The sequence below is a fragment of the Kitasatospora sp. cg17-2 genome, assembly GCF_054031055.1.
In genome coordinates, this window is record NZ_CM132923.1 from 1,834,547 (window position 1) to 1,949,889 (window position 115,343).

Annotated in this window: 81 protein-coding genes, 1 pseudogene and 1 riboswitch (2 of these 83 running past the window's edge); of the genes and pseudogenes, 30 read left to right on the plus strand and 52 right to left on the minus strand. The window is 73.9% G+C overall.

Annotated features, from left to right (window positions below; genetic code table 11):
• From ACW14Y_RS07280 to ACW14Y_RS07300, 5 genes are all read right to left on the minus strand, one after another.
• Positions 1–1,391: the start of a protein kinase domain-containing protein gene (locus ACW14Y_RS07280; RefSeq protein WP_456986262.1), read on the minus strand. It extends 1,768 nt beyond the left edge of the window; only the first 1,391 of its 3,159 coding nucleotides appear in the window; it begins with the start codon at positions 1,389–1,391; the stop codon falls past the left edge of the window.
• A gap of 230 nt (positions 1,392–1,621) precedes the next feature.
• Positions 1,622–2,281 carry an FHA domain-containing protein gene (locus ACW14Y_RS07285; protein WP_456986263.1) on the minus strand — a complete coding sequence of 220 codons (660 nt, stop codon included), beginning with the start codon at positions 2,279–2,281 and terminating at the stop codon, positions 1,622–1,624.
• A complete protein-coding gene (locus tag ACW14Y_RS07290) occupies positions 2,269–2,997 on the minus strand; it encodes a 4Fe-4S cluster-binding domain-containing protein (protein ID WP_456986264.1) in 729 nt (242 codons plus the stop codon). The genes ACW14Y_RS07285 and ACW14Y_RS07290 overlap by 13 nt, the downstream gene beginning before the upstream one ends.
• The gene (locus tag ACW14Y_RS07295; protein WP_456986265.1) at positions 2,985–5,105 is read right to left on the minus strand and encodes an AAA family ATPase; all 2,121 of its coding nucleotides are present in this window, start codon (positions 5,103–5,105) and stop codon (positions 2,985–2,987) included. The genes ACW14Y_RS07290 and ACW14Y_RS07295 overlap by 13 nt, the downstream gene beginning before the upstream one ends.
• Positions 5,095–6,522 (minus strand): hypothetical protein, encoded by a 1,428-nt coding sequence (locus ACW14Y_RS07300; protein ID WP_456986266.1) that lies wholly within the window; start codon positions 6,520–6,522, stop codon positions 5,095–5,097. Before ACW14Y_RS07300 ends, ACW14Y_RS07295 begins: the two co-directional genes overlap by 11 nt.
• A 294-nt stretch (positions 6,523–6,816) precedes the next feature.
• Between ACW14Y_RS07300 and ACW14Y_RS07305 the strand changes: the two genes are divergently transcribed.
• Both ACW14Y_RS07305 and ACW14Y_RS07310 read left to right on the plus strand, forming a co-directional pair.
• Positions 6,817–7,524, plus strand: coding sequence for a hypothetical protein (locus ACW14Y_RS07305; RefSeq protein ID WP_456986267.1), 708 nt, complete (start codon positions 6,817–6,819; stop codon positions 7,522–7,524).
• 4 nt (positions 7,525–7,528) lie between these two features.
• The gene (locus ACW14Y_RS07310) at positions 7,529–8,203 is read left to right on the plus strand and encodes an RES family NAD+ phosphorylase (RefSeq protein ID WP_456986268.1); all 675 of its coding nucleotides are present in this window, start codon (positions 7,529–7,531) and stop codon (positions 8,201–8,203) included.
• 359 nt (positions 8,204–8,562) lie between these two features.
• Here ACW14Y_RS07310 and ACW14Y_RS07315 read toward each other — a convergent pair whose 3' ends face one another.
• The 5 genes from ACW14Y_RS07315 to ACW14Y_RS07335 all read right to left on the minus strand — a co-directional run bounded on the left by ACW14Y_RS07315 (position 8,563) and on the right by ACW14Y_RS07335 (position 11,609).
• Positions 8,563–8,754, minus strand: coding sequence for a hypothetical protein (locus ACW14Y_RS07315; protein WP_456986269.1), 192 nt, complete (start codon positions 8,752–8,754; stop codon positions 8,563–8,565).
• Positions 8,755–8,892: 138 nt separating this feature from the next.
• Positions 8,893–9,042, minus strand: a complete 150-nt coding sequence (locus ACW14Y_RS07320; RefSeq protein ID WP_456986270.1) for a hypothetical protein — start codon at positions 9,040–9,042, stop codon at positions 8,893–8,895.
• A gap of 166 nt (positions 9,043–9,208) precedes the next feature.
• A complete protein-coding gene (locus tag ACW14Y_RS07325) occupies positions 9,209–10,423 on the minus strand; it encodes an outer membrane protein assembly factor BamB family protein (RefSeq protein WP_380392748.1) in 1,215 nt (404 codons plus the stop codon).
• Between the two features lie 99 nt (positions 10,424–10,522).
• Positions 10,523–11,323 carry a siderophore-interacting protein gene (locus ACW14Y_RS07330; protein ID WP_456986271.1) on the minus strand — a complete coding sequence of 267 codons (801 nt, stop codon included), beginning with the start codon at positions 11,321–11,323 and terminating at the stop codon, positions 10,523–10,525.
• An 85-nt stretch (positions 11,324–11,408) separates the two neighbouring features.
• Positions 11,409–11,609, minus strand: coding sequence for a hypothetical protein (locus tag ACW14Y_RS07335; RefSeq protein ID WP_456986272.1), 201 nt, complete (start codon positions 11,607–11,609; stop codon positions 11,409–11,411).
• 113 nt (positions 11,610–11,722) lie between these two features.
• Here ACW14Y_RS07335 and ACW14Y_RS07340 point away from each other — a divergent pair, with 113 nt between their 5' ends.
• Positions 11,723–12,454, plus strand: coding sequence for a TioE family transcriptional regulator (locus ACW14Y_RS07340; protein WP_380311318.1), 732 nt, complete (start codon positions 11,723–11,725; stop codon positions 12,452–12,454).
• Between the two features lie 70 nt (positions 12,455–12,524).
• On the opposite strand, the gene ACW14Y_RS07345 is transcribed toward ACW14Y_RS07340, so the two are convergent.
• The gene (locus ACW14Y_RS07345) at positions 12,525–14,669 is read right to left on the minus strand and encodes a tetratricopeptide repeat protein (protein WP_456986273.1); all 2,145 of its coding nucleotides are present in this window, start codon (positions 14,667–14,669) and stop codon (positions 12,525–12,527) included.
• A gap of 257 nt (positions 14,670–14,926) precedes the next feature.
• On the opposite strand from ACW14Y_RS07345, the gene ACW14Y_RS07350 reads away from it, so the two are divergent.
• Entirely contained in the window at positions 14,927–15,154 is a 228-nt protein-coding gene (locus ACW14Y_RS07350; RefSeq protein WP_456986274.1) for a hypothetical protein, read from the plus strand.
• Positions 15,155–15,161: 7 nt separating this feature from the next.
• Here ACW14Y_RS07350 and ACW14Y_RS07355 read toward each other — a convergent pair whose 3' ends face one another.
• The gene (locus tag ACW14Y_RS07355) at positions 15,162–15,704 is read right to left on the minus strand and encodes an MOSC domain-containing protein (protein WP_456986275.1); all 543 of its coding nucleotides are present in this window, start codon (positions 15,702–15,704) and stop codon (positions 15,162–15,164) included.
• Positions 15,705–15,784: 80 nt separating this feature from the next.
• Here ACW14Y_RS07355 and ACW14Y_RS07360 point away from each other — a divergent pair, with 80 nt between their 5' ends.
• Positions 15,785–16,402: a hypothetical protein gene (locus ACW14Y_RS07360; RefSeq protein WP_456986276.1), complete on the plus strand. Its 618-nt coding sequence runs from the start codon at positions 15,785–15,787 to the stop codon at positions 16,400–16,402.
• 13 nt (positions 16,403–16,415) lie between these two features.
• Here the strand turns inward: ACW14Y_RS07360 and ACW14Y_RS07365 are convergent, their stop codons facing one another.
• Positions 16,416–17,267: a MerR family transcriptional regulator gene (locus ACW14Y_RS07365; protein WP_456986277.1), complete on the minus strand. Its 852-nt coding sequence runs from the start codon at positions 17,265–17,267 to the stop codon at positions 16,416–16,418.
• A gap of 65 nt (positions 17,268–17,332) precedes the next feature.
• Positions 17,333–17,866 carry a MarR family winged helix-turn-helix transcriptional regulator gene (locus tag ACW14Y_RS07370; RefSeq protein WP_043468088.1) on the minus strand — a complete coding sequence of 178 codons (534 nt, stop codon included), beginning with the start codon at positions 17,864–17,866 and terminating at the stop codon, positions 17,333–17,335.
• A gap of 135 nt (positions 17,867–18,001) precedes the next feature.
• On the opposite strand from ACW14Y_RS07370, the gene ACW14Y_RS07375 reads away from it, so the two are divergent.
• Positions 18,002–18,880, plus strand: coding sequence for an NAD-dependent epimerase/dehydratase family protein (locus ACW14Y_RS07375; protein ID WP_456986278.1), 879 nt, complete (start codon positions 18,002–18,004; stop codon positions 18,878–18,880).
• Between the two features lie 119 nt (positions 18,881–18,999).
• On the opposite strand, the gene ACW14Y_RS07380 is transcribed toward ACW14Y_RS07375, so the two are convergent.
• The 6 genes from ACW14Y_RS07380 to ACW14Y_RS07405 form a co-directional block, all read right to left on the minus strand.
• On the minus strand, positions 19,000–19,539 hold the full coding sequence (locus tag ACW14Y_RS07380; protein ID WP_456986279.1) for a GNAT family N-acetyltransferase: 540 nt from the start codon (positions 19,537–19,539) through the stop codon (positions 19,000–19,002).
• Positions 19,540–19,642: 103 nt separating this feature from the next.
• Positions 19,643–20,215 carry a hypothetical protein gene (locus ACW14Y_RS07385; RefSeq protein ID WP_456986280.1) on the minus strand — a complete coding sequence of 191 codons (573 nt, stop codon included), beginning with the start codon at positions 20,213–20,215 and terminating at the stop codon, positions 19,643–19,645.
• Complete coding sequence (locus ACW14Y_RS07390) at positions 20,212–21,651, minus strand: hypothetical protein (RefSeq protein WP_456986281.1); 1,440 nt, start codon at positions 21,649–21,651, stop codon at positions 20,212–20,214. Before ACW14Y_RS07390 ends, ACW14Y_RS07385 begins: the two co-directional genes overlap by 4 nt.
• The gene (locus ACW14Y_RS07395) at positions 21,648–22,457 is read right to left on the minus strand and encodes an ATP-binding cassette domain-containing protein (protein ID WP_380311187.1); all 810 of its coding nucleotides are present in this window, start codon (positions 22,455–22,457) and stop codon (positions 21,648–21,650) included. The genes ACW14Y_RS07390 and ACW14Y_RS07395 overlap by 4 nt, the downstream gene beginning before the upstream one ends.
• Before the next feature lie 34 nt (positions 22,458–22,491).
• A complete protein-coding gene (locus tag ACW14Y_RS07400) occupies positions 22,492–23,331 on the minus strand; it encodes a zf-HC2 domain-containing protein (RefSeq protein ID WP_380311185.1) in 840 nt (279 codons plus the stop codon).
• Positions 23,328–23,831, minus strand: coding sequence for an RNA polymerase sigma factor (locus ACW14Y_RS07405; RefSeq protein WP_456988097.1), 504 nt, complete (start codon positions 23,829–23,831; stop codon positions 23,328–23,330). The genes ACW14Y_RS07400 and ACW14Y_RS07405 overlap by 4 nt, the downstream gene beginning before the upstream one ends.
• Positions 23,832–24,050: 219 nt before the next feature.
• Here ACW14Y_RS07405 and ACW14Y_RS07410 point away from each other — a divergent pair, with 219 nt between their 5' ends.
• The 5 genes from ACW14Y_RS07410 (at position 24,051) to ACW14Y_RS07430 (ending at position 29,477) form a co-directional block, all read left to right on the plus strand.
• A complete protein-coding gene (locus ACW14Y_RS07410) occupies positions 24,051–24,662 on the plus strand; it encodes a TetR/AcrR family transcriptional regulator (RefSeq protein ID WP_456986282.1) in 612 nt (203 codons plus the stop codon).
• Positions 24,659–25,009, plus strand: coding sequence for a nuclear transport factor 2 family protein (locus ACW14Y_RS07415; RefSeq protein WP_456986283.1), 351 nt, complete (start codon positions 24,659–24,661; stop codon positions 25,007–25,009). Before ACW14Y_RS07410 ends, ACW14Y_RS07415 begins: the two co-directional genes overlap by 4 nt.
• Before the next feature lie 938 nt (positions 25,010–25,947).
• Positions 25,948–27,366 carry a hypothetical protein gene (locus ACW14Y_RS07420; protein ID WP_456986284.1) on the plus strand — a complete coding sequence of 473 codons (1,419 nt, stop codon included), beginning with the start codon at positions 25,948–25,950 and terminating at the stop codon, positions 27,364–27,366.
• Positions 27,367–27,526: 160 nt separating this feature from the next.
• Positions 27,527–28,948: a hypothetical protein gene (locus ACW14Y_RS07425; RefSeq protein WP_456986285.1), complete on the plus strand. Its 1,422-nt coding sequence runs from the start codon at positions 27,527–27,529 to the stop codon at positions 28,946–28,948.
• Positions 28,949–28,991: 43 nt separating this feature from the next.
• A complete protein-coding gene (locus ACW14Y_RS07430) occupies positions 28,992–29,477 on the plus strand; it encodes a hypothetical protein (RefSeq protein WP_456986286.1) in 486 nt (161 codons plus the stop codon).
• 479 nt (positions 29,478–29,956) lie between these two features.
• On the opposite strand, the gene ACW14Y_RS07435 is transcribed toward ACW14Y_RS07430, so the two are convergent.
• The 3 genes from ACW14Y_RS07435 to ACW14Y_RS07445 form a co-directional block, all read right to left on the minus strand.
• Positions 29,957–31,432: a hypothetical protein gene (locus ACW14Y_RS07435; RefSeq protein WP_456986287.1), complete on the minus strand. Its 1,476-nt coding sequence runs from the start codon at positions 31,430–31,432 to the stop codon at positions 29,957–29,959.
• 380 nt (positions 31,433–31,812) lie between these two features.
• Positions 31,813–32,289, minus strand: a complete 477-nt coding sequence (locus ACW14Y_RS07440) for a DUF11 domain-containing protein (protein WP_030395562.1) — start codon at positions 32,287–32,289, stop codon at positions 31,813–31,815.
• Positions 32,290–32,748: 459 nt separating this feature from the next.
• A complete protein-coding gene (locus ACW14Y_RS07445; protein ID WP_456986288.1) occupies positions 32,749–33,498 on the minus strand; it encodes a class I SAM-dependent methyltransferase in 750 nt (249 codons plus the stop codon).
• Between the two features lie 331 nt (positions 33,499–33,829).
• Between ACW14Y_RS07445 and ACW14Y_RS07450 the strand changes: the two genes are divergently transcribed.
• The 5 genes and pseudogenes from ACW14Y_RS07450 to ACW14Y_RS07470 all read left to right on the plus strand — a co-directional run bounded on the left by ACW14Y_RS07450 (position 33,830) and on the right by ACW14Y_RS07470 (position 40,239).
• A complete protein-coding gene (locus ACW14Y_RS07450) occupies positions 33,830–38,029 on the plus strand; it encodes a tetratricopeptide repeat protein (protein WP_456986289.1) in 4,200 nt (1,399 codons plus the stop codon).
• Positions 38,026–38,400, plus strand: coding sequence for a hypothetical protein (locus ACW14Y_RS07455; RefSeq protein ID WP_456986290.1), 375 nt, complete (start codon positions 38,026–38,028; stop codon positions 38,398–38,400). Before ACW14Y_RS07450 ends, ACW14Y_RS07455 begins: the two co-directional genes overlap by 4 nt.
• 91 nt (positions 38,401–38,491) lie before the next feature.
• Entirely contained in the window at positions 38,492–39,247 is a 756-nt protein-coding gene (locus ACW14Y_RS07460; RefSeq protein WP_456986291.1) for a transposase, read from the plus strand.
• A pseudogene (locus tag ACW14Y_RS07465) lies at positions 39,190–39,339 on the plus strand (IS5 family transposase); the annotation flags it as partial. The gene ACW14Y_RS07460 and the pseudogene ACW14Y_RS07465, both read left to right, overlap by 58 nt.
• Before the next feature lie 540 nt (positions 39,340–39,879).
• Positions 39,880–40,239, plus strand: coding sequence for a VOC family protein (locus ACW14Y_RS07470; RefSeq protein WP_456988099.1), 360 nt, complete (start codon positions 39,880–39,882; stop codon positions 40,237–40,239).
• 153 nt (positions 40,240–40,392) lie between these two features.
• Here ACW14Y_RS07470 and ACW14Y_RS07475 read toward each other — a convergent pair whose 3' ends face one another.
• Positions 40,393–40,605, minus strand: a complete 213-nt coding sequence (locus ACW14Y_RS07475) for a transposase family protein (RefSeq protein WP_456986292.1) — start codon at positions 40,603–40,605, stop codon at positions 40,393–40,395.
• 133 nt (positions 40,606–40,738) lie between these two features.
• A complete protein-coding gene (locus ACW14Y_RS07480) occupies positions 40,739–41,458 on the minus strand; it encodes a DinB family protein (RefSeq protein WP_380308840.1) in 720 nt (239 codons plus the stop codon).
• Here ACW14Y_RS07480 and ACW14Y_RS07485 point away from each other — a divergent pair.
• The gene (locus ACW14Y_RS07485; RefSeq protein ID WP_456986293.1) at positions 41,457–41,756 is read left to right on the plus strand and encodes a hypothetical protein; all 300 of its coding nucleotides are present in this window, start codon (positions 41,457–41,459) and stop codon (positions 41,754–41,756) included. The two genes, ACW14Y_RS07480 and ACW14Y_RS07485, sit on opposite strands and share 2 nt — an antisense overlap.
• 582 nt (positions 41,757–42,338) lie before the next feature.
• Here the strand turns inward: ACW14Y_RS07485 and ACW14Y_RS07490 are convergent.
• The gene (locus ACW14Y_RS07490) at positions 42,339–42,944 is read right to left on the minus strand and encodes a hypothetical protein (protein WP_456986294.1); all 606 of its coding nucleotides are present in this window, start codon (positions 42,942–42,944) and stop codon (positions 42,339–42,341) included.
• Between the two features lie 190 nt (positions 42,945–43,134).
• Between ACW14Y_RS07490 and ACW14Y_RS07495 the strand changes: the two genes are divergently transcribed.
• Positions 43,135–43,353 (plus strand): hypothetical protein, encoded by a 219-nt coding sequence (locus tag ACW14Y_RS07495; RefSeq protein WP_456986295.1) that lies wholly within the window; start codon positions 43,135–43,137, stop codon positions 43,351–43,353.
• Positions 43,354–44,074: 721 nt separating this feature from the next.
• On the opposite strand, the gene ACW14Y_RS07500 is transcribed toward ACW14Y_RS07495, so the two are convergent.
• From ACW14Y_RS07500 to ACW14Y_RS07510, 3 genes are read right to left on the minus strand one after another with little or no spacing between them, the layout of a single operon-like run.
• Positions 44,075–44,563: an NUDIX domain-containing protein gene (locus tag ACW14Y_RS07500; RefSeq protein ID WP_456986296.1), complete on the minus strand. Its 489-nt coding sequence runs from the start codon at positions 44,561–44,563 to the stop codon at positions 44,075–44,077.
• Positions 44,564–44,581: 18 nt separating this feature from the next.
• The gene (locus ACW14Y_RS07505) at positions 44,582–44,785 is read right to left on the minus strand and encodes a hypothetical protein (RefSeq protein ID WP_380437396.1); all 204 of its coding nucleotides are present in this window, start codon (positions 44,783–44,785) and stop codon (positions 44,582–44,584) included.
• On the minus strand, positions 44,782–45,036 hold the full coding sequence (locus ACW14Y_RS07510) for a hypothetical protein (RefSeq protein WP_380441687.1): 255 nt from the start codon (positions 45,034–45,036) through the stop codon (positions 44,782–44,784). Before ACW14Y_RS07510 ends, ACW14Y_RS07505 begins: the two co-directional genes overlap by 4 nt.
• Before the next feature lie 127 nt (positions 45,037–45,163).
• Between ACW14Y_RS07510 and ACW14Y_RS07515 the strand changes: the two genes are divergently transcribed.
• From ACW14Y_RS07515 to ACW14Y_RS07525, 3 genes are all read left to right on the plus strand, one after another.
• On the plus strand, positions 45,164–45,994 hold the full coding sequence (locus ACW14Y_RS07515) for a helix-turn-helix domain-containing protein (protein WP_380390841.1): 831 nt from the start codon (positions 45,164–45,166) through the stop codon (positions 45,992–45,994).
• The gene (locus ACW14Y_RS07520; RefSeq protein WP_380441685.1) at positions 45,991–46,206 is read left to right on the plus strand and encodes a DUF397 domain-containing protein; all 216 of its coding nucleotides are present in this window, start codon (positions 45,991–45,993) and stop codon (positions 46,204–46,206) included. Before ACW14Y_RS07515 ends, ACW14Y_RS07520 begins: the two co-directional genes overlap by 4 nt.
• Before the next feature lie 342 nt (positions 46,207–46,548).
• Positions 46,549–46,944, plus strand: coding sequence for a hypothetical protein (locus ACW14Y_RS07525; RefSeq protein WP_380441683.1), 396 nt, complete (start codon positions 46,549–46,551; stop codon positions 46,942–46,944).
• 103 nt (positions 46,945–47,047) lie between these two features.
• Here ACW14Y_RS07525 and ACW14Y_RS07530 read toward each other — a convergent pair whose 3' ends face one another.
• Complete coding sequence (locus ACW14Y_RS07530) at positions 47,048–47,662, minus strand: hypothetical protein (RefSeq protein ID WP_456986297.1); 615 nt, start codon at positions 47,660–47,662, stop codon at positions 47,048–47,050.
• Positions 47,663–48,309: 647 nt separating this feature from the next.
• Here ACW14Y_RS07530 and ACW14Y_RS07535 point away from each other — a divergent pair.
• Positions 48,310–48,726: a GNAT family N-acetyltransferase gene (locus tag ACW14Y_RS07535; RefSeq protein ID WP_456986298.1), complete on the plus strand. Its 417-nt coding sequence runs from the start codon at positions 48,310–48,312 to the stop codon at positions 48,724–48,726.
• A 120-nt stretch (positions 48,727–48,846) separates the two neighbouring features.
• Positions 48,847–49,146, plus strand: a complete 300-nt coding sequence (locus ACW14Y_RS07540) for a hypothetical protein (RefSeq protein ID WP_456986299.1) — start codon at positions 48,847–48,849, stop codon at positions 49,144–49,146.
• 21 nt (positions 49,147–49,167) lie between these two features.
• Here ACW14Y_RS07540 and ACW14Y_RS07545 read toward each other — a convergent pair whose 3' ends face one another.
• From ACW14Y_RS07545 to ACW14Y_RS07575, 7 genes are all read right to left on the minus strand, one after another.
• A complete protein-coding gene (locus ACW14Y_RS07545) occupies positions 49,168–50,064 on the minus strand; it encodes a metallophosphoesterase family protein (protein ID WP_456986300.1) in 897 nt (298 codons plus the stop codon).
• A complete protein-coding gene (locus tag ACW14Y_RS07550) occupies positions 50,061–51,869 on the minus strand; it encodes a dipeptide ABC transporter ATP-binding protein (protein ID WP_456986301.1) in 1,809 nt (602 codons plus the stop codon). Before ACW14Y_RS07550 ends, ACW14Y_RS07545 begins: the two co-directional genes overlap by 4 nt.
• Positions 51,866–52,783 carry an ABC transporter permease gene (locus ACW14Y_RS07555; protein WP_456986302.1) on the minus strand — a complete coding sequence of 306 codons (918 nt, stop codon included), beginning with the start codon at positions 52,781–52,783 and terminating at the stop codon, positions 51,866–51,868. Before ACW14Y_RS07555 ends, ACW14Y_RS07550 begins: the two co-directional genes overlap by 4 nt.
• A 6-nt stretch (positions 52,784–52,789) precedes the next feature.
• On the minus strand, positions 52,790–53,785 hold the full coding sequence (locus tag ACW14Y_RS07560; protein ID WP_456986303.1) for an ABC transporter permease: 996 nt from the start codon (positions 53,783–53,785) through the stop codon (positions 52,790–52,792).
• Entirely contained in the window at positions 53,782–55,461 is a 1,680-nt protein-coding gene (locus ACW14Y_RS07565; protein ID WP_380303227.1) for an ABC transporter substrate-binding protein, read from the minus strand. The genes ACW14Y_RS07560 and ACW14Y_RS07565 overlap by 4 nt, the downstream gene beginning before the upstream one ends.
• Positions 55,462–55,663: 202 nt before the next feature.
• Positions 55,664–56,119, minus strand: coding sequence for a VOC family protein (locus ACW14Y_RS07570; protein ID WP_456986304.1), 456 nt, complete (start codon positions 56,117–56,119; stop codon positions 55,664–55,666).
• Positions 56,120–56,253: 134 nt separating this feature from the next.
• Positions 56,254–57,138: a LysR family transcriptional regulator gene (locus tag ACW14Y_RS07575; RefSeq protein ID WP_456986305.1), complete on the minus strand. Its 885-nt coding sequence runs from the start codon at positions 57,136–57,138 to the stop codon at positions 56,254–56,256.
• 80 nt (positions 57,139–57,218) lie between these two features.
• On the opposite strand from ACW14Y_RS07575, the gene ACW14Y_RS07580 reads away from it, so the two are divergent.
• Entirely contained in the window at positions 57,219–57,530 is a 312-nt protein-coding gene (locus ACW14Y_RS07580) for a hypothetical protein (protein ID WP_375924981.1), read from the plus strand.
• A 170-nt stretch (positions 57,531–57,700) separates the two neighbouring features.
• The gene (locus ACW14Y_RS07585) at positions 57,701–58,129 is read left to right on the plus strand and encodes a TipAS antibiotic-recognition domain-containing protein (protein ID WP_456986306.1); all 429 of its coding nucleotides are present in this window, start codon (positions 57,701–57,703) and stop codon (positions 58,127–58,129) included.
• Between the two features lie 58 nt (positions 58,130–58,187).
• Here the strand turns inward: ACW14Y_RS07585 and ACW14Y_RS07590 are convergent, their stop codons facing one another.
• From ACW14Y_RS07590 to ACW14Y_RS07630, 9 genes are all read right to left on the minus strand, one after another.
• Positions 58,188–58,598: a nuclear transport factor 2 family protein gene (locus ACW14Y_RS07590; protein ID WP_456986307.1), complete on the minus strand. Its 411-nt coding sequence runs from the start codon at positions 58,596–58,598 to the stop codon at positions 58,188–58,190.
• A 121-nt stretch (positions 58,599–58,719) separates the two neighbouring features.
• Positions 58,720–59,139: an ester cyclase gene (locus ACW14Y_RS07595; RefSeq protein WP_030398551.1), complete on the minus strand. Its 420-nt coding sequence runs from the start codon at positions 59,137–59,139 to the stop codon at positions 58,720–58,722.
• A gap of 73 nt (positions 59,140–59,212) precedes the next feature.
• Positions 59,213–59,983 (minus strand): SDR family NAD(P)-dependent oxidoreductase, encoded by a 771-nt coding sequence (locus tag ACW14Y_RS07600; protein WP_456986308.1) that lies wholly within the window; start codon positions 59,981–59,983, stop codon positions 59,213–59,215.
• A gap of 83 nt (positions 59,984–60,066) precedes the next feature.
• Complete coding sequence (locus tag ACW14Y_RS07605; protein ID WP_456986309.1) at positions 60,067–66,093, minus strand: SDR family NAD(P)-dependent oxidoreductase; 6,027 nt, start codon at positions 66,091–66,093, stop codon at positions 60,067–60,069.
• Positions 66,094–66,234: 141 nt separating this feature from the next.
• Complete coding sequence (locus ACW14Y_RS07610; protein ID WP_456986310.1) at positions 66,235–79,389, minus strand: type I polyketide synthase; 13,155 nt, start codon at positions 79,387–79,389, stop codon at positions 66,235–66,237.
• A 16-nt stretch (positions 79,390–79,405) separates the two neighbouring features.
• Complete coding sequence (locus tag ACW14Y_RS07615; RefSeq protein WP_456986311.1) at positions 79,406–89,008, minus strand: type I polyketide synthase; 9,603 nt, start codon at positions 89,006–89,008, stop codon at positions 79,406–79,408.
• Positions 89,009–90,489: 1,481 nt separating this feature from the next.
• Positions 90,490–93,504, minus strand: a complete 3,015-nt coding sequence (locus tag ACW14Y_RS07620; RefSeq protein ID WP_456986312.1) for an AAA family ATPase — start codon at positions 93,502–93,504, stop codon at positions 90,490–90,492.
• A gap of 126 nt (positions 93,505–93,630) precedes the next feature.
• The gene (locus tag ACW14Y_RS07625) at positions 93,631–93,789 is read right to left on the minus strand and encodes a hypothetical protein (protein ID WP_380306121.1); all 159 of its coding nucleotides are present in this window, start codon (positions 93,787–93,789) and stop codon (positions 93,631–93,633) included.
• A gap of 35 nt (positions 93,790–93,824) precedes the next feature.
• A riboswitch (SAM riboswitch) is annotated at positions 93,825–93,948 on the minus strand.
• Positions 93,949–94,085: 137 nt separating this feature from the next.
• Positions 94,086–95,501 carry a helix-turn-helix domain-containing protein gene (locus tag ACW14Y_RS07630; RefSeq protein WP_380394415.1) on the minus strand — a complete coding sequence of 472 codons (1,416 nt, stop codon included), beginning with the start codon at positions 95,499–95,501 and terminating at the stop codon, positions 94,086–94,088.
• A gap of 463 nt (positions 95,502–95,964) precedes the next feature.
• Between ACW14Y_RS07630 and ACW14Y_RS07635 the strand changes: the two genes are divergently transcribed.
• Positions 95,965–99,159, plus strand: coding sequence for a M28 family peptidase (locus ACW14Y_RS07635; RefSeq protein ID WP_456986313.1), 3,195 nt, complete (start codon positions 95,965–95,967; stop codon positions 99,157–99,159).
• An 88-nt stretch (positions 99,160–99,247) separates the two neighbouring features.
• Here ACW14Y_RS07635 and ACW14Y_RS07640 read toward each other — a convergent pair whose 3' ends face one another.
• Together ACW14Y_RS07640 and ACW14Y_RS07645 are read right to left on the minus strand one after the other, a co-directional pair.
• Positions 99,248–99,727: a hypothetical protein gene (locus tag ACW14Y_RS07640; RefSeq protein WP_456986314.1), complete on the minus strand. Its 480-nt coding sequence runs from the start codon at positions 99,725–99,727 to the stop codon at positions 99,248–99,250.
• Positions 99,728–99,838: 111 nt separating this feature from the next.
• On the minus strand, positions 99,839–106,234 hold the full coding sequence (locus ACW14Y_RS07645) for a DNRLRE domain-containing protein (protein WP_456986315.1): 6,396 nt from the start codon (positions 106,232–106,234) through the stop codon (positions 99,839–99,841).
• A gap of 301 nt (positions 106,235–106,535) precedes the next feature.
• Between ACW14Y_RS07645 and ACW14Y_RS07650 the strand changes: the two genes are divergently transcribed.
• A complete protein-coding gene (locus ACW14Y_RS07650) occupies positions 106,536–107,852 on the plus strand; it encodes a cytochrome P450 (protein WP_456986316.1) in 1,317 nt (438 codons plus the stop codon).
• Between the two features lie 43 nt (positions 107,853–107,895).
• On the opposite strand, the gene ACW14Y_RS07655 is transcribed toward ACW14Y_RS07650, so the two are convergent.
• Positions 107,896–108,705: a hypothetical protein gene (locus ACW14Y_RS07655; RefSeq protein ID WP_456986317.1), complete on the minus strand. Its 810-nt coding sequence runs from the start codon at positions 108,703–108,705 to the stop codon at positions 107,896–107,898.
• A 214-nt stretch (positions 108,706–108,919) separates the two neighbouring features.
• On the opposite strand from ACW14Y_RS07655, the gene ACW14Y_RS07660 reads away from it, so the two are divergent.
• Positions 108,920–109,549, plus strand: a complete 630-nt coding sequence (locus ACW14Y_RS07660; RefSeq protein ID WP_456986318.1) for a LysE family transporter — start codon at positions 108,920–108,922, stop codon at positions 109,547–109,549.
• A gap of 319 nt (positions 109,550–109,868) precedes the next feature.
• Here ACW14Y_RS07660 and ACW14Y_RS07665 read toward each other — a convergent pair whose 3' ends face one another.
• The gene (locus ACW14Y_RS07665) at positions 109,869–110,765 is read right to left on the minus strand and encodes a helix-turn-helix transcriptional regulator (protein WP_456986319.1); all 897 of its coding nucleotides are present in this window, start codon (positions 110,763–110,765) and stop codon (positions 109,869–109,871) included.
• Positions 110,766–110,814: 49 nt separating this feature from the next.
• Here ACW14Y_RS07665 and ACW14Y_RS07670 point away from each other — a divergent pair, with 49 nt between their 5' ends.
• Complete coding sequence (locus ACW14Y_RS07670; RefSeq protein ID WP_456986320.1) at positions 110,815–111,546, plus strand: SDR family NAD(P)-dependent oxidoreductase; 732 nt, start codon at positions 110,815–110,817, stop codon at positions 111,544–111,546.
• Between the two features lie 35 nt (positions 111,547–111,581).
• Positions 111,582–112,202, plus strand: coding sequence for a DJ-1/PfpI family protein (locus tag ACW14Y_RS07675; protein ID WP_456986321.1), 621 nt, complete (start codon positions 111,582–111,584; stop codon positions 112,200–112,202).
• A 61-nt stretch (positions 112,203–112,263) separates the two neighbouring features.
• Here ACW14Y_RS07675 and ACW14Y_RS07680 read toward each other — a convergent pair whose 3' ends face one another.
• Both ACW14Y_RS07680 and ACW14Y_RS07685 read right to left on the minus strand, forming a co-directional pair.
• Positions 112,264–114,477 carry a discoidin domain-containing protein gene (locus ACW14Y_RS07680; RefSeq protein WP_456986322.1) on the minus strand — a complete coding sequence of 738 codons (2,214 nt, stop codon included), beginning with the start codon at positions 114,475–114,477 and terminating at the stop codon, positions 112,264–112,266.
• A 399-nt stretch (positions 114,478–114,876) separates the two neighbouring features.
• Positions 114,877–115,343 carry the 3' end of an ROK family protein gene (locus ACW14Y_RS07685; protein ID WP_456986323.1) on the minus strand. Its footprint extends 850 nt past the window's final position, so only the last 467 of its 1,317 coding nucleotides appear in the window; its start codon lies beyond the right edge, outside the window — the gene reads right to left on this strand; the stop codon is at positions 114,877–114,879.

The following is a 115,343-nucleotide window of genomic DNA, read 5'->3' on the forward strand; positions in this document are numbered from 1 at the left end:
GCCGCCGCCGACTTCTCGGCGGAGGTGCCGCGTTCGACGTCCTTGAGGTAGTGCAGGTCGAGGACGGTGTCCTTGACCTCGTCCCGGAGCCAGTCGCGCAGCCGCCGGGCGCCACCGCTCACCAGCCAGGCCGCCGCGTCCGCGGAGCGCTTCAGCAACGCCTCGGCGAGCGCCGCCGGTTCGTGGAAGTCCTCCTCCCGGAAGGCGATCGGACGGTGCTCGGGCCCGGGCGGCGGGGTCGGTGCGGGCGGCGGCGGGGCGACGCGGCTGCGGACCACCTCCGGGCTCTCGCCGTTCAGCCAGGCCCGGACCTGCGGCGCCGTCCACCGGTCGGCCGGGTCCTTGGTGAAGAGGCCCTGGAGCAGCAGCCGGTGGCGCTCGTCGGGGACGGCGGCGAGGTCCACCTCGTCGTCCATCACCAGCCGGAACTGCAGGGCCTCGTCGCTGACCAGGCCGCCGTCCGCGCGACGGTAGCGGCTCGCGCCCGTGAACACCTCGTAGAGGATGGTGCCGAGCGCCCACCAGGGCCCGGCCGGGTCGTTGCTGCCGGCGAGTTGTTCCGGTGCCATGTAGGCGACGGTGACCTGCATGTCGGTGGCGAAGCGACGGCTGGCGGTCAGCTTGGCCACGCCGCCGAAGTCGGCCACCACGAACTCGGCGGCGGAGCCGCCGTTCCGGCCGCCCTGGCGGACCAGGATGTTGGCGGGCTTGAAGTCGACCGGGTTGCGCTTGATCCTCACCTGCCAGAACTCCAGCAGGTCGACGAGCTCGCGGACGATCCGCTCGGTCTCGCCCCGGCGGCCGAGGCGGCCCTGCCCGCGCAGCGCGGCGACGTGGTCGGCGAGGGTGAGGGGGAGGTACTCCATCGCCAGCCAGTCGCAGAGCGCGCCCGCGTGCTCGACCCGGCCGTGGCCGAGGATCTCGGGGACGTGGCGGCGGAAGAGCGGGTCGCTGGCGAGGTGGGCGAGGAGTTCGGTCTCGGCCCGCACACCCGGGTAGCCGACCTTCACGGCCGCGTCGCCGTCGCTCGTCCCGCTGCCGGCGCCGGACCCGCGGCTCTTCCTGCTGCCGCCGCTGCCACGGCCTCCGTCGGCGCCACGGCCGTCGGCGCGGAGGGCGTCGACGCGGCGGGCGTCGACGCGGCGGGCGTGCCAGACGGTGCCCTCGCTGCCGGAGCCGACCCGGCCGACGGGGTGGTAGCGGTCGGTGAGGGCGGCGGGGAAGTCGGCGGGACCCGTGGGCGGGGTGGCGGTGGGCGGGGTGGTGGTGGGCGACGGTTCGGCCGGGGTCCTGGGCGGGACCGGGCCGCCCGGGCGCTGGACGCGGGTACGCGCGCCGGGAACGGTGCCCGTAGCGGCGGTGGCGCCGGGGTCGGCCTTCGGACCTTGCACGCGAGTGCGCGGACTCTCGGCCGAGCCGCCGGGGTCTGTGGCCGGGCGCTGCACACGGGTGCGCGGGCTCTCGGCAGGGGCGTCGGGACCGGCCTTCGGGCGCTGCACGCGAGTACGCGGGCTCTCGGCCGAGCCGCCGGGATCGGTCCTCGGCCGCTGGACGCGGGTGGGCGGGCCCGGCTCCGGCGGTGTGTCGGCCATCGCGCCGTTCTCCTCCTCACGGCCCCGGCTCACCGGGGCGCGCCGAACTCGTCGATCTCGACCACCTGGACGTCCAGGTCCAGCGCGAACCTCAACCGGCACCCCGGTCCGATCCGGGTCGGCTCCTCGATCCGACGGCCGTCGACGAAGGTGCCGTTGGTCGACCGCAGGTCCTCGACGTACAGTGCGCCGTCGATCCAGCGCAGCCGGGCGTGGTGCCGGGAGAGCTGGTCGAGGCCAGCCAGGCCGGGGACCGCCGCGCAGTCGGGCTCGTCGCGGCCGATCGCCAGCCCGCCTCCCCCGCGCCGGTGTTCGGCGTGGACGGGCAGCAGTACCCCGGCGACGAGCAGGGCCAGCCGGACCACCGGCGGGCGGGCGGGCCGCGGCTGTGGCCGCCGGTCCTGCTGCTGTTGCTGCTGCCGGTTCTGCTGCGGTTGCGCCGCGCGGGCCGGGCGCGCCGGGCGGGTCGCGGCCTCCGGGTCGGCGGCCGGCCGGGCACCGGCGGGCGAAGCAGCGACCGGCGCGGCGTCGTCCGGGGCGTCGGTCGGGGTGTCGGCCGACGGGACGTCCTCGGCCGGGTCGTGGCGCTCCAGTTGCTGGAACATGTGCACCTGGCAGTACCCCCGAGTAGCGGAGGGCGGGCACTCCCCCGGCGCTCCCACCGGGCAGCGGTAGATCACGGTCGCCACGAGGTCTCCTGGAGGGTCACGCCGCGTCGGACCAGGTCTCGTTCGATCCGGCCCAGGTCCCCGGGGCGCGGCACCCCGATCACCCGGACCTCGCCCTCGCTCACCCGTACCTGGAGCTCGGGCCGCTCCGGCCGGTGGTCCAGGTAGGGCGCGTACCGCTCCCGGCCGAGGGCCGTGCGGGTGGTGAGGCGCTGGTTGGCCGAGCCGCGCCAGGCGAGCCGGGTGGGCTGTCCGGCCCGGTAACGGCCGGTGATCACCGCGTCCGCGCCGTCCAGCGCGGCGGCGGTGGCCGGGTCGGCGGCCAGTTCCTCCGGTTCCCAGCCGGTGTACACCAGCAGGTCGGCCGGACGCCCGGCACGGCGGCGCTCGGCGTCGGCGGCGGCGAGCAGCGCGGCGAGCGCGGCCGGCTGCTCCAGCGGTTCGCCGCCGCTGACGGTGAGGCCGTCGAGACCGTCGGCGAGTGCCGCCCGCCACAGTGCGGTGAACCGCTCGACGGTCAACTCCTGGCCGCCGGTGGCCTCCCAGGTGTGCCGGGACATGCAGCCGGGGCAGGCCAGGGTGCAGCCCTGGAACCAGACGCCGAGCCGTCGGCCGGGCCCGAGCGAGGTCACCGGCCGGTAGACCTGGCCGACGAGGGCGGCGACGGCCGGAGTCGCGGTCTCGGCAGCGGCAGCGGCAGTCGCCGGAGTGCCGCCGGCCGCGCTCAGCCCTGCCACCGCTCGACCTCCAGCCGGTAGACCTCGCCGTCCCCGTCGCCCTCGATCGCGACGACCCGGAGCCGCTCGCCCCGGCGGGGCGGGGCCCGGAAGACCTCCTTGGCGAGCGGGTTGACCAGCGCCGATTCGACCGCGGTCAGCACCCCTCGGCCGCCGTGGTCCAGCCGCCGGGTCGCCTCGACCCGCAGCACCTCCCACGCGTCGTCGGCGAGGAGCAGCTCGGCGCCGTGGGTCTCCAGGACACGGCCCGCGACGGAGGCGATGGCCTTGTCGAGGATCCGCGGCACCCACTTCTCCTGCATGAAGTCCATCGGGATGAAGTTGTCACCGAAGCGGTTGCGCAGCTCGGGCCGCTTGATGGTGTCGTTGAAGAAGTCGTCGAAGGCGTTCCGCAGGGCCTGGCGAACCACCGTCGGATCGTCGTGGCGGCTCAGTTGGCGCCGGCCGGTGCGGGGGGCGGCCTCCGCGGCATCACGGCCCCCGGCCCCGTCGGTGCCACTGCCGGTGGAGGCGCCCGTGTCCCCGGCGCCCGCCCCGTCCTTCGGCGGCTCGCCCGTCCCGGGGGCCGTGATGCCGAGGTTGGAGGTGAAGATCAGGACGCACTCGGTGAAGTAGACGGTGGCGCCCCGGCCGTCGGTGAGCCGGCCGTCCTCCAGGATCTGGAGGAAGAGGTCGAACAGCCTGGGGTTCGCCTTGTCGATCTCGTCGAAGAGCAGCACGCTCATCGGGTTGGCCCGGACGGCGTTGGTGAGTTCGCCGCCCGCGTCGTGGCCGACGAAGCCGGGCGGGGCGCCGATCAGCCGGTCCCGGGCGTGCTCCTCGGCGAACTCGCTCATGTCGAAGCGGATCGGCCTGGCGTCCTTGCCGAGGATCATCTCCGCGACGCCCTTGGCGAGTTCGGTCTTGCCGATGCCGGTCGGGCCGGACAGGAACAGGGTGCCGCGCGGCCGGCTGGGCGAGCTGGACGCCTGGGCGCCGTTCAGCCCGGCTGCCGAGCGCATGAAGATCTCCAGGGTGCGGCGCACCGCGTACGGCTGGCCGATCACCTTGCCGTTGAGGAACTCCTCGCCGGTGGCGATGCGTTCGCGCAGTTCGACGGTGGCCCACGGATTGTCGAGCACGCCGATCCGGTAGAGGCGGGCCGCTTCGTCCAGCCGCTGCACCGGGAGGTTCCGGTCCAGGGCCATCCGGCCGATCGCCATCACCTCCGAACTGCCCATGCCGTGCGAGGAGTCGGCGAGCGCCTTGGCCGCGGTCGCGGTCTCGGCCTCGGTGAGGGCCGGTCCGCCGGTCGCGGCCTGGTAGCGGGCGAGCCCGCCGACCACGTGCCGGGCGGCGGCGAGGCGCTGGTCGTGCGGCGGCTGCGGGACGCTGATCACCCGCACCGCGCGGCTGCCGACCGCGAACTCCCTGGGCAGTTCCTCCTGCCGTTCCACCACCCAGAACACCGTGTTGTACGGTGTGACGGCGCTCGCGCCCTGCACCGGCCGGGCGGTGTGCCCGAGTTCCTCGGCGGCCGCGAACAGCCGGGCGGCCTCCCCTGCGACGGGCGCCTGCGGCGAGCCGAGCCGGCCGGAGTAGGGGACGACCAGTCCGATCGGCGGGCCGGGGTGGTGGACGACGCCCACCATCGCGTCGCGCAGCCGGTCCAGCATCTCCGGCTCGTCCTCGTCGTCGGCGCCGTCCGCGCCCTGACTGTCCCGGCCGCGCCGCCACTTCTCGTCCCGCTCGGCGAACTCCCGCAGCACCGCCGGTACTTGGGCGACGGTGGCGCTGAGCCGCAGCAGCGTGATCCGCTCGTGCACCTGGTCGAGGAAGGCGAGGGCACCGTAACCCCGGGCGGCGCAGAGCGACTCGATCACTTCGCCGAGGCTGTACGGCGCGAGGGTGGCGCTGCTGCCGGCCGCGTGGTCGTCGGGCAGCAGGTACTGGTCGCGGACGTTCCCGGTCAGCAGCACCTGCGGGTGGACGGTGAGCGCCATGTCCAGCTCGCGGATCCAACTGGGCGTCGCGGGGCGGGGGTCGGAGGTGTCCCGGGTGGCGTCGGAACCGGCCGGCGGTGCGTCCTTGCGCAGACCGGCCGGGTCCCCCTGCTGCTCAGCGCTCACGGCCACGCTCCTGCGGCTTGCGGACGGCGGCGGCCCCGGTGGCGCCGGAGCGCTTCGACCGGCTGCCGCGGCGGCGCGGGGTCGCGGCGGACGGCGGCTGCGGCCACGACCCGCCGGGGACGGTGCCCGCGGCCATCGCCCCCGGCGCCATCGCGGACGTCCGCTCCAGCCGCACGCCCTGCTGCCGGACGCCCTCCTCGATCGCGGGCAGCTGCTCCTCGCAGAACCACTGCTGGACGCTCTCGTCCTGCTCCTCGTCCTGCCAGGCGTCACCGGTACCGGCGTCCTCCCGGCGGACCACCGCCGTGGAGAGGGTCGCCCGGTCCGGGGCCAGTACCAGGCGCAGCCCGTACCCGGCGGCCGGCGGCTCGTCGCCGTCCTCGACCTCTCCGCCCCCGACCGCTCCGGCCCGCTCCGGGTCCGGATCCGGGTCGCCGAACGGCACCACCACCTCGCCCTCGGCCGCGAGCAGGTCCTCGAAGTCCTCGCCGACCAGGTAGTCCCGCCCGCGCAGCACCTCGGCGAGCGCCGCCGCCACCGGAACCCGGTTGCGGCGGGCGTCGGCCCGCGCCACGGCCGCCTCCACGGCGGGCCGCAGGAAGGCCGGGTCCTCGGCGGCGGCGAGGTCGGCGAGCAGCCGGCCCCGCTCGTCCGGTTCCGCCTCCCGCACCAGCTCGGCCAGGGCGGCCCGCAGTTCGGCCCGCTCCTCGTCCCGGGCACGGCGCCCCACCGAATGCTGGACCAGGGCGGCGAGGTCGGTGAGCGTGGCCCGCACCTCGGGAACGGTGGCGGCCGCCCGGAGCGCGCGGACCAGGCCCGCCACCCGTTCCAGATCGGCCGGGTCGCAGCGGGGCACGTCGCGGTCCAGGACCGCCTGGGCCTCGACGAGCGCCCCCGACCGGACCCGCTCCACGCGGGCGGCCGACTCGGCCCGGGCCTGCGCCGCGGCGGCCTCGGCCTCGGCCGCGGCGGCCGCCTTCGCCTCTCCGGCGCCACGACGCGTCTCCGCGCGGGTCGGGCGTGAGCGCTCCGGCTCGGCCACCGCCTCCGGCAGCACGGCCGACCACACGTCCTGCACCGCCTCCGCCAGCTCCTGGGCGGCCCGCGCGTTCGCCGCCCGGGCCCGCTCGACCGCCCGCGTCAGCTCGGCCTCGTCCGCCCCGGCCCCGACGGTCACCGTCTCCACCGTGACCCGGGCCGTGCGGTACGCGCGCCGCAGCTGCCCGGCCTCCCCGCGCAGCCCCTGGGCCTGCTCGTTCAGCTCGCCCAGCCGGGCCCGCAGCTCCGCCCGCCGCGCCTCGGCCCGGCGCAGGTTCTCGGCCCGCTGCGCCTCGGCGGCGAGGCGGGCGCGCAACTGCCTGCGGCGCTCGGCCTCCTGGTCGACGTAGGACCACCCGTATCCCGCGGAACTGCTCACCGGCCGCCTTCCGAGTGCGAGTCATGACTGCGGCGCGCACCGACCGGGAGTTGGCACCGGTCCGGTTCTCACCCCTCGCGCGCCGCCGGGGCCGGTGCGGGTCGTGTACGAGACATCTCGACCGCGCGCGAACCGGCACCGCCCCCGAAGTGCTGCTGAGGGCCCATCATGCCGCAGATCAGACGGTCGCGTTCCGCCTTTGCCAATCCGGGATCATCGCCCGCGGCGCGTTCCGACGCGCTACATTGGCGCACGACCGGCAGACACGGAGCACCAGGGCGGGGGGTGAGGGCGATGGCACTGGCCGATGTCCTCGACGTCCTGCGCGAGCACTGGGACGAGGTCCAGGAGTATCTGGACGGGACCGCCAAGGCCACCGTCGCGGCCCTGCTCGACACCCCGTCCGCCGACCCCGAGCGGACCGCCCGGAGGATCGTCCGGCTGGTGCTGGCGGCCCTTCCGGACGAGCACCCGGTACGTGCGCCACTGGGGGACTCGGTCCGCTACTCACAGGCCGTCCGGCTCGAATCGGCGAACCGTGACGCCGTCCTGCAGGTGCTCCGGCTGGCCCGCGAAGGGTCCACGGCCGTCACCGCTCCCACGACGCCCGCGGTTCCCGGGACGCCCGCCGATCCCGAGCCGGACGCCCTCCCCACCCCGCCCGAGGACGCCGACGACTGGCTGCTCGCCGCGGACTCCGTCAGCGCCGCCGACTACCGGTCCGGCGGGCACGACCCCGCCGATCCCGACCTGATCCGGCTGACCGACCACCAGGGCACCGTCCGGCTGCCGTCGTTCCAGTTCGACGGCGCCTCCGGCCGGCCACTGCCCGTCGTGGTCGCCGTCAACCGCCTGCTGGACGCCGACGACGACCCGTGGGGCGTGGCCGACTGGTGGCTCGGCGCCAACGCCTGGCTGGACGCCGTCCCCGCCCGTCTGCTGGGCACGCCCGGCGAGCACGGTCTGCTCGCCGCCGCCCGCGCCGAGATCGCGGAGTGGTGACCGCATGCCCGACGTGAAGGTCCCCGCCCCGACCGCGCGCGCCACCCCGCACCTCGAGGTGCTGCCCGCCGGCACCGTGCTCCACCGCGTGCACTCGGCCGCCTACCCGGCCACCTCGTTCAACCCGAACCCGTCCGACAGCCACTACGAGGGCGGCCGGTTCTGCTCCTACCAGGGCGACGGCAGCCATCTGCCGTACCTGTACGCGGGGTTCTCCGAGCGCACGGCCGTGATGGAGACGCTGGTCCGGGGCATTCCCTTCGACGAGCGCGGCTGGCGCCGGATCCGTCGCGCCTCGGTGCGGGGCCGGGTACTGTCGCGGATCGAGACGACCTGCGACATCCCGCTCGTCGGACTGATGACGCTCGACCAGCTTGCGGCCGTCCGCCAGGACGAGTGGCTGATCCACTCCACCCCGGACGCCTACCCGCGCACCCGCCGCTGGGCCGCCTGGATCCGCGGCCAGGCTCCGGAGGCGCTCGGCCTGCGCTGGCCGTCCAAGCGCGACCTGGGCGGCAGCGCCTGCATCCTCTACGAGCAGCACGACGCCACCACCCTGGTCAAGCCGGTCGACGCAGCGCCCGTCCCGCTGGACACCACCGAGGGCGCCGCCCTGCTCAACCTCCTGCTCGCCCCGGCCCGCACCCGCGTCGACCCGCCGCGGCGGCAGGGCGCGTAAGGCGGAGCCTCCGGACCGTCGTCCTCGCTCCGGCCTGGGTGTTCACGCGGTTTCGGGCACGCCCCGCCCGGAGCACCGGGGCGGGGCGTGACGCCGCCGTGCACGAGGTCCTGCCCGGCTCCCGGCTGCTGCTCCTCCCCCGACTGGACCACTTCGGGCCCGAGACGAATCCCGCCACCGTCGCCCCGGCGGTGGCGGACTTCTTCCTGGAGTCGTCCGCCCGGTGGCGGTCGGGCCCGGAAGTGGTCATCGCTGCCCGGCAACCGCCTTGCCGTACAGGTGAGTTGGCTGCGTGCGTGCGATCGGCCTCGGACGGGCGACGGCCCTGCGCCGTGTGGCGCAGGGCCGTCGCCCCCCGATCAGTAGTGGCCCTGGTTCGCCCGGTCCGGCACCGGGTGGGTGGCGGCGGCGTCCTGGGCGAGCTCGTGGGCGATGGGCACCGGGGCCTCCCGCTCGGTGGCGTGCGACGGCGTCGCGAGCCCGAACGCGGCTCCCGCGACGACGACGCTCACCACGGCCATCCTGGCGAACCCTCCGGTCACGTCCGGCATTTGCTGCCTCCCTCGTTCACTTCCCGCCCCCGTGGCGGGAGTTGGCACTGTCAGAGCACCACCGGCCGGAGCGGGGCGCAAGGTCCGCGGACGGGCGGCAGCCTGCCCCGCGCGGGGGCGGGCTGCCGCCCCCGCCCATCAGTGGCCCTGGTTCGCCCGCTCCGGCACCGGGTGCGTGGCGGCGGCGTCCTGGGCCGCTCCGTGCGCGATGGGCGCCGGAGCCTCCCGCTCGGCGGCGTGCGACGGCGTCGCGAGCCCGAACGCGGCTCCCGCCACGAGAACGCCCACCACGGCCATTCCGGGCAACCCTCCGGTCCAGTCCGGCATCTGTTACCTCCCCCGTTCACTTCCCGCCCCAGTGGCGGGAGTCGACACCGCCAGAGAACACCGGCCGGGGAGGAGCGACAATCTCTTCGCCGCACAGGCGAATCGACCGTGCGCGCAGGTCGCTCCGTCAGGCCGCCGGGAGGGTGCCGAGGGCCTGGATGCCGGTGCGGCCGGACCGGAACACGGCGGGGCCGACGGCGGCCAGGGCGATGCGGGCGTACTCGGTGTCGGCGGAGAGGCGGTCCGGTTCGTCGCGCCAGTGGAGCCGTCCGGTGGCGAGGTCGTGGGCGAAGAGGCGGTCGTCGTTCGTCCCGACGTAGACCGCGCCGCCCGCCGCGGCCGCCGAACTCATGCCCCGGCCCAGACCCATGGGGACGGTGGCCGTCCAGCGGGTGTCGCCCGTTCCGGAGTCCAGGGCGGTCAGGGCGGTGCCGCTCAACAGGCACACCGTCCCGTCGGCCACCGCGAGTTCGCCCAGGCTGTGGCGCTGGGCGCGCCGCCACAGCGGCCGACCCGTGCCCGCATCCAGGGCGTGCACGGTCGAACCTCCCGTCACGGGGTCGTTGGACACCGCGTGCAGCGTGCCCCGGTGCACGGTCGGCGCGAAGTCGACCGGGCCGACGGCCTCCTGCGCCCAGCGCCGCTCGCCGCTGAGCGCGTCGAAGGCGAACAGTCCGCCCGTCAGGCCGGGGACGTACACGGTGTCACCGGCCACGAGCGGCACCGGCGAGACGTTCGCCGGAGTGCTCCAGCGGACCTCGCCGGTGGCCAGGTCGTGGCAGCGGAGCGCGTTCCCGTACCCCGTCAGGACGCGGTCGCCGGCCACCACGATGCCCTGTTCGGCCGACAGGTCCCGCCAGTCGGGGACCGCGACCTCCCAACGCACCTGCCCCGACGCCGCGTCGAGGGCCCGGACGCCGGTCGCGGAGTTCACGCAGACCGTGCCGTTCCCGGCGGCGAGCGGCCAGCCGCCGGGAGAGTCGGAGCCGTCGGCCGCGGGCACCGCCCTGGTCCAGCGGACGGAGCCGGTACGCGGGTCGTGGGCCCGGACGGCGCCGTCGTACCCCGACACGTAGAGACTCTCGCTCGGCCCCGCGGGCAGCACCATCCGCCCGCCGGTGGCGGCCGTGCTCCAGATCCGGGGGCCGCGCACGGGCACCCGGTCCGCCCACCACCGGACGCCGGCCGGGACCGCGAGGGCGCCGAGGCCGCCCACGGTACTGAGCAGCAGGCGGCGGCGGTGGATCCCGGGCCGGGGCGCGCCGACGGGGGCTGCCGCGGGCTCGGTCGGGTGCATGTCGGGGGTCGCGTCGGAGATCACCCCGGAGAGGACTTCGTGCACCCACCGGACGGTTCCGGCAGGGCCGGAGGACGGCCCCTTCGGGCAAAGCGCCCGGAGGGACCGAGGCCCGCCGGGCGCCCTGCGCCGGGTGCCGAGGTGTCAGTCGGCGTCGGTCTCCACCGGTTCGTCGGCGCGCTGGTCCTCGGTGCTGCCGAGGCGCCAGTAGCCCATGAAGCAGACGGCGCGCCGGTCGTAGCCGCGCTCGCCGACCAGGTGGCGGCGGAGTGTGCGGACGGCCGCCGCCTCCCCCGCGATCCACGCGTACGGCGTGCCGGAGGGCAGTTCGGCGGCGCGGACGGCGGCGGGGAGGGCGGGGGTGCCCGGCGTGCCCCGGTGCAGCCAGGTGATCGTGGTGCCGGGCCGGTCGGCGGGGAGGTAGTCGTGCTCGGTCGGTCCCTCGACCTCGGCGAACACCCGGACCGGCAGGCCGGCGGGCAGCTCGTCGAGGATCGCGGCGACGGCGGGCAGGGTGGACTCGTCCCCCGCCAGCAGCACCCAGTCCGCCCCGTCGGGCAGGTCGAACTCGACGCCGCCGGCCTCCTCGACCGCCGGTCCGCAGACGACCACCCGGTCACCGGGGGCGGCCGTCTCCGCCCAGCGCGAGCCGGGGCCGTGGTCGCCGTTGACGGCGATGTCGATGTCGACCTCGTCGGGGTCGTGGCGCTGCGCGCGGACGGTGTAGGTGCGCAGCACCGGGCGGACGGCCGGGTCCATGGCGCGCCAGTGCTGGTACCAGGCGAAGTCGTCCTCGCCCTCCGGCATCAGGGGTTCGCTCTGTCCGGGGAGCGGCAGCAGGAGCTTGACGCGCTGGTCGAGCCCGCCGTTGACGAACCCGGCGAGGCTGGGGCCGCCCAGGGTGATGCGGGCCATGTGCCGGGTGATCCTGGCGGTCCGGACCACCTCGAGCGGGAAGAGCAGGAACCGCGCGGGGGCGGTGGTGCTGGTCAGGGCCGTCTCCTCTCACCTGAATTTAGGTAAGGCTAACCTACCTCAGGGGTCGTTCGCCCCCGTCCGTCCGGGTGGATTCGGTGGAGTGACGCGGCGCCGTGGAGGAGCGCGGGGGCGCCGTCGGCGCGCAGGAGCGCGCCGACGGCGCGGCGGGACGGCCGCGACCCCCGGCGACCAGGAGGTAGTCCTCGCCGCCGACCAGCGCGGCCACGATGCGGTCGGCGCCGTTCCAGGTCATGTCCGCCACTCCCCCTCGCCGCTCCCCAGCCCTGACCACCTCAAGCGTATCTTTGATGCGCCCGTTGAAACTTTGCTGCTCTCGGCCCGGGGAATCGGCTGTAAAGTTTCAAAGTGCCATCAGAACCGACGAAGCGACTGCGACCGGTCGACCTGGGACGCGAGCACGGCCTCTCCGCGCAGGCCGTCCGCAACTACGAGCAGGACGGCTTCCTGCCGACCGCCGAACGGACGCCCACCGGGTACCGGATCTACACCGAGCTGCACGCGACGGCGCTGCGCACCTTCCTCGCCCTCGTCCGCGCCCACGGACACGCGACCGCCGGGGCGGTGATGAACGCCGTCCACGCGGGCCGGACCGACGAGGCCCTGACCGCACTCGACCACGGCCACGCCCAACTGCTCCGCGACCGGGAGACCCTGGCCTCGGTCCGCGGGGCGGTGGAACACCTGGCGGAGGCCGCGGAACCGACTCCCGCCCCCGGCCCGCTCGCCCTGAGCATCGGCGAACTCGCCCACCGCCTCGGACTCACCCCGGCCACCCTGCGCACCTGGGAGGCCGCCGGCATCCTCCTCCCCCAGCGCGACCGCGCGACCGGCCACCGCGTCTTCCGGGCCACCGACGTCCGCGACGCCGAACTCGCCCACCTGCTGCGCCGCGGCGGCTACCGCCTGCCGCACATCGCGGCCGTCGTCCAGCAGATCCGCACCGCGGGCGGAACGAGCGCCCTCGCCGCCGCCCTGACCGACTGGCAGGAGCGGCTCACCGCGCGGGGGCTGGCCATGCTGCGCGCGGCCGCGCACTTGAGCGGCTATTTGACGGCGGCGGCCGGCTCGGGCGGGTAGGGGCGAACCGCCCCGTCGTCCCGGGGCGGGCCTACCGGCGGCGCCGGATCGCGCGCCCCCTTGTCAGGGATCAGGACAAGCGCCAGTGCCGGAGGTGGTCCGCAGCCGCGACGGTGTCGGGGTGGTCGTCACCGAGGACCCGTTCACGATCGGCGAGCACCCGCTCCAGCAGGCCGATCGCCTCTCCGGTTCGCCCCGCCTGCCAGTAGGAGGCGGCGAGGTTGGCCCGGGATATCAGGGTCTCGGGGTGGTCGACACCGAGCACCCGTTCACGATCGGCAATGACTCGCTCCAGCAGGCCGATCGCCTCTCCGGTACGCCTCGCCTGCCAGTAGGAGGCGGCGAGATTGGCCCGGGCACTCAGGGTGTCGGGATGGTCGACACCGAACAGTTGCTCACGATCGGCAATGACTCGCTCCAGCAGGTCGGTCGCCTCTCCGGTACGCCCCGCCTGCCAGTAGGAGGCGGCGAGATTGGCCCGGGCACGCAGGGTGTCGGGGTGGTCGGCACCGAGCACGCGCTCACGATCGGCGAGCACCCGCTCCTCGATCACGATCGCCTCACCCGTACGCCCCGCCTGCCAGTAGGACACGGCGAGATTGGCCCGGGCACGCACGGTCTCGAGGTGGTCGGCACCGAGCAGCCGCTCACGATCGGCGAGCACCCGCTCCTCGATCACGATCGCCTCACCCGTACGCCCCGCCTGCCAGTAGGAGGCGGCCAGGCCGGCCCGGGCGTTCAGGGTGTGGGGGTGGTCGTGGCCGAGCAGCCGTTCGGCGTCGGCTGCGAGGCGGTGCCAGTGGGTGACGGCAGTGCCGAACAGACCGGTGCTGTTCAGACTGCGCCCGGTCGCGAACAGCACCGGGTGACCGTCCGGGTGCCAGAGGAGGTCGCCGGCGTGGTCGGCGAGGGTGTCGGTGTTGGCGCGCAGGACGGCCGTCAGGTCGCGTGCGGTGTGCTCGTGTTCGGGCCAGGCCTCGACGAGTGCGTCGGCGGCGGCGTGGACGGTGGCGAGGATGTCGGCGGGTGGGACGGTCTCCCGGGCGGCCCGCGCGGTGAGGGCGTGCAGGCGGACCGCGCGGTTGCTGTCGTGGGGGGTGTGGGTGAGGAGCGCGTAGTGGTGGAGCAGGCGCAGGGCTGCGCGGGCCTGCTCCGGGGTGACCGGCTCGGAGGCGCCCGACGCCGTGCGGTGGGCGGTCAGGTACTGGGTGACGGCTTCGGTGGCCCAGACGGTGTCGGGGTGGCCGGCGGGGTCGAGGTGGGCGGCGAGACGGATCGCGGGGGCGGCGAGGCCGACCGGTTCGCGGTGTTCGGCGGCGTCGAGGGCCAGGAGGAGGGAGGTGGTGACCTGGCGGCCGTAGCCGTCGGTGTCCGCGCCCGGCGGCAGGAGGGAGGCCAGATGTGAGGCACGGTCGGTGAACAGACCGAGGTAGCCGCCGCAGCCCACGTCGTCGTTGATCATGTAGGCGGCGGCGTGGGAGAGGGCCAGCGGCAACCGGCCCAGCGCCTCGACGAGATCCTCGGCCCGGTCGTCCAGGAGGTGCGGGGCGTCGGCGGCGGTGAACCGCTCGCCGAGGTATTCGAGGGCCTCGGTGCGGGTGTAGGTGCCGATGTCGACGACCGCCCGACCACTGCCGGTGACCAGGGCGTCGCGGCGGCGGGTGGTGGCCAGTACTCGCCCGTTCGAACCGGCCGACGGGCGGGGCCACCATCGCTGCGCGCCCTCCAGATCGGTGAGGTCGTCCAGGACCACGAGCCAGCGCCGCTCCGTGACGGCCAGCCAGTCCAGGAACGCGCCCGCATCGGCCTCCGCGTCCTGCCCTGCCGCACCGGGCGCCCCCACCAGCCTCGCGGCCTGCGCGTACGCGGCGACGATCTGCGCGCTCTCGGCGGCGTTCACCCACACCAGCACAGCCACGCCGCCGGCATGGGCCTGCCACGCGTACGCGGCGGCCAGCTGCGACTTGCCCACCCCGCCACCACCGGACAGCACCTGGGTGAGCACCACGGTGGAGTGCCGCTCCCGGGCCCGGTCGATCTCCTCCCGCAGGCCCGGACGGGGCTGGAACGCCGATGCCAGCGGCGGCACCGTGCCGACTCGCACCGGCCGCACCACCGGACCGGACGCCGACGAGGGGAGGTACTGGTTGACCGTCACGTTCTCGGCCTGGTAGAGGTCGCCGTGGACGGTGCCGCCCGTGACCTGGTTGCTCACTTCGGTGTGCTCGACCCGGCTGCCCTCCCCCACCGCCGAGTGGGAGATGTCGCGCCCCGCGCCGACAGCCCCCTCGCCCGAAACCCGGACCCGGGACGACGACCCCGCGCTGTCAGTACCCTGCGGCGGGTTCCCGGTCTGCTGTGTATCGGCGGGACGCTTTCCGGCTCTGCCGCGCCAGGGCCAGCGGGGCGGGGTCATGGCCTGCTCCTGTTGAGGTCGATGCCACGGATGTCACCGCCGGATCCGGACCCGCCATGCTCCACGGCAACTCCCCGGCGAACGTCGGCCTGTTCGTCCAGACCGCAGAGTACTGCCGCACGTCCTCCGCCGCGCCCGATCCCGCCAACCGCCCGGCGGGCGAGCAGCAGCAACCTACAGTCCGGGCACTGCCCGAACCGGCCGAGAACCGAATCCTGCTGGAGTACTTCCGGGAACGGGCGACGCCACCGACCGGTGACCGGGGCAGCGGGGAAGAAAGCTGACGGATACTCAGACGCGGTCGAGCGGGCGGTGCGGGCCGGGCGGGAGTTCGGCCTTGACGGTGTCGCCGGGGTGGATGGTTCCGCCGGTACGGACCACGCCCATGATCCCGGCCCGGCGGACGATGGTGCCCTCCTCGTCGCGGCCCACGACCTGCTTCAGCAGGCCGTCCTGGAACGCATCGATCTGGAGGCACGGGTTGCGCAGGCCGGTGACCTCGACGACGGCCTCGGGGCCGAGCCGCAGCAGGGTGCCGACCGGCAGGCCGAGCAGGTCGATTCCCCGCGTGGTGACGTTCTCGCCCAGTTCGCCGGGCGCGACGGTGAAGCCCTGCTCGGCCACCTCGGCGAACAACTCCTCGTGAATGAGGTGGACTTGGCGCAGGTTCGGCTGCGTCGGGTCCTGCGCGACGCGGGAGCGGTGCTTGACGGTCACCCCCGAATGCACGTCGCCCGCCACGCCGAGGCCGGCGATCAGGGTGATGCTCGCCCGGTTCGGTTTGGTGAAGGTGTACTCGCCGCTGCTGCTGACCGCCGTGACCGTTCCACTCATCCGTGCGCATCCTCCTGTGCGGGGGCAAGATCCCCGTCTAGCGTAGACCGGCGGGTCGACGACCCGGAGGGGCAGGGGTGATGACCGGTTTCACGGACCGACCGCAGGACGGCGTCGCGCGTTCGGTCGAGGCGCGACTGCGGGCCGCGCTCGACCTGGGCGACCTCGACGAACTGCGCGCCCTGTACGAGCGGTTGGGACGCCCCCGGGTGGAGGTGCCCAGGCTGGCGGAGGAGGTCAGGGCAGCGATCGTGCACGCGTACGTGCCGGTCTGCGGCGAGCGCAGCGATCCGCGCTGGCGGGTGGAGGCGCTGCTCACCGAGCCGCCCCCGCCCGTCGACTCCGCCGAGCGGCTCGGCCGGGCGTGGGCGGTGCTGGCCGAGCTCGGGGTGAACCCGTGGGCACCGATGCCGTGCGGGCTCTACCACGACGAGGGCGGGGGCAACTACGACGTCATCGTCCACGACAACGACCGCGACGACCCCGACCACCCGGGCGAGTTGTACGTGTCGCAGCTCGGGCTGTTCGTGAACGGCGACGACTGGGACGACCGCTACCGGGTGGCCTTCACCGAGGCCGGCTTCCACTGGATCGACATGGTGAGCGGCGGGGCGCTGGTCCCCGGCCTCCGGGTCCGCTACTTCGGCGAGTGGACGGAGCTCCACATCGACACGCTGCTGTTCCTCTGGCAGGACTGAACAGGGCCGCGGTTCAACGGGACTCGTCCACGGGCTCGCCGAAGGGCCAGGCGATCTCCTGGCGGTTGTCCGGGTGGCCCGGCGTCCCGGTCCAGCGGCGGTGGACCAGCCGGACCGGCCCCGTGAAGGCGAAGCCGTGCCCCGTGATCCAGTCGGCGACGGCGTCGTACCCGCCGAGGATCCGCGGGAAGGTGGCGGCCTCGCCCTCGACCTCCAGGCAGGCGAGGGTGTTCGCGGGCAGGTCGAGCACGGTCATGCCCTCGGGCAGGTCCGCCGGCTGCGCGCCGTCCGGCCGGAACGGTAGGCAGGCCTCGACGAGCGTCGCGTTCTCGTCGTCGCACACCCCGTGGAAGCGGACGAACGCGGGCCCGGTGAAGGTGAGCGGGCCGCGTCCGGCGACCTGGTACATCTCCTGGTAGGCGGCGCGGAGGAAGGCCTCCAGCCCCGCGTTGTCGACGGTCGCCCCGCGGACGAGGATCCGTTCGGCGGCGCCCTGGCGGACGGTGACGCGGTGGGTCATCGTTGCTCCTTCGGTCAGTCGGTCCAACAGGCCGTGGACGACGGAGCGCTGCACCTCCAGCCGCCGTTCGGCGGCCAGCAGCCGTGCCCGCAGGGCGGCGGCGAGCTCCTCCTCGCCGCCGCCGAGCAGCCGGCCCACCTCCTCGACGGGGATGTCCAGTTGCCGCAGCGCCCTGATCGACTGCGCCGTCCGCACCTGGTCGCGCCGGAAGTACCGGTAGCCGCTCACCGGGTCGACGAACGCCGGCAGCAGCACGCCACTGGCGTCGTAGTGCCGGAGCGCGGTCACCGAGAGGCCGCTGGCCTGCGAGAACTGCCCGATCGGCAGCAGGTTTCTCCTGTCCACGGCCCCGACTGTGCCGTCTCGTGCCACCGGAGAGTCAAGCCCCTGCGAGAACGGCGGACCGACGCTCAGGGGGTGCCGTCGGCGTGGTCGCCGAGGGTGAGCAGGACGCGGCGGAGCAGACCCGTGAGCTGGTCGCGTTCGGCGGCGGTGAGCCCGGCGAGCTGGCGTTCCTCACCGGCGAGGTGGTGCTCGACGAGACGGTTGGTGAGCTCCCGGCCGGCGTCGGTGAGGGAGATCAGCACCCGGCGGCGGTGGGCGGGGTCGACGGCCCGGTCCACCAGGCCCTTCTCCACGAGGTGGTCGATGCGGTTGGTGAGCGCCGCGGAGCTGACCATCGCGGCGGCGCTGAGTTCGCCGGCGGTGAGGACGTTCGGCGGGCCGGAGCGGAGCAGCGTGGCCAGGACGTCGAACTCCCAGGGCTCGACGCCGTGCGCGGCGAGGTTCTCCTTGATCCCGCGTTCCAGCAGCCGGGAGGCGCGGGAGAGGCGGCCGATCACGGCCATGGGCGAGGCGTCGAGGTCGGGGCGGACCGCCTGCCACTGCGCGGTGATGCGGTCGACGCCGTCGTGCTGCGGCTGCTGTTCCGTCGTGTCCGTCATGCGCCGGAGTCTAACATTTCGACATGGAAGTGTTTGACATCTTGGATCACGCCTCTCTATAGTTTCGACATCGAAATGTTCGACATGTTCGACAGGGCGTGTTCGACAAGGCGTGTCCAGCACAGGGGGATTGTCATGAAGGTCCTGCTCACGGGTGCCACCGGCTACATCGGCTCCGCCGTCACCGAGCACCTCACCGCCGCCGGCCACCAGGTCGTGGCGCTCACCCGCAGCGCGGAGCCGCAGCCCGCTCGCGGCTGGCACGGCCAGCTGGTCGGCGACACCGCCGACCCGGCCTCGCTGGCCGGCGCGGTGACGCCCGACATCGAGGCCGTGATCCACCTCGCCCCGCCGAGCGGCGACGCCGAGGTCGACACCGCCGTCGTCGAGGCACTCGCCGCCCCGCTGCGCGGCACCGGCCGCCCCTTCGTCTACACCAGCGGCGTCTGGGTGCTCGGCGCCACCGGGGCAGCCCAGGAGGTCGGCGAGGAGGCCCCGACGAACCCGATCGACATCGTCGGCCACCGCCCGCGGATCGAGCGGCGGGCGCTGGACGAGGCCGCGGAGGGCGTGCGCGCGGTCGTCGTCCGGCCGGGCATCGTGTACGGCCGGGGCGGCGGCATCCCGGCGATCCTGGTCGACCGGGCCCGCACCCAGGGGGCGCCCGAGTACTACGGCGAGGAGGGCGTGCGCTGGCCGACCGTGCACGTCGACGACCTGGCCGAGCTGTTCCTGGCGGCGGTCGAGCGGGCCGGGGCCGGCACCGTCTGGCACGGTGTGGGCGAGCCGGCCGTCCCGGTCCGGGACATCGCCCGGGCCGCCGGCCGGGCGGCCGGTGTGACCGGCGACCCGAAGGCCGTGCCGGTCGCGCGGGCCGCCGAGGTCTTCGGCCCGCTGTTCGCGGACGCGCTCGCCCTCGACCAGAGCGTCAGCGGCGCCGCCGCCCGCACCGCGCTCGGCTGGAAGCCGGACCGGCCGGGCGCGGTGGCAGAGCTGGAGTCGGGCTCGTACTGACGGCTCCTACGGACGGCGCCGCGGGGACGCGCCGTCACGGCCCGCCGGTCAGTCGACCGGCGGGCCGGTCAGGACGTGCCGGGCCGGGTCAGGTGGAGAGCGACGTCGGGCCGGGCCGGTCAGGACGCGGCGGGCCGGGCCAGGCGGAAGAGGACGTTGGGGCGCAGCGGGCCCTCGGGGGCGTCCAGGTCGTCGAAGTCGCAGGCCGGGTCACGGGTCATGCCGAGGCGGGTCATCACCGCCTGGGAGCGGAGGTTGGTCGCGGTGGTGACGGCGAGGATCTCGGGGAGCTCCAGGGTGTCGAAGCCGAACGCGAGCACGGCGCGGGCGGCCTCGGTGGCGTAGCCGCGGCCCCAGGCGGAGCGGGCGAGGCGCCAGCCGATCTCCACCCCGGTGAACGGCGCCTCGTAGTCGATGTCGTCCAGTCCGGCGAAGCCGATGAACTCGCCCGTCTCCCGGACCTCGACGGCCCACCAGCCGTAGCCGCGCCGGTCGAAGTCGGCCTCGAAGCGCGCCACCGACTCGTCGCTGCGCTCCCGGCTGAGCGGCTCGCCCAGGTGCTGCCGGACCTCGGGGTCGGCGTTCATCGCCGCCCAGGGTTCGAGGTCGGACTCCCGCCAGCGGCGGATCAGGAGACGGTCGGTGTGCAGATCGGTCATGGCGCCCACCCAACGTGATCCTCCGCCGGGAGGCAACCCTGTTTCCCCAGCCCGCAGCCTTCAGCGCCCGGTCAGCACCTCGGCCCGCCCAGCGCTTCGGCCGTCAGCGCCTCGGCCCGCCCAGCGCGTACACGGCGGTGCCGACGGCGGCCGCCACCAGCGCGGCCCAGGTGGCGGCCGGGGTGCCGGGCGGCAGCATCGGCCAGGTCAGCACCTGGGCGAGGGTGCCGGGACCGGGCGGCAGGACGAAGGCGAGCGCGAGCGCCGCGAACGGCGGCAGCCACGCGCAGGTCCGGCCGCACCAGGCCGCGCCGAGCGCGGCCAGCCCCGTCAGCCCGGCACTGTCGCGGACGACGAGGGCGAGGTCGGTCGACAGGCCGGTGCCCGCCCGCGCCGTCAGCAGCACCGCGCCCGCGAGCACGGCGCCGCCGAGCAGGTGCGCCGCCCGGCGGGGCGGCCAGCGGAGCGCGGCCGTGCGGTCCAGCGCGAGGTCCGGCCCGGCGAGGCCGACGGCGAGCGCCGTCGCCCCGGCCGCGAGGACCAGCACCGACAGCCGGGGGTCGTCCGCCCCGCCGACAACGCGGCCGAACACGGACACCGCCACGGCCCCGGCCAGCACCGCGGCGAGCGCGGCCGGCACCTGCCGCGAACGCGCGTACAGCGTCAGCCACCTCATCGGGTCGGCACCCCCGTCAGCGTGGCGAGCACATCGTCCGCGCACCCGACCGCGGCCTCGTGCAGCGCGGCCATCCGGCGCCGCTGCTCCGCCTCCGGCAGGGCGCGGAACCGCTCCCAGACCGGGCCGGCCAGCTCGCTCTGGTCGCTCGCCCGGTGCATCGTCCCGTCCAGCGGCCGGAGGTCGCCGAACACCCAGGCCGCGGCGACGCTCTGGGCGGCGGCGTCGTCCAGGGTGCCGCTCTCGACCTCGCTGCGCGGGTGGCAGTTCGGGGCGATGCCCTGCGCGACCAGGGCCCTGGTCAGCCGGTCTCCGGTGGCGGCCGCGAACACCGGATCGTCGAAGTCGACCAGTACGGCGTCCGCCGAGCGTTCCGGCTGCTCGCCGAACGCGTGCGTCTCCACGGTCTCGCGGACGGTGCCCGGCGCCCGGTCGCCGAGGGCGGCGCGCAGCAGCCGCAGGGCCTCCCGGCCCGGCCCGGCCAGTTCGTCCAGCCGGGACTGCCGCAGCGCCGTGACACAGACCGGTCCCTCGCACACCGGCGCGGCCGCCGCCCGGTCGACCACATAGGTGTCCCGGGGCGCGGCCGGGAGCACCGCCAGCGCGAGCGCGCCGCCGGCCAGCAGCGGGGCGAGGGCGAGCAGCCGGGCGCGCGGGCCGGCGGCGGCGAGCAGCGCGAGGCCGGTCGCGGTCACGCCGAGCAGCCACAGGATCTGTCCGAGGTGGACCGGGGCGGCGACGGTGAGCAGCGTGTCGCGGACGGGCGCCGTGACCGGGGACAGCAGGGAGAGCCGGTTCGGCACGGCGGAGGTCGGGATCGCGGCGTCCGTGGTCGGTCGCAGCAGGCTGGTGAGCAGGAAGGCGCCGACAGCCAGCGCGGGCGGGGTGAGCACGGAGGGCAGCACCCGGGCGACGCCCATCCCCAGCACCGCCCCGGCGGCCAGCGCGAGCACCCCGACCAGCGAGATCGGCAGCCAGCCCGCCGGGGTGAACCGGGTGTCCCCGGTGAGTACCCGCGCCCCGCCGACGAGCAGCAGCAGCCCGTACCCGGTGACGAGCGCGAGGACGATCGGGCCGGCCTGGGCGAGCGCCCGCTGCCGGGCGGGCCTCGGGGTGCAGGCCAGCAGTTCGGCGGTCCGCGAGCGGTGGTCGCGCAGGCCCTGGAGCGCGCCGAGCCCGAGGGCGAGCGGCCACAGGAAGACCAGCAGGTGACGGGTCCACAGGGCCATCGAGGTCCACTGCGCCGTCCACCGGGTGGTGCCGGCGGACCACGGCCCGGAGGCGAGGGTCAGGAACGCCAGCGCGGCCGCCAGGACCGCCGCGCCCGCCCACGGGGCGACGGAGCGACGCAGTTCGGTGCGCAGGAGCCGGAGGGCGGAGGACGCAGCCGAGAAGGCAACCGAGGACGCTGCCGAGGACGCGGTGGGAACGCTCACCAGGCACCCCGCGTCCGTCGCGACGGATCCACCAGCAGAGCCGAGTAGCCGCGCTCCAGCGGGCTGTCGCCCTCGTGCTCGGGGCCGCCCGCCTCGGCCAGCGCGTCCGGCGTGCCCTGGAAGACCAGCCTGCCCTCGGCGAACAGCAGCACATCGGTGCAGGCCGCCGCGACGTCCTCGACCAGGTGGGTGGAGACCACCACGCAGGCCTCCGTGCCCAGTTCCTGGAGCAGTTCGCGCAGCCGCAGCCGCTGCGCCGGGTCCAGGCCGACGGTCGGTTCGTCCAGCAGCAGGACCGCCGGGTCGTTGACGATGGCCTGGGCGATGCCCGCCCGCCGCACCATGCCGCCCGACAGGGCCTTCATCCGCTCGTCGGCGCGGTCGGCGAGACCGACCCGCTCCACGGCGCGCTGGGTCGCGGCCGGGATCTCCGCCGCCGGGACCTCCTTCAGCCAGGCCATGTACTCGACGAACTCCCGGACGGTGAACCGCTTGTAGTAGCCGAACTCCTGCGGCAGGTAGCCGATCCGGCGGCGCAGCGCGCGGTACTCCCCCGGCCCCCGGACGGTCTCGCCGAGCAGTTCCAGCTCGCCGCCGGCGGGGCGCAGCACGGTGGCCAGGGCCCGGATCAGGGTGGTCTTGCCCGCTCCGTTGGGGCCGAGCAGTCCGTGGACGCCGGTGCCGAGGGACAGGTCGAGCCCGTCGACGGCGAGCCGTTTGCGGCCGGCCCTGACCTGGAGTCCGGTCGCCCGGATCTCCCGGGCGTAGGTGGTGGGGGCCAGTTCGGCCCTGGTGACGGCACGCACGGTGCGCGTCCTCCTGTCTGTAGAGGGGGGAAGGTCAGCGGTCCTGGCCCGGCGCCGTCCAGGCGCCCCGGCGGGCGGCCACGACCGCCACGCCGAGCGCGAGGACCGCGCCCCACAGCGGCAGGCCGTCCGCCCGCAGGACGGCGGCGGTGCGGCCGGCGGCCACGGTCGGGGCCACCACCAGCGCGAGCCAGCCGACCGCCACGGCGACGGCCGCCCTGGTCACCCCGACCAGCGCGCCGAGCGCGAGGGTGGTCGAGGTGAACGCCAGGCAGGGCAGCAGCCACTGCGCCGCCGTCACGCCCGTCGCCCACCCGCCGAGCAGCAGTGCGGGGAGCACCACGGCGAGCACGGCGGCGGTGCGGCGCAGCAGCAGGGGCAGTCCGGCACGCGGGGTGGCGGCGGTCAGCTCGTACGCCGGGTCGAGGCCGCGCGACCAGGCGGCCGCGACGCCGCCGACCGGCAGTACGGGGGCGAGCACCAGCAGCAGGGAGATCCGGTCCGGGTCGGGCCCGGCGTTCGCCCGGTCCAGCAGCAGCGCGAGCGCGGTGACGACCAGCACCATGGCCAGCCACGGCGTCATGGCGGGCGTCGTCCAGGTGGACAGCCGGGCCGCGAGGCGGCGCGGGGGCGCCGGGTCGGCCACGGCCAGCTGCGGTTCCAGCTCCGACCAGACGGCGGCGGTGAGCGCCGCGACGGCGGGCGCCGCGGTGCCGAGGGCGGCCGACAGTTGGGCCCGGCAGGCCGGGCAGGTCTCCAGATGGGCCTCCACGGCCCACAGTTCGTCGGCGGCGAGGGCGGCGCCGTCGAAGCCGGGCGCGCCGTCGTCGATGTAGGCGGCGAGCAGCCGGGCCGAGGGGTGTTCGACGGTCATGCCAGTGCCTCCCGCATCGCGATCCGGGCCCGGCGGGCGCGGGTCTTGACCGTGCCCTCGGGCAGTCCGAGGACGACGGCCGTCTCCCGGACGGACAGCCCGTCGAGCACCATGGCCCGCAGGACGTCCCTGAGCTCGGGCGCGAGGCGGCCCAGCGCGTCGCCGACGTCGCCGCCGACGGTGGCACGCAGCGCCTCGTCCTCGGCGGCGGGCGCCACCGGGTGCGGGGCGGCGGCCGGTGGCGGCTCCGCGTGGTGGGCCCGGCGCCGGAAGGCGTCGACCAGGCGGCGGGCCGCGATCGTCCACAGCCAACCGACGGCCGACCCGCCTTCGACGCTCCCGGTGAAGGACCCCGCCGCCCGCCACACGGCGAGGTAGGTCTCCTGCATCACCTCGGCGACCATCTGCTCGTCGGCGCAGCGGCGCCGCAGCCGCACCGCCAGCCACGGCGACGTGCGGCGGTACAGCTCCTCGAAGGCGACCCGGTCCCCCCGGGCCACCCGTCGGAGCAGCTGCTCCTCGTCCAGTTCCTGCGGCGGTGCAACCGCCCGTACACGTCTCACACCTGGTAGACGGCCGCGCGGGCCTGCGGGTTTTCACCTCGGCGTGATCCCGGTCACACCGGAGCCGCTGGAAGGCGGCGGCCGACCGGCCCGGGAACCGATCGCCTCCGGGCCGTGCTAGTTTTGTGAGCAATCGTTCAACTACGGAGGTCGGGGATGGGGCGCAAACAACTCTGGGACCAGGACGAGGTGCTGGCCTCGGCCATGCGGCTCTTCCGTCACCGGGGGTACCTCGGCGCCTCGCTGCGGGACATCGAGGAGGCCACCGGACTGCACCCGGGGAGCCTGTACCGGACCTTCGGGAGCAAGGACGGCCTGTTCCACGCCGCCCTGGACGCCTACAACGAGCGGGTGGTGCGGGGCCGGGTCCGGCTCCACCTGCTGGAACCGGCGGACCCCCTGGCCGGCATCCGCTCGTTCTTCACCACGGCGATCGAGACCGGTCCTGAGCCCGACCCGGGCTGCCTGCTCACCAACACCGCCGTCGAGTCCTTCGCCCTCCCCCAGGCCGCCACCGGGGTGCACCACGGCCTGGCGGCAATCGAGGACGGCTTCGCCGACGCGCTGACCCGCGCCCGGCAGCACGGCGACGCGCCGGCGGACCTCGACGTCGGGACCACCGCCGCCCATCTGCTCGCGCTCTACCAGGGCCTGCTGGTGCTCGTCCGGGCCGGCCTGCCCCGCACCACCCTGCACAGCGTCACCGACGGCGCGATGGCGTCGATCGGCTCCTTGAGGACCCCACCCACGAAAGCGGGACGACCATGAGTGACACCCAGCGGCTCTGGAACGACTACGCCGCCTGCTGGTCGGCCGACCCCGCCGACCGGACCGCCGCCCTCGGCGCGGTCGCGGTGGACGAGGTCGCCTACCGCGACCCCGGGACCGAGGTCGGCGACCTGACCGAACTCGCCGCCTACATGGCCGGCTTCGCCGGAGCCTTCCCCGGCCACCGGTTCCGCATCGACGAGGTGCTGGAACACCACGACCGCTCCCTCGCCCGCTGGACCCAGCTCGACGGACAGGGCGGGACCGCGTCGACCGGCATCAGCACCGCCCGCCACCACGCGGACGGGCGCCTCGCCGACATCACCGGCTTCTTCCTCCCGGCCTGACCGATCGTTTTCGCGGGGCCCGGGAGGTGAGGCCGAGCAGGTCCCGCACACCGCCGAAGTGGCCGGCCCGGCCTCGCCCGGTCCCGGCGCCGGTCAGGGCGCCGGTCAGGGCGCCGGTCAGGGCGCCGGTCAGGGCGCCGGTCAGGGCGAAGTCCTCAGCAGGTCGTCGACGCGCACGTGAAGTGCGGTCACGAGGGTGTCCGTCGCGGTCGTTCACAGACCGCGACGGACACCCTCGTGCTTCCCCCGCAGCTGCCCCACGGCTTCGACCGCCCGGCCTCCCGGTCCAGGCCGTGCAGACGCTCCGGTCCGGTAGCCACCGCGTCCACGCGAACGGCGGTCCTAGCGTCGGCGCCGCCGGTGTCGGCACAGCACACTGCCTTCCCCTCATGGCGACGACGCTCCCGACCTACCCGTGGACCGATGGTGAGGGCGAGGAAGGCCGGTTCGAAGGAATCGGCCTGTCCTTCAATACCTGGAAGTACACGAGGAGATGCCCTTCGACGATGTCGAAGCGGTCTGACAGGAGCTCCTCGACCGGCCGGCGGAGTGAGGCGTCAGCCTGACCGCCGAGCAGCAGCAGATCGTTCGCCACATCTTCGACAGACTGTGGGCCACATGGAACGATCAACCATTCGGGTGACATCACGGCCCGATGGCCCTGACCGCATGGCCCGCCGGACTTCCGCCGTGCAAGCATTTGGTTCGTACCCACACGAGAATCCCGAGGCGCAGGTCCCCTCACGGCCGGTCACACATGGCACGATCGGCCGCCGCCGGGGCCTCGTCCGTGCCGAACACCTCTCGCCTCGCCCTACTGCACTTCCAGCAGCCGTGGAACGGTGAACCCGAGGTACGAATCGGCCGATCGGCCACGTCCTCGGTGGTCTCCAGGGTCCGACAATCCGCATCACTCGCACGCAACGAAGGAGTCCGCAATGAAGCGGATCAAGCCCTCCCCTCCGGCGATCGACACCTTCTACGAGAAGGCCGGAAAGCTGGTCGCAGACGCCCTGGAGAAGCAGGACATGCAGCCGATTCAGATCGGCAGCGGCGGCGAGTTTCCGTACAGCTACGAGACCCCTGACGTCAACTTCTACCTGAAGACCTGGGAGTTCCTGAACCGAAATCTCGAGGAAGTGAAGGGCGCCGATCGACTGGCATTCGGCGAGCCGCTGACCAACCAGTACCTGAAGTACTACAACCTCCTCGGCTACCAGCTCTCCGCCGAGGACAACGAGAAGCTCAACGCCGCCAAGGAAAAGGCACAGGAGGTCAGCTCGGAGCTCGTCAAGGAGTACGAGCGCCTGTACGGCAAAATCACGCCGGAAATGATGACGAAGGCCGAGGTGGCCAACAAGCAGGACTACATCCTCGATTACAAGGTCAACTCGTGGGCCAAGAACGGGCGCTTCGTACTGAGCAGCGAGACCCTCGATAACCTGGGTGACTTCCTGCCCAAGATGCCGAGCTCCGCCCGGGTTCTGCTTCCGCTTATCGGCAAAGCCCTGCAGCCGTTCCTTGCGGTGGCTGGACTCGTCAATCGAATCTATCAGTCCGACAGTGAGATCGGAAACGTCAAGAAGAACGCCGAGCATCCCAACGAGGCGAACAACGGGGTCATCACTGAGGACGATCAGAAGAGAACCGCTTACCATGCGGGAATCGACGTCGAACCGGGCCCCAAGCAGATCGACAGCCGGCTGAAGGGTGACAACAAAGTCTCGGTCCACCTGAGCTTCAGCAAATTCGAGGAGAAGGAGGCCGACCTGCAGATCGAAGGCCAGGCCGGAGGCCGAGTCAACCTCTTCTCAGTGCTGACGATCAGCGCCGAATCCGGTACCAGCTATTCTCTGCACGAGCTGAACACCTCCTTCGAGGAATGCTCGGTCACACTGACGTACGGAGGGCCCACCGCCGTCTATATCAAGCCCCGTCCCTATCAGATGGACAACGACACCGGCTGGTTCTACCTGGCGCCGATCAAGGACGCCATCGAGAACGGCCCGGATCCCACCAAGTCCGGCTTCGTCATGACGCCCTACCCGAGCGACGGCGGCATCAAGGTTCTGGAATACCTGGTGATCAGTCGATTCCCGTCCTTCCGGATCAGCTACAGCCGCGGCTCGACCACAGAAACCCTCGAGAAGCTGCACTCCGAGAGCAGCGTCAGTGTCAGCCTCTTCGGCATCCCGCTCGGCTCGGCCGGGTACGAGTACAAGTCGACCTCACTGGACAAGCGCAGCGAGGACGAGGGCTTTGACATCGTCTTCGAGACGCCCATGGATGTGACCGGGAACATCCTGGACCGACGGGCACACGTCATCGGCGGCGGCATCACCTCCCTGACACCCTGACATGCGATGCCCGGCGGTCCGTCCACCGGGCACGCCACGCGACGGTGCCAACTGATCCGCGCCGCAGGACCGAACGGCACCGTCGCGTACTCCTCTCCCCGCAGCACACTGAGAACAATCACCGTCAAGCCCTCGCCACCGAGCCGTCGAAGGAAACACCGTGAAGCCCACGCCTGATCTTCTGGCCGCCGTCAAAGCTTTCCATGATGAAGTGGCGAAAGGTGTCTCCACTTCCCTCGCAAAGCCCGAAATGAGATCTTTCCGCCTCGGTACAAAAAACTTCCCGTACCACTTCCGCACCCTTGACAACAATTTCTACTATGCCACCTGGGAGTTTATCAATCGAAATGTATCGAAAGCTGCCGGAGGTGCGGGGCTGACTGCCGGCGAACCGCTCACCGAACGCTACTTGAAATACCTCGGGGCCCTTGATTATGCATTCTCGTGGTCCGACTGGAAGAAGGTCGACGGGGTGGCCAAAAAGGCCGGTGCGGAGACAGTCGACCTGGTGAAGAAGTACGAGGCGACGATCTCTTCCATCACTCCTGAAGACTTGCTTCGCGCCCGGGTCGAAGAGAAGTCCGAGTACATCCTCGTCGACCGGCTGAACGCATGGTCCGAGACAGGTGCATTCGAGCTCGACCAGACTGTACTGGACAATCTGGAGGATCACCTCCCGAACCTTCCGAAAGGTGCCAAGGCCCTGGTCGATCCGCTCAAGAAGGTCTTGAAAGCCTATCTCCCCGTCAAGGCACTCATGAACGGGAGGACCCGCACGCTCGGGCTGAGAAATATTCTCACCAGAAACACCGAACACGCCGATGAGGGAAACGGCGGGATCTGCGTGGAGACCGACGCCGGGGAAACCGCCTATCAGGTCGCTTATAGCATCGAGCCAACTCCCGAAAAGATTCATGCGAGCGTAAAGGAGGGCGAGAAGAAAGTTCAGGTGAGGTTCGACCTCACCAACCCGAAGGAGGGCTGCGTCGATCTATCGGTCAATGGCCAGAAGGTCGGAAATATTCCCGTGGTCGCAATTTTTAAGATCACTGGATACTTCTCCGGAGTATCGCTCGATCAGCTCACTGAAACTCCCGTCGACTGCACGATGGAGATCGCATTCAAAGGCCTCACAACGGTCTACTGCGATCCCCGCGCATACCAGGCGGACAGCCACAAGGGCTGGTTCTATCTCGATCCTCTCAAAGATGCTTTGCGTGACGGCCCGGACCCGACCAGGACAGGGCCGACGCTCGATCCTCTCCCGCAGGACGACGGCATCGACGTACTCCAGGAACTGGCGATCAGTAGATTTCCGTCCATCACGGTCCGTTACAGCAGCGGGAATGCCGGCCGGATCGTCAAAGACCTGAAGTCCGAATTGTCACTGGGCGTGAATCTCTTCGGTATCCCGATCGGCGCGACCGGCTACTCCTACAAGGTCACGTCACTCACCGAGCACGGAACCAACAAGGGCTTCGACATCGTCTTCGAAGCCCCCTTTGAGACCGGGAGCCTCCTCGACCGACGGGCCCACGTCCTCGCCGGAGAAATCAAGAGTTTGGGCCCCCAAGGAAATTAGCGCCACCTGGAAGTGATGGCGGAAACCGTCCGAGGAGGAAATCATGGCAGGGAATCTCGTACTGAAGGATATTTCTCAGAGCGACCTCAACGCCGCAGAAAGGGTAGCGGCCACCGGGGTTTCTTGGAGCGACGTCTTTCACGAGAAAGTCTCCTGGGACGCAAAATCGCGCGCAGATCTTGAAACGCTGTTGTCAGGAAAACCCCTTGAGGACAGAAGCGGCCTGCCGCCGCACCGGTACCTCACGTTCTCATTCGCGGACACCATCACATCCGAGGCCCAGGCCGATATCGAGAAGTTCCTCCTCAAGCCCAAGCCGATCCCCTCGTGGATGTACAAGGGGCCCGGTGGACTTGTCCTTCCCCACGGGGACAAGCTGAACGACTCCTACAAATACGGAACGGAAAAGCTCACAGCAAACAAGGCGTGGAACAACGGGAATCTTCACCAGGCTCTGCACATCCAGTACCTGAGTGGATCTCTGATCGTCGAGGTCTACTACCTGAGCGGGAGGGAGATCAAGGGATGACCCCTTCCACTTCCGGAAGCGCTTGCAGCCGTTCGGGGCAGGGGCCGTACTAGCCGATCGGCGAGTACGGCTCGATGAACCCCCGCTCGGCGTCGCTCGGTTGCACACGGGTCACGCACCACGGTCCACCAGAGCAGACACAACCACGAGCACGAAACGCACGAACTGCTTACGCCCAAATGCGTACCCTGGGCCGGAACGGACCTGATCAGAACCAAGGAGCCTTCGTAGAAAGGCTGTTGCCGCAGGGTGCCGAAGCGGGTGTCCCAGGCTCCGCTGTCCAGGTCGCCCCGCAGGTCTGCGGCGAATCGTTCGCGTGACTGCTCACACCTCCGTGTCCAGTACCTCCCCGGCGTGGTGGAAGGTGACGCCGCGTCGTGCACGAGCAGGCAGCGCAGGCCTCCGGGCTCCGGCCCGGCTCCGGGGCGAGGAGCCGGGCCGGAGCCCGGGTGGGACCGGCCCGGGTGGGACCGGCCCGGTCAGGAGACGAGCTTGACGACCGCGTCCGCCGCCGCCTTCCCCGCCGCGGCGAGGACGGCCTTCACCAGGTCGCCGAGGGCTCCGGTCACTCCGGCCGCGAGGGTGTCGGTGGCGTCCAGGCTCGCCTTGAAGGTGCCGTTGAGGATGCCGTCCCACCGGGCCGTGATCTCGGGGTTGTTCCCGACGAACGTGAAGTCGTCGTTGCGGTCCGGCGTACCGAAGGGCAGTCCGGCGACGGTGCCTTCGGTGTGGCCGGAGTGCTGGAACGTGAACACGTGCCCGTCCGGCGTCAGCACGGCGGCGGAGATCGTGTAGTCGATGTTGTCGAAGCCGCTGTCGTGCGCGTGCGTGCTGAACGAGAAGAAGCCGTCCTGCCGCATCACCACGTGCACCGAGCCGCCGATCGCGATGTCGGTCGTGACGTCCTGGTCGAAGTTCTTGCTCGACGTGTCGTACCAGAAGTGGTCCTGGATCGACGCGTCCCCACCGGTGAACCACACCTCCATGCTGCCGGGGACGCGGGAGACCGCGGCGAGACCGGTGGTGACGGACGCGCTGCCGGCGGGGGCGAGCTCGAAGCCCTGCCAGGTGCTGCCCTCGTACCAGAAACGGTCCTGCACCGAACCGTTCCCGCCCACGTACCAGAGCTCCATGCTGCCCGGGATGCGCGAGACGGCGGTGACACCGCTGTGGGTGGACGCGCTGCCGGGGGGCGAGAGCTCGAACCGCTGCCAGGTACTGCCCTCGTACCAGAAGTGGTCCTGGACCGAGCCGTTCCCGCCCACGTACCAGACCTCCATACTGCCCGGGATCCGCGAGACCGCCGCGATACCGCCGGTCGTCGAGGCACTGCCGGCGGGAGCGAGCTCGAAACCCTGCCAGGTACTGCCCTCGTACCAGAAACGGTCCTGGACCGAGCCGTTCGCCCCGACGAAGAACACCTCCATACTGCCCGGGATCCGCGAGACGGCGGCCACACTGCCCGTGATGGACGCGCTGCCGGGCGGCGAGAGCTCGAACCGCTGCCAGGTGCTGCCCTCGTACCAGAAGTGGTCCTGGACGGAGCCGTTCCCACCCACGTACCAGACCTCCATACTGCCCGGGATCCGCGAGACCGCCGCGATACCGCCGGTCGTCGAGGCGCTCCCGGCGGGAGCGAGCTCGAAACCCTGCCAGGTACTGCCCTCGTACCAGAAACGGTCCTGGACCGAGCCGTTCGCCCCGACGAAGAACACCTCCATACTGCCCGGGACGCGCGAGACGGCGGCGATGCCACCGTTCGCGGACGCGCTGCCGGCGGGCGCGAGCTCGTAGCGCCGCCAGGGCGACCCCTCGTACCAGTAGGCGCCCTGGACCGAGCCGTTGGGGGCGACCCACCAGACCTCCATGCTGCCGTCGATCCGGGAGACCGCGGCCACCCGGCTCGACAGCGAGGCGCTGTCGGCCGACGCCAGCGTGAATCGGTTCCAACTCATCTACGAACCTCCAAGAGCTCGCTTCCGTCACCCGTCGGCCGGGAGGACTCCGGGCCGTGGGCCGCCGGGCCGTCCGTGCCGGCCCGGCGTTGCGCGGCGCCGGGCGGGTGTCACCGTCCGTGCGCTCAACGCGTGCCTCAACGGTAGGAATCCGTGCGGACGGTGACATGAGGCGGCGGTCCCGACCGTGTCCCGGGACCACCGCACCATCCGGGTGCGCGTCATGGGAGCACCGGGGCAGTCCGGTTGCGGCGCGAGGAGGCGGCGTCCGCCCGGCGGGGCCGCACTCCGGCCACGGGTGTTGCGGCTCCGGAGTGGGAAGTCGACGGAGCCGACTTCCCACTCCCCCGAGGCCCGAAGGAGGTGCACCAGGTGTTCGGTCAGCAGATGATGACCGCACCGGTCAGGGCCGTGCACGAGGCCGAGGCGGAGTTGTTGCTCGGGTCGGGGTCCGGGTCGGTGCCCGTGATGGTCGCGGTGGCGGTGAGCGCGCCGAGCGCGAGCAGGCCGACCTGCGCGGTCAGGGTCGGGACGAAGCCCTGCCCGTCCGGCATCCCCGTCAGGTCACAGGTCAGGGTCTTGGCGGTGTTGTCGTACGCGCAGCCGGAGAGGTCGACGCTCGCGCTGGTCGTCCGGGACGGAAGCTGCACGACGGCGGTCACCGTGCCCGCCGCCCGGTTGGGCCCGGCGTTGCCGAAGAAGACGCGGTAGGTGACGGCCCCGGGGGCGCCCGAGGCCGTCACCGTGGCGTAGAGATCGGCAGGTCCGACGGCCTGCGCAGGCTGCGCGAGAGCGAGCAGCCCGCCGGCGAGCAGGAACGCGAACGGGGCGGCCGCACGGGTACGGAACAGGCGCATGGAGAGCTCCTTCGGCAGGGCGCGTGTCACAAACAGCTGGGGCGCGTCAGACACTGCCAGTTGCCGGTTTCCTGGCAGGAGGCCCTCGGCAAGGCGGCCTGATCCGGTCGGCGAGTGGCCGAAGTCCTCCCCGGGTGCGGGGCGGTCGCGTCCACGGTCGGGATGCCGAGCAGCGGCCCTCGGGCGGCAGGCGGCGAGTACGCCGCGTGGAGGACGAGGACCTGCCGTGCCCACTCCGGGGTCGGCCCTCCGGCTCGGTGGCTCCGGGCACCGGCCCAACTCCTCTGCAGCGGTGGGGAGACAACGACGGTGCACCGGAGGGCCACCCTTCCCCCGGGCCTGGACCTCGTCCGGTCGATCCGGTGACTCGGTAAGCGGGGCGTGCGGGCAGGCGAGTTCGGCGGCGTCCGACCCGAAGCCCACCGCGCCCCCCGGGCAACCTTCCGTTCCGGGCCCCGGTCAGAGCGGGTCGGCCGTCCGGTAGACCGAGACGTGGGAACGCGACTCCGCGGTGAACTCCCCTCCCACCCAGTCGGCATGCCTGGACTCCAAGGTCATCCCGGCCAGCTCGGCCATCAGGTCGAGCTCGGCCGGCCAGATGTAGCGGTGCGGGCTGCGGAACATCCGGGCCTCACGGCCGCCCTCGGCGTCGAACCGGAAGTGGTGCGAAACGACCTGCTGACGCAGGACGTCGTAGGTGTCGAGCCCGACATAGCCCGCCGCCGACTCCCAGACCACGGCCTGCTGACCCGGTGGCAGCTTCCGGAGCTCCGGGACCCACAGCTCGACGACGAATCGCCCGCCCGGCGCGAGATGGCTTGCGGCGTTCCGGAAGCAGGCGACCTGCTCGGCCTGTGTGAGCAGGTTCGAGATGGTGTTGTAGACGAGATAGACGAGCTGGAAGCTGCCGGGGACCCGTGCAGTGGCCATGTCGCCGACGACGACCGGAATGGTCGCCCCGTCCGCCTTGGCGCGGAGCCGATCGAGCATCGGATTCGACAGCTCGATGCCGCTGACCGGGACTCCCCGCGCCGCGAGCGGCAACGCCACCCGCCCCGTCCCGATGGCGAACTCCAGTGCCCGCCCACCCTCGGCGAGCTCCACAAGGCGGTCCACTGTCGGCCCCAGCACCGCCGGCGCGAACATGCCAGCCCCAGGGGTGTCATAGCTCAGAGCGGCGTGGTCGTCCCAGATCTCATTTTGAAGCATGGTCAGCGATGATGAAGCACTGCCATGGCAAGGTCAATGTCCTTTTAATGCTCCTAATATGATTGCACGTCACTAAATAGCTATTCTCGTTCCGTTCTTGAGGGGCGTCGATCGAACTGGTGTCTTGCATCGGGCGAGCTGCCTGTCGGCCGTGGGCCGACCCCTTGTGGGTAGGGCCTGAGCCCGGCTGGGGCGGGGTTTCCTCGCACTGTTTTTGAGGCTCGGTCCAGCTGGAGGAAAACTGCGTCCGGCGCCCAACTCGCCCACCTGAGTGGCAGGATGCACGGGGGTGTGGTCCTGGTGCGGGCCGGGTGCGATGTCAGGGGGCAAGATGATCACCGGGCTGGTTGTGGAGGCCGGCGGGTTCGAGCTGGTCGTCGGCGGGGAGGGGCTCGGTCCGCGCAGGTTGCTGCAGGACTCTGACGTCGCCTGGTTGACCGCAGTCGCGGGCCGGTACGTGGACGCGGTGCGCGGCGGCTCCCGGCGGGAGGTGCTGCTCGCGCTGGGGCGGGAGTTGTACGGGTGGCTGGACGGGGACCGCCGCTGGTTGACGCGGTTGCTGGAGGAGGCTCCGTCGCCGGTGCTGTTCGAGGTCCGGGCACCCAAGCGGCCGTCGGCCGCGGAGTGGGCCCTGCTGCGGGCCCCCTTCGAGCTGCTGGCCGCGCCCGGGGGCGGGTTCCTCGTCGAGGAGCCCGAGCAGTTCGCGGTGGTGCGGCGGCTCGGCCGCCCGGGCCCGGCGGATCCCCTGGACGACCGGCGGTTGGGGGTCGCGTTCATGGCCTCGGCCCCCCAGGGGCAGCACGAGCTCGACTACGAGGCGGAGGAGTTGGCGGTCCTCGGGGCCGTCGGGGAGACGGGCCTGGACCTGGTGGTCGAGGACTCGGGCAACCCCGAACGCCTCGGGATGCGGCTGTCGGAACTGGGCGGCATGCCCGTGGTCCACCTGTCGTGCCACGGGCTGCACAACTGGCGCGAGCGCCCCGGGGATCGCCCCACGCCGGTCCTGCTGCTGGAGGACGATCTGGGGCAGGGGCGCCCGACCAGCGCGAAGGAGCTGGTGGGCCTGCTGACGCCCCCACCCCGGCTGGCGTTCGTGTCGGCCTGCCTGACGGCCACCGGCGCGGATGTGGCCGGGCACCTTCCCGCGGGCGCCGGGCGCCGCGGCGCCACGGGCACCGGTGCGGGGGCGGCGGTGGCGCACTCGCTGGCCACGGAGCTGGTGGCCGCCGGGATCCCCGCGGTGATCGGCTGGGACGGCTCGGTCAGCGACCGGGCCGCCACCCTGTTCGCCGAGCACCTGTACGCCCGGCTCGGCCGCCGCGTCACCGTGGCGGAGGCGGTGGCCGCCGCCCGCCGCGAACTGCTGGAGTCCCCCGACGAGCACGTGCGCGCCGACTGGCACCTGGCACGGCTGTGGCTGGGGCCCGCGGGCGGCGGCCCACTGGTCGCGGGAACCGTCAAGCGCCGGATGGCGCCCGCACACCACGCGACCACGACGTTCCTGGGCAGCAAGCACGACGTACCGGTCGCGGCAGCGGGGATGTTCGTCGGCCGACGCCCGGAACTCCAGCAGGCACTGCGGGCCCTGCGCGGCCGGCAGCACGGGGGCGTGCTGCTCCACGGGCAGGGCAGGCTGGGCAAATCGAGCCTGGCCGCCCGGATCGCCGACCGCCTCCCCGACCGGGCCGTCGCGGTCGTGTTCGGCGACTACACCCGGGCGGCGATCCTCGACGCCGTCGCCACAGCCGTCGAACCGATCCCCGACGCCCGCGACCTGCTCAGGGACAGACGCGCCGACGTCCGCGAGCACCCGGACCGCTTCAGAGCGCTCCTGGTCGACCTGCTGACCGGACCGTGCGCCCAGACGCAGGGAACCCGCAAGCCTCTCCTACTGATCATCGACGACCTCGAACAGATCCTGACCTCCAACACCGACGGCCCGCACCAGGTCGATGCCGCACACGCCGACGTGCTCGCCGACGTCATCTCCGCTTTCGACCCTGCCACCACCGACAGCCGGCTCCTGCTCACCAGCCGCTACACCTTCACCCTCGACGGCCTGGAGAACCGCCTGGAACAGGTCCAGCTCCAACCGCTCTCCCCAGCCGCCCAACACAAGCTCCGCCGCCGCCAGCAGGACCTCGCCACCACCGAGAACCGCCTCCCGGACACCGAAGCGGCCCGACGGACCGACCTGGCCCGACGCGCCACGGAAGTCAGCCGCGGCAACCCCGGACTGCAGGACCTCATCGTGCTGCGCCTGGTCTACGGCGCACAGGTCGACCCGGCCCGCGCCGAGGCCGCCATCACCGCGATGGAGGCCTACCTGAGCCAGGGCGACCCCGCCGACGACCCCGACCTGTCCGCGTTCCTGGAGAACCTGGCCCTGGACACCCTCCTCCAGCAGGCCGGCCCCGCCCACCACGCCCTGCTGCGGGCCTGCGCCCTGTTCACCCTCCCCGTCCCCCAACCCGTCGTCGACACCCTCGCCGAAGCAGTCGGCGGATCAGCGACCCGCCTGCGCGGTCTCGGCCTCCTGGACGCCTTCGCGGACGACTACCACCGGCCTACGACCGCCGTGGCCGTCAACGCCCTGGCCGCCGGACACCTGACCCCCCTCAGCCCCGACGAACGCAACACCCTGGCCGCCCTCGCCGTCGAACCCCTCCACACCCGATGGGGCGGCCCCGCACCCCGCACCCCCCGCAGCACCGACCTGGACCTCCAGCTGACCCGCCTCGCCCTGGACGCCGACCACCCCGCCGTCACCGCCGACTGCGCCGCCGCGGCCGTGTACGCCCTGCACCGGGGCCCGGCCTCCGCCGCCGCCGAACTCGGCGACCACGCCATCGCCCTCCTCGACCGCCACCACCACCCGGTTCCCCCGACCCTGCTCCGTGCCGTTGCTGAAGCGGCTATCACCAGGGGCGAGGGCGAGCGTGCCGATGCCCTCCTGGACCGCGCCGTCGAGCAGATCCAGACCAGCCGGCAGCACACCGACCCGACAGACCATGCGGCAGTCCTCTACGACCACGCCAGCCGCCTGATCACCCGCGGTGAAACCGGACAGGCCGAGACCCTGCTCCACCAGGCCCAGCAACTGCTCACCGAACTCGGCGACACCGGCTCCGCCGCGGTTGCCTGGGGGAAGATCGCGGACATCCTGCAACAGCGCGGGGAAGTCGAGGAGGCCATGCGGATCCGCCGCGAGGTTCAACTGCCGGCCTTCGAGCGGATCGGCGACACCCGCGAAGCCGCGATCGCCTGGGGGAAGATCGCGGACATCCTGCAACAGCGCGGGGAAGTCGACGAAGCCCTGCAGATCCACCGCGAGGTCCAACTGCCGGCCTTCGAGCGGATCGGCGACACCCGCTCCACCGCGATCACCTGGGGGAAGATCGCGCACATCCTGCAGGCGCGCGGTCAGCTCGACGAAGCCCTGCAGATTTACCGCGAGGTTCAACTGCCGGCCTTCGAGCGGATCGGCGACACCCGCTCCACCGCGATCGCCCGGGGGCAGATCGCGGACATCCTGCAGGCGCGCGGTCAGCTCGACGAAGCCCTGCAGATTTACCGCGAGGTTCAACTGCCGGCCTTCGAGCGGATCGGCGACACCCGCGAAGCCGCGATCGCCTGGGGGAAGATCGCGCACATCCTGCAACAGCGCGGGGAAGTCGACGAAGCCCTGCAGATCCACCGCGAGGTCCAACTGCCGGCCTTCGAGCGGATCGGCGACACCCGCGAAGCCGCGATCGCCTGGGGGAAGATCGCGCACATCCTGCAGGCGCGCGGTCAGCTCGACGAAGCCCTGCAGATCCACCGCGAGGTCCAACTGCCGGCCTTCGAAGGAATGGGTGACACCCGCTCCGCCGCGATCGCCCGGGGGCAGATCGCGGACATCCTGCAACAGCGCGGGGAAGTCGACGAAGCCCTGCAGATCCACCGCGAGGTCCAACTGCCGGCCTTCGAGCGGATCGGCGACACCCGCTCCACCGCGATCACCTGGGGGAAGATCGCGCACATCCTGCAGGCGCGCGGTCAGCTCGACGAAGCCCTGCAGATCCACCGCGAGGTCCAACTGCCGGCCTTCGAGCGGATCGGTGACACCCGCTCCACCGCGATCACCTGGGGGCAGATCGCGCACATCCTGCAGGCGCGCGGTCAGCTCGACGAAGCCGTTGAGCTGCAGCTGAAGCGCTTGAATGTCTTTAAACGGCTCGGTGAGATCGACGGCATCGCAGCAGCGACCTGGGACCTTGCCCAAATCGACCTGGAGCGTGGGGACCGCCACGCAGCGGTGCCGAGGCTGGTCACCTCATTCCAGCATTTCCTAGAACTGCAACGGCCGGACGGTATCGCGATCGTCGGGATCGTTCTGGGGCAGGTGGTGCTGGCCGAAGGTGCACGCGCTCAGGCCCGACAAGTGCTCCAGGCGTGCCGGGCTGCCGCCACTGTGATCGGCGCAGCAGACATCGTGTCCCGGGCCGAGCAGCTCATGGAAACCATCAGCGACGAAGACGAGGAATCATGATCATCGAGATTGTCGGCCCTGGAGCCGAAGCCGCCCGGGAGAACATTGCGGCGGTCGCCGCCGACTGGGGACACCCCGCCGAGACCACTCCGTCGACCGCAACGGTGACCGGCCCGGACACCAAAGGCGTCGACCCCGTGGCGGTGACATCACTGCTCCTGTCCGTGCCCTCCGCCGTGCTCGCGGTCGCAGACATCGCCGATCGGATCCGCAAGCGGCGCCGCGCAGGCGAACTCATCGAACGAGCCCGACAGCTCTCCACCGAGCAGACGACGGCACGGCTCGTCCACGAGGACGGCTCCGTCGACCTCGCCACCCTCACTCCCGACCAGCTCCTGGACCTCGTCGCCGACGAACCCCCGACGGACTGAACTCCGGGAACCGACGCCCCGGGCCGGTCGGCCCCGCCGCCGTACCCGCCGCCAGACAGAGGGGGCGGATCGGACGGTCGAACACTGAGGCATGCCGAAAAGGCGCACTGCGCGCGTACGCCTGGCGTGCACCGGCCGCTTCCCGCGATGGGCCCGATCGGGTGATCGTGGCGGCCGTCCGGCACGAAGGCAGGGCCTCTTGGCAGCTCAGTGGGTGTCTGTACCAACGAGCTTTCCAGGGGGCTCTGTTGTCGTACTTCCACGGCATCGCGGGGGCGGCGTCCACTGCGGCCACTCTCGCGTGCGACTGCCTGGCTCACAGGTTCGGGAACGCCGGCGACCACGCGGTCCGCGAGCGCCGCTACCCGTCCGACATGGCGGACGCCGAGTAGGGGGTGGCCAGGCCTCTGCTTCCGGTATCGGGCTGGCTGCGCGCGGCCGGGGCGGCCAGCCTGCGGCGTACTGCCGTCGGGCGATTCTTGATGCGATCCGCTGTCCCGTCGACAACGGCACGAAGTGGAACGCGATCCCGATCGATTTCCCGCCGTGGGAACGCGTCTACGCGTTCTTCCGCCGCCGGCGCGACCACGGCCTGGTCAAGGAGTTCCACGACCGACTCCGCCGCCAGGTTCGCGCACAGGCCGGGCGGGATCCGGAGCCGAGCGCGGGCGTGATCGACTCGCCGTCGGTCAAGGCCGACGCCGTTGTCGGCGCCGACAGCCGTGGCTTCGACGGCGGCAAGCCCATCAACGGCGGCGCGCCGGGGCCCGCGCCGAGGGGGCGCGGGCCGCGGCGGACCGCAAGCGGCACGTCGTGGTCGACACGCTCGGACCGCTGCTCGCGGTGATGGTCACGGCCGCAGATGTCGGCGACCGTGCCGCCACCCTGCTCGGCCGGGTCGCCGCCACACACCGCCGGCTGACCCTGGTCCGGGCAGATGGCGGCTACAACGGCAGCCTCGGCGAGCACAGCCTCGCCGTTCTCACCGTGATGCCGGCCGTCGTCAAGCGCAGCGACGACACCTTCGAAGGCACCGCGACGGCGGAGCAGAGGTGGGACCAAGCGCTGAAGCACGGCTGCCGTGAGGATGGAGTGGGAAGTCGACGGGGCCGACTTCCCACTCTCCACCACGCAGCCCGACCTGTTGACCTATGTCCGGGACGAACGGGAGGACGCGATGCCTGCCGGGGGCCAGTGAGGCGATTACTGAGAGTGGCCCGGTCCCCCTGGGCAGCTCGTCGGAGCGGCTGCCCCTCGTCCAGTTCCTGCGGCGGTACTGCCGCCCGTACGCGTCTCACACCCGCTGGACGGCCGCGCGGGCCCGCGGGTTTTCCCCAGGGCGCGATCCCAGTCACCATGGAGAGCCCGGACTGGGGAGTGGTGGCCCGGACTGATTCCGACACACACACCGCCTCCCGTCCCACGCGAAGCGCAGGAGTCAGAGACCGGAACTCCCGAGGCCCCCTGTCGAGGTGGGACATGTTCAACAGCGTACGTACCGTGATGACCTTCGCCGCAGACCCCGAGGCGTCGGCCCGGTGGTGGGGCGAGCTCCTGGACGTCCCCGTGAAGACGGACGTCAGCGACACCGGGGCGGTCTACGCCTGGGTGGAGATCGGTGGAGTCGAGGTCGGTTTCCATCCGGTGGACGACGAGCGAAACCCCCGGGGCGGCAGCCCGGTCGTGTACTGGGGCGTGGACGACGTCGACCGGGTCCGGGACCGGCTGCTGGCGGCCGGCTGCGAACACCACCGGGGCCCGCTGACCGTCGAGCCCGGACGCAGGATCGCCCAGCTGCGCGACCCGTTCGGCACCGTCGTCGGCATCGAGGGCCCGTAGAACGCGCCGAAGGCCCGACACGAAGTCAGTCGGCCGGATCGCGTTGACCTGCGTGGACTGGATCGAGCGAGACGACTGCGGGTCGCCCCGGCGTCCGTCAGGCCGTCGGGTCGTGGTGAGCACAGTGCCGGCTTCGAGTCCCACAAATGCAGTTCAGGAAGAATGAGAACCTTTCATCCTGAATTCGCAGGTGGGATGGGGTGGCCTGGGGTCGGTCAGGTCCGAGGCGCGGCCGGGTTCGGCCGCCGAGATCCACAGCAGGTTCCCGCGCTCGTCGGTGACGGCCAGGAACAGCAGCCCGTGGGCCTTGTGCTTCCCGGAGTAGTTGCGCCGACTCTGTCTACCGATGCGGCGTCTGGTGCGCACCCGAGCTCGCCGAGCTCCCGACGGCCGCCGGCCCGGCCGGCACCTGCCCAGCAGCTCGGCACCGCGCAGACGGTCGGTGATGCCCGCATCGGTGATGCCCGCATCCGCAAAGGTGCTGAGTCCGTAGCCGGCCCTATTCGGCGTCCTGTGCTTCGATCAGGTCGAGGTCGCGGACGCAGAAGCCGTGGTGTTCGAAGGTCTCGTTGAGCACCGTGGCGAGGCACTGCCGCACCAAGCGGCCCCGGGCGTACGGCGGCCAGACATCGTCGTCGGGCACCGGCGCTCGCTCTGCGAGCTGCACGGCGGTGACCTCGTCGAGCCAGGCCTCGATCTCGGCGGCCTGCGCGTCACGCACGCTCACGATCTCGTCGAGGGTCGGATCGAGCGAGAGGTCAAGCCCGTGCGCTCCACGGTAGGGCTCGACGGTCGTCCCGATGCCCATCGGTGTGAACAGCTCCGTCGAGCCCAGGCAGCAGCGGCGGAACCACGAGTCGTGGACGAAGACCAGGTGGCGCATCGTCTGCACCGCCGACCACTCGTCGTTCACGCTGCGGCGCTCGATGCCGGGCCTGCGGCGGATTCGCTCGATCGTGGCGGCCCAGCCGGCATGGAGCTGACGCGATGCCTCGCGCAGATCGTCAGGGTCCTCGGAGCGGATCAGCACCCGCACCGGATGACGCCGGTCGAGCTCTGCCTTGACGTACTCGCCGACCTCGACACCGTTGACCACGAGGTTGGCGACGAGCCCGTCGATCACGGCATCCTGCATGACGACGCCGATCAGGCGTGCCCCGCTCAGATCGCACTCGCGGAACTCCACACCGTGCAGATCCTCGTCCACATATCGCGTCATGCCCCGCATACTAGATCCGAGCACCGACAAGCCGGCCTCCCCGCAACTGCTCAACTTCGCTGTCGACGAAATCCCACCCGCCCAAAAGCCAGACCCGCACCGGGGCTTGCTCCGGTGCGCGGACGTCTTCGGTGCTCGCCGCATCATCGGTTGCTGCGGCCTCGCGGGCCAGGACAGCCCCAATCTCGTCTGTTCCGGCTGCGGCATCGAAGTCGCAACGAAGGAACGGGATTGCTGGACCGACAATCTGGTCTCCTTGATCGCCACCGCGGTGAGTGAAGACCGCCTGTCCGAGTAGGCCATCGCGCTGCCGACCTGATCCCCCCGTGGGCCACAGACACGGCAACCCCGGAGTCAGAACGGCAGCGGACTTCCCCCGCCGCGCGCCGACCACGGGTGCTGGGGGTCCGGAGTGGGAAGTCGACGGAGCCGACTTCCCACTCCCCCGAGGTCCGAACCGACCTGCTGACCTCCGGTCGGCTCCGTTGCGGCGGGTCACCGGGACCCGCCGCAACGCACTGGACGGAGGTACCAACACCGGCGGCCACAGGCACGCCGACCGGAGGATCGACGGGTCCGACTTCCCGCCCCGGGTACGGGCGGACAAGCCCGACTGTCCGACCGCCTGCGCTACCGACCGACCATCACCACCGGCGACGTCGCTCCGGCCTCGCGCCGACGAGCGAATCGGCGGCGCTGCGGCGGCGGTAGCAGTGCACGGTCAGGATGCCGTGCAGCGGTCCCCAGGCGGCCAGCGGCACGATGCATCAATTCAGTTCGCGGATCTCCCGAGTGGCATCACCGAGGCGTCGGCCGAGATTCCCGACCCTGTCCTGCCAGTGGCTCAGCAGTGACTACGACCGATGCCCTCAACACCCGCTCAGTCGTAGTACATGTCCAGTCGGCCCAAGGAACCTACGCCGGCGCTTCGAAGCGACTCCGTCGGGGCCAGCGTTCGCTCTCCCTCCCTCCAGAGGAGTTGCCAGTTCTTCGAGGCAACGAAAGGCAAGCCCGGAGTGGCTACAAGCTTGGCGATGATGACATGCACCTCAACGTCGAGCGGCAAGTCGATGTCCCATGCATCGGTCGCGCCCCTCACCCCCAGGATGAAGGCGCCCATCTCAAGGCTTTTCGCACCCACCTTGGGCTGCGGTCGCTCCAGAGCAGACTGGTCACCGTTCCGGGCGGGAGCGCGGGTCTGCGGCAAAGGATGCTCGACGTCACGGACGGCGATCCACAGGAGGCGAGCCTCATCGACGTCACCACCCAGAGCCTCGACCACGAGCTCCAACGGACCCCACTTCGGACACGTTCGGCATCTCAGTACGAGACTGACAGTCGTGTGACTGATGGCCGACCCGGTGCTCTTCGCGAGGGCCCGGGTGCTCGGCTCGCCGCGGTGACGATGGAGCGTCTGCAGGTAGGCGCGCAACACAGCGACTGGCGCTCCGGGATCCGCATCGGCAGGCGTCAAGTCACCACTCATGGGGCCGATTTTGCCAATGTTGTAAGAATCTGTAAAGCAAGGGAGCCCTTCGGCAGGTCCCGTAAGGGATCGTCTCGGGCCGGACGGTTTCGCCGCGTGGCGTCAACGGTTTGCCGCACGGAGCCATGCTGGATTCACGAACGCTCCGTCAAGCCCGTGACGTTCGCCGATCCGCTGAAAGGAATCCCGCATGTCCGCAGATGCGCATGCCCGAAAGTCCCCGCCCGAGCCGTCCGCAGAGCACCCGGGCCCCGGAACGACCGTCCTCCTCGTCCTTGCCGGACTCGCCCTCGGCACCCTGACGATCCTCGCCGTCATCACTCGCCAGCCGATCAGCCACATCGCCGGGGCGGTGGGGGGCGTGCTGGCGGCAGTCCGCATGTTCTGCAGCGCCGGACGGAGGAATTAGCCCCGGGCTTTCATGAGGCAAGCCGTCCGACGGGTGACCAGAAATGCACAAAGAGCCCCTGGCCAGCGAGAACGAGGACTCTCCAGGTCCCTGTTCCCGCCCCGGCCGGAGGCACTTTCCACGGGCAGGAGCAGCGGGTCGCACCCGCGTGCCCACGTCGAGGCGGTGGCTGCGGGGTGATCCCGCAGTCCGGTGCAATGCTGCTGGACGTCGTGCTCGCACTGGGTCTTGGCGGGGACTGCACGGCCGATAACGCGGTGCTGCGGGCCGAGCTCAGCGTGTTCGGGCCAGCGGCCTCCTACGGGACCGTCTTCCGCCTTGCCGACGCCCTCACCTCGGCCGGACCCCGTGCATCCGACGCGATCCGCAAGAACGGGCTGAAATCCTGGAGCTGCTGCGCCAGTTGGCTGGCGAGGCGGCTCCGGAACTCAAAGCCGACACTTCGCTGTCAATTTCCGTCCGGCCCGCCGCGCTGCTCCAGCTGCGACGGCGGGACCCACCGGGCTCGCCGCCAAGCTCGCCACCGAGCGCGGGCGACGCCTGGCGCCGATCCGGCCTGCGGACTTCCGGGCAAGTCCCGTCGAATGCCGGTCGAACTCCGTTGCGGCGGACCACCGATGGCCCGCCGCAACGAACCGACCGGGGAATCCAGGCGTGCTCGGCCGGCGCCCCGCAACCGGGGCCCGGAGAGCGGTGCGGTGGATCGCCGAGTTCCGTGGGCCTATTCGGCGGGGGTGCCGTGGAGGAGGAGGGGGAGGTGGGCACCGCGGGTGAGGGCGTCGAGGGCGTGGGTGGTGCGGCGGTGGTGGTCGGGGTGCATGGTGTCGGCGAGTTGGGCGCGGTGGAGCCAGTGGACGGCGGTGACGGTGTGCGGGGGTCGGTGGCGGGCGACGGTGGATTCCTGGGCGGGGGTGAGGCGTCCGCCCCAGTGGACGAGGTGGAGGGCTTCGGGGAGGAGTCGGGTGGGGGTGTGGTCGGTGGCGAGGATCGTGAGGAGGGGGAGGACGAGGCCGGTCTGGGTGTCGGTGTGGCGGCGGGCGGCGTGGTGGGGGAGTTCGTCGGCCTCGGCGGGTCCGCCGGGCAGGACGAGGCCGGTGGTGCGGGTGGTGCCGATGGCGAGGAGGGCGCCGTCGCGGTTGAGGATGAGGGCGTGGTGGTGGTGGCGTCGGCGGGGCGGGGTGGTGAGGAGGGTGGGGAGGTGGTGCAGCACGTGGGGCTCCTGGGTCGGTCAGTTCTCGGGGTTCTTGGGGGTGAGCCAGGTGAGGCAGGCGGGGAGTCCGGCGGAGATGCCGGTGGCGAGGATCAGTCCGAAGATGAGGAGTTGGGGTCCGAGGGGTCCGTCGTGGATGGGCCAGCAGACGAGGGCTGCGGCGAGGGCGCTGAGGGTGGGGACGACGAGGGCGGCGACGACGAGCCGGAGGGAGCGGTTCACGCCACGTCGGAGATGCGGGGCCGGCTGGGGTGCTGGACGGTGAGGAAGCGGGGGGTGGGGAGGGCCTGGATGCGGTTGGGCTTGGTGGTCCACTCGCAGCCGCCGGCCTCGTGGCGGAGGTAGACGAGCCCGGCGAGGGTGTCCATGTAGACGGCTTCGAGGGGCTTGCCGGAGGTGTCGAGGTGCGCGAGGTCACGGACGACCTCGCCGACGGCAGGGGTGTAGATGGACATGCGGGGGCTACTGGGCATGGGGGCTCCAAGGGGATAGCTCTGTGCGCCCGTGGCGCTACGGCTTGTATTCAGGGTGGCCCAGATTCCCCTACGATTGCTAGATCCTCAACTTCCCAGCTGCCGCAGAGGAATAGGAGGCAACTCCTTGAATCGCAAGAAGCTTGACCCTCAGTCATCGCCCCGAGCCGCCTTCGGCCTGCGTCTACGCACGTCACGCGAGGCGATAGGACTGACGCAAGGTCAACTTGGCTACCTGATCGGCTACTCGGACACGCACATCTCGGCAGTGGAAACGGCTCTCAAATCCCCCACGCTTGAGTTCGCACGAAAGTGCGACGAGGCGTTGGGCCTGGAGGGCACATTGGAGACGATGTGGTGGGGTCTCAAGGCAACAGCCCTACTGGATGGTTTCCCCGAGCATGCCGCGCAGGAGTCACGAGCTACGCGGATCCGAGTCTTTGAGGCGAATATCATCCCGGGCCTGCTGCAGACGATCCCGTACGCAGCAGCGTTGGCCTCAGCTGCCGTCCGACGTGGTCGCATCACTAAGATTCAGGCCGATGAGCGGTTGAAGTTCCTCTCCAACCGGCAGCGGCTCCTCGCCAGATCGGAGGCGCCTCTCTTTCATGCCGTGTTGGACGAGAGCTGCATCCGCCGCCCCATAGGTGGCCCGGACGTGATGAAAGAGCAGCTCGCGCATCTTGAGGATGTGTCAGCGAGCTCGAGGATCATCATTCAGGTCTCCCCCTTCGACCTGGGCGAGGAAGCACCCTTCCGAGTCTCGATGACCTTGCTGTCGTTCGCGGACCGAACGGTAGTTGGCTACTCGGAGTCGCTTGAGCGTGGATACGTCGTGCGCACACCTGGCACTGTTGCTGCCTGGGAGGAGGACTACCATCGGTTGCAGGTGGAAGCCCTGTCCAAGCGTGCTTCCCAAGCGATGATCCGCAAGGCACGAGAGGACCTCACTCTATGACGCCACGATTCGACGACCTGTCTCGTGCTTCTTGGTTCAAGTCGACACACAGCGACAACGGAGGAACGTGCGTCGAGGTGACGGCGGACTTTCCCGGCGTCGTACCAGTGCGCGACTCCAAGGACCCGGCCGGCCCCTCCCTCCTCTTCCCCTCCGACGCCTGGCGCTCCTTCGTCGCCGGCGTGCAGGCGGGCGAGTTCGGCACGGTCTGACCTGAACCGACTCCTGGGCCCCGACCGGACTCCCGGTCGGGGCCCACGTGTCGAGCCTGGGAGTCCGGCTCCACGGACACGGCAACGGAGCACCTTTGCGGCACACCGACCGCGGATGCTGTGATCCGGAGTGGGAAGTCGACGGGGCCGACTTCCCACTCTCCCAAGGACGGCACCGACTTGTGGCACCGCGCAAGGGCCCGGCGGGGTTGGGCCCTTCGGCGGGGGTGCCGCGGAGGAGGTGGGGAGGCAGGGAGGGGGGAGGTGGGCGCCTCGGGTTAGGTCCTGTCCGATGGGTCGTATGAGCTGATGGCCTAGTGTTTGCTGAACGAAGGAGGCCGCATGTCACGCGATACCGCCGAAGCAGAGACGGGGATGAAGGGGATCACGTTTCCTGCCTGGCACGGAAAGCACTACGTGACCCTGGCCGAGCTACTGGTTCGCCTCGGCAGCTTCGGTCTGGACCTGACGTGGCGCATCGAATTCGATGAGATCGTCGATCCTCGCTGTGTCGAGATGGAGAGGAGGTCCGCCGACGCAGGCATGGACACGTTGACGCTGTTGTCGTTGACGACGCCCTTCCTTCAGTTGATCGACGCCGAAGCACGTGGGTTCGCCGGGGACGAACTCATGCTCGTCCTGACCGAATTCGACAGCTCTTTGTGGGATGTCAGGGCTGTCGACGAGCGCGTACTCAACGAACTTCGCCACCACTACCCGGGTGCCACGGACCTCTGACCCGGGGCGCTTCACTCCGGACGGAACCATAGACGGATCGTGGCCGCGCCGCCCGGCTCCACGGCCCCGCCGGGAGCGGCGGCGAGGAGTCGGCGGCGGGTGCTCAGTACAGCTTCTTCACCGCGGTGTTCAGGGTGTTCTTCCACGGGATCACCGGCGGATCGCCCCAGTAGCTCTGCCACAGGACCAGCGTCACCGTGTCGCCGTCGCGGCCCACGCCCCACAGGTAGTTGTAGTCGGGGCGCTCGGTGGCGTTGGAGTCGAAGGTGTGCATCCCCTGAAGGAAGGCACCCTCCTCGACGTTGATCACCCCGTGGTCGAAGTAGGTCGCGGTCACGCCGGGCCGCTGCGGGGCGTGCGCGCAGGCGATGTAGTCCTGCCGGGCCTTGTCCGCGAAGGCGACGGCCTGGGCCTCCGCGTCGAAGACCGCCACCTTCTGCTGGGCGAACGCGGTCTCCGCGGTGGTGAAGTCACGGTGCCACACATTGACTTCGGCCGGCTCGGCGGGCCAGCCCACCTGACAGTCGAAATCCTCGCCCCACCCCCGGGTGGTCGGGTTGGCGCGCCACGACTCGGTCTTCGGCAGGTCGGAGATGTACAAGGTCCCCGGCTGCGGCCGCCACTGGTCGGCAGCCGCCGCCCGCCCCGGAGCCACCCCGGCCCCCAGGGCCCCGACCGCCAGCACCGCGACCCCCACCGCGACCGCGCCCCCACGCATACGTGCACGTACCCCCGTGGCTTTCCTTCCTCTGTGCGCTTCAATCACCCCGTTCCGCCCCGAACCGGGGCAGACTCCCCTTCACGGTAGGGTGTCAGCCCCCGTGCGGCAGGACCTTTCGGTCGGAATGACCGAAAAATCCAAGGCTGTTGACCGAGAACACGGCCAGTGCGGCAACCGCAGACGCAGCAGCCGTCGCCCGGACCGGGCAGGTGGAACCGCGGACGGGCAAGCAGCCACCGCTCGATGTCGAGCGTCTTGTGGTCGTGCCGGCCCGGACGTAGTCGTGGCTGCGGCGGTTCGGGAACACCAGGCACCATCGGCAGGACCGGTCCAGGGCCTGGACTGCGACATCCCCGTCGCCACCGCCACCGACCTCGCCGACCAGTGCGTCGCGTTTTCCCCTCCGATGCCTGGCAATCCTTCGTCACAGGTGTGCAGGCAGGCGAGTTCGGCACCGTCTGACCCGAACTTCCGCTCGGGACCCACGCGCCGCCAGTGCCGCATCAGGGGACGTTCGCCCTTCCCAAAAACCGACAGAGGTCGGAGCAGTGCGGTTCCCAAGGCCGTAGAGATGGGTTCGGCGTCGGGATCGCGCTGCGGCAGAATGGCCGCCCCCCGCTGGCGGAACGTGCCAGGATCCTCGGATGGAGATCCGTCGTGTCACTCAGGTCGAGGCGGTCGACGCCGCTGGACATCTCTTCGACACCGCCCCAGGGCGGGAGGCAACTGAACGGTTCCTGACGGACGAGCGCCATCATCTCCTGATCGCCTATGTGGACGACGTCCCGGCGGGGATGGTCACCGGTGTCGAGATGACCCATCCGGACAAGGGAACCGAGATGTTCCTGTACGAGCTGGGCGTGGACGAGTCGTTCCGTGAACGTGGCGTCGGCCGGGCTCTGGTGTCGGCGCTTGCGGACCTGGCACGTGAGCAGGGCTGCTACGGCGTGTGGACGATCACGGACGAGGAGAATGCGGCGGCACTGGCGACGTACCGCCGCGTCGGCGGGGTCCCGGAAACGGGGCAGGTGGTACTCACCTGGGCATTCGATCAGCCGTAGACCGACGCTGCGGGTCTCCGTCAAGCCGGCCCGGTGGCTGAACGCGTGCCGGTCGTGACCTACCCGCCGCGCTCCGGAAATGATCTCGCTGCCCGACGTGGCCGGGACTACGGTGGCGGCATGCCGATCAGCGTGAATGTGCGGACATACTCCGGAGAGACCCTGGCAGCCTGCACCCACCCGGCGATCGGTGGCCTGTGCCGACGAGCCGCGACGCTGGCCTTGCCGATGCTCGGTCACGTCGATCCCTATGACGACACCCGGTTCAACAAGTCGCAGATGCGGCTCCTGGTCCCGGAACTGAAGGCGCTGATCGACAACACTTCAGCACCCGAGGCCGAGGCAGCAGCAGAAGTGCTTGCCCTGGCCGAGCAGCTCGAACACAAGCCGCACCGCTACCTCGTCTTCGTCGGCGACTGAAGATCACTCCTCGAACAGCGCCTAGAGCCGCACGGCGGGTCCCACCAGGGGGCGGAGGGTGGGAGGGACAACAGCGGACTGGCGGAGCGGGGCCGGGAGGATGCGGTGCAAGGGCGACGGGACTCCACCCCTCCGGGACCATTCGTGCGGGTAGCCGAGCGACACCTCGTGGAACGGGACGCCGTCCGCGCGCACCGTGCGTGGGATGTGCAGGTGCCCGTAGACCACGGCAACGGCGTTGAAGCGCCGGTGCCAGTCGGCCGTCTGCTCGGTGCCGCACCAGAGGGCGAACTCGGGGTGGCGCAGCAGGTAGGTCTGCTCCCGCCGCAGCGGGAAGTGGTTGACCAGCACGGTCGGCAGCGCCGGATCCAGAGCCGCCAGGCGGCGCTCCGTCACAGCCAACCTGGCCTGGCACCAGCTCTCCCGGTCCGGGAACGGGTCGGCGTGGAGCAGCAGTTCGTCCGTGCAGACGACCCCGGCCGCGTGTGCGGCGGCGAGCGCCGCGTCCTTGGTGGCGGTCCCGCGCGGGCGGAACGTGTAGTCGTAGAGCAGGAACATCGGCGCGACCGCGACCGGGCCGTCCGGGCCCGGCCACAGCGCGTACGGATCCTCCGGGGTCAACACGCCCAACCCACGGCAGAGTTCGACCAGCGCGCGGTAGCGGGCGTCGCCGCGCAGCCGGACCGGGTCGTCCGGGAGGGTCCAGAGTTCGTGGTTGCCGGGCGCCCAGATCACCCGGGCGAAGCGGGAAGCAAGCAGTTCCAGGGCGCCGGCGATCTCGTCGAAGCGTTCGGCGACGTCGCCGGCCACGATCAGCCAGTCCTCGTCGGTGGCCGGGCGCAGCGCCTCCAGCACGGCGCGGTTTCCGGCGTGGCCGACGTGCAGGTCGGCAACCGCGAGCAGGTTCGGCGCGCTCATCGCGCGGCCCCGACCGGGGCGGTGGCGGCGAGCAGCCGGCGGGTGTAGGGGTCGGCGGGCTCCGCGAAGAGCCGGTCGACGGTGGCGGTCTCGACGAGCCGGCCGTCCTTCATCACCGCGACCCGGTCGGCGAGGTGCTGGACCACGCCGAGGTCGTGCGAGATGAACAGCAGGGCGAGACCCAGCTCGCGGCGCAGGTCGGCGAGCAGGTCGAGGATCTGCGCCTGCACGGAGAGGTCGAGCGCGGAGACCGGTTCGTCGCAGACCAGCAGCGCCGGTGCCGGGGCCAACGCCCGCGCTATGGCGACGCGTTGGCGCTGGCCGCCGGAGAGTTCGGTCGGGCGGCGGGCCAGCAGGGCGGCGGGCAGGCCGACCTGGTCGAGCAGTTCGGTGACCCGGCGACGCCGTTCCTCGCCGCGCGGGACCCCGGTGCGGGCGACCGCCTCGGCGACCAGGCGTTCGACGGTGAAGCGCGGGTCGAAGGAGCCGAGCGGGTCCTGCTGGACGGCCTGGATGCGCAGCCGGTCGGCCCGCCGTCCCCGTTCGGTGAGCGCGCTCCAGGGGCGGCCGTCGAGCTGGACGGTGCCGGTGTCGGGGCGTTCCAGGCCGAGCACGATCCGGGCCGTGGTGGTCTTGCCGGACCCGGACTCGCCGACCAGGCCGAGGGTTTCACCCGCGTGGAGCCGGAAGGAGACGTCGCGGACGACGGGGCGGCCGGCGAAGGAGCGGCCGATCCGGTCGACGTCGAGGAGGGGGGTGCGGTCGGCGCCGTCAACAACGGTCGGGGCCGGATCGGGCTCGCGGACCGAGAGCGCCGAGGCACCGACCGCCGTCGGGTGCCAGCACCGCGAGCCGAGCGCGTCGACCGGCGGGAGGGTGCTGCGGCAGGTGTCGTCGGCGGCGGCGCAGCGGGCGGCGTAGGGGCAGCCGCCGGGGGCGGCGGCGGGGCGGCCGGCCGGTTCGGGGGCGAGCCGGGTGCCCCGGGTGCGGGCGCCGGGGACGGCGGCGAGCAGGGCGCGGGTGTAGGGGTGGCGCGGTTCGGCGAGCAGGCGTTCGGCGGGGCCGGTCTCGACGATCCGGCCGCCGAACATCACCGCCACCCGGTCGGCGAGGCGGCCGACCACCGACAGGTCGTGGCTGATCAGCAGGAGGGCGGTGCCCTTGCCGCGGAGTTCGTCGAGCAGGTCGAGGACCTGGGCCTGGACGGTGACGTCCAGGGCGGTGGTCGGCTCGTCGGCGATCAGCAGGTCCGGTTCGGCGGCGAGCGCGGAGGCGATCAGGGCGCGCTGGCGCAGGCCGCCGGAGAGCTGGTGGGCGTACTGGGCGGCGCGGCGTTCCGGTTCGGGGACGCCGGTCCGTTCGAGCAGGGAGCGGACCCGGGCGGGGAGTTCGGCGCGGGCGGCGAGGCGGTGGACGCGCAGCGGTTCGGCGATCTCGGCGCCGACGGTGCGCAGCGGGTCGAGCGAGACCAGGGCGTCCTGGAGGACCAGGCCGATCCGCCGTCCGCGCACCGCCCGCCACTGGGCCTCGGTGAGGGTGGCGAGGTCGAGGCCGTCGAAGGCGAGCCGGCGGGCGGAGACGGCGGCGGGGACGCGGCCGCCGGCGCCGGTGAGGCCGACCAGGGTGCGGGCGGTGACGCTCTTGCCGGAGCCGGACTCGCCGACCACGGCCAGGCACTCGCCCCGGTCGAGGGCGAAGGAGACGTCCTGGACGGCGCGCACCGGGCCGAAGCTCACGTCGAGGCCCTCGACGGCGAGCAGGGGCGGGGAGGACTCCGGGGTGCCGGGGGCGGCGGGGTGCGTCATGCGTCGGTCCTCCGGGTGAAGCGGGCCTGGGCGCGGCGGCCGAGGACGTTGACGACCAGGGCCGTCGCGGTGATCGCGGCGCCCGGGAAGACGCCGACCCACCAGGCGGTGGCGAGGAAGCGCCGCCCCTGGGAGAGCATCGCGCCCCACTCGGGGCTGGGCGGCTGCGGGCCGAGGCCGAGGAAGCTGAGCCCGGCGGCGGCGATCAGCGCGGTGCCGAAGCCGACGGTGGCGAGCACCAGCATCGGCCCGACGGCGTTCGGCAGCACGTGCCGGACGATCAGCAGCGGGCGCGGCAGGCCGAGTCCGACCGCCGCCTCCACGTACCCGGAGCGGCGGACGACCAGGGTCTCGGCGCGCACGATCCGGGCGTAGCCGGGCACGAAGGCGATCGCGATGGCGAGCATCACGTTGAGCGAGCCGGTGCCGAGCACGGTCACCGCCAGCAGGGCGAGCAGGATCGGCGGCAGCGAGAGCAGGATGTCGGCGAGGCGCATCAGGACCTGGTCCGCCCAGCGGCCGCCGAGCGCGGCGGCGAGGCCGAGCAGGGTGCCGCCGGTGATGGCGAAGGCGGTGGCGCCGAGGCCGAGCAGCAGGGACGGCCGGGCGCCGTGCAGGACGCGGGCGAAGAGGTCGCGGCCGAGCTGGTCGGTGCCGAACCAGTGCGCGGCGCCGGGCGGGGTGAGTGCCTCGACCGGGTGGGTCTCGATGGGCGAGGCGGAGGTGAGCAGACCGGGGGCGAGTGCGGCGAGCAGCAGCAGGGCGAGCGCGGCCAGGGCGAGGAGGAGGGCGAGCGGGGGCCGCCGACGGGCGGACGCGACCGGGGCCGGGGCCGGGGCCTCGGGCGTCTTGAGGAGCGCGGCGTCGGGCGCGGCGTCGGGACCGGGGGCTGAGTCAACAGTGGTATGGGCCATAGCGGTTCAGTCGGTCCTCAGCCGTGGGTCGATGACGAGGTAGAGCAGGTCGACGAGGGCGGAGATCACCACGAAGACCAGCGCGGAGAGCAGGACCAGCCCGATCACCAGCGGCAGGTCCTTGTTGGTGGTCGCCTGGAGGGTCAGCGCGCCGATGCCGGGCCGGCCGAACACGGACTCGACCAGCACCGCCCCGCCGAGCAGCGATCCGGTCAGCCAGCCGGTGAGGGTGACCACCGGCACGGCCGCGTGCCGCAGCGCGTGCCGCAGCACCACGGCGGCCGAACCCACGCCCCGGGAACGGGCGGTGAGCACGAACGGCTGCCCGAGCGCCGTCTCCAGTCCCTCGCGCAGCACCTGTGCGAGCATCCCGGCGACGGGCAGGGCCAGCGTCACGGCGGGCAGTACCAGCGCGACGAGGCCGTCGTCCCCGGCGACCGGGAAGATCCGCAGCTGGAAGGAGAACGCGGTGAGCAGCAGGATCCCGATCCAGTACGAGGGGCTGGAGACGGAGAGCAGTTCGGCGAAGGAGCTGAGCGCGCGCAGGGCGGGCCGGCGGCCGGCCGTGCCGACCGCCGCGAGCAGGGCCAGCAGGACGGCCAGGGCGAGTGCGGCGGCGCCGAGTTGGACGGTCGGGCCGAGCTGGTCGCCGATCAGGTCGACGACCGGGCGCTGCAGCTGGTAGGACTCGCCGAGGTCGCCGGTGAGCAGGTGGCCCAGGTAGGTGAGGTACTGCACGGGCACCCGCCGGTCCAGGCCGTACTGCTGCTGGATCGCCGCCTTGACCTCGGGGGTGGCGGCGGTGCCGGGGCCGAGCATCACGGTGACCGGGTCCCCGGGGACGAGCTGGAGCGCCGCGAAGGCGACGGTGGCGGCGCCGAGCAGGACGGCGGCCGCGCCGAGCAGCCGCCGCGCGGCGGCCCGCAGCAGGCGCGGGGCGCCGCTGCGGGCCGGCGCCGGCGTGACCGCCGGCTCCGCGAACCCGGTGGTTCCGGTGCTCACTTGGCGAGCCAGGCGTCGTGGAAGGCGAGCCAGGTGTTGGGGTCGGCGGTCAACCCGCGGACCTTGGCCGCGGTGCCGACCACGGCGGTGCGCACGTACAGCGGGACGATCAGCCCGAGCTCGATCGCGCGCTGCTGCGTCTTGGTGTAGACGTCCTGGCGGACGGCCTTGTCGAACGTCCCCTTGCCCTTGGTGGTCCACTCGTCGAGCTGGGCGTCCTCGTAGAAGGTGGCGTTCTGGCCGCCGGTGGAGGGCTTGCTGGCGCTGTTGAAGTAGAGCCGCAGCACGTCCGGGTCGAAGCGGGCCCAGCTGTAGTCGGCGATGTGCTCCTTGCCGCCGTAGACGTTGGCGATGTAGGTGCCGATGTCCAGCCGGGGGCGGGTGACCTCGACGCCGATCTTCTTCAGGTCGGCCTGGATCGCCTGGCCGAGGGTCTCGCGCTGCTCGCGCACGAACTCGGCGGGCGGCAGCGGCCACTCCAGCGAGAGCCGCTTGCCGTCCTTGGTGCGGTAGCCCTCGCCGTCACGGGCGGTCCAGCCGGCCTCGTCGAGCGCCTTCTCGGCCGCCGCCTTGTCGTACGGCCAGGACTTCTCCAGCGACTTGTCGTAGTACGGGGTGCTCGGCGCGATCGGGCTCCAGGCCCGCTTGTAGACGCCGAAGTAGACGGACTGGATGTCGGTGTCGAGGTCGATGCCGCGCTGCACGGCCTTGCGGACCTTCGGGTCGTCCAGCGGCGCCTTGGTGGTGTTGAGCACCAGCGCGTAGTTGGCGCCGGGCGCGTCGGTGGCGATGGTGCGGAGCTTGGGATCGCCCTGGACGGTGCGCACGTCGGCCGGCGGGATCGGCTCGGCGACCTGCACCTGTCCGCTGCTGAGGGCGCCGACCCGGACCGAGTCCTCGGTGAGGAAGCGGATGGTGAGCTTCTCCAGGTAGGCGGGGCCCTGGTGGTTGGCGCTCGGCGGCGCCCAGTTGTAGTCCGGGTTGCGGGTGAAGACGGCGCTCTGGCCCTTGGTGTAGCCGGTGAACACGAACGGGCCGGTGCCGACGTCGGCCGGGCCTCCCGCGCCGAGCTTGGAGCCGTTCTCCTTGATGGCCTTCGGCGAGTAGAAGCCGAGGTAGGCGGTGCTGGCGGCCTGGAGGAAGGGCGCGAACGGCTCGGAGAAGTTCACCTTGACCGTGTGCGCGTCGACCACCTCGGTCCCCGTGTAGGGGCCGAGCAGGCTGGCCGCGTACTGGGACTTGGTCTCCTTGGCGACGATCCGGTCGAAGTTGGCCTTGACCGCCTCGGCGTCGAAGACCGTGCCGTCGGTGAACTTGACGTCCTCGCGCAGGTGGAACGTGTAGCTCTTGAGGTCCGGCGCGATCTCCCAGGACTTGGCCAGCCAGGGCTGGAACTCGCCCTTGTCGTCCTGGTGGACGAGGGAGTCGAAGACGTTGCGCTGGATGGCGCCGGTGATGTCCTGCTGGCTGACGTGGATGTCGAAGGAGATCGGCTCGACGTCGGTGGCGTACGTCAGCGCGCCGCCCTGGACCGGCTTCTCGTCGATTCCGGCGGCGCCGGCCGTCGCGGCCGCACCGTCGCCGGAGCCGGTGCCGGAGCTGCAGCCCGCCAGGAGCAGCGCTCCGGCGGTGAGGGCGGCGAGCAGCGGAAGGGGCCGGGGCCCGGTGATGGCCATGCTGGTGACTCCGTCGGGGTACGAGGGGCGGTGGGAGGAATACCGGGACGCTATCGACGGGCCGACGGCGGCGAACCCCTACCGGACCCCTAGCGCACCCTTAGGCCCTCTCGTCCGGACCACAACCGGGCGGTCGCCCCCCGGGGCCGCACGGCGGGTGTGCGCGGCCCCGGGGATGCGGCCCTCCTCGGCTCGGCACCGGTCACAGGTTGACGGCGGCCGCGGTGTCGTGGAGCTCCTGTGCGTCCATCTCGGCGACGCGGGTGGCGAAGAACCAGGAGTGGCCGAAGGGGTCCTCGAGTTCGGTCTGGAGGTCGCCGTGGAACTGCATCTCGACCGGGCGGACGACGCGGGCGCCCGCGGCCGCGGCCCGTTCGGCGAGGGCTTCGACGTCCGGGACGAAGACCATGAGGTTGACCGCGGTTCCGCCGATCGTCCGCGGGCTGCGGAAGCCGTACTCCGGGTACTCGTCGCGCAGCATGAAGACGGCGCTGCCGATCCGGAACTCGGCGTGGGCGATCCTGTCGCCCTGGCGCGGGATCTCGATCAGGACGTCCGCGCCGAAGGCGTTCCTGTAGAAGTCGATCGCCGCCCTGGCGTCGTGGACGTTGAGGTACGGGACGCCGCCCTTGTACTCGTCGGGCACCGGGTTTGCCATGGTCTTTCCTTTCGCCGTTGCTGTGCCTCCATCCTCGGCGGCCGGCGCACCGGCAACAACGACGGAATCCGAAAGGATCGTTAACCCTGGAGTTAATGATCGGGGCCGGCCGGGCGCGTCGGCGGCCGTTCCGGTCACCGGCCGAGTTCCGCCCGGAGGAGGTCGGTGAACGCACGGACGCGGGTGGTCCCGGCGGCGGCGCTCCAGACCGGTCCGTACGCGATCGGAGGGAGGTCGGCGATCGGGATGTACACGATGTCGGGGCGGCTGTGGTGCCGGACGGCCTGGCCGCCCACGATCGCCATGCCGGCGCCGGCACCGACCAGGGTCAGCAGTTCCTGGCGCGAGGTGAGCGTGTGCGTCCGCTGGACGGGCCGTCCGCTCGGGGTCCTCGGCGGCACGAGGGCGTCGAGCAGGTACGCGGGCGCGTCCGCGGGCACGAGGACGGTGTCCCTGGCGAGGTCCTCCACGGTCACGTGGTCCTTGCCGGCGAACGGGTGCCCGGCGGACACGGCCAGCATGCGTTCGTCGCGCAGGAGCTCCGGTCCGACGGCGAGGTCGGGCTCGTCCACCGGGAACTCGGTGATCTGAAGGTCGAGCTCCCCGGCCCGCAGGGCGCCGAAGGCGTCGGACAGGTGCACCTCGCGGATGCGGACCTCGCACTCGGGGTGGTGGGTGCGGAACACCGCGGCGGCGGCCATCACGGCCTCGCCGACCAGCGGGCTGGAGAACCCCACCCGCAGGACGCCGGTGAAGCCCCGCCCGGCGGCGACCGCCTTGGCGATGCCCTCCTGGATGAGCCGGTGGCCGGCCCGGACGTCGTCGCGCAGCGCGCTGCCGACGGGAGTGAGCGCGACGTGCCGACTGGTCCGCAGGAACAGCACCACCCCGAACCGGCGCTCCAACTGCTTGACGGTCTGGCTGACCCGGGCGCCGCTCACCCCCAGCCGCTCGGCCGTGCGTCCGAAGTGCAGTTCCTCGGCCAGGGTCAGGAAGATCTCGATGTCGCGCCGTTCCATGATCCGTAGGCTAGTGGCCGTGTTTTGTCGGGTGGTGTCGGGGCTGCCGTCGGTCGGCGGTCCGGGGAGGGGCGAACAGCGTGGCACTGGCGAAGAAGAGTTCCCGCCGCATCGTGGTCGACGGCGTCGAGTACCGCTGGCGGGTGCGACGGAACGACCGGTGCTGCGAGTACCACCTCGGCACCCTGGGATACGTGGTGGAGGAGGCGGCCCGTCCCGGGACGGTGCTCGTCGTGGACACCGGCCGACCGGCCGTCATGGAACCGGGCACGGTGCGGGCCGAGCTCGTCCTGCCCCGCGAGGTCGCCGCGGGTGTCCGGGCCGCGCGGTCGAACGGCTGGACGCCCGGCTCCGACGGCTCGCCGTTCAAGCTGCGCCTCTCCGCCCCCTGACCGGGGCCGTAGCGCGGGCGGGGGTCAAGAAATGGCTTGCCGCGCCGACACCTGTCTGTCACCGTTCGGCCTGGATCGACAGTTGATCATCGGCGGTCGGTCGATGTCGGCGGGTCGGCCACCTCTTGGGAATCCACCGAGGAGGTAGAGGTACGACGGGAACCGGTGCCATGGGGAACAGTTACGAGGACGAGTGTCGCCGGTCGTTGGCCGAGGAGCAGGCGAGGAGCCTGGCCGGGACCAACGACTGGGAGCATGTGGACAGGGCGCGGGTCCACCAGGACTGGGACGTCCTGTACCGGGAGATCACGGTCTTCCTGAACGACGGCGCCCTGCCCGGGGACCAGGAGGTCCAGGAACTCGTCCGCAGGCACTTCGACATCGTCTGCCGGTTCTACATCCCCTCCAGGGAGGCCTACGTCGGCATGTCGCTCTTCTACGCCGAGGACGAGGCCATGAGGGCGTTCCACGATTCCTACCACCCCGGGATGGTCGACTTCCTGGGTGCCGCGATCAGGGTGTTCGCCGATCAGGGGGCCGGGTTCGCCCCGGGGGCGGGATCCGGGGCTCCGGTGGGGCCGGGCGGCACCGGCCGCTGACACGCGTCGGCGGGTGCGTCCGGGCCGGGGTCCGGGCGCACCCGCCGTTGCGTGGGGCTCAGGCCCGGTGGTGGCGCTGGAGCGGGTAGCGGGGGACGGAGCGGCGGTGGGCGATCCGCCAGCCGTCCGGGGTGCGGGTGTACACGTCGAAGTAGTCGCCGTTGTGGACGCTGCCGTCCGGCAGGATCGCCAGGTAGCGGCTGCGGCCGCGGAAGGTGCCGTCCTCGTCGACGGTGAAGACCGAGTCCAGGGTCTGGTGGTCCGGGTGCTCCGGGCCCAGGTCGCGGGCGAACACCCGGATCTTCTCCAGGCCGGTGAACACCGCGCCGGTGCGGGTGAGTTCGATCACCCCGTCCTCGGCGAACACCTCGGCCAGCGCCTGCGCGTCGGCATTGTCGAAGACGTGCGAGAAACGGGCGAGCAGCTGGCGCAGCTCCTCGGCGTCGGCCGGGGTCGGGCCGGTCGTCATGGGCGGTCTCCTGAGGGTTGTGGTGGTGCGACAGGTGGATGAGTGGGTGGTCGGTGGAACGGGGCCGGGCCCGGCCGAAGGGGAGAAGGAAGCGGCCGGGCCCGGGGGCAGGTGGGCGGGGTCAGACGATGGCCGGGGCCAGCTGCTGGACGATGCCCAGGCGGTCCGGGAGCACGTTGTAGCGGACGACCTTGTTGTCCCGCACCGTCAGCCAGCTGATGCTGTGGCCCACGAAGGAACGGCCGGTGGCCGGCACGCCGAAGATCGGTCCGACGTGGGTGCCCTCGATCCGCCAGAACGCGATCACCCGGTCCCCCTCGGCCACCAGGTCCTCCACGGTGGCCTTCACGTCACGGACGTTCTGCCACAGCCAGCGCAGGTGCTCCTCGAAGTCCGCGCGGGTGCCGCTGCCGCCCGGGCCGACCCGGGTCTCGTCGGCGGCGTCCTCGGCGACCAGCTCCTCCAGCAGCTCGACCCGCTGGCCGGTGACCAGCTCGTGGTAGTACCGCTCGACCAGGGCCTTGTTCGCCTCGATGCTCATGGCTTCTCGCTCTCTTCGGTGGACGGAAAATCGGGATGGAAAGGAAATCGGTGGTGGTGGTACTCGCTGCGGATCAGCGGGACGGGGCCGCCGGCGGCGGGAGCAGGATGCCGCCGTTGGCGCTCAGCCCGCCGTCGACCGGGACGGTGACCCCGGTGACGTAGGAGGCCGCCGGGGAGGCCAGGAACCAGACCACCTCGGCCTGTTCGCTCGCCGCCCCCCAGCGCTGGGCCGGGATCCGGCGGGTGATGAAGGCCGAGAACTCCGGGTCGGCGACCTGCCCGGCCGTCAGACCGGTGACCGTGCCGCCGGGCGCGATCGCGTTGATCCGGATGTTCTGGGCCGCGTAGTCGATGGCCGTGGCGCGGACCAGGTTGATCACCGCCGCCTTGGTCGCGTTGTACGCCCAGGTCCCCGGGTCGCCGCGCAGGCCGGAGACGGAGGAGGTGGCGACGATCGCCCCGCCGCCGGCCTCCCGCAGCGCCGGTACGGCGGCGCGGATCCCGAGCACCACGCTGCGCACGTTCACCTGGAACAGCCGGTCGAAGCGGTCGATCGCGCCCGGCGCCTCCAGCGGCCCGCCGCCGCCCGTCCCGGCGTTCAGGACCGCCGCGTCCAGCCGCCCCCACCGCTCCTGGGCGAGCGCGACCGCGCGGAGGTTGGTCTCCTCCGACGACACGTCACCGGCCAGGGTCACGACGCCGTCGATACCGGCGAGCGCGTCCAGGCCCGCCTTGTCGACGTCCACGGCGACCACGCGGTGGCCCCGCTCGGCGAACAGCCGCGTCGTCGCCTCGCCGATGCCCGACGCCGCGCCGGTGACCAGTACTACGGGGTGGGTCATGCCTGTGTCCTTCCTCAGGTTCCTCAGGGGATCGGTGGTGCCCGCGGTCCTCGCGGCACCCTCGGGGGTTCGCACCGCGCGGGTCAGGAGGCGGTCCGCTCAAGGCCTTCGAGCCACTGCCGGACGGCGTCCGCGGTCGTCGCGGTCCCGTGCTCCAGCACGGTGAAGTGGTCGCCGGGTATGTCCCGGACCTCGTGCGGAACGGGCCAGTACGCCCGCCAGTCCTCGCTCTCCGAGTCGACGACCATGCCGCGCAGCGGGGTGTCCGCCCGCAGCGCCAGGATCGGCGCGGTGAGCGGCGCGGGCTGCCAGCCCGCGAACACGTTGTTGTAGCCGCCCATGGCGGTGAGGCTGGCGTCGCTCCAGACCATGTCGTACTGCTCGATCCGGTCGATCATGCCGCCGAGCATCGAGTGCAGCCACCACTCCCCCATACCCTCTCGCGCCGCGCTGTCGATCGGGTAGGAGTCGACCAGGACCAGCCCCGCCACCGAGCGGCCGCGCGCCTCCAGCCGTTCGGTGACGGCGTGCGCGACGCAGCCGCCCATCGAGCGGCCGACGACGACGAACGGCCGGTCGTCGTCGAGGAGTTCGAGCACCGTCTCGGTCTGCATGGTGAGGTAGGTGTCGAGGTCGTCGGGCAGCAGGTCGGACGGGTCCCAGCCCGGGGAGGGGACGACGAAGACGTCCCGCTCGCCCTCGAAGGCGTGGCCGAGCCGGGCGTACTCGTGCGGGCCGGAGATCGCGCTCAGCGCCGGGAAGGCGACGACGGCCAACTCGCCGTCCCCGGTGGCGAGTCGGATCGGCTTGAGCGCGCGCTCGGCCCGCTCCTCGGCACCGAAGCGGTCCCGCAGGCTGGAGGCGACGCCGATCAGGGCCGAGGCCTCGGGGAAGCCGCCCCGGGCCGCGAGGCGGCGGTAGAGCGTGGACAGCGGGTTCCTGGGGTCGTCCACCTCCCCCGCCGCCCCCGCGCCCGCGCTCCCGGCTGCCACGACCGACGGGTCGCTCTCGGCGCTGGCGATCAACTCCGCGAGATGGGTGGCGAGTTCGGTCGGGTCCGGGTGGTCGAAGGTGATCGTCGGGGGCAGCCGCAGCCCGGTGGCGGCCGTGATCCGGTTGCGCAGCTCGACGGCGGACAGCGAGTCCAGGCCCAGGTCGTTGAACGCCTTGCCGGCCGGTACCGCGCCCGGCTCGCTGCCGAGCACGGCGGCGACCTCGGTGCGGACCAGCTCCAGGACGGCCGCGACCCGCTCCTCCTCGCCCAGCGCCGCGAGCCGCGGCAGCAGGGTCGGCGCCGCGGCGGCCGGGGAGGCCGCACCGGCGGTGCGCCGGGCCGGCGGGACCAGCCCGCGCAGCAGCGGCGGCACCTCGCGCTGCGCCCGGACGGCGGCCAGGTCGAGCGGCACGGCCGCCAGGAACCCGGCGTCGACCCGCCCGGCCGCGTCGAACAGGGCCGTTCCGCGCTCGGTGGGGATCGGCCGCAGTCCGGCACGCGCGGCCCGGCGGAGGTCCGCCTCGGTCAGGTGCTCGGTGATGCCGCTGACCTCCGCCCACTGCCCCCAGGCCAGGGACTGGGCGGGCAGACCGATGCCGCGCCGGTGCGCGGCGAGGGCGTCCAGATAGGTGTTCGCGGCGGCGTAGCTGCCCTGCCCCGGGCCGCCCAACGCGGCGGCGACGGAGGAGTAGAGGACGAAGGCTGCCAGATCGTGGCCGTGCGTCAGCTCGTGCAGGTGGCGGGCGCCGTCGGCCTTGGGCGCCCAGACGGCGGCCAGGCGCTCGGGGGTGAGCGCGGTCAGCACACCGTCGTCGACCACACCGGCCGTGTGGACCACGGCGGTCAACGGGTGGGCGGAGGGGACGGCCGCGATCGCGGCGGCGAGGGACTCGCGGTCGGCGGTGTCGGCGGCCGTGATCGTCACCGTGGCGCCCAGGGCGGTGAGTTCGGTGCGCAGCTCGGCCGCGCCGGGCGCGTCGGCGCCGCGGCGGGACAGCAGCAGCAGATGCCGGACACCGCGCTCGGCGACCAGGTGCCGGGCCAGCAGGGCGCCGAGGGTCCCGGTGCCACCGGTGATCAGCACCGTGCCCTCCGGATCCCAGGGTCGGGCTTCGCCGTCGGGGACGGCGACCCGGACCAGGCGCGGGACCCGCACCTTGCCCTCGCGCAGGGCCAGCTGCGGTTCGCCACCGGCCACGGCCGCCGCCAGGACGGCCTGCGAGGCTTCGGTGCCGTCGGTGTCGACCAGCACGATCCGGCCCGGGTTCTCCGACTGCGCCGAACGCACCAGACCCCACACCGGGGCGGCCGTCAGGTCCGGCGTCTCCGACCCGTCGACCGCGACCGCGAGACGGCTCAGGACCACCAGCGGGTCGCCCTCGCCGGTGTCCTGCGCCAACCAGGCCTGGAGGGCCACCAGGGTCTCCGTCACGTCCCCGTCGACCGGCAGCACCTCGCCACCCAGTACCGCGGCCGTGCCCGGGAGGACCACCTCCGGCCAGTCGAGCCCGAAGAGCGTGTCACGGTCGACGCCGCCCGCCGGGGCCAGCTGCTCGGCCGAGACCAGCCGGGCCCGGAGCGCCTCCACCGAGGCGACCGGTGCGCCGGTGGCGTCCGCGACGTCGACGGCCAGCACCTCCGGCTCGGTGTACCGGAGCCGGACCCGCAGCGCGCTCGCCCCGGCGGCGTGCAGTCGCACCCCGGTGTAGGCGAACGGCAGCCGGCTCACCCCGGGCGGGCTGTCGACCAGCCGCTGGTGCACGGTGAGGTGGACGGCCGCGTCCAGCAGCGCCGGGTGCAGGCCGAACCGCGCGGCCTCCGCGGCCGGGCCCTCGGGCAGCGCGACCTCGGCGAAGAAGGTGTCACCGTCCCGCCAGGCGGCCCGCAGCCCCCGGAAGGCGGGCCCGTAGGCGAGGCCCCCGGCGGCCAGCTCCTCGTAGAGGTGCTCGATGTCCAGCGCCCGCGCACCGGCCGGCGGCCACTGCTCCAGGCTGACGACCGGACCGGCGGCGGGAGCGCTCAGCAGGGTGCCGCTCGCGTGCCTGGTCCAGGTGTCGTCGACGGTCGCCGGGAACGCCGGACCCGCGGCGGGCCGCGAGTGCACGGCCACCCGGCGGGCCCCGACCGCGTCCGGCGCTCCGACGGTCACCCGCAGGTGCAGCGCACCGTGCTCGGGCAGCAGGAACGGCGCCTCGATCACCAGCTCGTCCAGGGTGCTCGCGCCGACCTCGTCGCCCGCCCGGATCACCGATTCCAGCAGGGCGGTGCCCGGGACGACCACCGTCCCCTGCACGGCGTGGTCGGCGAGCCACGGGTGGGTGGCGAGGGAGAGGCTGCCGGTCAGCAGCACGCCCTCGCCGTCGGGCAGGGCGACCGCCGCGCCGAGCAGCGGGTGGCCGGTGGGCGTCAGGCCGAGGCCCTCGGGGTCACCGGTCCGGGCGGCGGGCTCCAGCCAGTAGCGGCGGCGCTGGAACGGATAGGTCGGCAGCACGACGGACGGACGGGCGTCGCCCAGCAGGGCGGTCCAGTCGACGTGGTGGCCCTGGACGTGGATCCGGGCGAGCGCCGTGAGCGCCGACCGCTGCTCGGGCCGCTCCCGGCGCAGGACCGGGACGGCGGTGACGGCCTCGTCCAACGTGCCGCCGACGAGGCCCGTCAGGGTGCCGTCGGGACCGAGTTCGACGAAGGTCGTCGCGCCCTCGGCGGCGAGCGCGGTGACCACGTCGGCGAAGCGCACGGCCCCGCGGACCTGCCGCACCCAGTAGGCCGGGTCGGTGATCTCCTCGGCGGTGGCGATCCTCCCGGTGACGTTGGAGACCACGGGAACCGTCGGCCGGTGGAAGGTCAGCGACTGGGCGACGGCGAGGAACTCGTCCAGCATGCCGTCCATGTGCGCCGAATGGAACGCGTGGCTCACCCGCAGGCGGCGGGTCCGGCGGTCCGAGAAGTGCTCCCTGACGCTCTCGACGGCGGCCTCGTCACCCGAAACCACCACCGAACGGGGCCCGTTGACGGCCGCGACGTCCACACCGTCGACACCGTCCGCCAGGACGGCCCGGACCTCCTCCTCCGTCGCCTCCAGCGCCACCATCGCCCCACCACCCGGCAGGGCCTGCATCAACCGCGCCCGCGCGCCGACCAGCACCGCCGCGTCCTCCAGCGACAGCACCCCGGCTACATGCGCCGCCGCCAACTCACCGATCGAGTGGCCCGCGACGAAGTCCGGCCGCACACCCCACGACTCGAAGAGACGGAACAGCGCCACCTCGACCGCGAACAGCGCCGGCTGCGTCCAACCCGTCTCGTCCAACCCCTCCCCCGAGACGATCACCTCCGCCAACGGCAGCCCCAACGCCCCCACCACCGCATCGAAAGCCTCCGCGAACACCGGCTGCGACGCATACAACTCACGCCCCATCCCCACCCGCTGGGAACCCTGACCCGAGAACAGGAACGCCAGACCACCCGAACCCGCCACCCCGCGCACCACATCCGCGCCCTCCGGATCACGCAGCGCCGCCGGATCCCCCAGCACCACCGCCCGCTCCTCCAACGCCGCCCGCGTGGCGACCAGGGAGCGTGCGATCTCCAGCGGATCGCCCGCGAGCGCCAACTCGGCAACCCGGGCGCCCTGTTCCCGCAGCGCCTCCGGAGAGCGGGCCGACACCACGAACGGCAGCAGCGCACCGTCCACCGACGACACCGCCGCCTCGACCGGCTCGGACTCCTCCGCCGGGGCCTGCTCGATGATCACGTGCGCGTTGGTGCCGCTCGCGCCGAAGGCCGAGACACCGACCCGGCGCGGACCGTCCACGGCGGGCCAGTCCCGGCGTTCGGTGAGCAGTTCCACGGCACCCGCCGACCAGTTGACGAACGGGGTCGGCTCGTCCACGTGCAGGGTGCGCGGCAGCACCCCGTGCCGGATCGCCTGCACCGACTTGATCACACCCGCCACACCGGCGGCGGCCTGGGTGTGGCCGATGTTGGACTTCAACGAGCCCAGCAGCAGCGGCTGTTCGGCGGGGCGCCGGCGGCCGTAGGTGGCCAGGATGGCCTGGGCCTCGATCGGGTCGCCGAGCCGGGTGCCGGTGCCGTGCGCCTCGACGGCCTGGACGTCGGCGGCGGACAGCCGGGCGTCGGCCAGGGCCGCGCGGATCACCCGCTGCTGGGCCGGGCCGTTGGGGGCGGTGAGGCCGTTGGAGGCGCCGTCCTGGTTGACCGCGCTGCCGCGCAGCACCGCCAGCACCTCGTGGCCCAACCGCTTCGCGTCCGAGAGGCGTTCGACCAGCAGCAGACCCACGCCCTCCGCCCAGCCCGTCCCGTCGGCACCCGCCGCGAACGCCTTGCAGCGCCCGTCGGTGGAGAGGCCGCGCTGCCGGGAGAACTCGACGAAGCCCTGCGCCGTCGACATCACGCTGACCCCGCCGGCCAGCGCGAGGTCCGACTCGCCGGAGCGCAGCGACTGGGCGGCCAGGTGCAGCGCCACCAGCGAGGAGGAGCAGGCCGTGTTGACCGTGACGGCCGGGCCCTCGAAGCCGAAGGTGTAGGAGATCCGGCCCGAGGCCACGCTGTCCAGGCCGCCGATGCCGAGGTAGCCCTCCAACTCGCCCGGGGCGTCGTGGAGCCGGGGCGTGTAGTCGGTCCCGGCCAGGCCCGCGAACACCGCCGTCCGGCTGCCGCGCAGCGCGGTCGGGTCGATGCCGGCCCGCTCGAACGCCTCCCAGGCGGTCTCCAGCAGCAGCCGGTGCTGCGGGTCGGTGGCGAGCGCCTCGCGCGGCGAGATGCCGAAGAAGTCGGCGTCGAACTCGGCGGTGGTGTCCAGGAATCCGCCGTGCCGGGTGTAGGAGGTGCCGGGGTGGTCAGGGTCCGGGTCGTAGAGGGCTTCGAGGTCCCAGCCGCGGTCGGCGGGGAACTCGGTGATGGCGTCGCCGCCGTCGGCCACCAGCTGCCAGAGGTCCTCGGGCGAGGCGACCCCGCCGGGCAGGCGGCAGGCCATGCCGACGATCGCGATCGGTTCGCGCTTCGCCCGCTCCACCTCCTCCAGACGGCGGTTGGCCTGGCGCGCGTCGGCCAGGGCGCGCTTCAGATAGTCGCGGAGCTTCTGGTCGTTGGACATCGGTGCCTCTCGCAGGTGCGGTGGTACGGGTGGTGGCGGGGTGGGAGGGTTTCGGGCCCGGCGGCCGCCGCGAGGGGCGGCCGCCGGGGAAGGCGTACGGCGGAGGGGTCAGGCGGACGGGGAGGGCGTGCGGCGGAAGGGTCAGGCGGACGGGGAGGCGTCGCGGTCCATCAGGGCGAAGAGCTCCTCGTCGGTGGCGTTCTCCAGGTCCAGTTCGTCGAAGTCCCCGTGACCCTCCGCGCCGGAGCCGTCGGTCCCGTCGAGGCCGCCGGTGTCCCAGCGGTCCACCAGCGCCTTCAGTCGGGCGAGCACCGAGGCGCGCTCCCCCTCGGGCCCGGCCGGTCCGGCGAGGGACCGCTCCAGGGCGGCCAGGGCCGATCCCGGGTCGAGTTCCGAAGCCTGTGCAACGTCGGGGAGTTCGGCGAGCAGCTGGGCGGCGACGGCGGCCGGGGTCGGGTGGTCGAAGACCAGCGTCGCGGGCAGCTCCAGACCGGTGCCGGCGCCGATCCGGTTGCGCAGTTCGACGGCGGTGAGCGAGGTCAGGCCCAGTTCGCGGAAGGCCCGGTCGGCGGCGACGGCGGCGATTCCGGCGTGGCCGAGCACGGCCGCGGCCTCCCGGCGGACCAGGTCGAGCAGCACCGCCTCCCGCGCCTCCGGACCCTCCGCGCCCTCCAGCCTGAGCAGCCAGGGCGCGGGCCCGGCGGCCGCGCCGTCGGTGCCGGCCGCGGCGGCCACGGATCCGGTCACCGTGGTGTTGGTGACGGTCGCGTCCAGCCAGTAGCGCTGGCGCCGGAACGGGTAGGTGGGCAGCGCCACCGGTCGCGGACCGGTCCCGGCGAAGACCGTCGACCATTCGAACTCCACGCCCCGGACCCAGAGTTCGGCGGCGGAGAGCAGGAACCGCTCCGGCCCGCCGTGGTCGCGGCGGAGGGTGCCCGCCACCACCGAGCGCTTTCCGGCGCCGACGGAGGCGAGGGTGTCCTCGATCGGCACGGTCAGCACCCCGTGCGGCGACACCTCGACGAACACGGTGTGGCCGTCCTCGGCGAGGCGCCGGGTGGCCTCCTCGAAGCGGACCGTCTCGCGCAGGTTGGTCACCCAGTACTCCGCGTCCAGCCCCGCCGTGTCGAACCAGTCGCCGGTGACGGTGGACAGCAGCGGCACGGTGCCGGTGCGCGGCCGGACGGGGGCCAGCAGCTCCACCAACTCCGCCCGCAGGCCGTCCACCTGGGGCGAGTGTGAGGCGTAGTCGACCGGGATGGTGCGGGCCCGGACGCCCTCCGCCCGGTAGGCGTCGACCAGTTCGGCCAGCGCGGCCGGCTCGCCGGAGACCACGGTCGCCGCCGGGCCGTTGACCACGGCGATCGAGAGCAGGTCGGCCCGGTCGGCGATCCGCTCGGCCACCTCGGCGGCGGGCAGGGCGACCGAGGCCATGCCCCCGGCGCCGGCCAGGGCGAGGATCGCCCGGCTGCGCAGGGCCACCACCCGGGCGCCGTCGGCGAGCGAGAGCCCGCCCGCGACCACGGCGGCCGCGATCTCGCCCTGGCTGTGGCCGACCACGGCGTCCGGTCGCACCCCGTGCGCCCGCCACAGTTCGGCCAGCGAGACCATCACCGCCCACAGCACCGGCTGGACGACGTCCACCCGGTCCAGGCCGGGGGCACCGGGGGCGCCGCGCAGGACGTCCGGCAGCGACCAGTCGGTGTGCGGGGCCAGGGCGGCCGCGCACTCCTCGATCCTGGCGGCGAACACCGGTGCGGTGTCGAGGAGTTCGACGGCCATCCCGGCCCACTGGGAGCCCTGGCCGGGGAAGACGAACACCGTGCGGCCGGTGACGTCGGCGGTGCCGGTGACCAGGGCGGCGGCCGGGTCCCCGGCGGCGAGCGCCCGCAGGGCCTCCGGGTCGCCGACGGCGACGGCCCGTTCCTCCAGCGCGCCGCGGGCGGTGGCCAGGGCGTGCGCGACGTCGAGGTCACGGCCGTCGGGCGACGGGAGCAGCTCCGCCACCTGGGCGGCCTGGGCCAGCAGCGCGGCCGGGGTGCGGGCGGAGACCAGGTAGGGCAGCGGGCCGGGCGCGTCGGCGGTATCGGCGGCCGCCGGGGCGACGGGCTCCGGCGCCTGCTCGATGATCACGTGCGCGTTGGTGCCGGACACCCCGAAGGAGGAGACGGCCGCGCGGCGCGGCCGCCCGAGCTCCGGCCAGTCCCGCTGCTCGGTGAGCAGTTCGACGGCGCCCGCCGACCAGTCCACGTACGGCGAGGGCTCGTCCACGTGCAGGGTGCGGGGCAGCACCCCGTGCCGGATCGCCTGGACCATCTTGATCACGCCCGCCGCGCCGGCGGCGGCCTGGGTGTGGCCGATGTTGGACTTCAACGAGCCCAGCCAGAGCGGCTGTTCGGCCGGCCGCTGCTGCCCGTAGGTGGCGATCACGGCCTGTGCCTCGATCGGGTCGCCGAGGGTGGTGCCGGTGCCGTGGCCCTCGACCGCGTCCACGTCGGCCGCGCCGAGCCCGGCCCGCTCCAGCGCCGCCCGGATCACCCGCTGCTGGGCGGGGCCGCTGGGCGCGGTGAGGCCGTTGGAGGCGCCGTCCTGGTTGACCGCGCTGCCGCGGACCACCGCGAGTACCGGGTGGCCGTTGCGGCGCGCGTCGGAGAGCCGCTCGACCAGCAGCAGCCCGACGCCCTCGCCCCAGCCGGTGCCGTCCGCCGCGTTCGCGTACGCCTTGCAGCGGCCGTCGGCGGACAGGGCCCGCTGCCGGGAGAACTCGACGAAGGTGGTCGGGGTGGACATCACGGCCACCCCGCCGGCCAGCGCGAGGTCGCACTCGCCGGAGCGCAGCGACTGGGCGGCCAGGTGCAGCGCCACCAGCGAGGAGGAGCAGGCGGTGTCCACGGTGACGGCGGGACCCTCGAACCCGAAGGAGTAGGAGATCCGGCCGGAGGCCACGCTGCCGGCGGTGCCGTTGCCGAGCCAGCCCTCCAGCTCGGCCGGCACCTCGCGGACCCGCGGCGCGTAGTCGTGGTACATCACCCCGGCGAAGACGCCGGTCCGGCTGCCGCGCAGGGCCGTCGGGTCGATGCCCGCGCTCTCCAGGGCCTCCCAGGTGGTCTCCAGCAGCAGCCGCTGCTGCGGGTCGGTGGCGATCGCCTCGCGGGGCGAGATGCCGAAGAACTCGGCGTCGAACTCGGCCGGCCGGTCGAGGAACCCGCCGTGCCGGGTGTAGGAGGTGCCGGGCTTGTCGGGGTCCGGGTCGTAGAGGGAGTCGAGGTCCCAGCCGCGGTCGTCCGGGAAGTCGGTGACGGCGTCCCGGCCCTCGCTCACCAGTCGCCACAGGTCGTCCGGGGTGGCCACGCCGCCGGGCAGGCGGCAGGCCATGCCGACGATGACGACCGGGTCGTCCTCGACCGCGGTCCGGGCCGGGGCGGGGGTGCTCACCACGGGCGCCGGGGCGACGGTGGCGCCGACGAGTTCGGTCCGCAGGTGCTCGGCGAGCGCGGTCGGGTTGGGGTGGTCGAAGACCAGGGTGGCCGACAGGCGCAGGCCGGTGGCGGCCGCGACCCGGTTGCGCAGCTCGACGGCGGACAGCGAGTCCACGCCGATGCTGGTGAACGAGCGCCGGGCGCCGACCGCTTCGGCCTCGGTGCCGAGCACGGCGGACACCTCGGCGCGGACCAGCCGGAGCAGTTCCGCCTGCCGTTCGGCGTCGTCCGGCAGGGCGGCGAGCCGCTGGGCGAGCGCGCCCCGGCCGTCCGTGCCGGGAGTGCCGGCGGTGCCGTGGGGTGCGGCGCCGGCGGTGCGCCGGGCGGGGCGGACCAGGCCGCGCAGCAGCGGCGGCACCTCGTGCCGGGTCCGTTCCTGCTGGGTCCGGACGGCGGCGAGGTCGAGCGGGGCGGGCACCAGGGCCGCCCGGTCGCCCAGCCGCTGGGCGGCGTCGAAGAGGCGGATGCCCTCGGCGGAGCCGATCGGCCGGATGCCGAAGCGGGCCAGCCGGGCGTGGTCGGCGGCACTGAGGTGCTCGGTGATGCCGCTGGCCTCGGCCCACTGCCCCCAGGCCAGGGACTGGGCGGGCAGGCCGATGCTGCGCCGGTGGGCGGCGAGGGCGTCCAGGTAGGTGTTCGCGGCGGCGTAGCTCGCCTGCCCCGGGCTGCCGAGGGTGGCGGCGACGGAGGAGTAGAGGACGAACGCGGCCAGGTCGTGGGAGCGGGTGAGTTCGTGCAGGTGGCGGGCGCCGTCGGCCTTGGGCGCCCAGACGGCGGCCAGGCGCTCGGGGGTGAGGGCGGTCAGCACGCCGTCGTCGAGGACGCCGGCCGTGTGGACCACGGCGGTGAGCGGGTGGGCGGAGGGGACGGCCGCGATCGCGGCGGCGAGGGACTCGCGGTCGGCGGTGTCGGCGGCCGTGATCGTCACCGTGGCGCCCAGAGCGGCGAGTTCGGTGTGCAGCTCGGCCGCGCCGGGCGCGTCGGCGCCGCGACGGGACAGCAGCAGCAGATGCCGGACACCGCGCTCGGCGACCAGGTGCCGGGCCAGCAGGGCGCCGAGGGTCCCGGTGCCGCCGGTGATCAGCACCGTGCCCTCCGGATCCCAGGCCCGCTCCGGGGTCTCCGGAACGGCGACCCGGACCAGGCGCGGGACCCGCACCTTGCCCTCGCGCAGGGCCAGCTGCGGTTCGCCACCGGCCACGGCCGCCGCCAGGACGGCCTGCGAGGCGTCGGTGCCGTCGGTGTCGACCAGCACGATCCGGCCCGGGTTCTCCGACTGCGCCGAACGCACCAGACCCCACACCGGGGCGGCGGTCAGGTCCGGCGTCTCCGAGTCGTTGACAGCCACGGCCTGCCGGGTCAGCACGACGAGCGGCGCACCGGCGCCGTCGTCCTGGGCCAGCCCGGACTGGAGGGCCACCAGGGTCTCCGTCACGTCCCCGTCGACCCGCAGCACCTCGCCCGGCGCCTCGTCCGAGGCACCGACCGCCACCTCCGGCCAGTCGACGGCGAACAGGGTGTCCCGTCCGACGAGGGGCTCGGCGCCCAGCCGGTCGGTGAGGACGGGCCGGGTGACCAGCGATGCGACGGTGATCACCGGGCGGCCGGCCGGGTCGGTGGCCTCCAGGCGGTAGGAGTCGGATCCGGTCGCGGTGACCAGCACCCGCAGCTCGGTCGCGGCGGCGGCGTGCAGGGTGACGCCCCGGTAGGCGAACGGGAGCCGACGGGTACGGGCACCGGTCGGGTCGCCGTCGGCGGGGTCGCGGTCCGCGCCATCGAGGGCGGGCAGCTGGGCGGCCGCGTCCAGGAGTGCGGGGTGCAGGCCGAACCGAGCGGCGTCGTTGGCCAGTTGCTCCGGCAGGACGGCGTGCGCGTGGAGCGTCGCGCCGTCCCGCCAGACCTCGCGCAGCCCTCGGAAGGCCGGGCCGTAGTCGAGTCCGACGGCGGCCAGCAGCTCGTACGCCTCCTCGGGGGCGAGGTGTTCGGCGCCGTCGGCGGGCGCCCAGGCGGTGGGCGCGGCCGTGGCGGGCCGGTCGGCGGACAGCAGGCCGCTCGCGTGCCGGGTCCAGGCGCCGTCCACGGCGGCCGGGGATGCCGGGGCGACCTGGGCGGCCGAGGCGGGCGCGGGCCGGGAGTGGATCGTGACCGGACGCGCGCCGGTCCCGTCCGGCGCGCCGACCGCCACGTGGAGGTGCAGGGTGTCGCGCTCGGGCAGCACCAGCGGGGCCTCGATCACCAGCTCGTCCAGGGTGCTCGCGCCGACCTCGTCGCCCGCCCGGATCGCCAGCTCGACCAGGGCCGCGCCGGGCGCCAGGACGGTGCCCAGCGCCACGTGGTCGGCGAGCCAGGGGTGGGTGGCGAGGGAGAGGCTGCCGGTGAGCAGCACGCCCTCGGAGTCGGCCCGGGCGACGGCCGCGCCGAGCACGGCGTGGTCGACGGCCGCCAGGCCGAGTCCGCGCGCGTCGGCGGCGGTCCGGGTGGCGGGCTCCAGCCAGTAGCGGCGGCGCTGGAACGGATAGGTCGGCAGGGCGAGCCTCGGGCGGTGCCCGCCGCCGAACAGGGCGGTCCAGTCGACGTGGTGGCCCTGGACGTGGATCCGGGCGAGCGCCGTCAGGGCCGTCCGCTGCTCGGGCCGCTCCCGGCGCAGGACCGGGACGGCGGTGACGGCCTCGTCCAGCGTGGCGCCGACGAGGCCCGTGAGGGTGCCGTCGGGACCGAGCTCGACGAAGGTCGTCGCGCCCTCCGCGGCCAGGGTGGTGACCACGTCGGCGAAGCGCACGGCCCCGCGGACCTGCCGCACCCAGTACTCGGGGTCGGTGATCTCCTCCGAACTCGCCACCTGGCCGGTGAGGTTGGAGATCACCGGGATCCCGGGGTGCCGGAAGGTCAGGGTCTGCGCGACGGCCAGGAACTCGTCCAGCATGCCGTCCATGTGGGCCGAGTGGAACGCGTGGCTGACCCGCAGGCGGCGGGTCCGGCGGTCCGAGAAGTGCTCCCTGATGCTCTCCACGGCGGCCTCGTCACCCGAAACCACCACCGAACGGGGCCCGTTGACGGCCGCGATGTCCACACCGTCGGCCAGGACGGCCCGGACCTCCTCCTCCGTCGCCTCCAGCGCCACCATCGCCCCGCCACCCGGCAGCGCCTGCATCAACCGCGCCCGCGCACCGACCAGCACCGCCGCGTCCTCCAGCGACAGCACCCCCGCCACATGCGCCGCCGCCAACTCACCGATCGAGTGACCGGCCACGAAGTCCGGCCGCACACCCCACGACTCGAAGAGACGGAACAGCGCCACCTCCACCGCGAACAACGCCGGCTGCGTCCAACCCGTCTCGTCCAACCCCTCCCCCGAGACGATCACCTCCGCCAACGGCAGCCCCAACGCCCCCGCCACAGCATCGAAAGCCTCGGCGAACACCGGCTGGGAAGCGTACAACTCACGCCCCATACCGACCCGCTGGGAACCCTGCCCGGAGAACAGGAACGCCAGACCGCCCGAACCCGCCACCCCGCGCACCACATCCGCGCCCTCCGGGTCACGCAGCGCCGCCGGATCCCCCAGCACCACCGCCCGCTCCTCCAACGCCGCCCGGCCCACGGCCAGCGACTGGGCGAGGTCCGCCGGATCGGCGGTGAGGGCCAACTCGGCCACCCGCGCGCCTTGTTCGCGCAGCGCCTCGGGCGAACGCGCCGACACCACGAACGGCAGCAGCGCACCGTCCACCGTCGGCCCGGCCGCCTCCACCGGCGCGGACTCCTCCGCTGGCGCCTGCTCGACGATGACGTGGGCGTTGGTGCCGGAGACACCGAACGCGGACACCGCCGCGCGGCGCGGACGCTCCAGCGCCGGCCACTCGCGCTGCTCGGTCAGCAGCTCCACCGTGCCCGCCGACCAGTCCACGTGCGGCGACGGCTCGTCCACGTGCAGCGTGCGCGGCAGCACCCCGTGCCGGATCGCCAGCACCGACTTGATCACACCCGCCACACCCGCCGCGGCCTGGGTGTGACCGATGTTCGACTTCACCGAACCCAGCCACAACGGCTGTTCGGGCGAACGCTGCTGCCCGTAGGTCGCGATCAGCGCCTGCGCCTCGATCGGGTCGCCGAGGGTGGTGCCGGTGCCGTGGGCCTCGACCACGTCGACCTCGTCGGGCGCCAGGCCCGCGTTGGCCAGCGCGGCCCGGATCACCCGCTGCTGCGAAGGACCGCTGGGCGCGGTGAGGCCGTTGGAGGCGCCGTCCTGGTTGACCGCGCTGCCGCGCAGCACCGCCAGCACCTCGTGGCCGTTGCGGCGCGCGTCCGAAAGACGCTCGACCAGCAGCAGGCCCACGCCCTCCGCCCAGCCCGTCCCGTCGGCACCCGCCGCGAACGCCTTGCAGCGCCCGTCGGGCGACATCGCGCGCTGGCGGGAGAACTCGACGAAGGTGGTCGGGGTGGTCATCAGCAGCACGCCGCCGGCGACGGCGAGGTCCGACTCGCCGGAGCGCAGCGACTGCGCGGCCAGGTGCAGCGCCACCAGCGAGGAGGAGCAGGCGGTGTCCACGGTGACCGCCGGGCCCTCGAAACCGAAGGTGTAGGAGATCCGGCCCGAGGCGACGCTGCCCGCGTTGCCGATGCCGAGGTAGGCCTCCAGCTCCGCCGGGACCTGCTGGGCGCCGCTCGCGTAGTCGCGGCCGGAGATGCCCGCGAAGACGCCGGTCCGGCTGCCGCGCAGGGCGGTCGGGTCGAGGCCGGCCCGCTCGAAGAGCTCCCAGGTGGTCTCCAGCAGCAGCCGCTGCTGGGGGTCGATCGCGGGGGCCTCGCGCGGCGGGATGCCGAAGAACTCGGCGTCGAACTCGCCGATGCCGTCGAGGAATCCGCCGTGCCGGGAGTAGGAGGTGCCGGGCCGGTCGCGGTCGTCGGGCGAGTACAGGGCGTCGAGGTCCCAGCCGCGGTCGGCCGGGAACTCGGTGAGCGCGTCCACGCCGTCGGCCACCAGCCGCCAGAGGTCCTCGGGCGAGGCGACGCCGCCGGGGTAGCGGCAGGCCATGCCGACGATGACGATCGGATCGGTGTCGACGGCCGGGGCGGCCGTCCGGTCGGTCTGCGGGTCGGCGTCGGCCGCGCCCCACAGCTCGTCCGCCAGCCAGTCCGCGAGCGCGGCGGGCGTGGGGTGGTCGAAGACGGCGGTCGCGGGCAGTCGGCGGCCGGTGACCGCGCCGAGGCGGTTGCGGAACTCGACGGCGGTCAGCGAGTCGAAGCCCTGCTGCTGGAAGGCCCTGGCCGGGTCGACGGCGTCCGCCGAGCGGTGCCGCTGCACGGCCGCGGCCTCGGCCCGGACGACGCCGAGCAGGCTGCGGCGGCGCTCGGCGGCGGGCAGCGCGCCGAGTCGGGCGACGAGGTCGGCCTCGGTGGCGGTGCCCCCGCCGTCCTGCCGGGCCGGGCCGGCGCTCTCGCGGGGCAGCAGTTCGACCACCAGGCGCTGGTCCCGGCCCCGGAACAGTGCGGCCCAGTCGACGTCGGCGACGACCAGGTGGCTGTCGCCCTGGTCCAGCGCGGCGCCGAGCAGTTCGACGGCCTGCGCGGGCGGCAGCGAGGCGAGCCCGTGCCGGAGCAACTGCCGCTCGGCGCCGTCGGCGGCGATGCCCGCGCCCGCCCAGTGGCCCCAGGCGATCGAGGTGGCGGGCAGTCCGGCGGCCCGGCGCTCGGCGGCGAGGGCGTCCAAGTAGGCGTTGCCGGGGGCGTAGTTGGCCTGGCCGGGGATGCCGGCGACGCCCGCGAGCGAGGAGAACAGGACGAACGCGGTCAGCGGCAGCTCCGCGGTGAGCTCGTGCAGCAGCCGGGCGGCGCCCGCCTTGGCGCGCAGCGCGGCGGCGAGCCGGTCGGCGCCGAGGGTGGGGAGCAGTCCGTCGTGCAGGGCGGCGGCGGTGTGGACGACCGCGCCCAGCGGCAGTTCGGCGGGGATCCCGGCGAGGACGGCGGTGAGCTGCTCGCGGTCGGCGACGTCGGCCGCGGCGAAGGTCACCCGGGTGCCGAGGGCGGCGAGTTCGGCCTCCAGCACGGCGGCCCCGGGGGCGTCGGCCCCGCGCCGGCCGACCAGCAGCAGGTGCTCGGCGCCGCGCGCGGCCAGCCAGCGGGCGACATGGCCGCCGAGCGCGCCGGTGCCGCCGGTGATGAGGGTGGTGCCGCGCGGCTCCCAGGGCCGGTCCGCCGGGGCGGACGGCGCGGCGGGGGCCAGGCGGCGGGCGAAGGCGCCGGCCGGGCGCAGCGCGAGTTCGGTCTCCCGGTCGGGCGAGCGGTCGGCGATCAGGGCGGCGGCCTGCTGCCAGGTGCGCCGGTCGGGCTCGGCGGGCAGGTCGATCAGGCCGCCGTGGAGGGCGGGCTGCTCGGCGGCCAGGATCGCACCGAAGCCCCAGGTCAGGGCGTGCTCGGGGGCGGTGACGGGGTCGGTCGCGGAGTCGGCGGGCCCGGTGCTGACGGCGCCCCGGGTGAGGTACCAGACGGGGGCGGGCGCGGCCGCGTCGTCCAGGGCCTGGGCCAGGGCGACCTGGGCGGCGTGCGCCCAGGGGAGTTCGGGGTGCTCGGGGTGGGCGCCGGGGCGCAGGCCGAGCAGGGAGACGACGCCGGTGAGCGGGCCGTCCTCGGTGGTGAGCCGGGCCAGTTCGGCGGCCAGCGCGGGCCGGTCGACGCCGGCGGTGAGCGGCCGGACGGTGGCGCCGTGGGCGGTGAGGGCCTCGGTGAGCGCACCGGCCCAAGAGTGATCGGCTGCTTCGGGACCCTCCGGGAGGACGAGCAGCCAGCGGCCCTCGGCGGCGGTCGCGGCCGCCGTCGGGGTGGCGACGGGCCGCCAGACGACTCGGTGCCGCCAGCCGTCGGCGGCGGTCGCGGCACGGCGCCGGTCCCACCAGGAGGCGAGCGCGGGCAGTACGGGGACCAGCCGGTCGCCGTCGACCCCGATCGCCTCGCCGAGGCGGCCCGCGTCCCGCTCGCCGACCAGGTCCCAGAACAGGCTGTCCCCGGCGGGCCCGCCGGGGGCGGCGGTCAGCTCCGGGGAGCGGCTGGCGTCCAGCCAGTAGCGCTGCCGCTGGAACGGGTAGCCGGGCAGTTCGGCGTGCGCGGGCCGGGCGTCGGCGAAGGCCGCCGTCCAGTCGACGGCCACGCCGCGCACGGACAGCTCGGCCACGGAGGTGAGCCAGCGCTCGCGGCCGCCCTGCCCGCGCCGCAGCGAGCCGGTGACGACGGCGGAGGCGGTGGCGGCCGGGCCCACGGCGTCGAGGGTGTCCTCGATCGCGCCGGTGAGCACCGGGTGCGGGGAGACCTCGACGAACACGGTGTGCCCGGTCTCGGCGAGGCGACGGGTGGCCTGCTCGAAGCGGACGGTGTGGCGCAGGTTGCGGTACCAGTAGCCGGCGTCCAGGGCGCCGGTGTCCTGCCACTCCCCGGTGACGGTGGACAGCAGTGGCACGGTGCCGGTGCGCGGGCGCAGGTCGGCGAGCAGGGCGAGGAGTTCCTCGCGCAGTGCCTCGGTCTGGGTGGAGTGCGAGGCGTAGTCGATGTTGACCGGTCGGGTGGTGACGCCCTCGGCGGTGTAGGCGGCGGTGAGTTCGGCGAGCGCGTCGAGGTCGCCGGAGACGACGGTGGCCTGCGGGCCGTTGACGACGCCGATGGAGAGCCGGCCGGGCCAGGCGGTGATCCGCCGTTCGACCTCGGCCAGCGGGCGCGGCACGGAGACCATGCCGCCGCGGTGGGAGATCCGGGCGAGCAGCTTGGCCCGCAGGGCGACGATCCGGGCCGCGTCGGCGAGGTCGAGGCCGCCCGCGACGTACGCGGCGGCGACCTCGCCCTGGCTGTGGCCGACGACGGCGTCCGGGCGGACGCCGTAGGTCTGCCAGAGTTCGGCGAGCGAGACCATCACCGCCCACAGCACCGGCTGGACGACGTCCACCCGGTCCGGGTCGGGGCCGTCGGCGGCGCCGCGGACGACGTCGAGCAGGGACCAGTCGGTGTGCGGGGCGAGGGCCTCGGCGCAGCGGGTGAGGGCGGCGGCGAAGGCGGGTTCGGTGTCGAGCAGTCCGGCGGCCATGCCGGCCCACTGGGAGCCCTGGCCGGGGAAGACGAAGACGGTCCGGCCGGGGGTGGCGGCCCGGCCGCGGACGACACCGGGGCCGTCGAGGGTGCGCAGGGCCTCGGCGGCGTCGGCGGCCGGGGCGACGACGACGGCGCGCTCGTCGAGCGCGGCCCGGCCGGTGGCCAGGGTGAACGCGGCGTCGACGGGCCGGGTGCCGGGCAGCCGGTCGGCGATCCGGGCGGCGTGGGCGGTGAGCGCCTCGGGGGTGCGGGCGGAGAGCACGTACGGGAGGACGGCGGGGGCGGGGGCGGCTTCGACCTGTACGGTCTCCTCCGCCGGGGCCTGCTCGACGATGACGTGGGCGTTGGTGCCGGAGACACCGAACGCGGACACCGCCGCACGGCGCGGACGCTCCAACGCCGGCCACTCCCGCTGCTCGGTCAGCAGCTCCACCGTGCCCGCCGACCAGTCCACGTGCGGTGACGGCTCGTCCACGTGCAGCGTGCGCGGCAGCACCCCGTGCCGGATCGCCAGCACCGACTTGATCACACCCGCCACACCCGCCGCGGCCTGGGTGTGACCGATGTTCGACTTCACCGAACCCAGCCACAGCGGCGACGCACCCTCGGCCCGGCCCGCACCGTAGGTCGCGATCAGCGCCTGCGCCTCGATCGGGTCGCCCAGCCGGGTGCCGGTGCCGTGTGCCTCGACCACGTCCACGTCCGCGGCGGTGAGCCCGGCGGAGTCGAGCGCCGCCCGGATCACCCGCTGCTGGGAGGTGCCGCTGGGGGCGGTGAGCTGGCTGGAGCGGCCGTCCTGGTTGACGGCGGAGCCGCGCAGCAGGGCGAGCACCCGGTGGCCGTTGCGGCGGGCGTCGGAGAGCCGCTCCAGGACCAGCAGACCGGCGCCCTCGCCCCAGCCGGTGCCGTCGGCGGCGGCGGCGAAGGGCTTGCAGCGGCCGTCGGCGGCCAGTCCGCGCTGGCGGCTGAACTCGATGAACATACCCGGCGCGGCGAGCACGGTGGCGCCGCCGGCCAGGGCGAGCGAGCTCTCGCCGGAGCGCAGCGAGCGGGCGGCGAGGTGGAGCGCGACCAGCGAGGAGGAGCAGGCGGTGTCGACGGTGACGGCCGGGCCCTCCAGGCCGAGGGTGTAGGCGATCCGGCCGGAGGCGACGGAGGTGGTGGTGCCGGTGAGCACGTAGCCGTCGGTCTGCTCGGCCGGCAGGTGGTGCATGCTCGGCCCGTACTCCTGGGCGATGACGCCCGCGAACACGCCGGTGCGGGTGCCGCGCAGGGCCGCCGGGTCGATCGCGGCGTCCTCCAGGGCCTGCCAGGCGGTCTCCAGGAGCAGGCGCTGCTGGGGCTCGGCGGCGAGCGCCTCGCGGGGCGAGATGCCGAAGAAGTCGGCGTCGAACTCGCCCGCGTCGTAGAGGAATCCGCCCTCGCGGGCGTAGCTGCGGCCGGCCCGGTCGGGGTCGGGGTCGTAGAGGTGGTCGAGGTCCCAGCCCCGGTCGGTGGGGAAGGGGCCGACGACGTCGCGCTCCTCGGTGACCAGCCGCCACAGCTCGTCGGGGGTGTCGGCGCCGCCGGGGAAGCGGCAGGCCATGCCGACGATGGCGATCGGCTCCTCCGCCCCGGTCCCGCCGTCGGCGGCGGGGTCGGTGACGGCGGCCCGGGCCTCCGCGTCGCGCAGGCGGCGGCGGGTCTGGTGCAGCTCGGCGGCAACCTTGTTGAGGTAGTCGCGCAGCTTCTGCTCGTTGGTGCTCATGTCTGCGGTGCCTCTCTCAGGAAATGCCGAGCTCGTTGTCGATGAAGTCGAAGATGTCGTCGTCGCTGACGTCGGTGATGCGGGTGGCGAGGTCGCCGTCCCCTCCGTCGCCGTCGCCCTCGGGGGCGGGCGGGCCGGTCAGGCCGGCGAGCAGGGCGGTGAGCCGGTCGACGGCCTCGGACCGGGCGGCCGGGTCGGCGGCGAGGGCACTCAGGGCGCGCTCCAGCCGGTCGAACTCGGTTGCCGCGTCGGCGGGTTCGGCGGTTTCTGCCGCTCCGACCGGGGCGGCCGGCGGCGGGGCGAGCCGCTCGCGCAGATGGACGGCGAGGGCGGTCGGGGTGGGGTGGTCGAAGAGGGCGGTGGTGGGCAGTCGCAGCCCGGTCGCGGTGTTCACCCGGTTCCGCAGCTCGATCACCCCGAGGGAGTCGAACTCGCTGTCCATGAAGCCGAGTTCCGGTCGGATCGCGGTCGCGTCCGGGTGACCGAGGACGGCCGCGGCGGTGGCCAGGACCAGCGCCAGCAGCTGCCGTTCCTGCTCGGCGGCCGGCTGCCCGGCCAGTCGGGCCAGCAGCGCGGCCGGGCCGTCGGCGCCGCCCCGGGCGGCCGGGCGGGCCCGGTGCCGGGCGAGTCCGCGCAGCACCGGCGCCAGCCGGTCGGCGGGGACGGCGGCCGGGTCGAGCCTGGCGGCCACCAGGGCGGCGTCCGGGACCCCGGCGGTGCCGGGGGCGGAGGTCGGGGCGCCGGGGGCGGCGGTCGGGGTGCCGAGCGCGGCGTCGAACAGTGCGAGTGCCTGCTCGTCGGTCATCGGCGCCAGACCGGTCGCGCCGAGGCGCTCCCGCTCGGCGGCACTGAGGCCCGCCGCCATGCCGCCCTCGGCCTGCGCCCAGTGGCCCCAGGCGAGCGAGACGGCGGGCAGGCCGCGCACCCGCCGGTGCTGCGCCAGCGCGTCCAACTCGGCGTTGGCGGCGCCGTAGTTGGCCTGGCCGGGATTGCCCAGCAGGCCGACGGCGGAGGAGAACAGGACGAACGCGGCCAGGTCCTGGGACCGGGTCAGTTCGTGCAGGTGCCGGGCGCCGTCGGCCTTGGGCCGGCCGACGGTGCGCAGCCGCTCGGCGGTGAGCGAGCCGAGCACGGCGTCGTCCAGGACTCCGGCGGTGTGCACGACGGCGGTCAGCGGCCGCTCGGCGGGGACGGTCGCGAGCAGCGCCGCGACGGCGTCCCGGTCGCCGACGTCGGCGGCCCGCACGGTCACCTCGGCGCCCGACTCCGCCAGTTCGGCGACGAGTTCGGCGATGCCCGGGGCCTGCGGTCCCTTGCGGCCGGCGAGCAGCAGGTGCCGCACGCCGTGCCGGTCGACCAGGCGGCGGGCGACCAGCCGGCCGAGGGCGCCGGTGCCACCGGTGACCAGGACGGTGCCCTCGGAGTCGAGCGGGGCGGGCAGGGTCAGCGCGAGCTTGCCGGTGTGCCGGGCCTGGCTGAGTCGGCGTACCGCCTGCGGGGCCTGCCGGACGTCCTGGGCGTGGACCGGCAGCGGGCGCAGGGCGCCCTTCGCGAAGAGTCCGGCGAGTTCGGCGAGGATCTCGGCGATCCGGTCGGGGTCGACGTCGAACAGGTCGAAGGCCAGGTAGGCGGCGCCGCCGTGGTCGGCGGCGACGGTGGCCGGGTCGCGCGGGTCGGTCTTGCCCATCTCGACGAACCGGCCGCCGGGGGCGAGCAGGCGCAGCGAGGCGTCGGTGAACTCGTGGGCCAGCGCGTTGAGGACGACGTCGACGCCCCGGCCGCCGGTGGCGGCGCGGAAGGCCGGCTCGAAGTCGAGGGTGCGGCTGGAGGCGACCCGGTCGCCGACCAGGCCGAGCCCGCGCAGCACGCCCCACTTGCCGGGGCCGGCCGTGGCGAGCACCACCGAGCCGCCGTGCTGGGCGAGTTGGACGGCCGCCTGGCCGACGCCGCCGGTCGCGGCGTGGATCAGGACGGATTCGCCGGACCGCAGCCGGGCGAGGTCGTAGAGGCCGTGGTAGGCGGTGAGGAAGGCGACCGGGGCGGTGGCGGCCTCGGCCCAGCTCCAGCCGTCGGGGACGGGGAGGAGCAGCCGGTGGTCGGTGACGGCGACCGGGCCGAGGGTGCCCTGCACCAGGCCCATCACCCGGTCGCCGGGTCGCAGTCCGGTGACGCCGGGGCCGGTCTCCAGGACGGTGCCCGCGCCTTCGGCGCCGATCCGGGCGCCGCCCGGGTAGAGGCCGAGGGTGATCAGTACGTCCCGGAAGTTGAGGCCGGCGGCGCGCAGGGCGATCCGGACCTCCCCGGCGGCGAGCGGCCGGCGGGCCTCGGGGGCGGGCAGCAGGGCGAGCGAGTCCAGGCTTCCGGGGGTGGCGGTGTCCAGCCGCCAGGTGTCGGCGGTGCCGGGCGCGACGGCACCGGGGTCGAGGTGGTCGCCCGGGCGGGAGCGGGCGAGCCTGGGGACGAGGATCTCCCCTGCCCGCAGGGCCAGTTGGGGTTCGCCGTCGGCGGTGGTGCGCTGTGCGGCGGCGAGGGCCCCGCCGAGGGCGGCGCGGCTCGCGGGGGTGGTGTCGGTGTCCAGCAGGACGAAGCGGTCGGGGTGTTCGGCCTGGGCGGTGCGGACCAGGCCCCAGACGGCGCCGGCGGCCGGTTCGGGGACGTCCTCGCCGGGGTGGGTGGCGACGGCGTGCTCGGTGAGCAGCGCGAGGGTGCCGGTGTGCGCGGCGTCCAGCCAGCCGTGCAGCAGGGCGAGCGCCTGCTCGGCGGTGCGGACGGGGGCCAGCACGCTCTGCCCGGGGGCGGCCTCGGCGAGGGAGGCGACCACCGGCTGTCCCTCGACGGGGTCGGCGGCTGCGGCCGGGTCCACGGTTTCGGCCGGGTCGGCCAGCAGGGCCCAGTCGACGGGCGGCGCGTCGACGGCGGTGAGCGGGAGCCAGTCCAGCCGGTACAGCGAGTCCGGGCCGGCGGCCGCCGGGGCGCGCAGGGTCAGCGCGCCGACGGTGGCGACCGGCAGCCCGGCCGGGTCGGTCAGCTCCAGGGCGACGGTGTCGGGCCCGGCCGGGGTGATCCGGGCCCGCAGGGCGCCGGTCCCGGTGCCGACGCGGTGCACGGTGACGTCCCGCCAGGAGAACGGCAGCACCGTCCGGTCGGCGTCCAGGACGACGGCGTGCAGCACCGCGTCCAGCAGCGCCGGGTGGAGGGCGTACGCCTCGGCCTCGGCGGACGGCAGCACCGGCGGAGCGGTGACCTCGGCGTAGCGCCGCTCGCCGTCGACGGCGGTCGAGGTGAGGCCGCGGAAGGCGGGGCCGTAGTGGTAGCCGCGCTCGGCGAGGCGGTCGTAGGCGTCGGCGAGGTCCAGCGGCACGGCGGACGGCGGTACGGCGAGGCCGGTGGGCTCGGCGGGCTCGACCGGCGCGAGGGCGACGGCTCCGGTGGCGTGGGTGGTCCAGTCGGCGTCCCCGGTGTCCCCGGCCTCGGGCTGGGAGCGGATCCGCAGCGGGCGGCTCCCCTCCTCGTCGGCGGCGCCCAGCAGCACCTGGAGCCGCACCCCGGCCCGGGCGGCCGTCGGCAGGGCCAGCGGCGCGGCCAGGTCCAGGGTCTCCACCCGGGCGGCACCGGCCCGCAGCGCGGCCGACACGGCCAGCTCCAGGAAGGCGGTGCCCGGCAGCAGGACGGTCCCGGCCACGGTGTGGTCGGCCAGCCACGGGTGGGTCCGCAGGGAGAGCCGGCCGGTGAACAACCAGCCCTCGCCGTCGGGGAGTTCGGTGACGCCGGAGAGCAGCGGGTGGCCGGTCGGGGCGAGGCCGCCGGGGGCGTCGGCGGCGTGTCCGGCCGGGGTGTCCAGCCAGTGGCGGCGGCGCTCGAAGGGGTAGGTGGGCAGCTCGGGGCGGTCGGCCCCGGGGGTGGCCGGCAGGGCGGCGGCCCAGTCGACCGGCACCCCGTGCACGTGCAGCCGGGCCAGCGCCTCGGCGACGGTCGCCCGTTCCGGCCGGTCGGCACGCAGCAGCGCGGCGACGACCCGCGCGGGCGGGGCGGGGCGGGCCGTGTCGGCGTCGGCGAGCGTCTCCTCGGCGAGGGCGGTCAGCACGGGGCCGGGGCCGAGTTCCAGGTAAGCGGTGGTGCCGAGGCCGTTCAGAGTGCGCACGCCGTCGTGGAAGCGGACCACCTCCCGGATGTGCCGCACCCAGTACCCGGGGTCGGTCAGCTCCCCGGCCGGGGCGAGGCCGCCGTGCAGGTTGGAGACCACGGGGGTGTGCGGCTCCCGGTAGTCGAGCCGCTCCGCGACCGCGCGGAACTCGTCCAGCACCGCGTCCATGTGCGGCGAGTGGAACGCCCGGCCGACCGTCAGCAGCTTGGTCCGCCGTCCGCGCGCCCGCCACTCCTCGGCCAGCCGGCGGACCTCGGTCTCGTCGCCGGAAAGGACCACGGAGGACGGGCCGTTGACGGCGGCGAGCGCCACCCGGTCGGCGAGCGGGGCCAGTTCGGGCGCGACCTCGGCCTCGGTGGCCCCGATCGCGGCCATCGCGCCGTTCGCGGGCAGCGCCTCCATCAGCCGGCCGCGCGCGGCGACCAGCGCCACCGCGTCGGGCAGGGTGAGCACACCGGCCAGGTGCGCGGCGCTCAACTCGCCGATCGAGTGGCCGATCAGCCGCTCCGGGCGCAGGCCGTACGTCTCGACCGCGAGCCGGTGCAGGGCGACGTGCAGGGTGAACAGGGCGGGCTGGGTGTAGGCGGTGGTGTCCAGCAGGGCGGCCGACGCGGCGCCGGGCTCGGCGAACAGTACCTCGGTCAGCGGGGTGGCCAGGTGCGGGGCGAACAGCTCCGCGATCTCGTCCACGGCGGCCCGGAACACCGGCTCCGCGGCGTACAGTTCGCGGCCGGCGCCCGGCCGCTGGCTGCCCTGGCCGGAGTAGAGGAAGGCCGGTCCGGACGGGCGGGCGGCCTCGGCCCGGAACAGGCCGGGCGCGGCCTCGGCACCCTCGGCCAGCGCCCGCAGGGCCTCGGTACGGGCCTCGGCCCCGCCGCCCAGGACGGCGGCGCGGTGCGCGAAGTGGGTGCGGCCGGTGGCCAGGGCCCGCGCCACGCCGGGGGCGTCGGGCGCGACGGCGTCCAGCAGCCGGGCGGCCTGGGCCCGCAGGGCGGCGGGTGTCCGGGCCGACAGCAGCAGTGGGGCGTCGGACGGCGCCGTCTGCTCCTCGGAAAGGTCGGGCTCCTCGGAAGGCTCGGGCTCCCCGGAAGGCTCGGGCTCCTCCGGCGCGGCCTCCAGGATCAGGTGCGCGTTGGTGCCGCTGATCCCGAACGAGGACACCGCCGCCCGGCGCGGCCGGCCCGTGGCGGGCCAGGCGCGCGTGCCGTCGAGCAGTTCCACGCTGCCCGCCGACCAGTCGACGTGCGGCGAGGGCGCGTCCAGGTGCAGCGTGCCCGGCAGTTCGCCGTGCCGCAGCGCCTGCACCAGCTTGATCACCCCGGTGACCCCGGCGGCGGCCTGGGTGTGCCCGAGGTTGGACTTCGACGAGCCCAGCAGGACCGGCGGTTCGCCCGGACCCCGCTGCCCGTAGGTGGCGAGCAGCGCGCGGGCCTCGATCGGGTCGCCGAGCGCGGTGCCGGTGCCGTGCGCCTCCACCGCGTCCACGTCGGCCGGGGTGAGCCCGGCCGAGGCGAGCGCCTGGCGGATGACCCGCTCCTGGGCCGGGCCGTTGGGGGCGGTCAGCCCGTTGGAGGCGCCGTCCTGGTTCACGGCGCTGCCGCGCACCAGCGCCAGCACCCGGTGCCCGTTGCGGCGGGCCGCGGAGAGCCGCTCCAGCAGCACCAGCCCGACGCCCTCGGCCCAGGCGGTCCCGTCGGCGGCGGCCGCGAAGGGCTTGCAGCGGCCGTCCGGCGCCAGGCCGCGCTGGCGGCTGAACTCGGTGAACATGCCGGGCGAGGACATCACCGTGGCACCGCCCGCGAGGGCGAGGTCGCACTCCCCCGCGCGCAGCGCCTGCGCGGCCAGGTGGATCGCGACCAGCGAGGAGGAGCAGGCCGTGTCGATGGTGATGGCGGGCCCCTCCAGCCCGAGCGCGTAGGCGAGCCGGCCGGAGGCGACGGAGGTCAGGGTGCCGGTGAGGGCGTGCCCCTCGTACCCGGCGGGCGTCTCGTGCAGGCGCGGCCCGTAGTCCTGCGGCATGACGCCGACGAACACGCCGGTGCGGGTGCCGCGCAGGGCGGCCGGGACGATGCCGGCCCGCTCGGTCAGCTCCCAGGCGGACTCCAGCAGCAGCCGCTGCTGGGGGTCGGTCGCGGCGGCCTCGCGCGGCGGGAGGCCGAAGAAGGCGCCGTCGAACTCGTCGGCGTCGTACAGGAATCCGCCCTGGCGGGTGTAGGAGGTGCCGGGGCGCTCGCCGTCCGGGTCGAACAGGGCGTCGAGGTCCCAGCCCCGGTTCTCCGGGAACGGGCCGATGGCGTCCCGGCCGTCGCGGAGCAGCTCCCACAGCTGCTCGGGGGTGTCGGCGCCGCCCGGCCAGCGGCCGCTGAGGGCGACCACGGCGATCGGGTCGTCCGCCGCTGCCGGACCGTCGGTGGGGTGCGCGGCCGCGGATGCGGCACCGACGGTACCGGCGGCGTCCGGCCGCTCGGCGAGGAAGGCCGCGACGGCGCGCGGCGTCGGCCGGTCGTACACCAGGCTGGTCGGCAGGGCGCGGCCGAGGGAGCCCGCGAGGCGGTCGCGGAACTCGACCGAGGCGACCGAGTCGAAGCCGAGGTCCTTGAAGGTGCGGTCCGGGTCCACGGCCTCCGCGCCGCCGGACTCGCCGAGCACGATCGCCGCGCCCGCGCGGACGGCGGCCAGGGCGGCCGCCTCGTCCAGGACGGGAGCCTCCGGGGCGTCGGCCGTCCCCCGGACCTCCGTCGCGACCGCCGGCCCCTGGACCTCCGCGCGGCCCGACCCGGTCGCCGGCGCGACCGGTCCGCCGTCCGGCAGCCAGAGCCGACGGCGCTGGAACGCGTACGTCGGCAGACCGGTGAGCCGCTGCCCCGGCCCGGACCAGGCGCGCCAGTCGACCGCGCCGCCGCGCACGAACAGCTCGGCGACGGCGCCGCCGAACTGGTCGAGGCCGCCGTGGTCGCGCCGCAGCGTGCCCGTGACCGCCGCCGCGCCGTCCGCCAACTCGCCCAGGCCGAGGGTGAGTACGGGGTGCGGGCTGCTCTCGACGAAGCTCCGGTGACCGTCGGCCAGGGCGGCCCGCACCGCCCGGTCCAGCCGGACGGTGCCGCGCAGGTTGCGGAACCAGTAGCCGCCGTCCAGACCGGCGGTGTCGAGGAGGCCGCCGGTGAGGGTCGAGTAGAAGGCGACGGTGCCGGTGCGCGGGCGGATCCCCGCCAGCAGCTCGGGCAGGGAGTCGCGCAGCGGCTCCATCTGGGCGGAGTGGGAGGCGTAGTCGACGGGGACGAGCTTGGCCCGCACCTCGGCCGCGCGGTACGACTCGACCAGGGCCTCGACGGCCTCCCGCTCGCCCGAAACCACGGTGGAGGTGGGGCCGTTGACGGCGGCGACGCCGAGCAGCGCCGGGTCCGGCGCGGCGGCGATCGCGGCCTCGACCTCGGCGACGGGCAGCGGGACGGCGGCCATCGCGCCCCGGCCGGTCAGGCCGAGCCCGGCGATCGCCCGCGAGCGCAGGGCGACCACGGCCGCCGCGTCCTCCAGCGAGAGCGCGCCCGCCACATGGGCGGCGGCGATCTCGCCCTGGGAGTGGCCGATCACCGCGTCGGGCCGCACACCCGCCGCCTCCCAGAGCGCGGCCAGGGACACCATGACGGCGAACAGGGCGGGCTGGACGACATCGACCCGGTCCAGGCCGGGCGCTCCCGGCCGACCGCGCAGCACCGCGTCCAGCGACCAGTCCACGTGCGGGGCCAGAGCCTTCCCGGTCTCCTCGATCTTCGCCGCGAACACCGGTGCGGTGTCGAGCAGTTCACGCGCCATGGCGTCCCACTGGGCACCCTGGCCAGGGAAGACCAGCACGGTGCCCGCTCCGCCCGCGGGAGCCGCCCGGCCCTGCACCAGGCCCGGCAGTTGGCCGCCCTCGGCGAGGGCGTCCAGACCGGCGAGCAGCTCGGAACGGTCGGTGCCGGTGACGGCGGCCCGGTACTCGAAGGCGGTCCTGGTGGTCGCCAGCGCCCGACCGAGGTCGGCCGGCGCGAGGTCCTTCCGCTGCTCCGCGAACCCCCGGAGCCGGGCGGCCTGTTCGCGCAGCCCGGCCGGGGTCCGGGCGGACAGCGGCCACAACGCCGGCCAGGGCGCGGGCTCCGTCTCCCCGCCGTCGCCCTCGCCGATCACGGCCGGGGCCGTCTCCGGGGCGTCGGCGACCAGCACATGGGCGTTGGTGCCGCCCACGCCGAAGGAGCTGACCCCGGCGATCAGCCGCCCCTCCGGGTCCGGCCACGGACCGGACCCGGTGCGGACCGCCAGGCCGAGCCCGTCGAAGTCGATGTCCGGGTTCGGGGTGGAGAAGTTGAGGCTGGCGGGCAGCCGGCGGTGGCGCACCGCCAGCACCGTCTTCAGCAGGCCGACCAGGCCCGCCGCGCCCTCCAGGTGGCCCACATTGGTCTTCGCGGAGCCGACCAGCAGCGGCCGGTCCGCCGGGCGCCCCGCGCCCAGGGCGGCACCGAGGCCGGCGGCCTCGACCGGGTCGCCGACCCGGGTGCCGGTCCCGTGCAGTTCGACGTACTGCACCAGGGCGGGGGCGACGTCCGCGCGCCGGGCGGCGGCGCGGATCACGGCCGCCTGGGCGTCGGCGCTCGGCACGGTGAGCCCGTCCGTGCCGCCGTCGCTGTTGACGGCGCTGCCGAGCAGCACGGCGTGCACGGGGTCGCCGTCGGCGACGGCGCGGGCGAGCGGCTTCAGCACCAGCAGCACCGCGCCCTCGCCGCGCGCGTAGCCGTCGGCACCCGCGTCGAAGGTGGCGCAGCGGCCCTCGGGCGACAGGGCGCCGAACCGCTCGACGGTGAGGGTGGACTCCGGGGCGAGGTTGAGGTTGACGCCGCCGACCAGGGCGACGTCCGACTCACCCGTGCGCAGGCTCTCCAGCGCGAGGTGGACGGCGACCAGCGAGGAGGACTGCGCGGAGTCGACGGTGAGGCTGGGACCGCGCAGATCGAGGGCGTGGGAGACGCGGTTGGCGATCAGGCCCCGGTTGACGCCGGTGAGGCTGTGCCGGGTGATCGCGTCGGCCCCGGTGGTGAGGGTGCTCCAGTCGCCGGCGATCGCGCCGACGAAGACTCCGGCGCGGCGGCCGGCCAGGGCGGCGGGGAGGATGCCCGCGTCCTCCAGGGCCTCCCAGGCGAGTTCGAGGACGAGCCGCTGCTGCGGGTCGGCGGCGGCGGCCTCCCCGGCCGCGAGGCCGAAGAACTCGGCGTCGAAGCGGTCGACCTGGTCGAGCCAGCCGGCGGCGAGACGCGGCCGCGCCTCGTCGGCGAACCGGCCCGGCGGGACGGTGCCGACGCTGCTGGTGCCGCTGTCGAGCAGCCGCCAGAACGCCTCGGGGTCCGCCGCACCCGGCAGACGGCAGGCGGCGCCGACAACGGCCACCGCCTCCGGCGGGCCGGACTGCGGTGCGGACGGGGCGAGGGGTTCCAGGGGCGCCATGGTGGTTCCACTCCTGAGGGCCGGTAGCTCGGTGACGGACCTCAGCGTTCCGCGACACCCCGCCCACCGGCCCCCTAGCCAACCCCTGTCGAACCCCTATGACACCCCCGACGACCTCGGCAATCACCTCCGGACGCCCCTCGACGCCCACCTTGCCGACGGGCCGTCAGTATTCCGTCATGACGGGCCGACGCACCGTCACCACGGCCCGTGGGTGCCACCACCGGCAGCAGTCCGGCAACGTGCAAGGAGCCACCCGAACACGGTGATGGCCGTTGAGCAGCACCCCGAAGCTCCGGGGTGGAGCAATAGGAAGTCGAGCGGGCCAGCTTCCCCAGCCCAGGCCTTTCCCCAGTGGCTCCCTTGCTGAGTGCAAGGGAGCCACCAGGACCGAATCGCGCCGCCAGTGGAACAGGAAGTCGGACCGGCCGACTTCCCACTCCCGGGGCACACCGTCAAAGATCCTTCCGGTGGTGGCTCCTCGCACCCACGGGAAGCCACCAGAAACACTCAAGGGCCCTCGCTGGGCTCCAGCGAGGGCCCTTGAGCAATCCCCCCGTCCTCGGGGCACAGAGTGGAAAGTGCTGGCCGGCTCGTCTCCAGCCCGTATCTGCGGGAGCGTCCTGCCACAAATCTCCGGTGGCCGCTTGCCAGACAAGTGGCCTCCGGAACATCGCTGTTCACGCGGGGCTCCCCCGCCCTCGCCCAGGCCGAGCGAGGGAAATCCACTCAGGCCGAATGCCAAGCGGAGCGGGAAGTCGGTGCCGCCGACTTCCCACTCCCAGGCCCTTCCCTGGTGGCTCCCTTGCAGCTCGCTAGGGAGCCACCAGGGCCGAATCGCGCCGCCGGTGCAACAGGAAGTCGGACCGGCCGACTTCCCACTCCACACCACCCGACCACCACAGGTTGCCCCTCGCTCGGCCCGAGAGACGGGCAACCGCACACAGGCGCCCTTCCTCCTGGCGAAGTCGAGGATCAGCCGGAGTAGGAAGTCGACGCCACCGACTTCCCACTCCCGGGCCCTTCCCCTGTGGCTCCCTTGCAGCTCGCAAGGGAGCCACCGGAGGCGAGTCACGCCGACGGTGGAGCAGGAAGTCGGTCCCCACGACGTCCCACTTCAGGCTGTCCCTCGCTCCGCCCGAGCAAAGGACAACCGCTTACCGAGGCTGTTCCTCCTGGTGAGGTCAAAGAGCAGCGGAGCAGGAAGTCGACACCGCCGACTTCCTGCTCGTGGGTCTTCTCCGGTGGCTCCCTTGTGGCTTGCGAGGGAGCCACCGGGAGCGGGGTTCGCTGCCGGTGGAGCAAGGGGTCGGAGCGGCCGAATTCCCGTTCCGGGCGGCCACCGGGGCGCCCGGGAGGCGCCCTGCACCCCAGGAGGCGGCCCGTCGCCTCGGCGCAGAGCGCCGACGCTCATGACGGCGCCCCGGACATCCCCGGCGGGGTGTCCGGGGCGTCCGGGGCGAGTGCGGGCCGTACCGGCCTCAGCCGGCGACCAGGTCCGCCCGGCGGGGGAAGGCCGGGCGCGGTGGGGTTCCGTCGGCGGTGCCCGGCGGGACCGGGCCGAGCAGGCGGGCGAGGTCGACCCGGCGGCGGGCGCCGAGCTTGCGGTAGACCCGGGTGAGGTGCTGCTCGACGGTCGACACGGTGATGTAGAGCTTGCGGGCGATGTCCCGGTTGGACAGGCCGCGCGCGGCGAGCTCGGCGACCCGGCCCTCGGCCTCGGAGAGCCCGCCGGCGGTGCCCGCCGGGACCGGAGCGGCGACCGGGAGCGGCCGTCCGGCCACCGGCAGCGGGGGCACCGACAGCAGGGACGTCGGCAGCAGGGACGTCGGCAGCGGGGACGTCGGCAGCAACGACACCGGCGAAGGCGCCTGCGCCGGCGGCCGGACCGGCACCACGGCCAGCGCCGGGGTCCGGCGCACCCGGCGGTCCGCCCGGCGGGCCCGGCCCGGGTCGCCGTCGTGCTGGTGGGCCTCGCTCAGCTCCCCCAGCGCCGCCGACAGTTCGGACTCCGCACCGGCCTCCTCCAGCAGTCCGACGGCGCGTTCCAGCAGCTCCGTGCGCTCCGCCGGTCCGCCCGCCGCCGCCCGGATCCGCAGCGCCAGGCCGCGGATCCTCGGGTGGCCGACCGGCCCGAGCCGGGCGAGCTGCTGGTCCGCGAGGGCGGCGGCGCTGCCCGGCCGGCCCAGGGCGAGCTGGGCGCGGGCCGCCCCGAGCCGCCAGGGCGCGATGGCCGGCAGGTGGTCCACGCCCCAGCGGGCCATGGTGTCGCCGCAAGCACGGTAGTCGGCGAGGGCCTGCTCGGCCCGGCCGAGGGCGAGCCGGTGACCGGCCAGCGCGTAGCGGTGGTGCAGGCCCGCGGGGGTGTGCTCCAGGCCCGCGGGGGTGGCCAGCTCCAGGAAGTGCGCGGCGTCCTGGTGCAGGCCGAGCGCGGTGCGGGCGGCCGCCATGGTCGCCAGCGGCAGCCCCACGGCCACGCCCCAGGCCTCCGGCCGGACGTGTGCGAACGCGGCGCGGCCGGCCTCGTCGGCGCTCCGCAGGTCGCCCTGCCGCAGCGCCGCCTCGGCGCGCAGTGCGGCCAGCAGGGCGTTCCAGTGGGCGCCGCAGCGGGCCCCGGCGCGTTCGGCGAGCGGGGCGCACCAGTGGGTGGCCCGGTCGGCGCGGTCGGCGTAGAGCAGGACGGTGAGCGCGGCGGTGAGGGATTCGGTGCGCACGCCGCCGAGGCGGCCGGCACGCAGGACGAGTTCGGCGTGGACCACGGCGTCCTCGGGGGACACGGCGCCGGCGAGGAGGGCGGCGAGCAGCCGCATGCCGTCGCCCCGGTCGGCGGTGGCGCCGTCGTGCGGGCCGGTCCGGCGGGCGGGGTTGGGGAGCAGCGCGGGGTACCAGTAGGCGAGCCAGTGGCGCAGGGGCTCGGTGTGCACGGCCTGGCCGGGGACGGCCTCGAAGCGGGCGAGGGCGGCGGTGCCCTCGTCGATCCGGCCGTGCCAGAAGTGGTGGCGCAGGCGCTTGAGTTCGTGGCGCAGCGCGGTGTCGGCGTCGGTGACGGTGCCGGGCAGGGTGGGGACGCATTCGACGGCGGGGCCGGCGGGCGCCCGGCCGGACCGCAGCTGCAACGCGTGGTCCGGTACCGGTCCGAAGCCGCCGGTGGCACCGGCCCCCTCCTCCGCGACCTCCTCCGCGACCTCGTCCTCGTCCTCGGCGGCGGCCTCCTCCGCCTTCACGGACCCGGGTCCGGGCACCTCCCACGCCCCGGCTCCCCCGCCGAACTCCGGCAGCGCCGCGCCGGGGTCCCCGGCCTCGGCGGCGGGCGCCGGTCCGAGCGAGCTGCGCAGGTGGCCCTCGGCCACCCGGGCGTGCCCGTCGACGGTGGCCGCCGTGGCGCCGGCGGCACGCAGCAGCCGACCGGCCCGCTGGTGCAGGGCGGCGAGTTCGAGCGGCCGCATCGCGGCGAGCAGGTCCCCGGCGGCGGTGGGGTGGCGGAAGCCGCCGTCGCGGAACAGCCCGGCCGCGTGCAGCAGGTAGAGCGCCCGGGGCAGCGCGTCGGGGGCGAGCAGCAGCAGTTCGGCGAGCAGGTCCGGGGTGGCCCCGGTGCCGAGCACGGCGACGCCGCGCGCGTAGTGCAGGGCGAGCGGGTCGATCCGGTGCAGGCAGTGCATCAGGCCGCGCCGGTAGCCCTCGCCGACGACCAGGGTGCCGGGGCTGCCGGCCCGTTCCTGGTCGGCGACGAGGCTGTGCACGAGCAGCGGGTTGCCGCCGGTGAGGGCGTGCGCCTCGGCGGCGTGCCGCTCGGCGGCCGCGGCGCCGAGGCGGGTGCGCAGCACCTCGGCGACGAGTTCGGTGCCGAGCAGGTCGAGCCGGATGTGCTGGTGGTGCGGCTGGCGGGCGAGTTCGACCTCGAACAGCGGGTGGGCCGGGGTCATGGTCTCGCGCGAGCTGAGGACGGTGAGCACGCCGGTGCCGCGGGTGCGGCGGACCAGGTAGAGCAGGAACTCCAGGGACTGCGGGTCGGCGTCCTGCCGGTCGTCGACGGCGATCAGGACGGGGGCGCGTTCGGCCAGGCCCCGGACCAGCCGGAACAGGCCCTCCAGGACGCGCTGGGTGAGCCGTCCGGCGGGGCGGTCGGAGGGGGCGGGGACGGTGCCGGAGGCCGCGCCCTCGGCGAGCAGGGCCTCGGCGGTGGCGGCCTCCTCGGGGGCGAGGTCGGCGCCCTGGAGGAGTTGCCGGGCCAGGCCGAGCGGGAATTCGCGTTCCAGCGGCGAGCCGGTGCCGACCAGGACCTGGACGCCGCGCTCGGCGGCGGTGTCGGTGAAGGCGTAGAGCAGGTCGCTGCGGCCGCTGCCGACGGAACCGTGCAGCACGATCACGCTCCCGGCGCCGGCCGCGCAGCGGTCGAGGGCGTGGTGCAGCCGCCGGTACTCGGACTCGCGGCCGGCGGGCGCGGTTCTCGACGGATCGTGGGGATCGTGCGGCGGGGACACGGGAAGGGGGGACATCCGTTCTCCTGGTGCAGGGCGCACGGGAGGACGGGCCGCTGGGCGCTCCTCCTCGCGCGGGTTCGTGGGCGAGGGAATCGGACGGACCGACCGGGGCGGGCGGGGACGCCCGGCCGGCCGACCGGCTCAGCGACAGAGGGAGCTGGCGCGCCGCAGCAGGTCGACGTCGAGGCGGGCGACCAGGCGGAGGCCGGCACGGAGCAGCGGGGCGGCGGACGTCGTACGCGAAGCGATGAGCGACGACGGACGCGAACCGGCGTGCTGTCCGCCTGCCCGCTGTGCCACGACGTTCTCCGTCCCCCGCGCCCTCCCGGGCCCAATAACCGCGCTTGTGACGGTCCGTCGATCGGACGCACCCTCACCTGGCTTATCCCCGGGGCACCCCACCGCAGTGTGGGGGTTGCCGGTCAGCCGGCCGGGGCCTTGGGGCTGACACTCTTCGCCGCACCCGAGTCTAGGAAGCGCCCGGCGAGCGCGTCAATCAGCGGGACCCCGGAATCCGGCCCACCGGCCGGTTCGGCACGGGGCGCAACGTCGCGCAACACACCTGCCACACAGCGCACCGGGCGCGGACCCGCCGCTCACCCCGCCAGGCCGTGCCCGGCCAGTCGGCGGCGCAGCCCGGCGAGTTCGCGCCGGACCAGCGGCGGCAGCCCGTCCGCCCCGCCGCCGGCCGCCGCGAGCACCGGACCGAGCAGGTCGGCGGCGGCCCGCGGGTCCTGGGCGAGCAGGTGACAGTCGGCCACCCGGACGGTGAACAGCAGGCGGGCGGACGGCAGTTGGTCGGGGGCGAGCAGGGCCAGCGCGGTCTCGGCGGCGGCGACGGCCCGGCGGGCCAGCCGGGGGTCGTCGACGGCGGCGGCCGCGTCGCGCAGGGCGGCGGCGGCCCCCGCCTCGACCCGCAGCCGCATCGAGGCGATGGAGAGCCAGGCGGCGTCGGACTCGTCGTGGACGCCGATGTGGTCGAGGTGCAACCGGGAGCGGCCGAGGTGGCGGACGGTGGCGCGGACGTCGCCGGTCATGGCGTGGGCGCGGGCCTGGGCGATCTGACCCATGGCCCCGGCCCAGTGCCGGGCGGGGGCCACCCGGGAGATCTCGCGGGCGTAGCCGAGGGCGGCGTCCGGGTCGCCGTCGAGGCGGGCGAGGAAGCTCATGTCGCTGAGCGCGGCCACCTGGGTGGCGTGGTCCCCGGCGAGTTCGGCCCAGCCGAGGGCGCGGGTGAAGCAGGCCATCGCGGTGGCGTTGCGGCCGTCCTGCATCCGCAGGGCGCCGGCGGCGTGGGCGTACTCGCCGGCGAGCCGGGCCAGCGGGCGGCGGTCGGGGCCGGCCGGGTGGGCGGCGAGGCGGCGCAGGACGACCCGCAGGGTGTCCTCGACGGCCGCGGTGCCGGGCGCGGTGGGGCTGTCGCCGGCCCGCAGGTGGGCGGCGAGCAGGCCGGCCAGGGCGTGGGCGGTGTCGGGGTCGACCGGGGCGGCGGTGTCGGGGTCGGCGGCGCGGAACGCGGTGTGCAGGGCGGCCAGGTCGGCCGGGGCGGGGACGGCGCAGCCGGCCGCGTCGTGGAGGGGACAGAGCAGTCCGTAGTCGGGGAGGCGCTCGGGCAGGTGGGCGGCGAGGCCGGCGGGCAGGACGGGGGCGAGGGCGGCGACGGGCGGGCCGGGCAGCGGGGGGCGGGTCCAGTCCCCGGGGGCGGGGGCAAGGGGGTCCTCGACGGCGGGGGCAGCGGCGGGGGCGGGGACCGGGCCCTCCTCGGCGAGGCGGCAGGCGGCGCGCAGTTCGCCGCCTGCGTGCAGCAGGTCGTCGAGGCGGTCGGCGATCCGGGGGCTGGTGCGGCGGGTGCCGTGCTCCAGTTTGCTGACGGCGGTGTGGTCGTAGCCGATCTCGGCGCCGAGCTGGGCCTGGGTCAGTCCGGCGCGGCGGCGCCACTGGCGCAGCCGCAGACCGAAGGCCTGCCAGAGGTGGTCCTCGACGGGCGTGGTCGCCGCCCGGTTGCGGTGCACGGGGCTGCCCTCCCGAGTGCGTTCCGGGCCCTCCGGTGGGAGAGGTCCGCTGAGGAGGACGGTACTGGACGAGGACCCCCGCCGTACATGATGTGGTCTCAACCACTTCCGCACTCTGGTCTCAACCTCTCCACACGGTGGTCTCGACCTCTCCTCTCTATTGGTCTCTACCTCACCGACCACCGGTCTCGACCTCTTCAAGCACTCCGACCAGCTCGGACGCCTTTTTCACCGTCAGCTCCCGTGCCTCAGAGGCTCCTTGAGGCACCGCGGCGGCACTTGACGGAACTTGCCAACCCCCCGTTCCGCGCGTCCAGCCCGTTGACCGTGCCATGACGGCGTGTGAGGGTTCCGGCACCCGAGCGCGGACGCCCACAGATCCAGTCCCCCCAGCGTCCTGCGGTGAGCGCCTCTCCGGCGCACCGTCCGCGGTCGGGCACCCCCACGTTCGAGGAGCCTCGGAATGAAACGCAGATTGCTGACGGCGGGGACCACCCTGACCGTCCTGGCCGGCATGCTGACCGCCACCGCGGTCGGACAGGCCGGCGCCGCCGCCGGTGCGGCCGCGCCGACACCCCCCAGCGCGCTCGCCGCCGCCGTGAACGCCGCCGACCAGGCGGCCGCGGCCGGCCTGGACGCCCTGGCCAAGGGCCCCGGCGAGACCTACGAGCGCCAGTCCGTGACCCCCTGGCTGGGCGGTCTCTACTCGGTCGCCTACGAGCGCAGCTACAAGGGCCTGCCAGTGGTCGGCGGCGACGCCGTCGTGCTCGCCGACGGCCAGGGCAAGGTGCACGGGTCCCAGTCCGCCAACACCGGCGCGATAGGCGTGCCCACCACCGCCCTGATCAGCGCCGCCAACGCGGAGCGCACCGCCCGCACCAAGCTGGCCACCGTGGACGGCGTGCAGTCCCGCCGGCTGGTCGTCCGGGTCAAGGACGGCACCGGGCGGCTCGCCTGGGAGACCGTGCTCACCGGCCGCACCGCGAGCGCCCCGAGCACGTTGCACGTCTTCGTCGACGCCCGCAACGGCGAGGTCGTCGACAGCTACGACGACGTCCGGGCCGGGACCGTCAACAGCAAGTGGAACGGCCCGGCGCCGGTCACCATCAGCACCACGGGCTCGGGCAGCAGCTACTCGCTGCGCGACCCGGGCCGGCCCGGCCTGAGCTGCGCCGACAACGCGACCGGCCAGGTGTTCACCAAGTCCTCGGACTCCTGGGGCAACGGCAGCCCCACCAGCAAGGAGACCGGCTGCGGCGACGTCATGTTCGCGGCGCAGAAGGAATGGGACATGCTCAAGGACTGGTTGGGCCGCAACGGCCACAACGGTACCGGGGGCAGCTGGCCGGTCAAGGTCGGCCTCAACGACGTCAACGCCTACTGGGACGGCTCCTCCGTCTCCATCGGCCACAACAACGCCAACGAGTGGATCTCCTCGATCGACGTCGTCGGCCACGAGTTCGGCCACGGCATCGACCAGTACACCCCCGGCGGCGCCAACAACGAGAACGGCCTGGGCGAGGGCACCGGCGACATCTTCGGCGCGCTCACCGAGGCGTACGCCAACGAGCCCTCCCCGTACGACAGCCCGGACTACACCGTCGGCGAGATGATCAACCTGGTCGGCCGCGGCCCGATCCGCAACATGGCCAACCCCTCGCTCGTCAACGGCGACCCGAACTGTTACTCCTCCTCGATCCCGAGCACCGAGGTGCACGCGGCCGCCGGCCCGCTGAACCACTGGTTCTACCTGCTCGCCGAGGGCTCCAACCCGGGTGGCGGCAAGCCCACCAGCCCGACCTGCAACAGCTCCACGGTCACCGGCGTCGGCATCAAGGACGCGGGCCGGGTCTTCTACGGCGGCATGCTGCTCAAGACCAGCGGCATGACCTACAAGAAGTACCGGACCACCACCCTGAGCGCCGCCAAGTCGCTCGACCCCTCGTGCAACCTGTTCAACCGCACCAAGGCGGCCTGGGACGCGGTCAGCGTGCCCGCCCAGACCGGTGACCCGACCTGCTCCGGCCCGACCGGCCCGGACTTCTCGATGGGCACCAACCCGAGCTCCGGCAACGTCCAGGCCGGCTCCTCCGCCACCACGCAGGTCACCACCCAGGTGACCCAGGGCGGCGCGCAGACCGTCAACCTGACCGCCTCCGGCGCCCCGAGCGGCGCGAGCGTCAGCTTCAGCCCGTCCTCGGTCCAGTCCGGGGCGAGCTCCACGATGACCGTCGCCACCAGCGCCACCACCGCGCCCGGCAGCTACGTCATCACGGTCACCGGCACCGGCCAGACCACCCACACCGCCCAGTACACGCTGACGGTCGGCGGCGGCGGCCCCACCGGGCAGGCGCCCGACATCAGCGTCGCCAACGTGCAGGCGCACCTGGCCCAGCTCAACACCATCGCCTCGCAGAACGGCGGCAACCGCCGTACCGGCACCGCCGGTTACAGCCAGTCGCTGGCCTACGTGAAGGCCAAGCTGGTCGCCGCCGGCTACCAGGTCAGCGAGCAGACCTGCGGCTCCTGCACCTACAGCGCCAACAACCTGATCGCCGACTGGCCGGGCGGCCCCGCCGACCAGGTCACCATGTTCGGCGCGCACCTGGACGGCGTCAGCGCCGGCCCGGGCATCAACGACAACGGCTCCGGCTCGTCCGTCCTGCTGGAGACCGCCCTCGTGCTGGCCCAGCAGAACCCCACCATGACCCGCCACGTGCGCTTCGCCTGGTGGACCGGTGAGGAGCAGGGCCTGCAGGGCTCGCAGTACTACGTGAGCCAGCTGGGCTCCACCCAGCGCAGCGCCATCAAGGGCTACTACAACTTCGACATGGTCGGCTCGCCCAACGCCGGCTACTTCATCAACAACGTCAACTCCGCCACCTCGGCGCCGATGAAGGCCTACTGGGACTCGCTGAACCTCCAGCCGGAGGAGAACGTCGAGGGCCAGGGCCGCTCGGACGACGCCTCGTTCCAGTCCGCCGGCATCCCGACCTCGGGCTACGCGGCGGGCGCCAGCGCCACCAAGACCTCCGCCCAGGCGGCGAAGTGGGGCGGCACCGCGAACCGGGCGTACGACTCCTGCTACCACTCCGCCTGCGACACCACCAGCAACATCAACGCCACCGTGCTGGACCGCAGCGCCGACGGCGTCGCCTACACGCTGTGGAAGACCTCGGTCGGCAGCGGCCCGGTGCCGAGCAACGACTTCTCGGTCGGCGTCAACCCGGCCACCGGCAGCGTCAAGCCGGGCGAGTCGGCCAGCGCCACGGTGAACACCGCGACCACCTCCGGCACCGCCCAGACCGTGAACCTCACGGTCACCGGCGCGCCGGCCGGTGTGACCGCCACCGTCAGCCCCTCCTCGGTGCAGTCGGGCGGCTCCGCGACGCTGAACGTCTCGGTCGCCGCGTCGGTCCCCGCCGCGACGTACAACCTGACCGTGACCGGCACCGGTTCGGTCTCGCACTCCACCAGCTACTCGCTGGTGGTCACCTCCGACCCCGGGCCGGGCAACGGCACCTGGGCCGCGGGGACCACCTACAAGGCAGGTGACACCGTCACCTACAACGGAATCAGCTACCGGTGCCTCCAGGGCCACACGGCCCAGGTGGGCTGGGAGCCCCCCATCGTCCCGGCCCTCTGGCAGGCGATCTGAGCGGACCGGATCGTCTCCGGGACGGGATGAAAAAGGCGGTGCCGCGGTTCGTCGAGGGGGACGGACCGCGGCACCGCCGCGTGTGCGCTCAGGCGCAGGAGGGCTCGCCCTCGATCGCGGCCTCCGCCGTCAGCAGGTAGCGCCCGCCGGGCTGGCCGAGCTTGGGGCCGCTGATCCGCAGCAGGGTGGCGCCGGCGGCGGTCTCCCGGCCGTAGCAGCTGTCGCCGACCGCCTCGGTGCGGCGGGGCGTCCAGCCCCGGGCCGGCAGCTCGGCCGCGTAGTACGCGTGGACCGGGGCCATGGTGTCCGGGTAGCCGTAGGTGAGTCCGGCGGTCAGCATGTTCTCGCCGTCGCCGTCGACGCACTCGGCGTCCGGCTCGGGGCCGTCGACCGGCCGCGAGCCCGCGGGGGCGAGGGCGAGTTCGTCCAGGTGCCGGAGCGCGGTGAGCCGCGGCTGCTGCCCGCCGCAGCGGTCGGCGCCGGGGAGGACGCCGCACCCGGCGGCCGCGAGGGGGGCGAGCACGGCGAGGACCGCGGTGGCGGCCAGGGTCCGGCGGGGGGCGGTCACGGGGACTCCGGTTCGTGGGCGGGGCGGAAAGGGCGGGACGAGAGGGCGGGGCGGAGAGGGCGGGACGGCGCACGCCGGAGCGTACGCCGTCCCCGGTCTTTCAGCGGAGGCCTACCAGAGCACCCCCACGTCGTAGTAGTAGCGGCCGTAGGCCCGCAGGTTGTACATCAGGCCGTAGAGGCCGTACCAGACGTACGAGACGAACATCATCCGCCAGCCGCCCCAGCTGCTGGCGAAGTTCCGGGCGACCGAGTTGTTGTGCTTGTCGATGTCGGTGTCGCACCGCCCGCTGCGCGGGCACTTCTCGCCGTACTCGTGCGCGTCGCCGATCCGCTTGGCCGCGTAGTAGCCGAAGAAGAAGGTCAGCGCGGACTGCCACATGAAGTGCCGGGTGGCGTTGTTGCGGGCGCCGCCGCCGGTCATCTTCAGCGCGATGCCGGAGATGGTGGTCGCGAACGCGCAGCCCCAGATGCCGAGCCGGCCGCAGGCCTTGGCCTCCTCGTAGTGGCGGCGCCAGTCGAAGCGGCCGTCCAGGTCGTAGCGGTTGAGCGGGTCGCCGTGGGTGTACTCGTAGGCGTTGGCGTTGCCGCCCGCCACCGGGTCGGTGGACAGGAAGCGGCCGGTGGCCGGGTTGTACAGGCGCACGCCCATCAGGGTCAGCCCGCTCGGGGTCTCGTCCGAGCGGACCTGTCCGCCGAGCCAGCCGTAGCGCACGGCGGGCTGGCCGGCCCGCGGGTTGCCGTACTCGTCGTGGTCGAGCACGGTCGGCGCGACGGCGGTGTCCAGCGGGAGCCGCAGCGCGACGTCGCCGTGCAGGTTGGTGAGCTGCAGCACGGTGCTGGTGGCACCGGTCTTCGCGGTGGTCGCCGCCAGCTCGCCGCCCGGTCCCGCGACGTTGCGGGTGACGTTGCCGGCCGCGTCCTCGGTGATCCAGCGCGGGCCGTCGCCGTCGTTGGCGAAGTGGTTGACGCGGGCGGCGGTGGCCGTCCAGGTTCCGGCGTTGTTGGTCTCGGCGGTCCAGGCGCGGTGGCGCTGGTTGGCGTCGAGGGTCCAGGTCTGCCGGGAGGCGCCGGTGGTCTGCTGCTGCACCAGGTCGCTCGCGAAGTACGCCAGGGCGGTGCCGGGCAGCGTGGTGGTGCGCCCGAACGCGTCGTAGGCGTAGCCGGCGTCCAGCAGGCGGTCCCCGCTGTCGTAGGCCGACGTCCGGGTGGTGGCGCCCGCCGTGGTGCAGGCCAGGCCGCGGGCGGCGGTGGCGGTGGCGAGGGCGGTCCGGTTGGTGTTCCGGTCGAAGGTGTAGGCCCGGTTGACGCACACCGCGTCGACCGAGGTGTCCTGCACGTTGACCAGCCGGCCGGCGCCGTCGTAGCCGAAGGTCTGGGCCGCGGTCACACCGGGCGTGCCGGTGTGGGTGGCCCACTGGCCGTGGACGGTCTCGGTGATGCCGTCGACCATGACGACGGTGCCGTCGGCGTCCTTGGTGTAGGTGCGGTTGACGGCCGCGCCGGACGGGTCCTGGCCCACCGTCAGGGTGTACCCGCCGGGCAGGCCCTGGGTGGCGAGGGCGCCGTTCGCGTCGTAACGGGCGGTGAAGGTGCCGGCCACCGAGTCGGTGACCGAGGTGAGGGTGCCGCGCGGGTCGACGGCCGTGTCGTAGCCGTAGGTGGTGGTGGACGGCACGCTGTCGGTGGTCTTCACCGGCCGGTTCAGCGCGTCGTACTCGGTGGTGGTGACCCCGCCGTCGGCGTCGGTGTACGAGACCAGGCGGCCGAGCGCGTCGTAGGCCTGGCTGATCGTGCCGCCGGTGGCGGAGGTCTGCCGGGTGACCTTGCCGTTGGCCGGGTCGTAGCTGACCGTCACGGCCGGCACGGTGGCGCCGACTCCGCCGGTGACGCTGGTGGAGGCGGCGCGACCGGCCGCGTCCGGGGTGATGACGGTGGTGCGGGTGGAGCCGTTGGCCGTCTCGTCGGTCTGCGCGATCTGGCCGAACAGGCCGTACTGGACCGTCTTGGTCACGGTCTGCGCCGGGTTGGAGCCGCCGCCGGTGATGTCGCCCGCCGGGGCGGTGCGGCAGAGCAGGTCGGCCCACTCCGGGCGGCCGGCGCAGGCGCCGGTGCCGGTGGCGGTCCAGTAGGTGGTGCGGGTGGTGCCGGCGTCCGAACCGTTCGAGGCGGGCAGCGAGGTGGAGACGGTGCGGCCCTTGGCGTCGTAACCGGTGACGGTGGCGAGCGCGAGGCCGCCGGCGTCCTGGACCGTGCGGGTCGGCAGGCCGAGCGCCCAGTCGAAGCCGGTGGTGTCCCTGCGCTGCTCGGTGAAGACGCCCGGCCAGGCGCGCAGCCAGCCGCCGGTCACCGTGGTGGTGACCTGGTCCTTGACCTTGGCGGTGCCGTCGGTCGGGCGGCCCTCGTCGTAGGTCTTCGTCGTCCGGGCGCGGGCGACGACCTGGCTGCCGGCGTTGGCGACGACGGTCGCCCCCGAGAGTGCGTCGGCGGCCAGGGTGACGCGGTGCAGCGGGCCGTACACCTCGCTCTCGCGCAGGCCGTCGGCGCTGTACACCGTGGTGGTGGACAGCAGGCCGGCGCGCTCGGCGGTGGGCAGGGTGTCGATGCCGAGGTCGGTGAGCCTCGCCTGGGCGCCGGTGCCGGAGCCGAGGGCGAGTTCACGGTTGGCGGCGGTCAGGCTGCGGACCTGGTTGCCCCAGCGGTCGAACTCCGTGGTGGTGATCCGGCGCCCGGGGGCCGCGGAGTTCACCTGCTGCCCGGAGGCGTTCAGGTAGCCGATGACGGCGCGGGTGTAGTCGCCCGCGTTGAGGTCGGCCCCGTTGGCGGAGGCGGGGACCTGGTCGGGCGGGAAGACGGCGGTGCCGTCGGTGGGCAGGTCGGTCTGGCCCCAGCCGGCGACCGCGGCGGCCGAGAGGTTCTCGGGTGCCCTGGTGCCGGTCAGCGGGACGCCGTAGACGTAGCTGGTCGTCGCGGTGCCGTTGACGGTGGCGGTGGTGCCCTGGGCCAGCGTGCTGGTCCACACCTTGGTCAGCATGCCCTCCCCGGCCGCGGCGGTGCCGGGGACGTTGCCGTACGCCATGTGGTAGCCGCCGGTGACGCCCGGGGGCAGCACCGCGTCCAGGGCGCCGGCCGCGCCGCCGCCGGTCACGTAGTCGTACCGGGTGGTGGAGGCGGTGCCCAGGCGCGGGTCCCAGGCCAGCCGCAGCGCACCGGTGCTGTCGTAGCGGTAGGCCGCGACGTCGGTGGCGGTGGCGTTGGCGGCGCCGGGCGCGGTGGCCCACAGCTTGATGCCGCTGACCTGGCCGGCGAAGTCGCCGAAGGTCGCCGGGTCGGTGGTGCCGGTGGCGGTGGTGGCGGCGCCGTAGACCAGCTGCAGGACGCGGCAGCCCTTGACCGTCGGGTCGGCCGAGCAGGTGGCGGCCGGGACGGCGGTGGTCGGGGCGATCAGCATCCGCGGGCGGGTCAGGGTCTTGCCGCCCACCGTGACCGTCTCGTTGACGATGCTGCTGGTGGTGTCGGACAGGCCGTCCATCAGGCTGGTGGTGACCGTCCAGGTGGTGGCGGCCGGGTCGGCCTTGGCGAACGTCAGGACGGCGCCGTCGGTGTCGGAGAGGGTGAAGTCCCCGGAGGCGAAGGAGCCCTTGAGGGTCAGGTGCTCGCTGCCGGGCTCCGGCACCCAGCCGTTGCCGGCCGCGTTGGCGGTGTAGCCGACCGAGGTGCCGTCGCCGGCGGCCAGGTCGAGCGAGGTCGCCGAGGTCCGGCGGATCTCGGTGAACCCGGTGCCCAGCGAGTCGGCGCCGACGCCGGACAGCCAGCCCGGGCCGAAGATCGCGGCCCGGCCGGTCTGGTTGGCGGCCGCGTACGGGTCGCGGGAGGAGTGGGTGCGGCTGACCGTCATGCCGAAGAACGACGCGTCGGTGGTGCTGACGGTGAGGTCACCGGTGAGCATGTTGACGGTGCCCGGTCCGGCCTGGGTGGTGGTGGCACCGTCGGCCTTGCGGTCGACGACCACGTGCACCGGCTCGGCCGAGACGGCCGCGCCGTTCGGACCGGTGAAGTCGGCGCGCAGCTGGACCGGGCCGTCCGGGGTGACGGTGGCGGCGGCGTTCCAGACCAGCGCGGGGCTCTTGCCGGCGGTCAGCGCGACCGGCCAGGCGGCCAGCGGGGAACCGGCGTCGGTGACGTCGGCGACCGGGACGGCGGTCCAGGTGTCGGCGTCGGAGCGGCGCCAGGAGAAGGCGACCGCGGTGTACTTGGCGCCGTCGGCCTCGGCCGCGAGCGGGACGCGGGCGGCGGTGCGGGTGGCCTCGTTGGGTGCGGTGACGCCGCCGGCGCCGACCTGGAAGGTGTAGGAGAGGGCCTCGGACTTGTTCTCGGCCCGGTCGGTGGCCCGTACCTGGAGGGTGTTGGTGCCCGCCTTGGCCGGGGTGACGGTCAGCGCGACCGGGGAAGTCCCGCCGTTGGTCGCGGCCTTGGTCCAGGTGGTGCCGTCGAGCGACCATTCCAGCGCGTTCTGGTCGCCGCTCGGCGGGGTGACGGTGAAGACGCCGCTCTGGCCGGCGCCCTTGACCCACTGCCCGGACGGGTAGTCGGTGGAGGTGATCGCGGTCGGCGCGGACGGGGCCGAGGTGTCGACCGTGAAGTAGGCCCAGGCCGACCAGTTGTTGTTGTAGTGCAGGCCGTCGTAGGGCGAGGTGCGGAACCGGTACGTCTTGCCGTTGGCCAGCAGTCCGGCCGGGACGGTCACCGAGGCGGGCTGCCCGCTCGGCACGTACGGGGACACCAGGACATTGCCGACCTGCGCGTTGGTGGCGTCGTCGAAGATCTGGAAGGTGCCGTCGACCTTGTCGTTGTTGGGGTCGACGAAGGTGTCGCGCAGCGTCGGGGTGGTGGAGTTGACCCACCAGGTGCCGGCGGTGTCCTTGTAGAACGGCGAACCGGCCTGCTGGTCGGTGCCGGTGCGCGGACGGTAGTTGTACGTCACCGACAGCTTGGGGACGTTGCTCGCGGCGTTGGCGGAGTTGACCTCCTTCCAGTACTTGGTGGAGACCTCGTCCGGGGCGCGCAGGCCCATGCCGGAGGTGGTGTTCTTGGCCGAGGTCCAGGTCTGGACGAGGTTGGTGACGTCGGCGTTGATCCAGCCGTCGCCGCCGCAGGCGTCGCGGCCCTTGGTCTCGGTGGAGGTGGCCTTCTTGCTGTTCCAGGCCGGCTGGGCGGTCCAGCGGGAGGCGGTGGAGGCGAGGCCGGTGTCCCAGACCTCCCAGGTGTAGGGCAGGCAGTCGCTGTTGCCGGAGTGGAAGTTGTACAGCGACAGGGTCGCCTTGGTGATCAGCGCGTCGGCGATCGGGCCGGTGTTCCAGTTGATGAAGGCCCGGGCCTCGCGGGAGCTGCCGTCGGCGTTCTTGGTGCCGGAGTTGCCCCAGTAGATCTCGGTGTCGGCCGACCAGTCGACCGTCTCGCCCTTCTGCACCCGGGTGTCGAAGGCGTTGCCGAGCGCCGTGGTCGACGGGTCGACGGTCACCGGGTAGACGGTGGCCGGGTCGGCGAGGAAGGCCGCGTCCGGGGTGAAGACCAGGTCGATCCGGTCGCCGCGCTGGACCACCTGGAGGCCGACCTTGGCCTGGTGGGGGTGCTCGCTGGAGCCGGGCGCGGCGGTGGCGTCCCACATCACCGGCGCGGGCAGCACGGCGCGCTGCTCCCCGTTCTTCCGGTCGGTGAACAGCACGCTGCCGTCCGACTGCGCCTCGGCCCTGAGGCCCTTGGCGAGCAGCGGCATGGTGTACGAGAAGCCGGCCGCGGCGGGGCGCTGCTTGAGCGTCACGAACTGCTCGAAGCCGGTGCGGGTGGCCTCGACGACCAGGTCGGCGGCGCCGTCGGCGACGGCGTCCCGGTAGGTGGCCCGGGTGCCGTCGAGCTCGGGCTTCGGCAGGCCGCCGAGCCACTGGAGCTCGACCTGCTGGTCGCCGGAGCCGAGGGTCACCAGGCTGCGGGCCTGCCGGCCGGCGTCCTGGCCCTCGGCGGCGGCGCCGGCCGCCTGGGCCTCCTTGAGGTTCTTCACCCGCTCGCCGCCGGCCCCGGCCAGGCGCAGGCCGCGGGGGTGGGCCTTGGGCTGGACGGTGCCGTCGGCGGCGGCCTGGAGGGTGAGGTCGACGTCGGTCCACGAGCCGTCGCGCTGGAAGCGGACCGGGCCGGCGAACAGGTCGGTGGTGAGGGTGCCGTCCTTGTCGACCCAGGTGGTCGAGGTCTCGGTGCGCTCGGACAGTGCCTCGACCCGCTTGCCGGAGAGCCGGGCGGCGATCCGGGCGGAGGGCAGGTCGGCGGCGGTGGTGGCGGCGTTGGCGCCGGCGTTCGGCTGCTGGGGCCGGGTCGGACCGGTGGCGGGAGTGGCGAGCGCGGGCTGGGTGCCGGCGAGCAGTGCCACCGCCACCGCTGTCGCGACCGTTCCGCCCAGGGCCCGGAGGGCCGCAGGTGATCTGCGGGGCGCTCCACCGGGTATGGCGTGCTTCATGGGATCTCCTTGACTGGCCGTCATTGGGGGACGGCGGAGACGGAGCATAGGGAATCCCAATCGCGCACCAACAGAGCACCAAATCCCGGTAAAAGGGGCACTCATGATCATTACCAGCTGGTAAAGGCGCAATCGTGATCCAGTTCCACAAGGGATTCACCTGGCTTCACGGAACTGACGCCCGGTGTCCGGGCGGTCACGCGGACGCCTCTCCCTGACGTAAGGTCAGCGCGGACACCGCAGCCGGACGACCGACCCGTCCGCTCCCCCTCAGCCCGCCGCCGACCGAGGAGGCACCCCCGTGACCACCACCGCGAACCCCGGCCCCTCCCCCGCCGACGCCCCGCCCGTCCCCGAACTGCCGCCCGAGGCGGTCGAGGAGTGGCGCACCGAGGAGGCCGAGCTGATCGGCCTGCTGGCCCGCACCCGGCAACGCCTCGGCGGTGTCGCCGCGTTCCGGATCGGCCCGCGCCCCACCGTCCTGGTCACCGACCCCGAGGCCGTGCAGCACGTCCTCGGCCGCCACCCCGAGCGGTACGTCAAGCGCTCGCACCGGGCCCGGACGATCGCCGGCGAGGGCGTGCTGACCGCCACCGGCGAGGCCTGGAAGCGCCAACGGCGGATGCTCCAGGCCCAGTTCACCGGTACCGGGATGCGCCGCTACGAGCAGCGGATCACCGCCGCCGCCCGCCGCGCCGCCGACCGCTGGGCCGGGTACGCGCGCACCGGCGAGCAGATCGACCTCGGCGCGGAGATGCGGCACTTCGCCCTCGACACCATCTGGCGCGCGCTCACCGGCCACCCCCTGGACCCGGCCACCGAGCGCGAACTCGACTGCATCGCCGCCGTCGTCGCCGCCCTCCCCCAGCTCCCCGACGGCGACCGGGCCGGGGACGCCGTCGCCGAGGACCTCGCCCGGATCGACGCGGTGGCGCACGCCGCCATCGCCGCCGCGCGCCGCCACGAGGACGGCCCCGACGGCCCCGGCGTCCTGCGGGTGCTGCTCGACGCGGCCGAGTCGCACCCCGAGTACACCGAGCGGCTGATCCGCGACGAGCTCGTCACCCTGCTCGTCGCCGGCCACGAGACCACCGCCACCACCCTCACCTGGCTGTACCTGCTGCTCGACCGCGAGCCCGGCGCGCGGCGGTGGGCCCTCGACGCCGGTCCCGAGGGCTCGCCGGAGCGGCGCGAGGCGTTGCAGGCCCTGGTCTCCGAGACGCTGCGGCTCTACCCGTCCGCCTGGATCCTCCCCCGGCACGCGCTCACCGACGACACCCTCGCCGGCCACCGGGTAGAGGCCGGCACCGACCTGCTGGTCTGCCCCTACCTCACCCACCGCGACCCCGCCCTCTGGCCGGACCCGGAGCGCTTCGACCCGGCCCGGTTCGGGCCGGGCGGCAGCCGCCCCGCGCAGCTCGGCGGCTACCTCCCGTTCGGCCTCGGCGCCCGCGCCTGCCTCGGCACGCAGTTCGCGCTCCGCGAGTCCGTCGCGGTGCTCGAACTCCTGCTGCCCGCCTACACGGTGCGCTTCCTCGACCGGCCCGCCGGGGCGGTCTACAGCATCACCGTCCGCCCGGACGGCCCGACGCCGGTGGTGCTCACGGCGGCGGGCTGACGGACCGGCCCGGCGGTAGTGCGCACCGCCGGGCCCGTCACGGTCACCACCGCCGGGGCGGCCGGGGCTGCCAGCGGACCAACGCCGCCCGCACGGCGTGCGCGGGGACCCCCACCGCCCCGAGCTCGCAGACCCGCAGCACCCCGCGCCCGGCGTCGTACATTCCCATCGTCGGCGGGGTCATCAGCAGCCGCGAGTTCCGGACGGGGTACGCCTCCACCCAGGTGGTGCCGATCAAGGTCTTCCTGACCTCCACCCGCCTCAGCTCCGACCACGGCAGTACCGCCCGGCCCCGGCGCCCCACGAACACCAGCGCCTCCGCGGAGAACTCCAGCTGCCCCCGGCCGCGCCCGAGCGCCACCACCACGGCGGGCACCACGAACGCCGACAGCAGCACGCCCAGAACCACCCACGTTCCCAGCGGATGCGCCTGGAACATCGTCGGATCGTCCGGTCCCGGGTGCCACTTCCTGGTCGCCGAGCCCGGTTTGGACATCAGCAGCACACCCGCCCCGGTCACGAAGACCCCGCACAGCAGCATCATCAGACCGGCTCCCGGCCGGACGGACCGCAAGCCGCCGAGCACGGTCACGTCACCGGCCCCCGACTGCACGGCGGCCGGTCCGGGCGGCGCAGTCGTGACTGCCCGCACGGCCCCCGCGGCGGAAGGCCCCGGCCCCCGGAGTTCCCGGTACGTCTGGAACACCAGCACCCCGGCCAGCAGCACGCACCCCACCGTGACCACCGCCCACCAGAGCGGTGACAGCGAAACCTGGTTGGTCACCAGGTTCGTCGCCACCGCGAACAGGGCCGGACAGACCGCCAGCAGTACCGGCCACAGCCGTGTCCTCATCGCGACCGCCCCCTCTCCTCGGACCGTTCCCCGTCGCTCCCGATCACTCCCGAGAGAAACACCGGAGGCCCCCGGAGACTCGGTCACCGGACCGAATCCCGGCGATCGGCCACCGGGTCCGGAGCCGCCGCGATAACCGGTGGTCCGGCCCGGCGGTCGCGCACTACGCTCCCCGCCACCGTCCCTTGCCCACCCCGCCCGAACCGGAACCCCCATGACCGACGCACTGCTCTCCGGGCTCCTCGCCGGGTACGGCATCGCCGTGCCCGTCGGCGCGATCTCCGTCCTGGTCGTCACCCTCGCCTCCCGCGTCTCGCTGGCCCGGGGCCTGGCCGCCGCCCTGGGCGTGGCCACCGCCGACGGCCTGTACGCCCTGCTCGCGCTGATCGGCGGCGCGACGCTCGCCCCGCTGCTCGCACCGGCCGCCGGCGCCCTCGAACTCGCCGCCGCGGCCGTCCTCGTCCTCCTCGCCGCGCACGGGCTGCGCGCCACGCTCCGCACCCACCGGGCGGACCGGGACCCGGCCGGCCCGCCGCCCCCGGTACCCGCCTCCCCCTGGCGCACCTACGCCTCGCTGCTCGGCCTGACCCTGCTCAACCCGCTCACCGTGGTCTACTTCAGCGCGCTGGTGCTCGGCGGCCGCACCGGCCCCGGCAGCCTCGGGGCCGGTCTGGTCTTCGTCCTGGCCGCCTTCGCGGCCTCGGCCAGCTGGCAGGCCCTGCTCGCCACCGGCGGCGCCCTGCTCCGCCGCGTCCTCACCGGCCCCCGCGGCCGACTCCTCACCGGCCTCACCGGCAACCTGGTCGTGCTGGCCCTGGCGCTCCGCCTCGCCCTCCAGCACTGACCCCGGGGCCCGGGCGGCACGGCGGCACGGCGGCACGGCGGAACGGCGGCACGGCCACGAGCGGCGCCCCCGTCCCAGCGGCCGCGCAGCCCCGCGCGCCAAATCCCGCGCGGCGAATCCCGCTCCCCCACCGTGCCCGCCCGGAATCCCGCTCCCGGCCCGGCTCCGCCGGATCAGTCCCCCCGCGCGACGAGGCTCCGGGAGAGGCGGGCGGGGTGGCCCGCAAGCCATCGGTCGACCCGAACGAGGCCGCCCCCGCGACAGGAACCGCAACACACGGCCGCCCGCCGACCGACCGGCCCCGACCGGCTCGCGCCGGTCAGTGGCCCCCCGTGCGGCGGAACTCCGAGGGCGGGCAGCCGAAGCGGGCCCGGAAGCGGCGGGTCAGGTGGGCGTGGTCGGTGAAGCCCGCGGCGGCGGCCACCTCCGCCAGCGGCAGGGCCGTGCGCGCGGCCAGCTGGCCCGCCACCTCCAGCCGGACGGCGAGCAGCTCCGCCCGGAAGGAGGTGCCCGCGTCGGCCAGGCCGCGCTGGAGGGTGCGCGGACTCAGGCCCAGCAGGGCGGCCGTCCCGTCGAGCCGCCAGGGGCGGGCCGGATCGTGGGCGAACCGGGCCCGCACGGTCTCCAGGGGACGCGGCGCGGCGGCGACGGCGGGCGCGGCGGCCCAGCGCAGGCGCCATCCCGTGACCCGGGCCGCGCCCGTGCGCAGGATCTCCTCGGGCCGCCCGGCCGCGCCGTCGGCCAGTACCTCGACCCGGGCCGTGCGGCCGACCGGGCCCGCCGTGGCCACCACGTCGAGAGCGCACACCAGCAGCGACTCCGCCGGTCCGGGCACACCGCCCAGAGCGGGCATGTGACGGACCGTCAGCACACCGTCGCCGAGGACCCTCCCGGTCCGGTGGCCGGCGTGGAACCAGGGCTCCACCAGCCGGGCCCGGTCGAGGAGTTCGGCGAGATCGGCGCAGCCGGGGAGCGGGGCGAACAGCGGGTCGTCGGCCACCAGGCGCTCGGCGGCGCCGAGCAGCGCCGGCCAGCCGCGGGCCGCGAGTGCGGCCGCCAGCCGGGCGTGCAGGCATTCCGGCACCGGCAGTCCCTCGCCCAGCAGGCGTTCGGCCCGCTGCCCCGCCGCACCGGCGCGCGGGCCGAGTCCGCGCAGGACGGCGAGCGCCATCGCCGGGCGGACCGAGCGCGCCATGTCGACACCGGTACGGGACATGGCGCGATCGTACAAGCGGACCGGAGGCTCGCACTCCACGATGGGCGGCGTGAACCTCAGCTCGAAGCGCATTCTCGTCACCGGCGGCACCGGCGGTGTCGGCCTGGCCCTCGCCGACCACCTCAGCTCCCTCGGCGCCGCCGTCGTCACCTGCGGCCGCAGCGCGCCGCCCGACGCCCCGCACACCGTCCGGGCCGATCTGGCGGTGCCCGGCGAGGCGGCCAGGGTGGTGGCCGAGGCCGTCGGACGCCTCGGCGGCCTGGACGTCGTGGTCGCCAACGCCGGTGTCCAGTACCCGACTCCGCTCACCCTCGGCCCCGATCCGCGGACGCTGGCGCGGGCCCGCGAGGAGATCGAGGTCAACCTGGCCTCGGTGGTGGAACTGGCCGCGGCCGCCTGGCCGCACCTCGCGGCGGCTGCGCCCGACGCCGCCTTCGTCGCGGTCACCTCGGGGCTGGCGTTCGCGCCCAAGCAGAGCGCGCCGGTCTACTGCGCCACCAAGGCGGCCGTCCACATCCTGCTGGAGTCGCTGCGCCACCAGGCCCGGACCACGACCCCCGGGGTGCTGGTCCAGGAGATCGTGCTGCCGCTGGTCGACACCGCGATGACGGCCGGCCGGGAGGGCCCGGCGAAGAAGCTCACCCCCGCCGCCGCGGCCGCCGCCGTCGCCCGGGGCATGGCGGGCCGCCGCCCCGTCGTCCCGGTCGGCGCCACCCGCGCCCTGCTGGCGCTGCTGCGGATCGCCCCGCCGGTCGGGCGCCGCGTCCTGCGCGACGGCTGACGGACCGTCGGCGCCCCTTGGTTAGGCTGCGGCGCATGGACATCGTGATACCGCTCTTCGACCGATTCGAGCCGCTCGACGCGATCGGGCCCTACGAGATCCTCGCCTACCTGCCCGGGGCCACCGTGCGGTTCGTCACCGCCGAACCCGGCCTGGTGCGGGACGATCTGGGCGCCCTGCCGGTGCACGTGCCGACCGCGTACACCGAGGTGGAGCGGTGCGACGTCCTGCTGGTCCCGGGCGGGGGCGGCATCCGGCCGATGCTCGCGGACCCCGGCTTCCTCGACTGGGTCCGCCGGATCCACGCCGGCACCCGCTTCACCACCTCGGTCTGCACCGGGTCGATCGTGCTCGGCGCGGCCGGTCTGCTGAGCGGCCTGACCGCCACCACCCACTGGCAGGCGGCCGCCGAACTGGAGTCGCACGGCGCCGTCTACACGCCGGAGCGGGTGGTCCGGCACGACCGGCTGATCACCGCCGCCGGGGTCTCCTCGGGGATCGACATGGCCGTCTCGCTGGCCGCGCTGCTCAGCGACGAGCTGACCGCCCGGGCGATCCAGCTCACCACCGAGTACGACCCGCAACCCCCCTTCGACAGCGGGTCGGTGGCCAAGGCCTCGGCCGAGGTGGTCGAGCGGGCCCGCGCCCTGGGCTGAGCCGGAGGACGCGGGCCCGAGCCGTCGCCGGCCCCGGGTGCGGGGCCGGCGACGGGTGCCGTCACGGGAAGGAGGTGACCGTGGACGGGGTGGTGGAGGTGCCGGAGGTCGCGCCGCCGGTGCCGTTGATCACGTGCTCGTACTGGCCGTTGCCGCCCAGCGAGACCACCGACAGGCCGTGGAACCGCACCCCGGACCGGACCGGGGCCTCGAAGCCGTGGTCCATCCGGATGCTCGGGTCCACGTTGAAGTAGCAGTAGCTGCCGAGCCCCCAGCCCTCGTGGGTGGTGACGTTGTCGTCCACCTTGTAGGCGGCCCAGCCCTTGGTGGCGCCGTTCTGCACGGCGGCCTGGTTCGGGGCGTCGTAGGCGATCTCGTTCTGGTAGAAGATCGTCCGGCCGCGTTCACCCGACCACTGGACGTCGTACTTCTTGAAGTGCTCGACGAACAGCCCGGTGGTGAGCACGTCGTCGCCGCGCACCAGCAGGCCGTAGTCGGCCGGGTTGACCGTCCAGCCGACGCCGGTGCCGTGGTCGGCGCGCCAGATCCAGGTGTGGTCGACGATCACGTCGTCACTGTTGACCACGACCCCGGCGGTGGCCGAGCCCGCGCCCGCGCCGCCGACCCGGACGAACACGTCCTGGAGGGTGGTCGGGTTCGCCGCGTGGTCGGCGGCGGCGTTGTCCGGTCCGATCTGCACCAGCACCGACGAGTTGACCGGTCCGGCGTCGACCAGCAGCCCGGCCAGCCGGACGCCGTCCACGTCGGCGACCCGGATCGCGGTCACCCCGTTGTCGGGCACCACGGTGGCCAGGCCGAGGCCCAGCACCACGGTGTCGGGGCGGGTCACCTCGATCGGCCGGTCCACGTGGTAGACGCCCGGGGTGAACAGCAGGTCCAGGCCCTGCGCCAGCGCCTGGTTGATGGTGGCCGCCGTCGCGCCCGGCTTGACCAGGTAGAACTGGTTCAGCGGCCGCGAGGTGCCCTGCGGGGTGCCGTCCCAGGAGACGCCCCGGGCATTGGTCCGCTTCGCCGGGACGAACACCCGGTACTCGTTGCCGTCCAGGTAGAGGAACGGCTTCTCGCGCGACACCGGGGTGGTGTCGAGGGTGGTGTAGGGCGGGTTCGGGAAGCTCTGCGCGGGCGCGCCCTGGACGCCGGAGAAGACCTGGTTCCAGACGCCGTTGGAGAAGCCGCCGATGGCGCTGTCCCGGGTGTACCACTGCTGCTGCGAGTAGTTGCCGATCTGGCCGTCCACCCGGCTGTCGGCGATGTAGCCGCCGCTGGCCCAGCCGTAGCCGTTCGGCGCCAGGTTGAGCCCGCCCCGGACGTGCATCCGGCGGAACGGCGCGGCCTGGGCGACGGCCCACCGGTCGGTGCCGTTGACCGGGTTGAGGGCGAGGTTCTCGGCGGAGCGCCAGAAGTTCTGGGTGGCGTTGCCGTTGAACCAGCCGGCGTCCACGGTGACATCGCCGTTGAAGGTGGTGTCGTCGGGCTTGAGGCCGAGGCCCGCGATCGAGGTGTAGAAGCCGAGTTGGGCGTTGAGGTTCTGGTAGGTGCCGGGCTTGAACAGCAGCGCGTACCGCTCGGGGCCGAACTGGTTGGACTCCTGCTTGCGGAACACCTCGTCCAGCTTGGCCTGGATGCCGGGCGTGCCGGGGTCGAAGACCAGCACGTTGGGGCCGAGGTCGCCGCCGCCCTGCACCGGCGGCACGGTCGGGCCGTCGGAGGCGGCGACCCGCAGCTCCCACAGCGAGTAGCCCCAGGCGGTGCCCCGTGCCTGGCCGTTGAGCCGGACGTAGCGGCCGCTGCCGGAGACGGCGAGGGTCTCGGTGCCGCCGGTGCCGGTCGTGGTGGACCAGAGGGTCCGCCAGCTGACGCCGTCGTCGGAGGCCTGGATCTGGTAGGCGCGTCCGTACGCCGCCTCCCAGGCGAGCTCGACCCGGCACAGCTGCCGCACCGAGCCGAGGTCGACCTGCAGCCACTGCGGGTCGGCGAAGGCGGAGGACCAGCGGGTGCCGGGGTCGCCGTCGACGGCGTTGGCGGCGGACAGGCCCGCGTTCTCGGTGGAGGAGGCGGTGGCCGGGCGGCCCCGCGCGGCGTCGGCGGCGCCGCACTCGGCGGCCGCGGGGGCGGGCGCCGTCACCGTGGCGGAGGTGGCGGGGGCCGCGAGCGCGGCCGGTCCCGGCAGGGCGAGGGTGGTGGCCGCGAGCAGGGCGAGACCGAGCCTGGCGGCCGGCCCCCCGCGACGCGGGCGTGCTGAAGTGAGCCTCATGGGCTGCTCCTGCGGTGGGGGTGGGTGAAGGCGGAGGCGCACACCGCGGCCCGTGCCCGGTACGCCGTTGGGCGCCGGGCGGTGGGGAACGACGGGACGGCTCGACGGGTCCGCGCACCGGCCGGCTCGGGGTTCGGCCGGTGCGCGCACGGACCCGCCGCGGCGGGCGGTCACCTTGGGGGTTGTCCGACAGACAACCCCTGGTGCGTGACGGAGCGCCGCCGGCCCGGGGTCCGGGCCAGGGGAGCGCCCCCGACCGGGAGTCTCGGGGCAGTCGATCGGGGGTGTCAACCCCTCTCGGCGACTTTCCTCACGGCGTGAACTTGCTTGTACCGGAAGGAAGTAGCGGATCCTCCCAGCTCAGGACCGCTGCCCGGACACCCCCGGCCCGGCCTCCGCTCAGGCCCGCAGTCCGGCCGGGGCGGCGGCGTCCACCGCCCCGGCGTGCGACACCGCCGCGTCCGCCCGGAGCGGGAACTCCCCGCCGGAGTCCAGGAAGTCGGAGAGCGGCAGGGTCGCCGCGCCCACCGTGACCGCCGCCGGGCCGAGCGTGCCGAGCACGATCTCGGTCTGCTCGCGCGGGAAGCGCAACGCGTACTCGGTGGCGGCCGCGCGGATCCCGGGCAGCAGCCGGGGGCCGAGCAGCAGTCCGGCCCAGCCGCCGATCACGATCCGCTCCGGGTTGAACAGGTTCACCAGGTCGGCGATGGCCGCGCCGAGGTACTCGGCGGCCTCGTCGAGCAGGGCGACCGCGGCCGGATCGCCCGCCCCGGCGGCCGCCAGCAGGGCCGCCAGCCCGGCCTTCTCCCCGCCGCCGGGCGGTGCCGCGCCCCACCGCGCGACCAGCGCCTCGGCCCCGACGTACG

Coding starts and splice junctions, on each gene's coding strand:
- ACW14Y_RS07305 (WP_456986267.1), top strand. CDS start 6,817: ATGGCACTGGCCGATGTCCTCGACGTCCTGCGCGAGCACTGGGACGAG.
- ACW14Y_RS07310 (WP_456986268.1), top strand. CDS start 7,529: ATGCCCGACGTGAAGGTCCCCGCCCCGACCGCGCGCGCCACCCCGCAC.
- ACW14Y_RS07315 (WP_456986269.1), bottom strand. CDS start 8,754: ATGCCGGACGTGACCGGAGGGTTCGCCAGGATGGCCGTGGTGAGCGTC.
- ACW14Y_RS07335 (WP_456986272.1), bottom strand. CDS start 11,609: ATGACCTGGAACGGCGCCGACCGCATCGTGGCCGCGCTGGTCGGCGGC.
- ACW14Y_RS07350 (WP_456986274.1), top strand. CDS start 14,927: ATGCTCCACGGCAACTCCCCGGCGAACGTCGGCCTGTTCGTCCAGACC.
- ACW14Y_RS07355 (WP_456986275.1), bottom strand. CDS start 15,704: ATGAGTGGAACGGTCACGGCGGTCAGCAGCAGCGGCGAGTACACCTTC.
- ACW14Y_RS07360 (WP_456986276.1), top strand. CDS start 15,785: ATGACCGGTTTCACGGACCGACCGCAGGACGGCGTCGCGCGTTCGGTC.
- ACW14Y_RS07370 (WP_043468088.1), bottom strand. CDS start 17,866: ATGACGGACACGACGGAACAGCAGCCGCAGCACGACGGCGTCGACCGC.
- ACW14Y_RS07375 (WP_456986278.1), top strand. CDS start 18,002: ATGAAGGTCCTGCTCACGGGTGCCACCGGCTACATCGGCTCCGCCGTC.
- ACW14Y_RS07380 (WP_456986279.1), bottom strand. CDS start 19,539: ATGACCGATCTGCACACCGACCGTCTCCTGATCCGCCGCTGGCGGGAG.
- ACW14Y_RS07385 (WP_456986280.1), bottom strand. CDS start 20,215: ATGAGGTGGCTGACGCTGTACGCGCGTTCGCGGCAGGTGCCGGCCGCG.
- ACW14Y_RS07400 (WP_380311185.1), bottom strand. CDS start 23,331: ATGACCGTCGAACACCCCTCGGCCCGGCTGCTCGCCGCCTACATCGAC.
- ACW14Y_RS07410 (WP_456986282.1), top strand. CDS start 24,051: ATGGGGCGCAAACAACTCTGGGACCAGGACGAGGTGCTGGCCTCGGCC.
- ACW14Y_RS07415 (WP_456986283.1), top strand. CDS start 24,659: ATGAGTGACACCCAGCGGCTCTGGAACGACTACGCCGCCTGCTGGTCG.
- ACW14Y_RS07420 (WP_456986284.1), top strand. CDS start 25,948: ATGAAGCGGATCAAGCCCTCCCCTCCGGCGATCGACACCTTCTACGAG.
- ACW14Y_RS07430 (WP_456986286.1), top strand. CDS start 28,992: ATGGCAGGGAATCTCGTACTGAAGGATATTTCTCAGAGCGACCTCAAC.
- ACW14Y_RS07435 (WP_456986287.1), bottom strand. CDS start 31,432: ATGAGTTGGAACCGATTCACGCTGGCGTCGGCCGACAGCGCCTCGCTG.
- ACW14Y_RS07440 (WP_030395562.1), bottom strand. CDS start 32,289: ATGCGCCTGTTCCGTACCCGTGCGGCCGCCCCGTTCGCGTTCCTGCTC.
- ACW14Y_RS07445 (WP_456986288.1), bottom strand. CDS start 33,498: ATGCTTCAAAATGAGATCTGGGACGACCACGCCGCTCTGAGCTATGAC.
- ACW14Y_RS07450 (WP_456986289.1), top strand. CDS start 33,830: ATGATCACCGGGCTGGTTGTGGAGGCCGGCGGGTTCGAGCTGGTCGTC.
- ACW14Y_RS07455 (WP_456986290.1), top strand. CDS start 38,026: ATGATCATCGAGATTGTCGGCCCTGGAGCCGAAGCCGCCCGGGAGAAC.
- ACW14Y_RS07460 (WP_456986291.1), top strand. CDS start 38,492: ATGCCGAAAAGGCGCACTGCGCGCGTACGCCTGGCGTGCACCGGCCGC.
- ACW14Y_RS07470 (WP_456988099.1), top strand. CDS start 39,880: ATGTTCAACAGCGTACGTACCGTGATGACCTTCGCCGCAGACCCCGAG.
- ACW14Y_RS07485 (WP_456986293.1), top strand. CDS start 41,457: ATGCCCCGCATACTAGATCCGAGCACCGACAAGCCGGCCTCCCCGCAA.
- ACW14Y_RS07480 (WP_380308840.1), bottom strand. CDS start 41,458: ATGACGCGATATGTGGACGAGGATCTGCACGGTGTGGAGTTCCGCGAG.
- ACW14Y_RS07490 (WP_456986294.1), bottom strand. CDS start 42,944: ATGAGTGGTGACTTGACGCCTGCCGATGCGGATCCCGGAGCGCCAGTC.
- ACW14Y_RS07495 (WP_456986295.1), top strand. CDS start 43,135: ATGTCCGCAGATGCGCATGCCCGAAAGTCCCCGCCCGAGCCGTCCGCA.
- ACW14Y_RS07510 (WP_380441687.1), bottom strand. CDS start 45,036: ATGCCCAGTAGCCCCCGCATGTCCATCTACACCCCTGCCGTCGGCGAG.
- ACW14Y_RS07520 (WP_380441685.1), top strand. CDS start 45,991: ATGACGCCACGATTCGACGACCTGTCTCGTGCTTCTTGGTTCAAGTCG.
- ACW14Y_RS07525 (WP_380441683.1), top strand. CDS start 46,549: ATGTCACGCGATACCGCCGAAGCAGAGACGGGGATGAAGGGGATCACG.
- ACW14Y_RS07530 (WP_456986297.1), bottom strand. CDS start 47,662: ATGCGTGGGGGCGCGGTCGCGGTGGGGGTCGCGGTGCTGGCGGTCGGG.
- ACW14Y_RS07535 (WP_456986298.1), top strand. CDS start 48,310: ATGGAGATCCGTCGTGTCACTCAGGTCGAGGCGGTCGACGCCGCTGGA.
- ACW14Y_RS07540 (WP_456986299.1), top strand. CDS start 48,847: ATGCCGATCAGCGTGAATGTGCGGACATACTCCGGAGAGACCCTGGCA.
- ACW14Y_RS07545 (WP_456986300.1), bottom strand. CDS start 50,064: ATGAGCGCGCCGAACCTGCTCGCGGTTGCCGACCTGCACGTCGGCCAC.
- ACW14Y_RS07550 (WP_456986301.1), bottom strand. CDS start 51,869: ATGACGCACCCCGCCGCCCCCGGCACCCCGGAGTCCTCCCCGCCCCTG.
- ACW14Y_RS07555 (WP_456986302.1), bottom strand. CDS start 52,783: ATGGCCCATACCACTGTTGACTCAGCCCCCGGTCCCGACGCCGCGCCC.
- ACW14Y_RS07565 (WP_380303227.1), bottom strand. CDS start 55,461: ATGGCCATCACCGGGCCCCGGCCCCTTCCGCTGCTCGCCGCCCTCACC.
- ACW14Y_RS07570 (WP_456986304.1), bottom strand. CDS start 56,119: ATGGCAAACCCGGTGCCCGACGAGTACAAGGGCGGCGTCCCGTACCTC.
- ACW14Y_RS07575 (WP_456986305.1), bottom strand. CDS start 57,138: ATGGAACGGCGCGACATCGAGATCTTCCTGACCCTGGCCGAGGAACTG.
- ACW14Y_RS07585 (WP_456986306.1), top strand. CDS start 57,701: ATGGGGAACAGTTACGAGGACGAGTGTCGCCGGTCGTTGGCCGAGGAG.
- ACW14Y_RS07590 (WP_456986307.1), bottom strand. CDS start 58,598: ATGACGACCGGCCCGACCCCGGCCGACGCCGAGGAGCTGCGCCAGCTG.
- ACW14Y_RS07595 (WP_030398551.1), bottom strand. CDS start 59,139: ATGAGCATCGAGGCGAACAAGGCCCTGGTCGAGCGGTACTACCACGAG.
- ACW14Y_RS07600 (WP_456986308.1), bottom strand. CDS start 59,983: ATGACCCACCCCGTAGTACTGGTCACCGGCGCGGCGTCGGGCATCGGC.
- ACW14Y_RS07605 (WP_456986309.1), bottom strand. CDS start 66,093: ATGTCCAACGACCAGAAGCTCCGCGACTATCTGAAGCGCGCCCTGGCC.
- ACW14Y_RS07610 (WP_456986310.1), bottom strand. CDS start 79,389: ATGAGCACCAACGAGCAGAAGCTGCGCGACTACCTCAACAAGGTTGCC.
- ACW14Y_RS07615 (WP_456986311.1), bottom strand. CDS start 89,008: ATGGCGCCCCTGGAACCCCTCGCCCCGTCCGCACCGCAGTCCGGCCCG.
- ACW14Y_RS07620 (WP_456986312.1), bottom strand. CDS start 93,504: ATGTCCCCCCTTCCCGTGTCCCCGCCGCACGATCCCCACGATCCGTCG.
- ACW14Y_RS07635 (WP_456986313.1), top strand. CDS start 95,965: ATGAAACGCAGATTGCTGACGGCGGGGACCACCCTGACCGTCCTGGCC.
- ACW14Y_RS07645 (WP_456986315.1), bottom strand. CDS start 106,234: ATGAAGCACGCCATACCCGGTGGAGCGCCCCGCAGATCACCTGCGGCC.
- ACW14Y_RS07655 (WP_456986317.1), bottom strand. CDS start 108,705: ATGAGGACACGGCTGTGGCCGGTACTGCTGGCGGTCTGTCCGGCCCTG.
- ACW14Y_RS07660 (WP_456986318.1), top strand. CDS start 108,920: ATGACCGACGCACTGCTCTCCGGGCTCCTCGCCGGGTACGGCATCGCC.
- ACW14Y_RS07665 (WP_456986319.1), bottom strand. CDS start 110,765: ATGTCCCGTACCGGTGTCGACATGGCGCGCTCGGTCCGCCCGGCGATG.
- ACW14Y_RS07675 (WP_456986321.1), top strand. CDS start 111,582: ATGGACATCGTGATACCGCTCTTCGACCGATTCGAGCCGCTCGACGCG.
- ACW14Y_RS07680 (WP_456986322.1), bottom strand. CDS start 114,477: ATGAGGCTCACTTCAGCACGCCCGCGTCGCGGGGGGCCGGCCGCCAGG.